The 92500-nt window shown below is 50.3% G+C and carries 98 protein-coding genes, 4 tRNA genes, 1 other RNA gene and 1 pseudogene; 55 read left to right on the top strand and 49 right to left on the bottom strand.

Translation table 11 applies throughout. The features are described 5' to 3' along the window. The 3 genes from C7452_RS00005 to hacA form a co-directional block, all read right to left on the bottom strand. The coding region (locus C7452_RS00005; RefSeq protein ID WP_245942721.1) for an isocitrate/isopropylmalate family dehydrogenase at positions 1-476 on the bottom strand (476 nt) is incomplete at its 3' end. Positions 477-481: 5 nt separating this feature from the next. Next, entirely contained in the window at positions 482-970 is a 489-nt protein-coding gene (locus C7452_RS00010; protein WP_010876999.1) for a 3-isopropylmalate dehydratase small subunit, read from the bottom strand. A gap of 11 nt (positions 971-981) precedes the next feature. Further along, positions 982-2241, bottom strand: coding sequence for a homoaconitase large subunit (gene hacA, locus C7452_RS00015; protein WP_115891888.1), 1260 nt, complete (start codon positions 2239-2241; stop codon positions 982-984). Between the two features lie 315 nt (positions 2242-2556). Here hacA and C7452_RS00020 point away from each other — a divergent pair, with 315 nt between their 5' ends. The 7 genes from C7452_RS00020 to C7452_RS00050 all read left to right on the top strand — a co-directional run bounded on the left by C7452_RS00020 (position 2557) and on the right by C7452_RS00050 (position 11688). Continuing rightward, positions 2557-4923 carry an OB-fold nucleic acid binding domain-containing protein gene (locus C7452_RS00020; RefSeq protein WP_245942723.1) on the top strand — a complete coding sequence of 789 codons (2367 nt, stop codon included), beginning with the start codon at positions 2557-2559 and terminating at the stop codon, positions 4921-4923. A 52-nt stretch (positions 4924-4975) separates the two neighbouring features. Next, on the top strand, positions 4976-5911 hold the full coding sequence (gene radA, locus C7452_RS00025; protein ID WP_010876995.1) for a DNA repair and recombination protein RadA: 936 nt from the start codon (positions 4976-4978) through the stop codon (positions 5909-5911). A gap of 24 nt (positions 5912-5935) precedes the next feature. Further along, on the top strand, positions 5936-6835 hold the full coding sequence (locus C7452_RS00030; RefSeq protein WP_245942724.1) for an AEC family transporter: 900 nt from the start codon (positions 5936-5938) through the stop codon (positions 6833-6835). Positions 6836-7016: 181 nt separating this feature from the next. After that, a complete protein-coding gene (hdrA, locus tag C7452_RS00035) occupies positions 7017-8996 on the top strand; it encodes a H(2):CoB-CoM heterodisulfide ferredoxin reductase subunit HdrA (protein ID WP_048061038.1) in 1980 nt (659 codons plus the stop codon). Between the two features lie 184 nt (positions 8997-9180). Then, complete coding sequence (gene glyA, locus C7452_RS00040) at positions 9181-10452, top strand: serine hydroxymethyltransferase (protein WP_048061037.1); 1272 nt, start codon at positions 9181-9183, stop codon at positions 10450-10452. After that, positions 10453-11163: a dihydromethanopterin reductase (acceptor) gene (locus C7452_RS00045; protein WP_115891891.1), complete on the top strand. Its 711-nt coding sequence runs from the start codon at positions 10453-10455 to the stop codon at positions 11161-11163. It abuts the gene before it with no gap. Between the two features lie 135 nt (positions 11164-11298). Further along, on the top strand, positions 11299-11688 hold the full coding sequence (locus C7452_RS00050; protein WP_048061036.1) for a HEAT repeat domain-containing protein: 390 nt from the start codon (positions 11299-11301) through the stop codon (positions 11686-11688). Between the two features lie 67 nt (positions 11689-11755). On the opposite strand, the gene C7452_RS00055 is transcribed toward C7452_RS00050, so the two are convergent. Beyond that, the gene (locus tag C7452_RS00055) at positions 11756-12127 is read right to left on the bottom strand and encodes a DUF192 domain-containing protein (RefSeq protein ID WP_115891892.1); all 372 of its coding nucleotides are present in this window, start codon (positions 12125-12127) and stop codon (positions 11756-11758) included. A gap of 92 nt (positions 12128-12219) precedes the next feature. Here C7452_RS00055 and C7452_RS00060 point away from each other — a divergent pair, with 92 nt between their 5' ends. From C7452_RS00060 to C7452_RS00075, 4 genes are read left to right on the top strand one after another with little or no spacing between them, the layout of a single operon-like run. Beyond that, positions 12220-13425, top strand: a complete 1206-nt coding sequence (locus C7452_RS00060; protein ID WP_115891893.1) for a methionine adenosyltransferase — start codon at positions 12220-12222, stop codon at positions 13423-13425. A 22-nt stretch (positions 13426-13447) separates the two neighbouring features. Next, a complete protein-coding gene (gene ileS, locus C7452_RS00065) occupies positions 13448-16582 on the top strand; it encodes an isoleucine--tRNA ligase (RefSeq protein WP_115891894.1) in 3135 nt (1044 codons plus the stop codon). 2 nt (positions 16583-16584) lie between these two features. Beyond that, the gene (purL, locus tag C7452_RS00070) at positions 16585-18729 is read left to right on the top strand and encodes a phosphoribosylformylglycinamidine synthase subunit PurL (protein WP_115891895.1); all 2145 of its coding nucleotides are present in this window, start codon (positions 16585-16587) and stop codon (positions 18727-18729) included. An 8-nt stretch (positions 18730-18737) separates the two neighbouring features. After that, on the top strand, positions 18738-19289 hold the full coding sequence (locus C7452_RS00075) for a diacylglycerol/polyprenol kinase family protein (protein WP_115891896.1): 552 nt from the start codon (positions 18738-18740) through the stop codon (positions 19287-19289). 84 nt (positions 19290-19373) lie between these two features. Here the strand turns inward: C7452_RS00075 and C7452_RS00080 are convergent, their stop codons facing one another. From C7452_RS00080 to C7452_RS00090, 3 genes are read right to left on the bottom strand one after another with little or no spacing between them, the layout of a single operon-like run. Beyond that, positions 19374-20498, bottom strand: coding sequence for an ABC transporter permease (locus C7452_RS00080; RefSeq protein WP_115891897.1), 1125 nt, complete (start codon positions 20496-20498; stop codon positions 19374-19376). Further along, positions 20495-21583: an ABC transporter permease gene (locus C7452_RS00085; RefSeq protein WP_115891898.1), complete on the bottom strand. Its 1089-nt coding sequence runs from the start codon at positions 21581-21583 to the stop codon at positions 20495-20497. The genes C7452_RS00080 and C7452_RS00085 overlap by 4 nt, the downstream gene beginning before the upstream one ends. After that, positions 21580-22488, bottom strand: coding sequence for an ABC transporter ATP-binding protein (locus C7452_RS00090; RefSeq protein WP_115891899.1), 909 nt, complete (start codon positions 22486-22488; stop codon positions 21580-21582). The genes C7452_RS00085 and C7452_RS00090 overlap by 4 nt, the downstream gene beginning before the upstream one ends. Positions 22489-22676: 188 nt before the next feature. Between C7452_RS00090 and C7452_RS00095 the strand changes: the two genes are divergently transcribed. Next, positions 22677-23891: a molybdopterin molybdotransferase MoeA gene (locus tag C7452_RS00095; protein ID WP_115891900.1), complete on the top strand. Its 1215-nt coding sequence runs from the start codon at positions 22677-22679 to the stop codon at positions 23889-23891. 211 nt (positions 23892-24102) lie between these two features. Then, positions 24103-25158, top strand: coding sequence for a site-2 protease family protein (locus tag C7452_RS00100; RefSeq protein ID WP_342769709.1), 1056 nt, complete (start codon positions 24103-24105; stop codon positions 25156-25158). A gap of 64 nt (positions 25159-25222) precedes the next feature. Here the strand turns inward: C7452_RS00100 and C7452_RS09055 are convergent, their stop codons facing one another. Then, entirely contained in the window at positions 25223-25384 is a 162-nt protein-coding gene (locus C7452_RS09055) for a hypothetical protein (RefSeq protein WP_158296334.1), read from the bottom strand. Positions 25385-25837: 453 nt separating this feature from the next. Here C7452_RS09055 and C7452_RS00105 point away from each other — a divergent pair, with 453 nt between their 5' ends. The 3 genes from C7452_RS00105 to feoB all read left to right on the top strand — a co-directional run bounded on the left by C7452_RS00105 (position 25838) and on the right by feoB (position 32106). Next, positions 25838-29827 (top strand): cobaltochelatase subunit CobN, encoded by a 3990-nt coding sequence (locus C7452_RS00105; protein WP_115891902.1) that lies wholly within the window; start codon positions 25838-25840, stop codon positions 29825-29827. 99 nt (positions 29828-29926) lie between these two features. Then, positions 29927-30154: a FeoA family protein gene (locus C7452_RS00110; RefSeq protein ID WP_010876974.1), complete on the top strand. Its 228-nt coding sequence runs from the start codon at positions 29927-29929 to the stop codon at positions 30152-30154. 2 nt (positions 30155-30156) lie between these two features. After that, a complete protein-coding gene (feoB, locus tag C7452_RS00115; protein ID WP_115891903.1) occupies positions 30157-32106 on the top strand; it encodes a ferrous iron transport protein B in 1950 nt (649 codons plus the stop codon). Positions 32107-32205: 99 nt separating this feature from the next. On the opposite strand, the gene tusB is transcribed toward feoB, so the two are convergent. From tusB to C7452_RS00145, 6 genes are all read right to left on the bottom strand, one after another. After that, positions 32206-32529 (bottom strand): sulfurtransferase complex subunit TusB, encoded by a 324-nt coding sequence (gene tusB, locus C7452_RS00120; protein WP_010876972.1) that lies wholly within the window; start codon positions 32527-32529, stop codon positions 32206-32208. Next, the gene (locus C7452_RS00125; RefSeq protein ID WP_170130264.1) at positions 32529-33128 is read right to left on the bottom strand and encodes a (Fe-S)-binding protein; all 600 of its coding nucleotides are present in this window, start codon (positions 33126-33128) and stop codon (positions 32529-32531) included. The genes tusB and C7452_RS00125 overlap by 1 nt, the downstream gene beginning before the upstream one ends. A gap of 9 nt (positions 33129-33137) precedes the next feature. Beyond that, entirely contained in the window at positions 33138-33494 is a 357-nt protein-coding gene (locus C7452_RS00130) for a DsrH/TusB family sulfur metabolism protein (RefSeq protein WP_010876970.1), read from the bottom strand. A 1-nt stretch (position 33495) separates the two neighbouring features. Beyond that, positions 33496-33861: a DsrE/DsrF/TusD sulfur relay family protein gene (locus C7452_RS00135; RefSeq protein WP_115891905.1), complete on the bottom strand. Its 366-nt coding sequence runs from the start codon at positions 33859-33861 to the stop codon at positions 33496-33498. 106 nt (positions 33862-33967) lie between these two features. After that, a complete protein-coding gene (locus C7452_RS00140; protein WP_115891906.1) occupies positions 33968-34615 on the bottom strand; it encodes a DUF166 domain-containing protein in 648 nt (215 codons plus the stop codon). A gap of 22 nt (positions 34616-34637) precedes the next feature. Next, positions 34638-35030 (bottom strand): arsenate reductase ArsC, encoded by a 393-nt coding sequence (locus C7452_RS00145; RefSeq protein ID WP_048175894.1) that lies wholly within the window; start codon positions 35028-35030, stop codon positions 34638-34640. A 124-nt stretch (positions 35031-35154) separates the two neighbouring features. On the opposite strand from C7452_RS00145, the gene C7452_RS00150 reads away from it, so the two are divergent. Then, positions 35155-36507, top strand: coding sequence for an FAD-dependent oxidoreductase (locus C7452_RS00150; RefSeq protein ID WP_010876966.1), 1353 nt, complete (start codon positions 35155-35157; stop codon positions 36505-36507). A 5-nt stretch (positions 36508-36512) separates the two neighbouring features. Beyond that, complete coding sequence (locus C7452_RS00155; RefSeq protein ID WP_245942859.1) at positions 36513-37265, top strand: hypothetical protein; 753 nt, start codon at positions 36513-36515, stop codon at positions 37263-37265. 50 nt (positions 37266-37315) lie between these two features. On the opposite strand, the gene C7452_RS00160 is transcribed toward C7452_RS00155, so the two are convergent. From C7452_RS00160 to C7452_RS00170, 3 genes and pseudogenes are all read right to left on the bottom strand, one after another. Next, positions 37316-37849: a rubredoxin gene (locus tag C7452_RS00160; RefSeq protein ID WP_115891908.1), complete on the bottom strand. Its 534-nt coding sequence runs from the start codon at positions 37847-37849 to the stop codon at positions 37316-37318. Between the two features lie 2 nt (positions 37850-37851). Next, a complete protein-coding gene (locus C7452_RS00165) occupies positions 37852-38265 on the bottom strand; it encodes a ferritin-like domain-containing protein (protein WP_211305644.1) in 414 nt (137 codons plus the stop codon). Further along, positions 38258-39471 (bottom strand): annotated as a pseudogene (locus C7452_RS00170) (FprA family A-type flavoprotein). The gene C7452_RS00165 and the pseudogene C7452_RS00170 overlap by 8 nt, the downstream one beginning before the upstream one ends. A gap of 123 nt (positions 39472-39594) precedes the next feature. Here C7452_RS00170 and C7452_RS00175 point away from each other — a divergent pair. Then, positions 39595-40350: a V4R domain-containing protein gene (locus tag C7452_RS00175; protein ID WP_115891910.1), complete on the top strand. Its 756-nt coding sequence runs from the start codon at positions 39595-39597 to the stop codon at positions 40348-40350. Positions 40351-40380: 30 nt separating this feature from the next. Here C7452_RS00175 and cobI read toward each other — a convergent pair whose 3' ends face one another. Then, the gene (gene cobI, locus C7452_RS00180; protein WP_115891911.1) at positions 40381-41079 is read right to left on the bottom strand and encodes a precorrin-2 C(20)-methyltransferase; all 699 of its coding nucleotides are present in this window, start codon (positions 41077-41079) and stop codon (positions 40381-40383) included. Positions 41080-41219: 140 nt separating this feature from the next. Between cobI and C7452_RS00185 the strand changes: the two genes are divergently transcribed. Beyond that, positions 41220-42974, top strand: coding sequence for a helicase C-terminal domain-containing protein (locus tag C7452_RS00185; protein ID WP_115891912.1), 1755 nt, complete (start codon positions 41220-41222; stop codon positions 42972-42974). Positions 42975-43157: 183 nt separating this feature from the next. Here C7452_RS00185 and C7452_RS00190 read toward each other — a convergent pair whose 3' ends face one another. Further along, positions 43158-45935 (bottom strand): FmdE family protein, encoded by a 2778-nt coding sequence (locus tag C7452_RS00190; RefSeq protein ID WP_245942726.1) that lies wholly within the window; start codon positions 45933-45935, stop codon positions 43158-43160. A 184-nt stretch (positions 45936-46119) separates the two neighbouring features. Between C7452_RS00190 and C7452_RS00195 the strand changes: the two genes are divergently transcribed. After that, positions 46120-46635 carry an FmdE family protein gene (locus C7452_RS00195; RefSeq protein WP_170130265.1) on the top strand — a complete coding sequence of 172 codons (516 nt, stop codon included), beginning with the start codon at positions 46120-46122 and terminating at the stop codon, positions 46633-46635. Positions 46636-46657: 22 nt separating this feature from the next. On the opposite strand, the gene C7452_RS00200 is transcribed toward C7452_RS00195, so the two are convergent. Continuing rightward, positions 46658-46733 (bottom strand) — tRNA-Arg (locus C7452_RS00200). Between the two features lie 202 nt (positions 46734-46935). Between C7452_RS00200 and hisF the strand changes: the two genes are divergently transcribed. From hisF to C7452_RS00220, 4 genes are read left to right on the top strand one after another with little or no spacing between them, the layout of a single operon-like run. Beyond that, positions 46936-47760 (top strand): imidazole glycerol phosphate synthase subunit HisF, encoded by an 825-nt coding sequence (gene hisF, locus C7452_RS00205; protein WP_115892493.1) that lies wholly within the window; start codon positions 46936-46938, stop codon positions 47758-47760. 19 nt (positions 47761-47779) lie between these two features. After that, positions 47780-48718: a DNA glycosylase gene (locus C7452_RS00210; RefSeq protein ID WP_115891915.1), complete on the top strand. Its 939-nt coding sequence runs from the start codon at positions 47780-47782 to the stop codon at positions 48716-48718. Positions 48719-48764: 46 nt separating this feature from the next. After that, the gene (locus C7452_RS00215; RefSeq protein ID WP_048175874.1) at positions 48765-49274 is read left to right on the top strand and encodes a hypothetical protein; all 510 of its coding nucleotides are present in this window, start codon (positions 48765-48767) and stop codon (positions 49272-49274) included. Then, positions 49264-49803 (top strand): GAF domain-containing protein, encoded by a 540-nt coding sequence (locus tag C7452_RS00220; protein WP_048175872.1) that lies wholly within the window; start codon positions 49264-49266, stop codon positions 49801-49803. The genes C7452_RS00215 and C7452_RS00220 overlap by 11 nt, the downstream gene beginning before the upstream one ends. Here C7452_RS00220 and C7452_RS00225 read toward each other — a convergent pair. Next, positions 49784-50209: a peptidylprolyl isomerase gene (locus C7452_RS00225; protein WP_048175870.1), complete on the bottom strand. Its 426-nt coding sequence runs from the start codon at positions 50207-50209 to the stop codon at positions 49784-49786. The two genes, C7452_RS00220 and C7452_RS00225, sit on opposite strands and share 20 nt — an antisense overlap. 81 nt (positions 50210-50290) lie before the next feature. Between C7452_RS00225 and C7452_RS00230 the strand changes: the two genes are divergently transcribed. Continuing rightward, positions 50291-51463 carry an acetylornithine transaminase gene (locus C7452_RS00230; RefSeq protein WP_048175869.1) on the top strand — a complete coding sequence of 391 codons (1173 nt, stop codon included), beginning with the start codon at positions 50291-50293 and terminating at the stop codon, positions 51461-51463. Positions 51464-51478: 15 nt separating this feature from the next. On the opposite strand, the gene C7452_RS00235 is transcribed toward C7452_RS00230, so the two are convergent. Continuing rightward, positions 51479-51871: an NUDIX domain-containing protein gene (locus C7452_RS00235; protein ID WP_048175867.1), complete on the bottom strand. Its 393-nt coding sequence runs from the start codon at positions 51869-51871 to the stop codon at positions 51479-51481. A gap of 73 nt (positions 51872-51944) precedes the next feature. Between C7452_RS00235 and lysA the strand changes: the two genes are divergently transcribed. Both lysA and dapF read left to right on the top strand, forming a co-directional pair. Then, positions 51945-53231 carry a diaminopimelate decarboxylase gene (gene lysA, locus C7452_RS00240; RefSeq protein WP_048175866.1) on the top strand — a complete coding sequence of 429 codons (1287 nt, stop codon included), beginning with the start codon at positions 51945-51947 and terminating at the stop codon, positions 53229-53231. A gap of 5 nt (positions 53232-53236) precedes the next feature. Next, a complete protein-coding gene (dapF, locus tag C7452_RS00245; RefSeq protein ID WP_010876947.1) occupies positions 53237-54106 on the top strand; it encodes a diaminopimelate epimerase in 870 nt (289 codons plus the stop codon). Between the two features lie 677 nt (positions 54107-54783). Here dapF and C7452_RS00250 read toward each other — a convergent pair. The 13 genes from C7452_RS00250 to C7452_RS00310 all read right to left on the bottom strand — a co-directional run bounded on the left by C7452_RS00250 (position 54784) and on the right by C7452_RS00310 (position 63472). Continuing rightward, complete coding sequence (locus C7452_RS00250) at positions 54784-55128, bottom strand: hypothetical protein (RefSeq protein WP_048175865.1); 345 nt, start codon at positions 55126-55128, stop codon at positions 54784-54786. 37 nt (positions 55129-55165) lie between these two features. Beyond that, entirely contained in the window at positions 55166-55726 is a 561-nt protein-coding gene (locus C7452_RS09125; RefSeq protein WP_048175863.1) for a cysteine peptidase family C39 domain-containing protein, read from the bottom strand. After that, positions 55723-56088, bottom strand: a complete 366-nt coding sequence (locus C7452_RS00260; RefSeq protein ID WP_048175862.1) for a hypothetical protein — start codon at positions 56086-56088, stop codon at positions 55723-55725. The genes C7452_RS09125 and C7452_RS00260 overlap by 4 nt, the downstream gene beginning before the upstream one ends. Before the next feature lie 46 nt (positions 56089-56134). Further along, positions 56135-57115: a C39 family peptidase gene (locus tag C7452_RS00265; protein WP_245942729.1), complete on the bottom strand. Its 981-nt coding sequence runs from the start codon at positions 57113-57115 to the stop codon at positions 56135-56137. 198 nt (positions 57116-57313) lie between these two features. Further along, on the bottom strand, positions 57314-57898 hold the full coding sequence (locus C7452_RS00270) for a HemK2/MTQ2 family protein methyltransferase (RefSeq protein ID WP_170130266.1): 585 nt from the start codon (positions 57896-57898) through the stop codon (positions 57314-57316). A 2-nt stretch (positions 57899-57900) separates the two neighbouring features. Further along, entirely contained in the window at positions 57901-58110 is a 210-nt protein-coding gene (locus C7452_RS00275) for a helix-turn-helix transcriptional regulator (protein WP_115891918.1), read from the bottom strand. Next, positions 58107-58544 carry a hypothetical protein gene (locus C7452_RS00280; protein ID WP_115891919.1) on the bottom strand — a complete coding sequence of 146 codons (438 nt, stop codon included), beginning with the start codon at positions 58542-58544 and terminating at the stop codon, positions 58107-58109. Before C7452_RS00280 ends, C7452_RS00275 begins: the two co-directional genes overlap by 4 nt. Before the next feature lie 65 nt (positions 58545-58609). Further along, complete coding sequence (gene rsmA, locus C7452_RS00285; protein ID WP_115891920.1) at positions 58610-59431, bottom strand: 16S rRNA (adenine(1518)-N(6)/adenine(1519)-N(6))-dimethyltransferase RsmA; 822 nt, start codon at positions 59429-59431, stop codon at positions 58610-58612. 29 nt (positions 59432-59460) lie between these two features. After that, entirely contained in the window at positions 59461-60042 is a 582-nt protein-coding gene (locus C7452_RS00290) for a DUF655 domain-containing protein (protein WP_010876938.1), read from the bottom strand. 40 nt (positions 60043-60082) lie between these two features. Beyond that, a complete protein-coding gene (locus C7452_RS00295) occupies positions 60083-60424 on the bottom strand; it encodes an RNA polymerase Rpb4 family protein (protein ID WP_048061025.1) in 342 nt (113 codons plus the stop codon). Positions 60425-60429: 5 nt separating this feature from the next. Beyond that, the gene (locus tag C7452_RS00300; protein WP_115891921.1) at positions 60430-60720 is read right to left on the bottom strand and encodes a 50S ribosomal protein L21e; all 291 of its coding nucleotides are present in this window, start codon (positions 60718-60720) and stop codon (positions 60430-60432) included. Between the two features lie 171 nt (positions 60721-60891). Next, positions 60892-62112: a tRNA pseudouridine(54/55) synthase Pus10 gene (locus C7452_RS00305; RefSeq protein WP_115891922.1), complete on the bottom strand. Its 1221-nt coding sequence runs from the start codon at positions 62110-62112 to the stop codon at positions 60892-60894. A 31-nt stretch (positions 62113-62143) separates the two neighbouring features. Beyond that, complete coding sequence (locus C7452_RS00310) at positions 62144-63472, bottom strand: signal recognition particle protein Srp54 (protein ID WP_115891923.1); 1329 nt, start codon at positions 63470-63472, stop codon at positions 62144-62146. A gap of 200 nt (positions 63473-63672) precedes the next feature. Between C7452_RS00310 and hpt the strand changes: the two genes are divergently transcribed. The 16 genes from hpt (at position 63673) to C7452_RS00390 (ending at position 73381) form a co-directional block, all read left to right on the top strand. Next, a complete protein-coding gene (hpt, locus tag C7452_RS00315; RefSeq protein ID WP_048061024.1) occupies positions 63673-64254 on the top strand; it encodes a hypoxanthine/guanine phosphoribosyltransferase in 582 nt (193 codons plus the stop codon). Next, positions 64255-65247 (top strand): diphthamide biosynthesis enzyme Dph2, encoded by a 993-nt coding sequence (dph2, locus tag C7452_RS00320; protein ID WP_010876932.1) that lies wholly within the window; start codon positions 64255-64257, stop codon positions 65245-65247. A 232-nt stretch (positions 65248-65479) separates the two neighbouring features. Next, positions 65480-66049: an exosome complex RNA-binding protein Csl4 gene (locus C7452_RS00325; RefSeq protein WP_115891924.1), complete on the top strand. Its 570-nt coding sequence runs from the start codon at positions 65480-65482 to the stop codon at positions 66047-66049. Between the two features lie 20 nt (positions 66050-66069). Further along, positions 66070-66327 carry a DNA-directed RNA polymerase subunit L gene (locus C7452_RS00330; RefSeq protein ID WP_048175849.1) on the top strand — a complete coding sequence of 86 codons (258 nt, stop codon included), beginning with the start codon at positions 66070-66072 and terminating at the stop codon, positions 66325-66327. Positions 66328-66338: 11 nt separating this feature from the next. Next, positions 66339-66938, top strand: coding sequence for an endonuclease dU (locus tag C7452_RS00335; RefSeq protein ID WP_048175848.1), 600 nt, complete (start codon positions 66339-66341; stop codon positions 66936-66938). Positions 66939-66966: 28 nt separating this feature from the next. Beyond that, positions 66967-67380 (top strand): NUDIX domain-containing protein, encoded by a 414-nt coding sequence (locus C7452_RS00340; RefSeq protein WP_115891925.1) that lies wholly within the window; start codon positions 66967-66969, stop codon positions 67378-67380. 142 nt (positions 67381-67522) lie between these two features. Further along, the gene (locus C7452_RS00345; protein ID WP_048175844.1) at positions 67523-67837 is read left to right on the top strand and encodes a transcription factor S; all 315 of its coding nucleotides are present in this window, start codon (positions 67523-67525) and stop codon (positions 67835-67837) included. A 14-nt stretch (positions 67838-67851) separates the two neighbouring features. Beyond that, positions 67852-68259: a hypothetical protein gene (locus C7452_RS00350; protein WP_115891926.1), complete on the top strand. Its 408-nt coding sequence runs from the start codon at positions 67852-67854 to the stop codon at positions 68257-68259. Between the two features lie 51 nt (positions 68260-68310). Further along, entirely contained in the window at positions 68311-69045 is a 735-nt protein-coding gene (gene pcn, locus C7452_RS00355; protein ID WP_048175840.1) for a proliferating cell nuclear antigen (pcna), read from the top strand. A 20-nt stretch (positions 69046-69065) separates the two neighbouring features. Then, positions 69066-69755, top strand: a complete 690-nt coding sequence (locus C7452_RS00360; protein WP_115891927.1) for a DNA replication complex GINS family protein — start codon at positions 69066-69068, stop codon at positions 69753-69755. Between the two features lie 222 nt (positions 69756-69977). Next, positions 69978-70256 (top strand): 50S ribosomal protein L44e, encoded by a 279-nt coding sequence (locus C7452_RS00365; protein ID WP_010876923.1) that lies wholly within the window; start codon positions 69978-69980, stop codon positions 70254-70256. A gap of 2 nt (positions 70257-70258) precedes the next feature. Beyond that, on the top strand, positions 70259-70450 hold the full coding sequence (locus tag C7452_RS00370; protein WP_010876922.1) for a 30S ribosomal protein S27e: 192 nt from the start codon (positions 70259-70261) through the stop codon (positions 70448-70450). A gap of 14 nt (positions 70451-70464) precedes the next feature. Beyond that, entirely contained in the window at positions 70465-71244 is a 780-nt protein-coding gene (locus C7452_RS00375) for a translation initiation factor IF-2 subunit alpha (RefSeq protein WP_048061020.1), read from the top strand. Continuing rightward, the gene (locus C7452_RS00380) at positions 71241-71414 is read left to right on the top strand and encodes an RNA-protein complex protein Nop10 (protein ID WP_115891928.1); all 174 of its coding nucleotides are present in this window, start codon (positions 71241-71243) and stop codon (positions 71412-71414) included. The genes C7452_RS00375 and C7452_RS00380 overlap by 4 nt, the downstream gene beginning before the upstream one ends. A gap of 2 nt (positions 71415-71416) precedes the next feature. Next, positions 71417-72190, top strand: coding sequence for a proteasome assembly chaperone family protein (locus C7452_RS00385; protein WP_115891929.1), 774 nt, complete (start codon positions 71417-71419; stop codon positions 72188-72190). 30 nt (positions 72191-72220) lie between these two features. After that, entirely contained in the window at positions 72221-73381 is a 1161-nt protein-coding gene (locus C7452_RS00390; RefSeq protein ID WP_048175834.1) for a TIGR00375 family protein, read from the top strand. A gap of 135 nt (positions 73382-73516) precedes the next feature. On the opposite strand, the gene C7452_RS00395 is transcribed toward C7452_RS00390, so the two are convergent. The 4 genes from C7452_RS00395 to C7452_RS00410 form a co-directional block, all read right to left on the bottom strand. After that, positions 73517-73591 (bottom strand) — tRNA-Arg (locus C7452_RS00395). Between the two features lie 24 nt (positions 73592-73615). After that, positions 73616-73690, bottom strand: a tRNA-Arg gene (locus tag C7452_RS00400). A 45-nt stretch (positions 73691-73735) separates the two neighbouring features. Then, positions 73736-74449, bottom strand: a complete 714-nt coding sequence (locus tag C7452_RS00405) for a proteasome assembly chaperone family protein (protein ID WP_048175832.1) — start codon at positions 74447-74449, stop codon at positions 73736-73738. After that, positions 74446-74886 carry a PepSY domain-containing protein gene (locus tag C7452_RS00410; RefSeq protein WP_048061019.1) on the bottom strand — a complete coding sequence of 147 codons (441 nt, stop codon included), beginning with the start codon at positions 74884-74886 and terminating at the stop codon, positions 74446-74448. Before C7452_RS00410 ends, C7452_RS00405 begins: the two co-directional genes overlap by 4 nt. Positions 74887-75124: 238 nt before the next feature. Here C7452_RS00410 and frhA point away from each other — a divergent pair, with 238 nt between their 5' ends. Genes frhA through frhB form a run of 4 tightly spaced genes read left to right on the top strand, consistent with a single transcriptional unit; the run spans position 75125 to position 78509 of the window. Then, positions 75125-76342, top strand: a complete 1218-nt coding sequence (frhA, locus tag C7452_RS00415; RefSeq protein WP_115891930.1) for a coenzyme F420 hydrogenase subunit alpha — start codon at positions 75125-75127, stop codon at positions 76340-76342. A gap of 8 nt (positions 76343-76350) precedes the next feature. Beyond that, positions 76351-76827, top strand: coding sequence for a coenzyme F420-reducing hydrogenase, FrhD protein (gene frhD, locus C7452_RS00420; protein ID WP_010876914.1), 477 nt, complete (start codon positions 76351-76353; stop codon positions 76825-76827). Continuing rightward, positions 76824-77651, top strand: a complete 828-nt coding sequence (frhG, locus tag C7452_RS00425; protein WP_048175829.1) for a coenzyme F420 hydrogenase subunit gamma — start codon at positions 76824-76826, stop codon at positions 77649-77651. The genes frhD and frhG overlap by 4 nt, the downstream gene beginning before the upstream one ends. Before the next feature lie 12 nt (positions 77652-77663). Beyond that, complete coding sequence (gene frhB, locus C7452_RS00430; protein WP_115891931.1) at positions 77664-78509, top strand: coenzyme F420 hydrogenase subunit beta; 846 nt, start codon at positions 77664-77666, stop codon at positions 78507-78509. 63 nt (positions 78510-78572) lie between these two features. On the opposite strand, the gene map is transcribed toward frhB, so the two are convergent. Continuing rightward, entirely contained in the window at positions 78573-79463 is an 891-nt protein-coding gene (gene map, locus C7452_RS00435; RefSeq protein WP_048061017.1) for a type II methionyl aminopeptidase, read from the bottom strand. 82 nt (positions 79464-79545) lie between these two features. Here map and C7452_RS00440 point away from each other — a divergent pair, with 82 nt between their 5' ends. The 4 genes from C7452_RS00440 to rnpB all read left to right on the top strand — a co-directional run bounded on the left by C7452_RS00440 (position 79546) and on the right by rnpB (position 80885). Continuing rightward, complete coding sequence (locus C7452_RS00440) at positions 79546-79959, top strand: hypothetical protein (protein WP_048175826.1); 414 nt, start codon at positions 79546-79548, stop codon at positions 79957-79959. A gap of 15 nt (positions 79960-79974) precedes the next feature. After that, a complete protein-coding gene (locus C7452_RS00445; RefSeq protein WP_010876909.1) occupies positions 79975-80442 on the top strand; it encodes a hypothetical protein in 468 nt (155 codons plus the stop codon). A 39-nt stretch (positions 80443-80481) separates the two neighbouring features. Continuing rightward, a tRNA-Met gene (locus tag C7452_RS00450) sits at positions 80482-80556 on the top strand. Between the two features lie 30 nt (positions 80557-80586). After that, positions 80587-80885, top strand: an RNA gene (gene rnpB, locus C7452_RS00455) — RNase P RNA component. A gap of 185 nt (positions 80886-81070) precedes the next feature. Here the strand turns inward: rnpB and dnaJ are convergent. The 3 genes from dnaJ to C7452_RS00470 form a co-directional block, all read right to left on the bottom strand. Then, entirely contained in the window at positions 81071-82201 is a 1131-nt protein-coding gene (dnaJ, locus tag C7452_RS00460) for a molecular chaperone DnaJ (RefSeq protein ID WP_115891932.1), read from the bottom strand. Positions 82202-82280: 79 nt separating this feature from the next. Further along, a complete protein-coding gene (dnaK, locus tag C7452_RS00465; RefSeq protein WP_115891933.1) occupies positions 82281-84140 on the bottom strand; it encodes a molecular chaperone DnaK in 1860 nt (619 codons plus the stop codon). A 14-nt stretch (positions 84141-84154) separates the two neighbouring features. Then, positions 84155-84679: a nucleotide exchange factor GrpE gene (locus C7452_RS00470; protein ID WP_115891934.1), complete on the bottom strand. Its 525-nt coding sequence runs from the start codon at positions 84677-84679 to the stop codon at positions 84155-84157. 107 nt (positions 84680-84786) lie between these two features. Between C7452_RS00470 and C7452_RS00475 the strand changes: the two genes are divergently transcribed. Beyond that, positions 84787-85290: an ArsR/SmtB family transcription factor gene (locus tag C7452_RS00475; RefSeq protein WP_048175821.1), complete on the top strand. Its 504-nt coding sequence runs from the start codon at positions 84787-84789 to the stop codon at positions 85288-85290. A 35-nt stretch (positions 85291-85325) separates the two neighbouring features. Here the strand turns inward: C7452_RS00475 and hypF are convergent, their stop codons facing one another. After that, a complete protein-coding gene (gene hypF / locus C7452_RS00480) occupies positions 85326-87623 on the bottom strand; it encodes a carbamoyltransferase HypF (protein WP_115891935.1) in 2298 nt (765 codons plus the stop codon). Between the two features lie 73 nt (positions 87624-87696). Between hypF and larB the strand changes: the two genes are divergently transcribed. Continuing rightward, entirely contained in the window at positions 87697-88446 is a 750-nt protein-coding gene (gene larB / locus C7452_RS00485; RefSeq protein WP_048175819.1) for a nickel pincer cofactor biosynthesis protein LarB, read from the top strand. 15 nt (positions 88447-88461) lie between these two features. Here larB and C7452_RS00490 read toward each other — a convergent pair whose 3' ends face one another. Further along, positions 88462-88803: a winged helix-turn-helix transcriptional regulator gene (locus C7452_RS00490; RefSeq protein WP_048175818.1), complete on the bottom strand. Its 342-nt coding sequence runs from the start codon at positions 88801-88803 to the stop codon at positions 88462-88464. 334 nt (positions 88804-89137) lie between these two features. Here C7452_RS00490 and C7452_RS00495 point away from each other — a divergent pair, with 334 nt between their 5' ends. Next, the gene (locus C7452_RS00495; RefSeq protein WP_048175817.1) at positions 89138-89713 is read left to right on the top strand and encodes a GNAT family N-acetyltransferase; all 576 of its coding nucleotides are present in this window, start codon (positions 89138-89140) and stop codon (positions 89711-89713) included. A gap of 57 nt (positions 89714-89770) precedes the next feature. Here the strand turns inward: C7452_RS00495 and hisE are convergent, their stop codons facing one another. From hisE to gatB, 4 genes are read right to left on the bottom strand one after another with little or no spacing between them, the layout of a single operon-like run. Next, entirely contained in the window at positions 89771-90061 is a 291-nt protein-coding gene (gene hisE, locus C7452_RS00500) for a phosphoribosyl-ATP diphosphatase (protein ID WP_048175816.1), read from the bottom strand. Continuing rightward, positions 90051-90860 (bottom strand): CBS domain-containing ParB/RepB/Spo0J family partition protein, encoded by an 810-nt coding sequence (locus C7452_RS00505; protein WP_010876899.1) that lies wholly within the window; start codon positions 90858-90860, stop codon positions 90051-90053. Before C7452_RS00505 ends, hisE begins: the two co-directional genes overlap by 11 nt. Continuing rightward, complete coding sequence (locus tag C7452_RS00510) at positions 90857-91102, bottom strand: DUF504 domain-containing protein (protein WP_010876898.1); 246 nt, start codon at positions 91100-91102, stop codon at positions 90857-90859. Before C7452_RS00510 ends, C7452_RS00505 begins: the two co-directional genes overlap by 4 nt. 5 nt (positions 91103-91107) lie before the next feature. Then, positions 91108-92457 (bottom strand): Asp-tRNA(Asn)/Glu-tRNA(Gln) amidotransferase subunit GatB, encoded by a 1350-nt coding sequence (gene gatB / locus C7452_RS00515; RefSeq protein ID WP_010876897.1) that lies wholly within the window; start codon positions 92455-92457, stop codon positions 91108-91110. Positions 92458-92500: the final 43 nt, after the last annotated feature.

Here is a 92500-nt window from a genome sequence, read left to right on the forward strand (position 1 = left end):
ACCTTTTGCATGCCCTCTTTCTGGGCGTACTGGAAGGCGAATTGGCTGATTCTCCTGGAGGCGGTTCTTGTTATGATTCTTTTTGCAACGGCGCCGTCGGGGGTGTACTCCTCGTCACCGACATAGAGGTCCTCGGTGTTCTCCCTCACAATCACAAAGTCAAGGTCCGGGTAGAGGCAGGGGACACCCGGCAGGGACTTAACCGGTCTCAAATTCGCAAAAAGATCAAATTCACGCCTCAGACGGACTATAACGTCAGCTGCGCTTTCACCCGCCGCCCCGAAGAGGGTTGCCCTGGCTTCACCCACGGCTTCAAGGGTCTCCTCTGGCAGTGCCGCCCCTGTCCTTTTAAGGCAGGCATCACCGGCATCTGCATGTATGAATTCAAGGTCAAGGTCAAGGGTGTTCAGGATGTGGAGGGCTGCCTCCATCACCTCCACTCCGATTCCATCACCGGGTATGACTGCTATCTTCATTGATTTCACCCTTTAAAGTCTCCCTTTTTCTTGAGGTAGGGTATAAGGCCGCCCTTCTCGAGTATCTCAACCATGAAGTCCGGGAGTTTCTTGAAGGGGAATTCATCATCTCCCCTTATTATAACACCCCTATCGAGGTCCACCTCTATCTCATCACCCTCATTGAGTTTCTCTGTTATCCCCGGGGCCTCAAGGAGGGGTATTCCAACGTTTATGGCGTTCCTGTAGAATATCCTTGCAAAGGACTCTGCGATTACCGCGGCTATCCCGGCACCCTTCAGGGCCAGGGGGGCGTGCTCCCTGGATGAACCGCACCCGAAGTTTTTTCCGGCGACGATGAAGTCACCGGGTTTCACCTTTGACGGGAATTCAGGGTCCAGACCCTCCATCACGTGTTCCCTCAGCTTCTCAGGGTCCCTCATTACAAGGTACCTTCCGGGTATGATTATGTCAGTGTCCACGTCGTCCGGGAACTTCCAAACCTTTCCTTTCATTACCATCACCTCTACTTCAGACTCCCAGGGTGGGTTATGCTGCCATTCACTGCAGATGCGGCTGCCACGGCTGCTGAGGAGAGGTAGACCTCTGCTTCGGGGCTTCCCTGCCTCCCCCTGAAGTTCCTGTTTGAGGTTGAGAGGCTCACCTCCCCTGGTCCGACCAGTCCAACGTGTCCTCCGAGGCAGGGGCCGCAGCAGGGGTTGCATACCAGGGCTCCTGCATCCACGAATATCTCAATCAGGCCCTCGTCAAGGGCCCTGCGGTAGACCTCCCTGGAGGCAGGTATGACGAGCATCCTGACACTGTCTGAGACCTTCCGGTTCTTCAGTATGGCGGCAGCGTCCCTGAGGTCACTGAGCCTTCCATTTGTGCATGAACCAAGGAAGACCTGGTCTATCTCTGTCCCCTCCACCTCGGTGACGGGTTTCACATTGTCCACATTGTGTGGACAGGCGACCTGGGGTTCAAGGTCACTCACGTCGACCTCCATGACACTGAGGGATGGAGCGTCAGGGTCGGTTTTGAAGACCCTCCAGGGTTTACCTGACCTCCTCCTGACATAGTTCAGGGTTTTTTCGTCAGGTTCCACGATTCCTGTCTTACCACCCATCTCTATTGCCATATTTGAGAGGACCATACGGTCGGATACACTCATTTCTGCAACGGTTTCACCTGCAAATTCACAGGCCATGTAGGTTGCGCCATCGGCACCAACCCTCCCTATTATGTTCAGTATGACGTCCTTTGCATAGACGTGCTCCCTGAGTTTTCCCCTCACATCAAATCTCAGGGTTTCAGGGACCCTGAACCAAAGTTTTCCCGTTGCAAATACCATGGCCATATCTGTTGAACCTATACCTGTTGCGAAGGCTCCGAGGGCCCCATGGGTGCAGGTGTGGGAGTCTGTACCCACCACGACCTCACCGGGCACAACATGGCCCTTCTCAGGGAGCACCTGGTGGCAGACGCCTTCACGGACATCATAGAAGTTCCGTATTCCCTGCTCCTCTACGAAGTCCCTCATTATCATGTGGTTCTGGGCGGCTTCAATGGAGTCTGCAGGGACCTGGTGATCGAATATCACAACGATTTTTTCAGGGTCCCAGACCCTATCCTCACCTATGGCCCTGAAGGACTCAACCGACAGGGGACCTGTGAGGTCATGGGTCATCGCAACATCTATATCCGCCATAACTATTTCACCGGCTTCCACCCTATCCTTACCTGAAGCCCTGGCAAGTATCTTCTCAGAAACAGTCATAGACATCTTCTATCCTCCTTTAGCAGAATAATTGAAGGGTTCATAAAGGTTCCAGCAAGTGGTCCATGGGGCAGTCTGTGAAAATTAGAGCCTCTTTAACCTTCTGATGTCCCCATATGTTCACTGGATAACTGTCTTTCGCCTTCATACTGAAAAACTCGTCTGAATTTTACATCTATATTTTCACCCGGCCCTATAAATACTTTGATAATAAGATTTAAATATATAGTAATAACTTATTAGTTTTCAGGAGCTCACCAAGTCTTTTATAGACGGGGCGTGATATTATTAATCAAGTGAGGGACCCAAATGAAGGAAGAATTGAAGAGGGAATATGAAAGAATTAAGGACAGGATCTCCCCTGAGGAATTTGAGGAACTCATAGAAAAAAAGAAAGAGGAATTAGGGGACATAGGATTCATGGATGACCTTACCATTGCATCGACAGTCGTTGATGATATCCTGAAGGAAAAAAACACCATGCTATCCGAGAAACCCGAACACAGGATGGACACAATATCCAAGCTTGAGGAGGGAGCCGAAACCCCTGTGACAGGGAGGGTCATGAAGATATCAAGCCCCAGGACCTTCACCACCAGGAAGGGAAGGGAGGGGAAACTCGCCAACGTGATAATCGCAGATGATACAGGGGAACTCAGGGCAGTGTTCTGGACAGAGAACATTAAGCTCCTCAAGAAATTCAGGGAGGGCGATGTGATAAGGATAAAGGATGTTAACATAAGGGGAGGATTCGGTGGCAGGAAGGAGGCCCATCTCATGCCAAGATCCACCGTGGAGGTCCTTGACCCCGAGGACTACCCTGACTTCCCTGAGTACCGTGAGGAGATAACCCCGATAGGAGATCTGGTGGAGGATGATGAGGTCAGTGTCATAGCAAGGATCACAGGAGTATCCCGTGTAAGGACCTTTGAGAGGGACGGAAGGGAGGGCAGGTTCATCTCCCTGGACATCATGGATGCAACGGGTTCAACGACCTACACCCTCTGGAACAATGACGTAAACCTCGTTGAGGAACTGGGACTGAAGGAGGGTGATGCAGTGAAGATACTCTGGGCCCAGACAAGGAGAAGGGACGATAAGGTTACCCTCACCCACACCAGCCTCACAAGGGTGGTGCCGGGTGAATACGATGTACCTGAATTCAGGGAGGAGCTCGTGAAGATAGGGGACCTCCATGAGATGAGAAACGTCACTGTGATGGGCCTTGTGACAAAGGTCAATGACCCGGTAGAATTTGAGAGAAACGACGGCACAACAGGTTCTGTGAAGTCCATTGAGATAGCCGATGACACGGGATCTGCAAGGGTAACCCTCTGGGATGAGGATACACGCATCAAAATCAACAAGGGGGATATCATCAGGATATCGGGGGCCAATGTCGAGTTCGATGACTTCAACCAGTCCTACAGGATAAACACGAACTTCAACACCCGCATCACCCTCAACCCTGAATCCGACGGTGCACTGCTGAAGGTCCTTGAGGAGTACAGGGAACAGATGAGGCCAATGAAGATATCTGAGATACTTGAAATGGAGGATGAGGGAGAGGATGTCGATGTCGTTGGAAGGATCTTCAGCCTCAGTGACCCCCGCGAATTTGAGAGGGAAGACGGGACCGGAATCGTGAGGTCAATGGAACTTGCCGATGAGACAGGCAAGATAAGGATCAGTCTCTGGGATGAAAAGGCCGAGCGACCCATGAATATCGGCGACGCAGTCAGAATAGAAAACGCACGCATAAGACTTGGACTCTACAGCGTGGAACTCAGCGCCGGACGAACAACAAGGATAGTGAACCCCCTGCCAGAGGACATGGAGGACCTTCCATCCTTTGAGGAACTTGAAGAGATGCTCTACCAGACAAAGAAAATAGCCGACCTCGAGGAGGACGACAGGAACATAAGGATAATTGCAAGGGTCGTTGACCTCTTTGAACCCAGGGAGTTCCAGAGGGGTGACGGCACCCCCGGACTTGTGAGGACAGCTGAATTCGCTGATGACACGGGATCAATAAGGGCCAGCCTCTGGGACGATGCTGCTGAGAAACCCCTGAGCATAGGGGACCCCGTCAAGATAGAAAATCCCAGGGTGGTTTTCAGGGATGATATGGGTGGTGGAAGACTTGAACTCAGCATAGGAAACAGTTCAAGGATTGAACCGGCCAGCGAGAGGGACCTTGAGGCTCTCCCATCCTTCGATGAACTCCAGGAGATGCTCTATCCCCACCGTGATATTGCGGATCTGGATGAGGATTCAAGGAACGTCCTCATAGAGGGTGAGCTGACCGAGATGTCAGGAAGACGGATTCTCTCCATAAAGTGCCCATCCTGCAAGGAGAGGCTTGATCTCAGTGACGAGAACATATGCAACTTCTGCGGGGAACTGGTGGATGAACCACGCTACCTCCTCATGATCCCCGGGAGGATCATGGACGACACAGGTGAGGTCATGATAACCTTCTTTGGAAGGGAGGCAGAGAGTATCCTTGAAATGACAACAGATGAGGTTGTGAACATTATCAACCAGTCTGCAGATGAATCTGCACTTGAAGAACGTGTGGAGGATCTGAATGGAGTAACCGTGAGGGTTATTGGCAATGCAGATATGGATGTTTACAGCGAGGAGCTAAGGTTCATACCCAGAAAGGTCGTGAATGTGAAACTTTAATTTACCGACGATCCATGCTTAATGAATATTTAAAGATTTAAGGGAGATTAAAATGGTTGAACTGGAAGATCTACCAAATGTAGGGGCTAAAACAGCACAGAAATTAAGGGACGCAGGTTTCGGTGACATGATGCGTCTTGCAACAGCCACAGCCAAGGAACTCTCTGTGAAGGCAGAGATTGGTGAGGGCGTGGCCGAAAAGGTGATAGAGGCCGCCAGAAGGGCTGAGAAGATAGACTTTGAAACAGCCTTCGATGTCATGGAGAGACGGAAGGATGTTGGGAGGATCACAACGGGGAGCAAGGCCCTCGATGAACTGATAGGCGGCGGAATCGAGACACAGGCAATAACCGAGGTTTTCGGAGAATTCGGGTCAGGTAAGAGTCAGCTGTCCCATGAACTTGCAGTCACGGTTCAGCTGCCAGAGGAGAGGGGAGGACTGGATGCTGAGGCTGTTTTCATAGACACAGAGAACACATTCCGTCCGGAGAGGATTGAGCAGATAGCAAATGCCTTTGAACTTGACCTTGAGGAGGTTCTGAATAAGATACACATTGCAAGGGCCTTCAATTCCAGCCACCAGATCCTCATGGCAGAGAAGGTCAATGAGCTCATCCAGGAGGGTAAGAACATACGCCTTGTGATTGTGGACTCCCTCACCGCCCACTTCAGGGCAGAGTATGTGGGTAGGGAGGCCCTCGCAACAAGGCAGCAGAAACTCAACCAGCACCTTCACACCCTTCAGAACATAGCAAACACCTACAACGCCGCGGTATTTGTCACAAACCAGGTCCAGGCCAGACCGGACGCGTTCTTCGGAAGCCCCACCAAGGCCATAGGTGGACACGTGCTTGGTCACGCCGCAACTTACCGTATCTGGCTCAAGAAGGGGCTTGCAGGTAAGAGGATAGCCAGGCTGGTTGACAGTCCCCACCTGCCCGAGGGTGAGTGTGTCTTCAAGATAACAACCGCTGGTATCGTTGATTAAACCAGATTTATTTTTTTGATTTTTATGGGTTCCACTGAGACTGTACTGTCGGTGCTGGTTCTTGTCCTCCTTGGTTACATCCTCAAGCTCCTCGGGGTTCTCAGGGAGGAGGATGCATCCACCCTCAACCGGCTTGTCATCAATGTGGCCATACCATCCCTCATATTCACGTCCCTCTACCGGGCAGACCTATCAGGGATCTCAGACCTTGTACTCATACCGGTTATCTGCATGATTACGGGCACACTCTCTGGAACGATTGCATATCTCTGGGCAAGGAGAAGAGGACTGGATTCAGGTAAAACATGGGGTTTAACTGTAGCTGCAGCGATGATGAACTCCGGTTTTCTGGGTTACCCGGTCACAGCAGGGATATTCGGCTCAGAGGGACTTGTGAGGGCTATATTCTATGACACCGGCACCACACTGATGTTCACGTCCCTCGGACTTCTTCTATCACACCTCTCTGGAGGTGAGGGTTCCAGAATCATGAAGAGGGCCGTCTTCTTCCCTCCTCTCTGGGCCTTCCTGCTGGGGGTCACCTTCAACCTCTGGGGACTTCCCACGGGCATTGCCGGTACCATCCTTGGATACCTCTCAGGGGCGGCGGTTCCACTCATAATGATATCCCTGGGCCTTACACTCAACTTCAGATTTTTAAGGCATTCGGTGGCCGATGCGACCCTTGTCAGCGGTCTGAGGCTCCTCATATCTCCAGTCATGGCCGCCGGGATCTCCTATGTCCTTGCATTCAGGGGACTTAACTTCTCTGTCACGGTACTCGAGGCTTCAATGCCCTCTGCAATGCTTGCAGCGGTACTTGCAATTGAGAACGACCTGGACGTGGACCTGGTATCATCATGCATATTCATGAGTACAATCCTCAGTCTCGTGTCGTTACCCCTCTGGTCAGTTGTGCTCTAAAAAGTCACAGCAAAGTACACACAAAATAAACATTTATTTAATATGCCCGGAAAAAACTGAGGAACGTGTAATAGTATATAAACCTTACTTAAAGTTTTTGATAGAAATATTTATTTAGCACTGTGGTATACCTTACATCAACTGACTATCATTGCTAGATACCCCTATGCAAGGTGATCTAATGGCAGAAGAAAAAAAAGAAGAAACAATGGAAGAACCAAGAATTGGTGTTTACGTCTGCCACTGCGGTGTAAACATCGGCGGTGTGGTTGACATAGAAGCTGTCAGGGACTACGCTGCAAAATTACCCAACGTTGTAGTTTCAAAGGACTACAAGTACTACTGTTCAGACCCAGGTCAGCTCGAGATACAGAAGGACATCAAGGAGCTCGGACTGAACAGGGTTGTTGTGGCTGCATGTTCCCCAAGGCTCCACGAACCAACCTTCAGGAGATGTGTTGAGGAAGCAGGACTCAACCAGTTCCTCTTCGAATTCGCAAACCTCAGGGAGCAGGACTCATGGGTGCACATGGACGACCCTGAGGGTGCAACAGAAAAGGCCAAGGACCTTGTGAGGATGGCCGTTGCCAAGGCAAGGCTCCTGGAACCTCTGGAGGCATCAAAGGTCAGTGTGGATGACAAGGCCCTCGTCATCGGTGGTGGGGTTGCAGGTATACAGACAGCCCTTGACCTGGCTGACATGGGATTCAAGACCTACATGGTTGAGAAGAGGCCAAGTATCTCAGGAAGGATGGGTCAGCTCGACAAGACATTCCCGACCCTCGACTGTTCAATGTGTATCCTCGCACCTAAGATGGTGGACGTCGGTAAACATGACAACATTGAACTCATAACCTACGCTGAGGTTAAGGAAGTTGACGGTTACATAGGTAACTTCAAGGTCAAAATCGAGAAGAAACCCAGATACATAGATGAAGATCTGTGTACCGGATGCGGTTCCTGTGTCGAAGTATGTCCGATTGAAATGCCAAACTACTTCGACGAGGGAATCGGTATGACCAAGGCGGTCTACATACCATTCCCACAGGCAGTTCCACTCTGCGCAACCATCGACAAGGACTACTGTATAGAGTGCATGCTCTGTGATGAGATCTGTGAGAGGGGAGCCGTTAAGCACGACCAGGAACCAGAGGAAATCGAAATCGAAGTGGGTACCATAATCGTGGCCACAGGATACGATGCCTACGACCCAACCGAGAAGCTTGAATACGGTTACGGCAGACACACAAACGTAATAACCGGTCTTGAACTTGAAAGGATGATCAACGCCTCAGGTCCAACCGATGGTAAGGTCATCAAACCATCAGACGGTGAAAAACCCAAGAGGGTTGCCTTCATACACTGTGTCGGTTCAAGGGACGAACAGATCGGAAAACCATACTGTTCCCGTGTCTGCTGCATGTACATAATGAAGAACGCACAGCTCATAAAGGACAAGATGCCTGATACCGAGGTCACACTCTACTACATGGACATAAGGGCATTCGGTAAAGGATTCGAGGAATTCTACAAACGTTCACAGGAGAAATACGGAATCAAGTTCATCAGGGGACGACCTGCTGAGATCCTCGAAAACCCTGACCTGACACTCACAGTGAGATCAGAGGACACACTCCTCGGTAAGGTCACAGAGTACGACTACGACATGGTTGTACTCGGTGTGGGACTTGTCCCACCAGAGGGCTCTGAGAAACTCAGACAGACCATCGGTCTATCCAAATCTGCAGACGGATTCCTGATGGAAGCTCACCCAAAACTCAGGCCTGTTGACACACTGACAGACGGTGTGTACCTTGCAGGTGTTGCTCAGGGTCCAAAGGACATTCCTGACGCTGTTGCACAGGCATCAGGTGCAGCTGCACGTGCAGCAATACCAATGGTTAAGGGTGAAGTGGAAATCGAGCCAATAGTCGCCGTGACAGACTCCGATGTCTGCGGTGGATGTGAGGTCTGCATAGAACTGTGTCCATTCGGCGCCATAAGCATAGAGGAAGGCCATGCAAACGTTAACGTGGCCCTCTGTAAGGGATGCGGAACCTGTGTGGCAGCATGCCCATCAGGTGCCATGGACCAGCAGCACTTCAGGACCGAGCAGATAATGGCCCAGATCGAAGCTGCACTCAACGAACAGGCAAAATAGATGGGTTAACCCCATCAAATCCTTTATTCTTTTTCTAACTTACATGATACTCCGAGCAATCGGATTTTCAATCCCACCAGCTAACTCAACACGCGTTTTTTATGTTGACATCGCAACTGGTAATGGAAGTTAACACCAATTTTATATTGTCATTGCAACTATTTTCCTATTGGAGATGATTTTCATGGTCAGCAATCAGGATTATACCGAGAAGATCAGACAGCTTATGAAGGACCATAACAGCTGGATGGAGTCAAGCATTAACCTCATAGCAAGTGAAAACATAACGAGTTCACGGGTGAAGGAGGCACTCCTCTCGGATCTATCCCACCGATATGCAGAGGGCCTCCCCGGTGAAAGACTCTACGAGGGATGCAGGTACATCGACGAGATTGAAGAGTTAACAATTGAACTTTCAAAGAGGCTCTTCAGGGCGGAACATGCGAACGTCCAGCCAACATCAGGTGTCGTGGCAAACCTCGCCTGTTTCTTCGCCACAGCAGAGGTGGGCGACCCCATAATGGCCATGGAGGTCCCCTACGGAGGACACATATCCCATGCCAGGGTCAGCGCAGCCGGTGTAAGGGGTTTCCAGATATACACACACCCCTTTGACTTTGAGAACATGAACATAGACGCCGATGCAATGAAGAAGAAGATACTGGAGGTTAAACCAAGGATAATACTCTTCGGCGGAAGCCTCTTCCTCTTCCCTCACCCTGTGGAGGAGGCTCTTGAGGCCGCCGAGGAGGTGGGGGCAAGGATAATGTACGATGGTGCCCACGTCCTGGGCCTCATTGCAGGGGGCTACTTCCAGGACCCACTACGTGAGGGTGCCGACATGCTTGTTGGAAGCACCCACAAGACCTTCCCGGGCCCACAGGGCGGTATAATCCTCTGCAGGGAGGAACTTGCAGCTGACATAGATGAGGCGGTGTTCCCCGGACTTGTGAGCAACCACCACCTCCACCATGTGGCCGGCCTTGGGATAGCAACGGCAGAGATGCTGGAATTTGGAGCTGAATATGCAGCCCAGACAATCAATAATGCCAGGAAACTCGCTGAAAACCTCCATGAACTCGGATTCAACGTGTTATGTGAGCACCTTGACTTCACAGAGTCCCACCAGGTTGTGATGGACGTCTCTGATATTGGAAGGGCAGCAGAGATCTCAAAGAGGCTCGAGGCCAACAACATAATACTCAACAAGAACCTCCTCCCATGGGATGATGTGAACAGGTCAGATGACCCATCAGGGATACGCATAGGTACACAGGAGATAACAAGGAGGGGAATGAAGGAGTCAGAGATGTCAGAGGTTGCAGAGTACATCAAGAGAGTTGTTATGGACGGAAAGGATGTCAGGGACGAGGTTGCAGAGTTCATGTCATCATATACCCGGGTCCACTACGCCTTTGAGGACTCGGAGGCCTACAAGTACATGGAGATCCAGTAGATGAGGATTGCCTGGGCATTCACAGGTGCAGGCCACCTCCTCCTTGAAAGCGTCAAGGCCCTTGAGGCCATGGTTGAAGGGGGACACGAGGTGACCATTCTGCTCTCAGGCGCAGCGGAGGAGGTCCTGAGGATGTACGGCCTCCTTGAAAGGGTTAAAAGACTTTCAGGGGGCTACTACCGGGAACTCATAAGCGAGGGCGAGGAGGGCTACAGTTTCCCCATAACAGGGAGGCTTTCCATGGGAAGATACGATCTCCTGGTGGTCTCACCTGTAACCTCCAACACCGTGGCCAAGGTCGTCCACGGCATAGCAGACACCCTTGTCACCAATGCGGTTGCCCAGGCAGGCAAGGGTGGGGTGCCGGTTTACTGTGTACCCGTTGACCTTGAGGAGGGCGACGTTGAGACGGTTCTGCCATCAAAACTTGAACTTGAACTCTGCAGAGGATGTGAACCATGTCTTGCAGCTGCAGCATGCCCTGAGGACGCCATAGTTCCGGGTGTTGAGATAAGACTACTCAGCTGCAGGGGCTGCGGCGCCTGCAGAACAGCCTGTCCCCACGGCGCGGTCTCAGGGGGCCGGATCATAACCATACACATGAGGGAAGTGGATATAAGGAACACAGCAAGACTCGCTGCAATGGATGGAATAAGGGTTTTCGCAAAACCCGGCGAAATTCTGGAGAACATGGCGCACAGTCATATCTAAGCAGGATAATACAAAAACCACCCGGCAGCTATTCAAACACTGAAAGGCACCCCGGATCAGTCTTAATAATAGACAATAAAAAAACCAAAAAACTTAATTTTTTTCAGGACCATATAAACCTCAGGGGTGTTTTTTATGGAGGGTAAACGAATAGATTTTCTTCTGGAGGAACTCCGGAACCCGGACTGGGTCGTGCGTGAGGATGCCGTGGAACTACTTGCAGAGGTGGCTGACCCACGTGCAGTGGGTCCACTCATTGAAGCCCTTGATGATGAGGACTACCATGTGAGGGAGGCTGCAGCGCTTGCCCTTGCAACCTTTGATGATAGGATGGCGGTTGAACCACTCAGGGAGCACCTCTCGGATGATAAACCTGGAGTCAGATATGCGTGTGCACTGGCCCTCGGGATACTGGGTGATGAGGATTCAATCCCGGACCTTGAGGAGCTCCTTGATGATGAGAGCCCGATGGTGAGGAGGGTGGCTGAGGTCGCCATTTCTGAGATAAGGAAGCGTGCAGCTTAGTTCTGATTTCTGTTCTGGCTGTTGCTATCCGGTATGAGCATCTGGCAGATCACCTACTGAAACCATATCAGGACTCCAGGGCCCTGAATTCGATTGTATCCCCAACCCTGGTCCCAGAATCCCTGATCTTTCCCTCCCTGAGTTCTATAACATACCTTGCAGGTTTCCTGGGGTTGTAGATCTGCCATGGCCTGAGGGTTACACTGTCAACGACCCGCATATCTCCATCAACAAATAAAACATCCAGCGGGACAAGCATGAAGAACATGTGTATCCCTGAGCCATACCTCCCCCTCCCCACTGGTATCTCCAGCACAAGTCCGGTTTCAACGTCCCTGCGTAGCATCAGGCCCCTGAAGCGTGACATGAATGTCCTGGCAAATCTGACGGCACCCAGACTGGTGCCCCGCGTCTTATTAATGACCTCTCTCTTCATCATAATTTCTCCTGAACTGGATGTGTATACTTATTTATATCATCACCCCAAAACCATAAACCATTATTGTGGATATTCATCAGGAGGTTATCACTGTGAGAAATATTATCATTGAACCCCTTAACCAGACACCAATCGAGGATCAGAAGGTGGAGATAGTTGAAAGGAAGGGCATAGGGCATCCGGACAGTATAAGTGACGGGATCGCGGAATCAGTGAGCAGGGCCCTATGCAACGCCTACCTTGACAGGTTCGGTGCAATAATGCACCACAACACCGACGAGGTTCAGATAACAGCTGGCGAATCAGCCCCCCAGTTCGGAGGCGGCGAGGTCATAAAACCCATGGAGATACTCCTCACAGGAAGGGGTATAGCAGAGGTTGATGGTGAGAAGATAGGTCTCGACAGGATAGCCATCTCAGCGGCCAAGGAATACCTGAGGGAGAACATAATGAACCTTGATGTTGAAACCTGCACCGTGGTTGAGTGCAAGATCGGCCACGGCTCAGGTGACCTCAGGGATGTATTTGCCAGGAAGGGCAGGGCACCCCTCTCAAACGACACATCCTTCGGTGTTGGATTTGCTCCCTTCTCAGAGACAGAGAGGATAGTAATGGAGGCAGAGAACCTCCTTAACTCACCCGAATTCAAGAAGAAGCACCCTGCCGTTGGTGAGGACATAAAGGTCATGGGGCTCAGGGAAAATGATAACATCACACTCACGGTCGCCTGTGCAATGGTTGACAGGTACGTCTCAGACCTCGAGGAGTACCTGGAGGTCAAGAACGTTGTGAGGGATGAGGTCTTCAAAATCGCCTCAAAACTCACAGACAGGAACCTTGAGGTCTTTGTCAACACCGCCGACCGCTGCGAGGATGATGAACCCTCAGTCTACATCACTGTAACAGGGACCTCCGCAGAGATGGGTGACGATGGATCAGTTGGAAGGGGTAACAGGGCCAATGGACTCATAACACCCAACAGGCCAATGTCAATGGAGGCAACATCAGGTAAGAATCCCATAAACCATGTGGGTAAGATCTACAACCTCCTCTCAAACCAGATGGCCGGTGATATAGTTGAAAGTGTTGAGGGTGTTAAACAGGTCCACATCATGATACTGAGCCAGATAGGAAAACCGATTGACCATCCAAAGGCTGCAACAGCCCAGCTGATCCTTGAGGACGGGTATACAATGGATGAAGTCACAGGGAAGGTTTCAGGTGTCATGGACGCCTGGCTGGAGGACATACCCAGCATAACCGAGATGCTAGTGAAGGGACAGCTCAGGACCTTCTAATATCCAGCTGAGGGAGAAACACATGCCAATCCAGGAAGCCGAAAAATCCTACAGACCCCACAGGATCGAGGAGAAGGTCCAGAGTTTCTGGGAAGAAAGGGACATCTATGAACGGGTGAAGGAACTGAGGGAGGATAGGCCACGCTATTCATTCCTTGACGGCCCACCCTACTGCAGTGGAAGGATTCACCTCGGTACAGCATGGAACAAGATAATGAAGGATACATACCTCCGTTTCAAGTCAATGAAGGGGTTCAATGTCAGGAGGCAGCCTGGATGGGACACTCACGGTCTCCCCATCGAACACAAGGTCGAGGGACTCCTTGGTGTCAGGAGCAAGAAGGACATTGAGGACAAGATCGGAATCGAGGAATTCGTCAACAAATGCAGGGAATTTGCAGTGGAGAATAAGGCAGTCATGACAGGCCAGTTCCAGCGTCTGGGTGTATGGATGGACTGGGATGACCCCTATGTAACCTTTGACCCGGCTTACATGGAATCATGCTGGTGGACCCTCAAAAGGGCCCATGAAAAGGACCTCCTTGTGAGGGATCTGAGGGTCATAACCTGGTGTCCACGCTGTGAAACAGCCCTGGCACTGGCAGAGATCGACTACCATGATAAGGAGGACCCATCAATCTATGTGAAGTTCCCTGTTTCAGGGGACACCCACATACTTGTATGGACAACCACGCCCTGGACTCTCCCTGCGAACATGGCGGTTGCGGTCCACCCGGACTTCGAATACGCCTACGCACGCCTTGATGGAGAAACCTACATAATGGCAGAGGCTCTGGTCGAGAAGGTTCTTGGTGAAGAAGCCGAGATCCTGAAAACGGTCAAAGGGACCGAACTTGAGGGTTTAACCTACAGGCACCCCCTCGATGATGAGGTACCCCTCCACAGGGAGATTGAACACAGGGTGATCCTGGGGGACCACGTAACCCTGACAGAGGGGACAGGCTGCGTCCACACAGCACCGGGGCATGGTCCTGAGGACTTCGAGATAGGTAAGAAGTATGGTCTTGAGGTCATCTGTCCGGTGGACGAGGCAGGCATCTTCACAGATGAAGCAGGAAAGTACTCTGGCCGCTTTGTCAAGGATGCCGATGCAGACATAATAGCTGACCTCAGATCAAAGGGTCTGCTCCTGAGGGCCGGGACCATAAGCCACAGGTACGGGTTCTGCTGGAGGTGCAAGACACCAATAATATACCTTGCAACAGAGCAGTGGTTCCTCAAGATAACCGAGATAAAGGATAAAATGCTGAGGGAACTTGACAGGGTCCAGTGGGTCCCCTCATGGGCAGGGGAGAGCAGATTCAGGAACTGGATAGAGAATGCACGCGACTGGACCATCTCAAGGCAGAGGTACTGGGGAATACCCATACCAATATGGATATGTGAGGAATGTGACAGCATACACGTGGTCGGATCCATAGATGAACTCAGGGAGCTGGCGGTGGAGGGAGAACTCGAGGGAGACTTCATCCACAGGCCCCACGTGGACAGGATAGTCCTTGAATGCGGTGAATGCGGCGGAAGGATGAAGAGGACACCTGACGTCCTGGATGTCTGGATAGACTCGGGGGTGGCTGGCTGGGCAGCCCTCCACTACCCCTCAGAGACAGAACTCTTCAGGGAATGGTTCCCCTACGACTTTATAACCGAGGGCCATGACCAGACCCGTGGCTGGTTCTACTCACAGCTGGGATGCGGTGTCATAGCCCTGGATGAGGTCCCCTACAGGAGGGTCCTCATGCACGGCTTCACACTGGATGAAGAGGGCCGTAAGATGAGCAAATCCCTGGGAAACGTTGTTGAACCCGAGGATGTCATAGAGAAGTATGGTGCAGACGTCCTGAGATTCTATCTCCTCTGGGCAAACAAGCCATGGGAGGACCTCAAATTTGTATGGGATGAGCTCAGGAACGTCAACAAGATGTTCAACATACTCTGGAATGTCTATGTATTCGCAACAACCTACATGTCCCTTGACAGGTTCCAGCCAGGAGACCACAGTGCTGAGGATCTGAGCTTCAGGGATGAGGACCGGTGGATCCTCTCAAGGATCAACTCCGTGGCCCTTAAGGTCACAGAGGCCATTGAAAACCTCCACTTCCACAGGGCCACCCGTGAAATCCATGACTTCATAGTGGAGGACCTCAGCCGCTGGTACATAAGGCTGATAAGGAGCCGCACCTGGATAGAGAGGGACGACCCCGATAAACTCGCAGCCTACCACACCCTCTACACAGTCCTCAAGACCCTCATAGTCACCCTATCACCGGTGGCACCCCACGTATGTGAGGACATCTACCAGAACCTTGTAAGGGGAGCTGAACCGGATTCACCAGAGAGCATACACATGCTTGACTGGATCCTGGATGAGGGGGCAGTTGACAGCCAGCTTGAGGCCGATATGGATATCGTCAGGGAGATAATAGAGGCCTGCGCAAGGGCCAGGGATACAGCAAGGTACAAGCTCAGATGGCCGGTCAGGGAGATGGTGGTGGTGTCTGAGGATGAAGGTGTTCTGAAGGCCGCAGAGTCCCTCAGGAACGTCATAGCAGAGCAGGCCAATGCAAAGTCCATCAAAACCTCAACGGAGTTCCCTGACATGAAGGTGATAGCCAGGCCAAATCCAGCAACCCTGGGGCCCAGGCTGAGGCAGGACATGCCCCTGGTGATGAGGGAACTGGAAGGCGCAGACGGATCAGCAGTGAAGGCTGCACTGGACTCCGATGGTGAGTTCACGGTTGAAGCCGATGGCAAGAAATTTAAACTCACATCTGAGGATATTGTATTTGAAACAGAGCTTCCAGAGAATATAGTGAGCGCTCAGTTCGATGGGGGAAGCGTTTTCATCGACACAGAACTCACACCTGAGATCATGAGCGAGGCAATGGCCCGGGAACTTGTAAGGAGAATCCAGGATATGAGGAAGGACCTTGACCTGGACGTTGAGGCCAGCATAGAGGTGTCAGTTAAATGCAGCGAAGAATTCAGGGAACTCACAGAACCCCAGAGGGAGTTCATAGAGAACGAGGTGAGGGCCAGCACACTATCCTTTGATTACTCTGAACTCGAATACACCAAGGAATGGAAGATATCAGACGAAAACCTGATAATATCAATAAAACCTGCAAAGGTGTGAAAATGGTTTTAACCGATTCTGAAATGGAATTTATAAGGAAGGAGCTTGGGAGGGACCCCAACCCCCTCGAGTACGGGATGCTGGATGTCATGTTCTCGGAGCACTGCTCCTACAAGAGCAGCCGACCGGTCCTGGGCCTCTTCCCTACAGAGGGCGAGGATGTCATAATCGGCCCGGGTGATGATGCAGGTGTTGTGGAGATAACCGATGAACTGGCACTGGTCATCGGAATTGAAAGTCACAACCACCCCTCAGCCATAGAACCCTATGGTGGCGCAGGTACAGGTATAGGGGGCATACTAAGGGATATAATCTCAATGGGGGCCATGCCGGTGGCTCTCCTGGACTCACTCCGTTTTGGATACCTTGAGGACCAGAAGTCAAGGTACCTCTTTGAGCACGTTGTCAGGGGGATATCAGACTACGGGAACCGTGTGGGCGTACCAACAGTTGCTGGCGAGGTCGAATTCGATGAAAACTTCCAGCTGAACCCCCTCGTAAATGTTATGTGCGCGGGACTTGTACCTAGGAATGATATAAAGCGGGGAATCGCCCCCCGCCCCGGCGACGTCTTCCTCCTCATGGGGGGAAGGACAGGAAGGGACGGGATACATGGGGTCACCTTCGCATCCGAGGAGCTCACAAGTTCCTCTGAACTCGAGGACCGCCCAGCGGTCCAGGTGGGGGATCCCTTCACAAAGAAGATGGTCATGGAGGCAAGCTTCGAGATAATGGATGAGATAGAGGTCTCAGGAGTCAAGGACCTTGGAGGGGGAGGTCTGACCTGCTGCATCTCCGAACTGGTCGCCAAGTGTGACAACGGTGCAAGGGTCAGCCTCGAGGCCATACCACTGCGGGAGGAGGGGATGACCCCCTATGAGATCATGCTATCAGAGTCACAGGAGCGCATGATCTTCGTGATGGCACCAGATGATGTTGAGGCTGCAATGGAAATCTGCAGGAAATATGAGTTACCAGCAGCGGTTATAGGTGAGGTTACAGACACGGGCAGGATGATCGTTGAGAGTGAGGGCGAGGTTATAGCCGATCTACCAGCAAAGCTCCTGGCGGACCCTCCAGTGGTTGAGAGGGAAGCCAGAAAGCCCCAGCTACCAGAGGGACAGGTGGAGGTTAAGCATCCACCCCTTAAGGAAACACTCCTGAAGCTGATATCATCACCCAACATTGCAAGCAAGCGCTGGGTTTACAGGCAGTACGACCATGAGGTCCAGATAAGGACCGTTGTAAAACCAGGGGATGATGCAGCCGTCCTGAGGGTTGATGGCACAACCGGGGTTGCACTCACCGTCGACTGCAACAGCATCCACACGAAGCTCGACCCCTACGGTGGAGGCGCGGCCTCGGTCGGGGAGGCCATAAGGAATGTTGTATCAATGGGGGCCTGGCCTGTGTGCATAGTTGACTGCCTCAACTTCGGCAACCCCGAGAAGCCTGAGGTATTCTGGCAGTTCAGGGAATGTGTGAGGGGCATGGCTGATATGGCAGAAACCTTCAGCACCCCCGTTATAAGTGGTAACGTGAGCTTCTACAATGAGACAGAGGGTGTCACCGTGAACCCATCCCCTGTGGTGGGTGTGGCAGGCAAACTATCCCTTGATAGCATAAAGACCCTGGACTTCAAGGATGAGGGGGAGGAGATAGTGGTCATCGGGGAAACAGGGCCGGAACTGGGCGCATCAGAGTACCTGAGGACAGTTCATGGTATCGTGGATGGAAAACCCCCTGAAACAGATCTTAAGGCAGAGTTTGAAGCTGCAAAGGCAGTTAAGGAGATAATCGACGGGTCTGGAGATAGGGTGACAGCGGTCCATGACTGCTCAGCAGGGGGCATAGCTGTGGCACTGGCTGAGATGGCCATAAAGTCAGGCATCGGGGCCAGGATAGACCCCATGAAGATCCCCGGCAGATTCAGGAACATCCACGAGGCCCTCTTCTCAGAGTCCAATGGAAGGTACATAATGACCGTGAGGGGATCAGCCAGGGACATACTTGGCGGCCTGGATGTCCCATGGGCTGTTATTGGAACCACCGGCGGCAGGACCCTTGAATTCGGCGATGTAGCCCTGGACGTCTCAGAACTTGATGATGCCTATCACGGTGTGATTGAGGCATACATGTCCACATAGGTGTTCCTTTGAAATACCGGAGGGAATTCTTCAGGCAGCTGATACATGCAACCGGAATAGTCTTCGTGATCCTTGCAGGCTACCTGGACACCACCTCCATGATAATCCTCTCCCTTGCAGCAGCCATATGCGGGGAGATCATATTCCAGCTTGACAGGAGATTCTACCTCCCCTTCTTCTCAGTAATCTTGAGGGGCTGCAGAAGGGATGATACTGAGAGGGGCTTCATTTACTATTTCATTGGCATGACACTCACCTATTCCCTCTTTGGATTCAACATGCATGTGGCCAATGCAGCCATCATCATACTGACACTCGGAGATTCACTATCAACCATAATCGGGAGGAGGTTCGGGAAACACCCCCTCCCACTTAAACATGATAAGAGCATCGAGGGGTCAGCAGCATTCCTTGCAGCAGGATTCCTGGGGTCCCTTTTCTTCATTGAACCCATCCATGCCATAACAGGCGCCATCACAGGCATGCTGGTGGAGGCATACACACCGGTGGAGGATAATATAGTCATCCCCCTGGTGGTGGGGGCTATTCTACTGATTTAAATGTCCTTATGCCGGGACACAATTAGTTATTTTCAGTTTATGAAGTTCATAAGCCGATATTCATTTTTGAGAGGGTTTGACTGTTCAGAGCCTTATAACGCCCTCCCTTCTGAAGGAGACAACGGCTGCCAGGAAGATGAGCACCGAGAAAACTGTAGATGGTACCATGTCATAGATAATCACGGGGTCGAGGTGGGGTCCTGATGACATTTTAACAATTATCAGGCTGGGTATGAACCTTATTAAGGGGGTGAGGGCACCCATATCCATGAAGAGCGGCACAAAGAGGATAAAGGTTGCAAAGAACAGTACAACGGTGATTGCTGAATTGGCCTCCTTTGTGCTGTCTGCAAGGATTGATATGAATAGACCCACACCAGTGAATGCAAGACCTGTAATGAGGAGGAGAAGGGCCAGTAATGGCATGTTATACACAGGTACCCTCAGAAGGACCAGGAGTCCAAGCCAGAGCATGCTCTGGATAAATGAGAATACCAGTGATGGAATTATCTTACCGAGGATTATCATGGTCTCGGAGAGGGGTACCATGAGCAGCACCTCAAAGGTCTTCCGCTCCTTCTCTCCCACGACACTGTCCGTTACCATGTTGCTCCCCAGGAAGAAGGGGAGGAAGACAACGAAGGGGAGGATGAAGCCGTACATTATCTCCACAAAGTAGGAACTCTCAAGGGCAAGGGGCCTGTAGTCCTCTCTCCTGATGGGGACAACCTTAAGCTTCACAGGTTCCTCAAGGGCCTGGATTGTCACGGATGGGAGTCCAGACTCCCTGAACCTTTTCTGACTTATATACCATGAAGCTGCGCCCTGAAGCCTTTCACTCATGATGGTGTAGAACACGCTGGAGGTGTCGGCCTCTATCCTCACGTCTCCTCCACTCAGGTAGAGGATGGCCACAACCTCTGATCCAAGGCTCTTCCTGGCGCTCTCAATGTCACTGAATTCCCTTACACTGAGACCCTCCCTTTCAAGGCCCTCAGTGAGGAGCCCGTCACCATCAACCACACCGACCTTCAGGAAACCTGAACCACCCCACCTCTCTATCAGCTGGGGGTCGGCAGCAACCGAGCTCACAATGGCGAGTCCATAGGCCCCCAGTATTATTATGACCTGAACAAGGATGAGAAGCATGTAGATCCTGTTGGAGAATATATCACGGGCCTCCTTAAGTGCCAGTGCTTTCAGTTTCATGGTTTCACCATTAACCTCAGTATACCTGGTCTGGGACCGAATACCACATCATCCCTCCCGAATAGCCTGACTGCAAGGCCGTAGAATATGATGCTGAGTACCAGGATTGAGATGGCTGGAGGAATGATGTCGGCAGCCCCCAGGGCCTGGCCCGATATCATCTTTATTGTGAGTGTCATGGGTGAAACTGAACCTGATGAACCTGCCATGTAGGCCAGGGCCGGGGCAATGAGGTACGCTGCAGATATGATGTAAGCCAGGGTTATCCCTATACCAGCCTCACGGTAGTTCCTTGCATAGACAGATATGAGGGCGGTGAGCCCCACAACCGGAGCCGATGAGGCAACAACTGTGAAATAGGCGCCCAGGGGGTTGACCATATGGAACCCCGAGGCAATGATTAGGATCATCCATACACCGATCTGGAGGGCAAGTACAGTGATCACCGAGAGGCACTTACCGAGGATGATCTCTGAGCGCCTGACAGGCATGGCAAGGAGGGCCTCCCCGGTCTTCCGCTCCTTCTCACCCACGATACTGTCCACAACAAGGTTACCGAACAGGAAAACCGGGAGGAAGAGGAGGATTGAAACCATCACCCTTGTCACAAGCTGAACCGGGAGCGGCTCCCCACGGGTCTCCTCCCTGACCTCCGGGGCGGGACCAGGCGATTTCACAAACTCCTCTGATATCAGGCTGGAGGCCCGTTCAACAGCGGCTTCAACTTCATCCCGCACGACGCTCCTCCTGGGGTCCGAGTAGTCAAGGTAGAGGGTTGCATTGAGGGGTATGCCCGTGAAGTTGTCAACCACCAGCACGGATCCAGCATCCCCTCCCTCACGAATATCAAGGACGTCGGGGTTAAGCTGTCCCTGGATCAGGCCGGAGGGATCAATGACACCGAGCTCTGCAAATCCGGTGAGGGATGGTGTGAGGGCTTCACCACTCTCCAGAACATCTGTGAATCCACTGAACATGAACAGTGTTAAAATCAGGACCGCTATCTGGAACAGGAATATGAAGAGGAACTTCCGGCTTCTCAGGGTGCTCCTCAGTTCCCATTTTGCCACCTTGAGGAGATTCATCCTGACCCCCTGAGGCTCTCTATAAAAACATCGTTTAGTGTGGCCTCCCGGGTGTTAACCCCTGATACGTTGGCCCCGAGTTCCGTTATAACACCCGATATGGCCCCCCGGTTTTCAAGGGACACCCTGAGTGTGCTGCCATCAACTTCAACGGATTTTACACCAGGGATCATCATGAGATCGCTCTCACCTACAGAGGAAATGTCCCTGACCTTCACCTCAAGGACGATGTCCCCCCGGACCTTTGATTTCAGTTCATCAGGCGTTCCAATATCCAGTATCCGGCCCTGGTTTATTATTGCAACCCGGTCACAGAGGTACTCAGCCTCCTCCATGTAGTGGGTGCATAGTATCATGGTCTTTGATCCCTTCAGGTCCCTTATGAACTCCCTTATTGAGAATGCGGTTGCAGGATCAAGGCCCATGGTTGGTTCATCGAATATTATGATGGGAGGGTCATGTATCAGGGCCCTAGCTATACCTATCCTCTGCCTGAGGCCCTTGGAGAAGGTGTTGATGGGGTCCATGGCCCTGTCGGTCATACCAACCAGTTCAAGGAGCTCAGCTATCCTGTCATCAAGCACATCCCTGGGGACACCGTAGAGTTCACCAAAGTATCGGAGGAGGTCCCCTGCCCTGAAGCGCTCGTAGAGGTTGGGTTCCTCTGGAAGGTAGCCTATCATGGACTTAACACTGAGGGGGTCCTCTGCGACGTCATGGCCTCCCACCCTGACGGTCCCGGAGTCAGGATGGAGTATGCCAGCTATTATACGTATGGCCGTGGTCTTACCGGCCCCGTTGTGGCCGATGATACCCATGAGCTCACCCTCAGCCACACTGAAGCTCAGGTTATCAAGGGCCCTGATCCTCCCAAAACTTTTACTCACAGATTCAACCTCTATCATGGAGCCTCCCGGACCACAGGGGTCCCTCGTAGAATATCATATTTATCCATTGAGTCCCCCAGTCAACCACTGGAGGTCCCTGCTGTAGCGATAACATTTTTATCGAGTGCATCAATTCCTGAATTAATTATATGGGGGTCCTTTATATATAGGTCCATATAAGAGAGTAGTTAAGCGGTGATGATCACATGTTCCTATCAGAACTCTTACCGGTCAGGGATGCATTCAGGATTCTTGATGAGAACCAGAGGTTCACGGAACCAGAGACCGTTGATCTTCTTGAGGCCTATCACAGGGTCCTTGCAGATGACATAGTATCAAGGTTTGACTCGCCACCCTTTGACAGGTCTGCCATGGATGGCTATGCCGTGAGGGCAGAGGACACCTTCGGTTCATCCCCTGGGAACCCCTCAACATTGAGGGTCACAGACTCGATAGGTGCCGGTGAGGTTTCAGGGGTAGATGTTGGGCATGGAGAGGCTGTGAGGATCGCCACAGGCGCCCCAATCCCTGCTGGAGCCGATGCTGTTGTGATGGAGGAGTACACACTCCGGGATGGGTCAGAGATCAGGGTGTTAAGGCCAGTAGCCCCCTCCGAGAATGTGGCTCCGGCCGGCGAGGATGTGAGAAGAGGGGCCACGGTACTGCGGGAGAGGACCCTTCTGAGGCCACAGGAAATCGCCATGGCAGCATCAGCAGGTTACAGTGAGCTTAAGGTATTTAAAAGGCCATCAGTGAGGGTTATAGTAACAGGGAATGAACTGGTGGACCCTTCTGATGACCTTGAGCCAGGTAAGATACCCAATTCAAATTTATACACATTAAATGCCCTGGTTGAAAGTGCTGGGGGGTCTGCAGATCCCGTGCATCTTCCTGATGATATGGACACTGTTGGGGAGGAGATAGAATCCTCTGCCAGTGAATACGATGTGATAATAACAACAGGGGGAACCGCCATAAGCCGTGGCGATGTGGTTGTTGACGCCGTGGATGGTCTGGGTGAGGTATTATTCCATGGAGTGGCTCTGAGACCCGGTAAACCCGTTGCATTTGGCATGGTCTCTGAAACACCGGTTTTCATGCTTTCAGGTTACCCTGTTGCAGCCATGGTGCAGTTCGATGTATTTGCAAGGTACTACCTGCTGAGGATGCAGCACCTTGATTACAGGCACAGGGCAGTGAAACGGAGGTGCAGGGCCAAGGTCGCCTCCGGGCCTGGAAGGACAGACTACCTGCGGGCCTGGGCTGATGATGAGGAGGTTGAACCTGTGCAGAGCAGGGGATCAGGTATTATAAGGTCAATGGTGGGATCAAACGCCTACATAGTCATAGATGAGAACCTTGAGGGGATATCAGCTGGAGAGGAGTGTGACGTGCTTCTCTTTGATTCCATGGTAATATGATGGATGTCTAGGGATCTTAAACTGGATCTGGATGATGAGGGAAACATTAAGACTGATGGATATATATGGATGCTGAAACAACCATTAAAACAAGAGGGTGTTATCTGATATGAACGCTTTATGGTTTTATCTAATCGCATTTATTCTCATATGGACAATGGCCATCCTGTTCAGGGACAGGTTGAAGATTGAGATACATGGGCCCCTGCTAATGAGAAGAACTAAGAGGCTCAGGGGATTCATAGATGGTCTTGCATCAGGCCATCCCAGGCTATGGCGATGGATCATGAATGCAGGCATACCCGTGGCATTCTTCTTCATGTTCTACATGCTCTACATGCTTGTGATGTCCCTCCAGAACATATTTGTAACTCCCCAGGCGTCACTCATCGTGCCGGGTGTTGACATACCCGGGTCACCGGTCTACGTGCCCCTGGGGTATGGTATAATTGGACTTGCAACGGTCATCGTGGTCCATGAGTTTGCCCATGGTATTCTTGCAAGGCTGGAGGGTGTCCGCATAAAATCAATAGGCCTCCTTCTCCTCGCAATACTTCCGGGTGCATTCGTTGAACCTGACGAGGAGGACATCAAAAAAATCAGACCCATCTCAAAGATGAGGATATATGCTGCCGGGTCCGTGGCAAACCTTATACTTGCAGGTATATGCTTCGCCCTCTTCTTCGGGATTTCGGCCTTTGCCATGCCCGCGGCATTCCAGCCAGATGGTGTTCAGATAGACAGTGTTGTGCCAGGAAGCCCTGCGAGCAAGGTCCTCACCCCTGGACTTGTAATTGAGAGCATCAACGGGATGCCAACAAGTAACCTGACAACCTACAGTGCTGCACTCAAAACGATAGGTGTGGGGGAGGTTATCAATATAACCACAGATCAGGGGACCTTTCACCTGAAGACAGGGAGGAATCCTAACAACTCAAGCAGGGCCTACATGGGCATCCGGACCAGCAACCACCTCCGGGTGAGGGACTCCGTTGCATCAGTATTGGGGGATACCTTCCCCTTCGCCCTGACATATCTTGAGGAACTCTTCTTCTGGATATTCTTCCTCAACTTTGCGGTTGGTACGGTGAACCTCCTTCCTGCGAAGCCCCTGGACGGTGGCCTGATGTTCGAGGAGCTCCTGAGGTACAGGTTACCTGAGAGGATTGTGAAGCCTGCTGTTAGCTACGTATCCATATTTGTTATACTCATCATAGCGGTGAGTATAATCTGGGGAACCGGGCGGGGACTTCTCATGATGTTCTGATCTGGTCTTTCCTTTCTATCAGGACCTGATTTTTTTGATGTTCTGATTCTATTGGCCATCCACATCAGGACCTGCCCTTCCTGCAGTTGAAGCAGACCTGGTCCTCCCTGTCTGTCCTGTATATCCTGCCACAGATGGGGCACATCACGGTCCTCATACCGCTACCCCTTCTCTTCACCGCGGGGTCACTGCACTGGCAGCGAATCCCGACCATCTTTTTTGTCATAATCAGTAATATGCTGGTTCCCACTGATATTTCTGTGCACCAGTTAATGGGAGGGTTTATAGGTTATGATTGTGGCAGGCAGACAGACCGCCTTCGAACTCTGTATTCTCTACCCCACCATCAGATTGAGGCATGGTAAGGGCTATCCACACGGGTTTCTCTGGCCGGGAAGCACAACCACTTCACCTGAAGTGCCCCCATTAGGGCAGCATCCGTGTTCCCTGAGTATAACCGCATTCTCAGGTACCTCATCTGTGAATTTCACACCCACAGGGAGTAATTGGGTTCCTGGATGGAAATCGTTTTTCAGGTAGCTCCACTGGTCATGAATTATTGATAGATCAGTAGATTTAGTTTTATTTATATTAAAGTAAATGTTATTTTAATTAAAGAAAATTTTATATCTTATTAAAGCAAAGATGATTTGAGATAAAGTATGATGGAGGTGAAATTTTGAGAATATCAGTTATTCCGGTGATTCTACTCATGACAATCATGCTTGCGGGAGGTGTTTCAGCGGCTGATAACAGTAGCAACGTCACAGAGGATGCGATTCAGCAGAATTCCTCCCATTACAGTATTCTCATAATCACAGGGTCAACTTCGAGTACAAAGGCAATAGTGGAAGGCTATAAACTTGCAGGACGGGACGGCTACAGATTCAATCTTTCAATGTTCACAAACGATGAACTTCTAAGGAACGATCCGCAGATAGACATGGCGGCACTGGAGGCGGGTAGAAAGGCTGACGTGATTCTGATTCAGATGATAAGTTCTCCAAACACCCTGGCAAAGGTCAATCCAATCCTTAATGTTACGGGGGCCAGGAAAATAATTGCCATAGGAACCGGTAACACATTCAAGGATGATCCCCGTGTGGGTGCGGACAACGCAACGGTGAAGTACATCTGGGATCAGGGAGGCCCCGAGAACTTCAGGAGAATGATGCTCCTCCTTCTGAGGGATGCTGGAATGCAGCTAAGAAATGAGGAGAATGTAACAGCCATTCCCGCGGTGAAATCATTTGTATATCACCCCGACGCCGGCGAACAGTTCACAGCATGGGACCGTTACTACTCCTGGTATGTTCAGAGCGGCCACTACAGGGCAGGAAAACCATGGGTGGGCATAATCACATTCGATACATACTACCGTGGAAGCGACATGAGAATGCACACCGCCATACTTGAGAGCCTTGAGAGAAAGGGTTACAATGTGATCCTTGGCTTTGCAGCTGACACAGCTACAAAGAGGAACCTTATTGAAAACTTCTTCCTGGATGGTAACAGGGCTCCCAGGATCAGCGGTCTCATAACATGCATGGGATTCAATTTATACAGCGGTGATCCCCTGAACTCCACTGCAATCCTCACGGAACTTGATTTACCCGCAATTGCCGCGGTCTATGCATCAAATCTCAGGGCATGGAACGAGAGCATAGCAGGGCTTTCATCTGAGGTGTACTGGCAGATAGCACTTCCAGAGATCGACGGAAGGATAGAGCCAGTCATGATCGGTGGCGGAGTTGAGGAGACAGACCCTCAGACAGGGCTGCGTTATACATACTATGTTCCGATTCCTGACAGGATAGAGAGGCTCACAGAGAGATTGATCAACTGGATAAAGTTAAGGGAACTTCCAAATGCGGAGAAGAAGATAGCCCTTATATACTACAACATTGGTGGGGGTAAGGATGGTATCAGTGCGAGTTACCTCAACGTACCGGAGAGCATCAGCAACATACTGAGGGCGCTAAGGAGTGCTGGCTACAATGTTGAGGAAAAATCCACTGCGGAGGTGATAAACATACTCCTCGGGCCGGGCCTGAATGTGGGTTCATGGGCTCCGGGTGAACTTGAGAAGGTTGTCAGGGCCGGCGCAGTAACAGTTCCAGTATCTGAATACCTTAACTGGTTCAGTCTACTGCCAGAAACCCTGAGAAATAACATAACAGCGACATGGGGGCCTGCCCCTGGAAACGTCATGGTCTACAATGGCAGCATAGTGATCCCTGGTGTTATGCTTGGCAACGTATTCCTCGGCCCCCAGCCAATGCGCGGATTCGGCGAGGATGCAGCTGACCTCATACATTCAACAACACTCCCACCGCACCACCAGTACCTTGCATTCTATCTCTGGCTTCAGAAAAACTTCAACGCAGTTATACATCTTGGTACACACGGAACCCTCGAATGGTTACCCGGGAAATCAGTTGGTCTATCATCCCTTGACTGGCCCGACGTGATGATAGGTGACCTGCCACATATCTACCCCTACATCGTAAACAACCCTGGTGAGGGGACTCAGGCAAAGAGGCGTGGGTACGCGGTTCTCATAAACCATAACATCCCCCCTATGGTGGTAAGTGAACTTTACGGGGATCTATCGGAACTTGAACACAAAATTAACCTTTACCATACGTCTGAGGATCCCCAGAGAAAGTTGATAATCGCTGAGGAAATCAGAAATCTCACAGTTAAACTGGACCTTCACAGGGAACTTAACATTGACCTCAATACTTCCTTTGAAGAGGCCCTTGATCGAATTGAGCACAGGCTTGATGAGCTATCAGCAACACTGATACCTTACGGCTTACATGTCTTCGGGGAACCCCTTAGCGGGGAGCTCCTTGATGCAATGGTGGAGGCAATTGTGAGCTTTGACCCCGCATCGAGGAATAACACAGAGTTCCGGAACGCCGTAAGAGAGAAACTTGCCACTGACCAGGAGATCACAAACCTTCTGAGGGCCCTTGAGGGACGTTTTGTTGAACCGGGTCGGGGGGCTGATCCCATAAGGATACCCGACCTCCTGCCCACGGGAAGGAATTCCTACTCCTTTGACCCCAGACTTGCACCTGATAGGGCTGCATGGGAGATCGGTAAGAAGATGGCAGATGACCTCATTACAGATTACCTTTCAAGGAATGGCAGATACCCTGAATCTGTTGGGGTGGTTCTCTGGGCAATTGAGACCATGAGGACCAGTGGTCAGACAATAGCAATGGTCCTGAGACTCATCGGAGCTGAACCGGTATGGGATAAATCAGGAAGATTCACAGGAATAAGTGTAACACCCCTGGAAGTGCTTGGAAGGCCCAGAATCGATGTTCTGGTCACTATCAGTGGACTGTTCAGAGACACATTTGCCTACAGTATCGACAGGATGGATGAGGCGATAAGGCTTGTCATGAAACTGGATGAACCGGTGGAAGGCAACTACCTCAGGAAACATTACCTTGCAGACCTGGCGAATTATACTGCCAGGGGTTTACAGGCAGCGGAGACACTTGCCGGTGCAAGGATATTTGGCAGTGCCCCTGGAAGTTACGGTACAGGGCTACCTGAAGTGGTTGAATCAACTGCAAAGTGGGATAATCAGTCACAGCTCCTTGAAACCTACCTGAATCATATGGGATTCATCTATGGAAAGGACATATACGCCATTGATGCAAAGGAGGTCTTCATGAAGCAGCTATCAAATGTGGATGCAACAGTACAGGTCAGGGACAGTGTTTACGGTGTTCTTGACAACGACGACGTTTACCAGTACCTTGGGGGTCTCACGATGGCTGCAAGGACCATTTCAGGAAGGAATGTTGCCTCATACATCGCCAATACAAGGTTCACACCACGAATGGAGACACTGGCAGATTTCATTGCAGCAGAACTCAGAACAAGAACCTACAACCCGAAATGGATTGAGGGAATGCTGAATCAGGGATTCTCAGGTGCTCATCAGATATCCAAGGAGATAGGACATCTCTTCGGCTGGAGTGCAGTCACCCCTGATCTGGTCCAGGACTGGATGTGGCAGAAGGTTGCAGAGACCTATGTCTTTGATCCTCAGGTAAGCAGCAGATTTAAGAGTCTTCAGCCCTACTCCTACGCCTCAACGGTATCCTGGCTCCTTGAGGCCAGCCGCAGGGGCCTCTGGAGCACAGATTCAGCTACACTGCAGAGGCTTGCCGATGAGTACATCGCGGCGGTGAATGAGTATGGTGTCGTCTGCTGTCACCACACATGTGCCAACATGGTCTTCAACAGCTGGGTGGTGAAGCTATCATCCCTCAACCAGGCGGCCCTCAGAAAATTTGCGGCTGCAATGGCTGCAGCCACAGGGAAGTCCATTGATGTGCCTGGCTCTGGGGATTCACAGCCGGGCTCAGTGAATGGGGATGGAATCGGTGAGACAGATGAACCTTCTTCAGGTTCCGCAGGGAATGCAGGCGGAGCATCAGGTTCATCGTCAGATGGGGCTGGAAAGTCATCAGAGGTTTCAGAAAACTCTGGAGCTTCTGAAGGTTCTGGAAAGGCCTATGAGGTTGCAGCATCAACCAGCAGCACCTCTTCAAGCACTCAGACTCCCATATACGCCATAATTGGTGTTATAAGCCTTGTGTGTCTCCTTGGAGCGGGTTACTTCTTCCAGGGAAGATACTGAGGCTATTCTTTTTTTAACTTCAACAGGGTTTAGGTAAACCTAAAAGTTTATATATGATTTAGGTGTAACTAAATTTTAGGATTTCCTAAAGGTGGTATCATGGAAACAACACTCGACAGAATAAAGGAAGGCACGACTGTGACTGTGACATCCGTTAACCTTCCAGGGGATATAAGGCAAAGATTAACTGTTATGGGGCTATTAAGGGGATCCAGGGTCACTGTTGAGAACTCTGCACCCCTGGGAGACCCCCTGAAGGTTAGAGTGAAGGGCCATCCCTTTTCCATCCGTAAGGGAGAAGCATCGAGGATAGGGGTAAGGGATTAAAAATGCTCAGAATAGCACTTGCAGGAAACCCGAATGTTGGAAAGAGCACCCTCTTCAATAACCTTACGGGGCTCAATCAGCACGTTGGAAACTGGCCAGGGAAGACTGTTGAAAAGAAAACAGGATACCTGAACTTCAGGGAAAATGATATTGAAATTACAGATCTCCCAGGAACCTACAGTCTAACAGCGGGATCTCCCGAGGAGGAGGTGGTCATTGATTATCTCCTTGATGAGAGACCGGACCTCATAATCAGTGTTGTTGATGCATCCAACCTTGAGAGGAACCTCTACCTCACACTTCAGATCCTCGAGTTCGGCCTCAACACCATCATAGCAGTGAACCTCAACCGTGAATCAGAGAGGAAGGGATACAGGCTTGATGAGAAGAGACTCGAGGAACTGCTGGGGGTGCCGGTCATAAAGGTGGAGGCCATTGAAGGAAATCAGGATGAATTGCTTGAAGCAGCCATAAGACAGGTGAATGGTAACCCTCCACAGATCAGATATGAGTTTTTGAGGTCAGATGCTATTGAGGAATTCAGGGAACTTCTTGAAGACGTTGAGGCGGATTTTCCAGCTGAATGGATCATAATAAAACTTCTTGAAGGGGATAAAAGGGTTGCCTCAATGGTTGGTGAGGACCTCCTCAAGGAATTTGAGAGGATCAGAAGGATCCTTGAGGAGGAGCACTCTGCTGATGCGGACATCCTGGTGTCAGATGCAAGGTATGGCCTCATAGAGGGGCTCCTGGAGAGGTCCCTCACGAGACCCTCCCTTGACAGGGTAACGGTCTCTGAACTTATAGACCGTGCTGTACTTAACAGGTACCTGGGACTCCCGATTCTCCTGGGGGTGATGTGGCTGATATTCCAGCTCACCTTCACTGCAGGGGCTCCACTTACAGAGCTGATTGATGCTGGTGTTTCCCACCTTGCAGGAGCAGTTCAGGGCGCCCTTGGGGACTCAGCTGCAGGGTCCCTCCTGGCAGATGGTGTGATAGGGGGTGTTGGATCGGTCCTCGTGTTCACACCGAACATCTTCATACTCTTCCTCCTCCTCACCTTCCTTGAGGATTCAGGGTACCTGGCAAGGGCAGCCTTTGTCATGGATCGTGTAATGAATTCACTGGCGGGTCTAAGCGGCAGGTCATTCATCCCCATGATGCTCGGTTTCGGGTGCTGTGTCCCGGGGGTAATGGCAACAAGGACCATAGGATCTGAGAGGGAGAGGATTCTCACAAGCCTCATGATACCCTTCATGTCATGCAGTGCCAGGCTCCCTGTCTACGTGCTCTTCACATCAGCCCTCTTCCCCCTCATCTATCAGGGATGGGTCATATTTTTCCTCTACATCCTGGGAATTGCAGTGGCGATCATAACCGCCCGTCTGCTGGGTGAAGTGGTCATGGGTGAAGGTTCCCTTTTCCTGATGGAGCTTCCACCATACAGGCTTCCGAGGCCCAGGACTCTCCTGATTCACACATACCACAGAGGTATCCAGTTCATAAAGAAGGCCGGGACCATAATATTTGCAGGTTCGGTGATCATATGGTTCCTTTCAGGGTTCCCGGCCGGAAATGTTTCCTCGTCCATACTCGGGACCCTGGGCTCCATCATGGCACCCCTATTTCATCCCCTGGGATTCGGTGACTGGCAGTCGGCGGTCGCAATTCTATCTGGTTTCGCGGCAAAGGAGCTTGTTATAAGCACCTTCGGAACGGTCCACGGGGCAGCTAATATCGCAGCAAGCATACAGGGCGCCTTCACGCCACTGGAGGCTCTGTCATTCATGGTATTCGTGCTGCTCTATACACCCTGCCTGGCGACACTGGCTGTTATAAAGGAGGAGGCAGGCAAGAGGTGGGCCCTCTTCTCACCATTATACTCAGTGTTCGTGGCCTGGATGGCCTCCTTCATAATATACACTGCCGGCACGCTACTTGGCTATTGAGTCCAGGCATTCATCAATTAACGATATGGAGGTGAGAGTATGGTATCCCGTGGAAGTATAAGGGGTGGAAGGAATCCAGAAAATTAGAAGGTAGATTGATTAAAATGTGAAGACCATATCTAGGTTTTCCATTATATCAACAACCACCCTGTCAAGGCCTTCAAGTACTTCCACACCATCTATGAGCATTTCCCGGGTTATACCCCTTGCCATTAGATCTTCCTTCCTTGCAAAAACATTCCCGGTCCTTGAAATCTCCCTGATGGTGTGGGAGTACCTGTTTCCTTCCATTGCAGCATATATTCCATTTGATATCAGATACACCTTCAGGTACTCTTCGCACCAGATATCCACGAGGTCCAGAAATGTTTTGAAGCTGAGCTCTGAAGGGCTCTTTGTCACGAGAAAACCCACAGATCCCATCAGTAACCGCTCCAGCCAAGGGTCTCCATCATTTCTTCACCGAGGAGTTTCTCAAGGCACTGGACCTTTTCCTGCATCCATGGCTCCTTCAGTGGCAGGCAGCTGTCAAGCTTCTGTTCACCGTTGAGCAGCTTCATTGCAAATGCCATGCATGTGGATTCGCCGCAGTCACCGCAGTTGCTACCAGGCAGGCATCTGTTCACATCCATGGGGCCGATGCGACTCATATCCCGCGAATCAGATCCGTAGCCCCCTGAATCATGGGCCCTGTTTATCCTGTCCATCAGTTCACCGGCGATTTCAAATGCTTCCTCAACATCATGGGTCTTGTTCATGCTGATTTTGCCGGAGGGGTAGAGGCTTATTATACGGTCATAGATTGTTAGTGTGAGTATGTTCTTTTTTCTGACATAGTTCACAACACCGGGGGGGTACATGTTCGCAATCAAAGGTATTACGTCCCCTATTTCTGAGTCAAGCTCCATGAGAACCCTTATTTTACCCTCAGCTGCAAGGCATGGTTTCACCTGCTTGAGGGTGGCCTCCTTTACAAGGGAGCCCTGGGGCCGGACCTCCCTTTTAACTTCATCCATCTCCATAATGACACCTCATATCTTCATAATTGCAGTATCCCTCTTCAGCCGGAATATTTCATACAGTTCGGTATCGTCTATGACTTCGGCTGCCTCCACAAGGTCATCCTCCTCAAGACCCCTTTCCTTCAGGGATCTTTCATGCACAAAGACACTGCCCTCCGGGAAGATGAGGTAGGTGAGTTCCTCAACATTGGGGTAGTCGATGGCCTCTGAGACCTGATCAGCCACTGCGGCATAGACACCATCCTCGATTAGGAGGACATCAGTATCCAGTGAACTGTTCAGACATGCTATGACAACATAGAGGCCACTGAAGGCGTTTTCATATCCGTAGGGGGCCCTGTCTATTATTATGAGCGCGGATTTCATGTTAACATCCCAGGGTTATCACTCTGTGACTATCCTTTATCCATTCTCCAAGATCGTAAACGCTCTTTATTTCAACACCCATTATGTAGGGCCTTTCTGAGCAGGTGTATCCCCTCGCCGTGGAACATCTTATGCAGGATGTTACCTTCACACCCTTCTTCACCAGTGACCTGAGCCTTTCTGCACTGTTGGGGAAGGACTGGGGTGCCTGGTTCCTTTTTGGTATATGCGTCCCGTCCATGTAGAGGAATATTCTGACGTCGTAACCATTTTTGATGGCACTTTCAGCTATTTCAAATGCTATATCTGCATACTGGTAACGGTATGGTCCCTCTGTGACGACTATTGTGAGGATCTTTTTTTCCATGGTTCTATCTTGATGTCCCTGAAATAAATAATTTATTATGAATAATAATGATAGTTTATCGGTTGGCTTTATTTCCCCTTAGACTGTTCAGCTGATCAAGGGAGGTCTATTTCACTCCAAGGGCCCTCTCGAAGGCCTCACTGTGCATCCTGGCTGCCATCTCCTTCTTGCACTCGTCATCTGAAAATAGTCTCATTTTCGGGGCACGGCAGGGGTAGTGCTGTATCTTAAGCCCGGCCTTTAATGGGAGATCCTGTGCATCCTCACCGGTAAGCTCCTCTGCGACGAAGAGCGTGGCTCCACAGGGCGAGGATCTCAGAACCCTTATCTCCTTAACCTTTTCACCTTCAAGGTCCACCTCCACCAGGGGCCTTCCAAACCTTGACACGAATTCATCAAATGAGGGGTTACCGTTCTCCTCCAGGTCGCACATGTTCTCAGGGGCCGTCACATTGCCGTAACTCAGGAGCTGGTTCCTGAAGCCATCACCCCTCCAGGCCCCTATGATGATCCAGTCAACATCCCCATGAATCTCATCAACGAGTTCCAGGGTGAGGTCCGGGTGGAGTATGTAGGTTATCACAATGTCCGCTGACCTTATGGCCTTGAGTTTATCGGCGGGTATGTCAACCTCATCTGCAAATATTCCAGAGGGAGCCTCAAGTTCAATGAACATGGCCTCGAATTCACGGGCTATGTTCTCATAGGCCCTTTCACCGTAGGGCCCGTCTGTTACGATGGCAACCTTAATCATTACATCACTCTCCTTCAGTAAATCACAGTTTTTCAGGGTTGAACTCCTTCTTTATCCACTCAGAGATTTCATCACGGATCCTTCTGATGGTGTCAATATCTGCACCCCTCGGGTCAGGGAATTCAGCATGAAGGTACCTCTCACCACCCAGGAATACAGGGCATGCCTCATCGCAGAGGCTTGCAACGATGTCAAATTTTTCGCCCTCAAATTCCCTGAGACTCTTTGGTCTGTGGCCAGTCATGTCCACACCAATCTCCTCCATGACCTGTATGGTGAGGGGGCTGATATCCTTCGGGTCACTGCCAGCACTGTGGACCTCATAGTGGGCACCGTACATGGCCCTGAGTATCCCCTCAGCCATCTGGGACCTCCCGGAGTTGTTCCTGCATATGAATAGAACCTTACTCTTCATGTTTGATGCTCCCTTATAACTACCACACTGATCTATTGATGTATCCAAATTTATAAATATATCTGAATTATTTATAAAATGAAGAAGAGACCTATAACCGATAACTCCTAGGAGAAGGGGATAGATGAGAGTTGTTATAGTTGGCGGCGGGGCCGGAGGACTTTCAACGGCCTCCAATATAAGGAAACATGATAAGGACGCAGATATAAAGGTCATAACCCGTGATAAACATGTGGCATATTCCCCCTGCGCAATACCCTACGTTATGTGCGGTGAGGTTGAATGCTTTGATGATATAGTTATGCACAGGCCAGAGGACTACAGGGAGAGGAACATAGATATCCTCACGGAAACAGAGGTCGAGGCCATAGATCCTCAAAAAAAGACTGTAACCTACAGGGGAAAGGACGGCCTCAGAGAGATACCCTACGACGTCCTTGTCCTTGCAACCGGCGGCTCACCCTTCATACCACCGGTGGAGGGCACGGACCTTGAAGGAGTCTTCACCATAAGGACCCTCACAGACGGTGAAAGGATAACCGAATGGGCATCAAAAAGTAAGAGGGCAGTGGTGGTGGGCGCTGGACTTATAGGCCTTGAGATAGCCTACGGCCTCCTGAGGATGGGCCTTGAGGTCACCGTCACCGAGATGCTCCCCCAGATCGTCCCGAGATCCCTGGACCCGGACATGGCAGCCATAGTCCAGGGCTACCTTGAGGAGAAGGGCATCAGGGTCATCCTCGGCAAGGCCCTTGACAGGATAGTGGGTGATGAGAGGGTTGAGGGTGTTGTGGTTGGAGATGAGTGCCTTGAGGCGGATCTCGTGGTCCTGGCGACGGGCGTGAGGCCTGAGACAAAGCTTGCCAGGATGGCAGGATGTGAAATTGGACAGTGGGCAGTCAAGGTAAATGACAGGATGCAGACAAGTGTGCCTGACATATACGCGGTAGGTGACTGTGTTGAGGTATACGATGCAGTCACGGGCTTCAGGACCCAGTCACCCCTGGGTTCAACTGCCGTCAGACAGGCCAGGGTGGCTGCAAAGAACATAGTTGGGATGGATGCAAGGTTCAGACCGGTCCTCAATGCAATGGTATCAAAGATAGGGGAACTTGAATTTGGTGCAGTGGGCCTCACAGAGGTCATGGCCCTCCAGAACGGTATAAAGGTGGTATCAGGTAAGAAGAGGGCCCTCACAAAGGCCAGGTATTACCCGGGTGCCGAGAGGATAGATGTTAAGATGATATGTGACCTCAGGGGAAGGATAATCGGATGCCAGATGGTTGCAAAGGAGAGGGTCGCTGAGAGGGTTGATACCATGTCCCTGGCCATATCCCAGGGACTCACGTGTTCTGAGCTCTCAGAGACTGAGTTCTCCTACGCGCCTCCGGTCTCAATGGTCATAGACCCCATAATCCTTGCAGCAGAGGATGCCTGTGAAAAACTGAAAAGGGTGAATGGCAGACCACAGGATTGATTGAGATGAAACAGTTCCTGGTGACTCCCGCGGCGGGTAAACGTCTAATTGCATGGGGAATGCTTGAACATCCATCCATCAGGAGGGTGCTTGAGGGGGGCACCTTGGTCATAATCGCCGGGACAACCAATGGATACATAGCAGAGGAGATCCTTGGACAGCTGGGAGAGGACGGTTTTGACCGTCGCGGATTTCACAGGGGAATCATAAGGCCCCCCTATTTCAGGACGGATGGTACCGGCCATGAATTCCCGGGTGATGTGGTAATCCGCAGGGGTAGATGGGATCGTGGAATTACAATCTTTGATGTGGCAGATGAACTTGGAAGGGGGGACCTGATACTCAAGGGAGCCAATGCCCTTGAATACAGCTCAGGGAGGGCAGCGGTCTACATAGGTCACCCCATGGGCGGCACAGTGTTTCCAGCACTCCAGGCAGCTGCTGGCAGGAAAACAGAACTCATAGTCCCTGTTGGACTTGAAAAGATGATACCCGGCGACCTTTACAGTACAGCGCTCCGAATGAATTCAGCCGGCACTGAGGGTCCCGGGATGTTACCTGTACCCGGCGAGGTCTTCACAGAGGTGGACGCCCTCAGGCTTCTGGCGGGTGTGGATGCAGAACCTGTTGCAGCTGGAGGCGTCCACGGGGCTGAGGGAGCCGTCCACCTCCTGGTTGATGGCAGCGACGGGTCCCTCAAACATGCGGAGGATATACTGAAGCGCGCGGGTATGGAGAGACCCTATGCTGATTTCTGAATCAGAGGGGCTTCGGTGGCACCGTTGTGAAGTTAATCTCGGAATCCTACCTATTTTTTTGATATCCGTGAAAATTCAATGATGTGTCCATGGTCCCCCTTATTTCGTTTTATACGGTACCTGTATCCCGTGGTCCTTTCAAGGACTGCAGCGGCCGTGTTTGCATAGGGGCAGGTTGATAAAAGCACCCCATCGTCCTCCAGTGAACAACAGAATCCATAGAAACTGCAGTTTTTAACATTTAGGGCAAAGTTTTCAGTGTCTGCGCTGATGGACGCTGCAAATCCATGTTCGATGAAGTAGTCTGCGGCTGATTTCAGGGGATCATCCCCGTGCCTGATGTTGTCTGCAATCACAGACCCCATCTCCCTTGTAACTCCCTGGGATCCATTACCCAGAACCCTCCAGAGCCCCACAGTCATGGCCCTGAAAATAAGCATGAGGGGGTCCCGACCCCTCAGGGGCTCGGCGGAATCCTCGAGTTCCTCCTTCCCAACACCACACCGGGGACACACCCAGCCATCCTCCAGCAGGTTGAATTCATCTTCTGGGATCTGATAGCCGCATATTCTGCAGATCTTCATGGTTATCCCTGGAAGTACCTCTCGAGGAGTCCCCTCAGCATGGCAGCATGCCTTCCCTCGTCCCTTGAGCTCTCATCAAAGAAGTCATGGGCCTCATCAACACCGCATTCCCTTGCCCTGAGGGCTGCCTCACGTTTCTCCCTGTTAGCTGCCTCCTCCCCCTCAAGCATCATCTCAAGGTTTTCCCTGAGGGTTTCCCTGATCACACCGTTTAGCTCTGCAAAGCGGGCTGCATGGGCAGCTTCCTCAAGGGCTATTCTTCTTAAGACCTCTGCAACCTCGGGGAGACCCTCACGCTGGGCCTGTCTTGCCATTGCAAGGTAGATACCGACCTCACTGCACTCTCCCCTGAAGTTTGCATCCACAACATTCTCAAGTTCGGTGCCCCTGCAGACACCGGTGATGTTTTCATTCATTGAGATCACCTGCAAGCCTTCTTCCAGCCTCGAAGCATGCATCTAGTTCCTCATTGTTCGGGACGTAGTAGATTTCATCCGCCTCCATGACCTCGAATCCAGCATCCTTAAGGAGTTTCTGCATGGTCCCGGTGGCACCTCCCCTGCCACCCATTGACCCGAATACCATGGCCCTCCTCTGCCCGGTCCTGTTGAACTTCAGGCCACGGAGGTACATCAGGAGGTCTCCAACGCTCGGGTAGGTTCATCGTAGATTGTGGGTGCTCCGAGGGCAATGGCGTGACTGTCAAGTATGTCCTTCACGATCTCGCTGCGGTCGTCCTCATGGAGGTAGTAGACCCTCACATCAGCCCCCTCGCTCATGGCACCCTCTGCTATCGCATGGGCCATCATGGCTGTGGAGTGGTGCATCGTATCATAGATCACGGTGACCTTCTTCTCCACCTTACCTGTGGCCCAGGCGGTGTATGCTTCTATTATCTTCATGGGTTCGGTCCATATCTGGCCATGTGAGGGTGCTATCATCCTTATCTTATCAAGGAGGCCGAGCTCCTTCACCTCATCGAACTTCCTGAGCACAAGCTTTGATAGGGGTGTTATGAGGTTCGCATAGAATTTTTTGGCAGCATCCATGAGTATGTATTCGGGTATTTCGGTGTCGAGGCGCTGTGGATAGCAGAGGTGCTGTCCAAAGGCGTCGTTTGAGAACAGTATGCCGGTATCAAGGAAGGTGAACATGCTGTCTGGCCAGTGGAGCAGGGGTGCCTCAAGGAAGGTGAGGGTCCTTCCTCCGAGGTCGATGGAATCCCCGGTCTTCACTGTGCGGAACTCTGTGCCCTCAAGGGCCGGGTAATGCTTGAGCAGTCCCTCCACCGCAACTTCTGTGCAGTGGATCTCTGCCTCAGGGAACCTCCTGTGAAGTTCCACCAGCACTCCGCTGTGGTCCTTTTCAACGTGGTTCTGGACTATGAAGTCCACTCTCATCTCTCTTCCCTCACGGTTGAATGCATCCTCCATCCTTGCCATGAGCTCCTGGAAGGTCCCTGGATATGAGTTGTCAATCAGCGCCACACCTTCATCTCCGAATACAAGGTAGGCGTTGTAGGTTGTCCCCTGAAGGGTGTATCCGTGGTAGTTTCTGATGTCCCAGTCAAGGACACCAGCCCAGTATACTCCATCTGCTATCTTCTCTGCTCTGGCCTTCATTATATCACCACACATTTAGTTCGTATATCATCGAATGTACTATACTATACGAACTTCTATATAATTTTTTCTGTTCCATGGTATTGAAACAGTAATATAGTCCTTCAGACATAATATGGGCCGATGAAGAGGAGACATAATTTCACGATATTCTCAACCGAAACTGGAATCGAGGTAATAGAAAGCCCTGTCAAGTCGCTCATACTCTCCGAACTTAAAAAGGGAGCACTCAGCTTCCAGGAAATAGTCAGAATCACAGATAAATCCAAGTCCACAGTATCAAAACACCTCTCAGACCTCAGGAAAGCAGGCCTCATAGTTGAAATGCCGGATCCTGAGGACAGGAGAAGAAAAGTCTTCGAGATAAACTCAAGGTACCTTGGTAAACTCACAAGGAAGAGGATCGATGAACTGGATGAGGAAAAAACAGAATTCCTTGCAGAGCACCTCACAGAGAGGGGTGACCCCCTTGAATTCTTCAGACTGATGTTCCATGTCCTGAGGGTTGAACTCATAAAGGAGGGCATAAACATCGACCCTGTCCTCCATGAGGCAGGAAAAAGAATAGGGGAGGTAATATACCCACGGATAGCATCGGAGGACCCTGGGGATCTCCTTGAAAATCTCAAGAGATTCTGGATGATAAACCGCCTGGGAGTCCTTGAGGTGGAGAGCACAGATCCACTGGTGATCAGGGCCTATGAATGCTTTGAATGCGGACTACTCCCCCAGATAGGTGAATCTGCCTGTGCACTGGACTCAGGGATACTTGAGGCGGTATTCAGCCGTCACTTCAAGGGTGATGTCCTTGTGGAGGAGACGGAATGTTATGCCCGTGGTGATGGGCGGTGCTCCTTCAGGATTGTTCCTGAAAGCTGATTTTTTTGGTTTCTATACAGAGGTGTTGCTTCAGGATTGCTCCCTGAACCTCACAAGGGTTGTTGCAAGATACCCTCCACCGGAGGCAAATCCCCTTTCAACGACCTCGCCATCCATGCTGCAGTTTGCCACCGATACAACATCCTTTCCGCGGGGATCAGACTCCACAACCTCCATGGCCCTCCTGCCATGGCGTGACGTCTTCATGATCACACAGGCATCCACATCCCTGAGCACCCTCTCAAACCGATCATCAACCCGGGGCACCACAAGGAGGATCTCATCACCCTCAACGAGGGTTCTGCCAGCGGTGGCTGCACATGCCGTGAAGGAGGTGACTCCTGGCACCATCCCGGTCTCAAAGCCCATATCCTCAATGCGCCGCTGGAGGTAACTGAAGGTACTGTAGATGGAGGGATCACCCAGTGTTATGAAGGCAACATCCCGTCCATCCTCAAGTTCAGCTGCAACCATTCTGGCCGCAGAATCCCAGTGACTTTCAAGTTCATCCCGGTCATCAGTCATTGGAAACACGGGTTCAAGTATTCTGCAGCCATCCCTGCGTTCATTGAGGATATCTTCAACGATTGAGAGGGCTATGCTCTCCCTCTCAGATGATGAACGGGGTGCGCATATAACTGGAACAGATCTGAGCACATTCACAGCCCTGAGGGTCAGAAGTTCACTGTCCCCGGGACCCACACCCACACCAATGAGTTTTCCATGCATTAGAACACCTTTAATAACTCTGTAGACATGATGATGGTCTGGTCATCCTTCTCTGGAAATATCCAGACCCGCCTTTATTATCATTATTTATTCTGTGGCACTCTCTAAACTTATATAGTTCCACCCCCTTAAATAGGTCCATGGAAAACCCACTCTTCTGTCCAGACTGTGGAATGATGAGGGATAACTGCACATGCAAGGGCAAGGGGCGCCTTTCGTTCTTCAGAAACATTATAAGGCCTCCTGAGAAATCAGATACCCTCAACGAAGACCTCCAGAAGAGGTATCCCCACATACCACCGGAGATCATAGAGAACTTCCCCTTTCCACAGCCAAGACCGGGACAGCTTGACATAATAAACGACATCTACCAGGCAATCGAGGAAGGTTACAGGTACGTTATACTTGAGGCCGGCACAGGCACAGGCAAATCAGCAATAGCCTGCACCCTTGCAGGGATCTACCAGCCAGCCTACATCCTCACCATGACCAAACAGCTCCAGGACCAGTATGCCAGGGAATTCGGGTTTCCCGTCGTCAAGGGGAGGAGTAACTTCTTCTGCCTCAACGACAACCTGGAGTCAACCTGTGACATGGGGACATGCCAGACACTGCCCTCATCAGAGAAGTTCCAGTGCCCCTACGGTGTTGTGAGGGGGGAGACGCTCCTCGGAGAGGAGGCCTTCCAGGACTCCTATGGTAACAGGGTATTCTTCAAGACAGCTGAGCACTGCCAGTACTGGGAACAGAAGTCAGAGGCCATAAACAGCCCCATAACCCTCATGAACTATGACTATGCATTCCTTGAACTCAACTACGTCGGTCACTTCGACCGGAGAAACCTCATGATACTGGATGAGGCTCACAACATCGAGGACAAGCTCATGAGGAGGCTCGAAGTAACCATATCAAACAAAAGCCTCAGCAAGGATATCAGAAGAACAATACCCTCATCGATGCTCCGGGAGGATGACCCGGCTGAATGGGTGCTCCAGATTGAGGCAATAGCAGACCACTACAGTGACCTTGAACTGGATTCAATGTCAAGAAGGAGAAGGGATAGGATAAAGAGGACCATAAAGAGGCTCTCGGAGCTCAGGATGAGTCTGGAGGATGAACCAAAGAACTGGGTCATCGACGCCGATGATGACTCTGTCTCCTTCAAGCCCCTGAGGGTACATCACTATGCACATGACAGGCTCTTCTCCTACTCTGAGGTCTGCCTGTTCATGAGCGCCACCATACTCAGTGAGAGGCTCTTCTGCCAGTGGCTTGGCATAAATCCAGGGGATGCATACTTTGTAAGGGTTGACAGTCCGTTCCCTGCATCCAGAAGGCCCATAGAACTGAAGATCGCAGGGAAGATGTCCCGCAACAGGATAAGGCACACGGCCCCCGAGACCATACCCATCCTTAACAGGATCCTTGAGAGGCATAAAAACGATAAGGGACTCATACACACCCACAACTATCGCTGCCAGCGGTTCATAATGGATAATATACCCAGCAGGAGGCTCATCGACCATAAGGCATCCAACAGGGAGGCGGTGCTGAGGTACTTTGAGGAGTCCGACGAGCCCCTGGTGCTTGTAAGCCCATCCATGAGTGAGGGTGTTGATCTACCCTATGACAAGTGCCGCTTCCAGGTGATCTACAAGATACCATTCCCCTACCTGGGTGATAAGCAGGTTAACCGGAGGCAGAGGATGGATCAGAGGTGGTACGCCTACAAAACCATAATGACCCTCATGCAGGCCTATGGGCGTGGAATGAGGGCCCATGATGACTCCTGCTACACCTACATCCTTGACGGTAACATAGAGATGATATTCAGAAGCCCCCTCTACAGGTCACTTCTGCCAGAGTTCTTCAAGGAGGCCATAGTAAATGAGTGAGAGTCCTGAATGCTGATAATCTGACAGATCTCCTTGTATCGGCGGCACACTGAGGAGAGATCCAGTATATCCATAGAACTTATTGATATACTCCAGATAAGCTTCGAAGACTCTTATTTCTACCCTCAGTTATTTCACATTCTCTGCTCCTGTACAGCATCAAAAAGAAAAAAATTTGAGAGGTTATTTTCCTGCTCCGCCCCTGAGGAATCCGAAGGCCACAAGACCAGCGGCAACAAGGACACCCACGATACCGTAGACGTACCATGAGGAGTCACCGCCACTGGCACCTGAGGTCACATTCTTAACCTCATAGGCCTTTGCAGGGGCTGATGCAGGCTCCTCTGACACTGATGATGCAGCGCCCACCTCTACAGATGAAGCCGCAGTATCCAAACCCGGTGAATAACCTGCATGTCCTGTGAAAGCTGAACCTGAAGGAACACCTCCAGTTGAACCACCCTGGGAACCCCCCTGGTTTCCTCCTGTGTTAACTGACGTTCCACCGTTGTTCACAGGTATAAGGTCCTCAAGGTTTCGTGCAGGTATTGAACGCAGGTATGCCAGGGGGTTACCGTTTGCACCGCTCTGTATCACTTTGAGTTCGTCCTCGGTTATCCACTTCTCAACCTCCTTTGTGAGGACCATTGGGGACGTCATGTAGGATGGTGTCTGGCCACTGTAGAGCATTATAAAGGCGGCAGCCCACTTCTCGAACATGGCGTTCCTTGTGGTGCAGTCACTGAGGTCGAACTCTGGCCACTTAAAGCTTATCATCACAGCCTTACCAACCTTCTTAACCGGATCCCAGACTATGAGTATTCCCTCTTCACTTCCACCGGGCACCATCGGGGATTCGAGTTCCTCCTGGAGGACCCTCTTGGCGAAGTAGGTCCCGGTACCGGGACTAACACCCATGAGGTAGAGGAGGGCGTCATCCTTGCAGTATATGCTTGTCCCGAACCACTGATACTGCTGGCCGGCTGCAAGTGGATAGTTCTCAAGGGCGTACTCGGTGATGAAGAATCCTGGCTGGACACCCGGACAGACATGGTTGTGGAACAGGAAGGTTACCAGCTGGTCATAGGGGATGCCGTACTTCCAGGCATTGGCTATGCTCTCAATGCTGAAGTAGGAGCTACCGAATATCGCGGAATTGGCGTTATCCCTTGTCGCGTTATTGAGGGCTGCGGGACCTATATCGTTAACCCGTGCACCATCAGGCGCTGCTCCGGCACTCAGTTCACCTGTCAGTGGATTGTAGGTTATATGCACTGAGTCCAGTGTTTTCCCATCAGCACCCTTCAAGACGAAGGTGAACCATAGTGGTTTGTAGAATGGGCTGTGGACTGGCAGAAGGTTTTTCCTGCTTAGCCTTGAACCAAGAACGCTGAATATTCCGTCGTAGTAGCCATCGGTCGGGGTGCCGTTCAGGTAGACGTAACCGGCTGATGTGAGGACAGCTACATTGAGATCGTCCCTTTCAAGGTTTATTCCTCTCTCAGCCAGGAATATCTCCTTAGCCATTTCAGCGGCCCTTCTACCGATTTCACGGAGCTCAGCATAGCTCACAGGATTCCATGTTGCATTCACATTTGCCCTGGTGGCGTTTGGCAGATTGAGGCTGTTTATGTAGTTCATGTCCAGTCCATGGGTCTCATTTACCTGGTTGTAGTTGACCTCCCTTCCTGCCAGGTAGTAGTACTGGTCGGCTGTCAGGTTGTCGAGTTCCTTAACGATAGTTACAATGGAGGCAGGGTTCTCTGTGACCTTTTTAACGAGCCAGGCATTGAATTTGAGTTCCTGAACCACTGATACTCCGGTCTCCCTTTTGTAGGTATCTATGAGTGCCTGCTGATCGAACTTCATGACCACAAGGGTACCGGTGTTTGTCCTTGAGTTCCACCTTATGAAGCCCACCATACTGTCCTCTGCACCGGCACCGGTTGTATCGAAGCCGAGGTATGACCTCTTCCCGGGGGTGTTATCGAGTGCAAGTATGAGGGCATCATCGTCTGAGCCGCCGGGAACACCTATGGTGACGTAGCTGGTTATCTCTATGGGTGAACCGGTAGACCAGTCCTGCATAGGTGGATAGTACATGTAGATGGTTTTACTCATGGCATATCCGCTTATGGTACCCAGGCACATGTGTCCATGGAATGCGGCCTGTTTGAGCAGATCTGCTGGTGCTCCAGCTGCCCATGCATTTGCAAGGCTTGCGAAGGGGAAGGCATCATCCCCCAGCTTTGATGTAAGGTTGTTCCACTGGGCGGAGCTCATGTTCTGGGACACCGTTCCAAGGTACACCAGTGTGGTGTTCCTGTAGAATGCCATGAGAAGATCGTTACCCTTCCTCACTATGAAAGCCGTACACAGAGGGTCTGTGGCTGTTCTTCGGAGTGTAAGGAGGTTAGCTCTGCCGTAGCTTATCAGACCACCTCCCCTGTTAAGTATTCCCTCCAGGACATCCTCTGTAGTCATATTACGGTACTTCACAAGGCCGGCTGTTGTTATAACAAGAACCTCTCCCTTCCCTGTGAAGTTCAGGAGCTTATCTGCTTTTTCTGTCAACTCTCTACCGATCCGGTATGGTTCGGTTGCATTTAGAACAAGGTTTATGCTTGCATAGTACCCGGTGTCCCGGGGGTCCATGGGGTTCGGTGTGAGGTTTAACCTTCTCTCGACGGTAACGTAGCCCGGTGCCCTCACAGTCAGTGTAAGGTTTGCCGCGCTTATGTTTGAATGCTGGAAGATCAGCTTTGTATAACCACTGGATGGGTCGTAGGTCCGGTTGTATTCTATGCCTGTACCTGAATCCGTGATTTTGAGGGTCGGATTGATCCTACCGTTATCATCGCTGTACTGGTAGCTGACAAGGACACCAACCTCGCAGGTTGCGTTGTCTGCAGCTGCCACTGAACCCGTAAGCATGGCCAGAAGGAAAAGAACTGAAACCATGAATAATCTCCTCATCCATTTCACCTCCCTCTAATTTGTTTCGTATTAACTAATTCCTTCTTACAATATAAAGATATATTATTACATTTTTTCGTTGATTTAAATGAAAGGTAATAATGAAAACATGGTTTACCACCATCACCTATATCTGAATCGTGATCCAGAGATAGGGAGGGTGATAGTTATGGATTATGAGGATATAGTTGGATTTCACGGTCACTCCTGTGCCGGGACTGCCCTCGGATACAAGGTCGGTGAGATCGTAGCTGAGAGATTTGGAAGGTCAGAGGATGAGGAGATAGTGGCGGTTGTTGAGAATGACAGCTGCAGCATAGACGCCATCCAGTTCATGACTGGGTGCACCTTTGGAAAGGGCAACCTGATATTCAGGGATTACGGAAAACATGTTTACACATTCTTCAACAGGAAAACAGGCAATGGAATCAGGATATCACTTAAAAAACCAATGGATCAGCTCATGAAGGAACTCGGGGTTACAGACAGGGCTGAACTGACAGAGAAGATACTTGAAATGGATCCAAATGACCTCTTTGAGGTCAGGGATGTTTCAGAGAAACCTCCAGAGGAGGCAAGGATATATGGGTCCATCATATGCGCAGAGTGTGGTGAACCCATCTCAGAGCACCGTGCACGAGTAAAGAATGGTAGGATGGTTTGTATTCCGTGCTTTGAAGGTTAATAAAAAGCAGTTAATAAAAAAGCGGACCCGGGGGGATTTGAACCCCCGACCTTGGGATCCGAAGTCCCACGTCATATTCCAGGCTAGACTACGGGCCCCCTACACACATCTCTATTTAAAGTTAACCATTTAAATATTTTCTCATCAACGTGTCAGCCGAAGACCAGACTCAGCGGAGAGCAGACAGCTTTATACTAAATGCCCCTTAATTAATAAATATGTCTTCCGGGTTATTTCAAATGAGAAGGAATATGTTTTACTGTAGATTCAGACACCTCAGAGTTGTTGATGGCGATTGAAATGCTTGCAAAGAGGATAATACCATGTCTTGACTGTGACCTCCAGGTTCCAAATGGCCGGGTCGTGAAGGGAGTTGAATTCAAACAGATAAGATACGCAGGGGACCCTGTTGAACTTGCAACAAGGTACTATGAGGATGGTGCCGATGAGATAGTCTTCCTCGACATAACAGCATCACATGAGAGACGGGAGACCATGACCCATGTGATAGAGGCCACCACAGAAAACGTCTTCGTACCCATATGTGTCGGTGGGGGTATAAGGAAGCCAGAGGACTATGTTAAGATGCTTAAGGCGGGGGCAGACAAGTGCTCCACCAATACAGCCGCAATAAAGAACCCTGAACTCATCAATGAGGCATCAGACCTCGTCGGGTCCCAGGCATGCGTAGTGGCAATAGATGCCAAGAGGAGATACATCGACAACCCCCGTGAATCAGATGAGAGGTTCATAATAGAGGTTGATGATGGATACTGCTGGTACGAGTGCAGCATCTATGGTGGAAGAGAATTCACAGGTATTGACGCGGTGAAATGGGCAATGGAATGCCAGGATAGAGGTGCAGGTGAAATTCTCCTCACATCAATGGACCGTGACGGTACAAAGATGGGCTACGACATTCCCCTCACAAGGACCATGAGCGAGAACCTTGACATACCTGTGATCGCATCAGGGGGTGTAGGGGAACCTGAACACATCTATGAGGCATTTACAGATGGGAAGGCAGACGCTGCACTTGCTGCAAGCATATTCCACTTCAATGAATACCCTGTCCCTGTAGTGAAGGAGTACCTCAGATCAAGGGGAGTTCCCATAAGATTGTAGTCAGCAGAGGGGGAGGGAAATGAGGATACCCGTGGGGGACTTTGACCTTGAGATGACCCAGAGGAGTGGACAGACCTCTCAGCCACCCTGGAGGGAGGTTGAGGGCGCCTTCAGGGAACTTCTCATCATCGAGGGGGTACCCTGTCCGGTTGAGGTCAGGGATGAGGCAGGGGTGCTCAGGGTCAGACCCTACGTGGATGTACCTCAGAAAACTCTCAGGGAGAAGATTGAATACATATTCGACCTGAAATTTGATATTGAAGATTTCTACACATTCCTGGAGGATAAAAACTTATCATACACACTGGATTCATCGAGGGGGCTGCGGCTGTTCCTTGCGAAGGACCCATTTGAGTGCGTGATATCCTCAATAGCATCAGCCAACTGCTCGGTTGTGAGATGGACAAGGTCCATAGAGGACATAAGGAGGCTCTGGGGCCAGGCCCACACCTTCAATGGCGAGACCTTCCACACATTCCCATCCCCACACGTCCTGGCAGGCGTGGCTGAGGACTCCCTTGAGGACCTGCAGAGGGCCGAGGATAACCTCCCCTCGGACTTCAGGTTCAATGACCTCAGATCCTGTGGCGTCGGCTACAGGGCGCCCTACATCCGGGAGACATCGAGGATACTCGCAGAGGAGATGGATATCAGGAGGATCGATGGGATGGACTATGACGATGCAAGGGAGCTCCTCCTTGAACTCCCGGGTGTGGGTCCCAAGGTTGCTGACTGCATACTCCTCTATGGTTTCAGGAAGACAGAGGCCTTTCCTGTTGATGTATGGATCAGGAGGATCATGAACCACATCCACCCCGGCAGGAATTTCAATGACAGGTCGATGGTGGAATTCGCACGGAGGGAGTACGGGGAGATGGCCGGCTATGTGCAGCTCTACCTCTTCAACCATGCCAGAAGATCGGGGCTACTTGATAGGCTCAGGCAGGGCACCGGATAACACATTGATTCTGATCTGGTGGGTCATTACATACCGGTGAGTCCAGATGAAGAATATAATTGCCAGATTCAAGGTATACACAAGGAAATCCTTTGAGGATCTTCGGAGGGTCCTTGATGAAAAGTACTGCTGGAAGTGCCCCCAGAGGTCCACAAGGGAGAATATAGGGTGCCGTGAGGCAGATGTCTGGATGAGGCTCCGCTCAGCCCTTGAGGATGAACTCAGGGCGCACCTGATGGAGACCCTGGGGAGGGATCAGTTCGACCGTGTACTTCTAAGGATGAGGGAAAGGGAGTGCACCGGGGACCTGAGGATAATCAGGAGGCACGGGGAGTACCTGGTTGTTCTGGACAGTGTATCCGGGATTAAAATAGGCCATGAGGTCCTGGTGGGGTCCCGTGTCCTCAGGGTTAAAAAACTTGCGGGGGTAAGGCTCATAACAGACCATGGAGAACACCCCCTCCATGAAATTGAGGGGAGGGTCCTTGGGAGGATAGGGCCCCGGCACCAACTCTACAGGGAGCTGATGAACTGGAGGAATAGGGATGGATCTTAAGGAAAGGATTGAGTCTGCAGCATCAGTAAGGGAAGCATCAGATATTGTTTTTGATGAAATAAAGAGGATGACCGGGAGCAGGTACTGCTACGTTGCCTATGTTGACCCCGAAAACGGGGATAGTGTCGGCATAAAATTCTCCCATCTCACAGAGTACTGCAGACACTACGAGGAGATGGGTGAGGCACGCTTTAAGCTGCCATCCAGCGGTAAATACGGGGGGCTCCTCGGCTACTCCCTGGACACCGGGGAGTCATTCTTCACCAACAACCCTGCCGGGCATCCTGCAGCCCATGGAATACCCGATGGCCACAGGAAGGTTTCAAAGTTCCTCTCAGTCGCTGTTAAGGATTCGGAGGGGATACTCGGCCAGATAGTCGCAGGTGATCCACCAGAGAACTACGATGAGACACACCTGAGAATAGCTGAGGAAATTGCGGGGCACTATGCCGGGGTCCTCAGAAGGTTCTGGAGGGGTGAGATACCCCTGGGTGATATCAGGGAACGATTCATTCGTCGTAGACCCTGACCCTGAGCATCCGGTCTCCCCTCTCTATGGATTCAACAACATCCATACCCCTCACAACCTTTCCGAAGACGGTGTGGACGCCATCGAGGTGGGGCTGGGGGGATAGTGTTATGAAGAACTGGCTGCCCCCGGTATCTCTCCCTGCATGTGCCATGGACAGGGCCCCCTTACCGTGCCTGTTCGGGTTTATCTCGCACTTTATTGTGTAACCCGGGCCGCCTGTCCCATCACCCACCGGACACCCTCCCTGAATCACGAAGTCAGGTATGACCCTGTGGAAGGTGAGTCCATCATAGAATCCACTGTTTGAAAGTTTTTCAAAATTCGCAACCGTGTTCGGGGCGTCCTCCTCAAAGAGGATCAGTTCTATATCGCCCTTAACGGTTTCAATGACAGCACTTTTCATTTAACCACCTCAACATAAATATTTATTATCAGTTTAGGTTCAACATTAATACAGGTCCCCATATAAATTTTTGGTGATATCATGGATTCAGAGGAAATAATTGAACTTGAAAGGAAATTCATCATGCAGACCTATACCCGGCAGCCCATTGTACTGTCCCATGGGAAGGGGGCAACTGTATGGGACATCGAGGGCAACTCCTACATAGACTGCTTTGCCGGGGTCGCTGTTAACAGCATCGGCCACGCCCACCCAAAGGTCGCCCTGGCAATCTGCCACCAGGCACAGAGGCTCATACATTCATCCAACATCTACTATACCCGGGAGCAGGTTGAACTCGCAAAGCTTCTAACGGCCATATCCCCACACGACAGGGTTTTCTTCGCAAACAGCGGTGCAGAGGCCAATGAGGGAGCCATAAAACTTGCAAGGAAATTCACGGGCAAATCTGAGATAATAGCTGCTGAAAACTCCTTCCACGGGAGGACACTTGCAACGGTAACTGCGACTGGCCAGAAGAAGTACAGTGAACCCTTCAGGCCACTACCAGAGGGTTTTAAACATGTCCCCTACGGCGACATCGGGGCAATGGCGGATGCAGTAGGTGATGAAACTGCAGCCATAATTCTGGAACCGGTACAGGGGGAGGGTGGAGTCATAATTCCACCAGAGGGTTATCTGAGGGATGTCCAGGAACTTGCAAGGCAGAATGACGTGCTCCTGATCCTCGATGAGGTCCAGACAGGATTTGGAAGAACCGGAGCAATGTTCGCATCCCAGCTATTCGGTGTAGAGCCAGATATAACAACCGTGGCAAAGGCCATGGGCGGCGGGTATCCAATAGGAGCTGTGCTTGCAAATGAGAGGGTTGCCATGGCATTTGAACCGGGTGACCATGGATCCACCTTCGGGGGAAACCCCCTGGGATGCGCTGCAGCCATAGCCACCATCGAAGTTCTGATGGACGAGAAACTACCTGAGAGGGCAGCTAAGATGGGTTCCTACTTCCTTGGAAGGCTGAGGCAGGTCCTCCATGGATGTGATGCCGTCAGGGACATACGCGGTGTCGGCCTCATGATCGGAATTGAGATCGATGGTGAATGTGCAGGGGTGGTTGACGCTGCAAGGGAGATGGGGGTGCTGATAAACTGCACAGCCGGCAAGGTCATAAGGATTGTCCCGCCCCTAGTAATAAAGAAGGAGGAGATTGATGCGGCCGTGGATGTACTGGGTCATGTGATCTCAGATCTCTGATAGCTCCAGCTTCTCTCACCTGAAGAGGTCTGGCCTATCACCTTTGAATTCACTCAGCCAGGGAGAAAATTCAAGGACCCCTGACCTGAACCAGCAGAAGTCCTCATGCTCCATGCTCAGCTCGAGGGCACCCCCACTGACCTCCACAGAGAATATTATGTTCACCGAGACCTTATGGGGGAACACCTGCTCATATGCACCCAGCAGGTGCAGAGGTGTTATCCTGAGGCCTGTCTCCTCACGGACCTCCCTTGAAAGGGCCTCATCAAGTGTTTCCCCTGCCCTCACCTTACCACCCGGGAGCTCCCAGAGTGATGGGTTTGTGGACGATTCGCGGGACCTCCTCAGCATTAGAACACCATCTTCGCCCCTTATAAGGGCCCTTACAACCGGAATAAACGGCTTCATATCTTCACACCCTAAGGACTTATATTGTCATTTGGATAAAGATTTGATTAAACTTTAGGGAGGATCAACACTAATGTTTCCTGATATTGAGGTTAACGATAAAGGACATCTTCTGATTGGCGGTGCAGATGCAGTGGAACTGGCAGATGAATACGGCACCCCCCTCTATGTCATCGATGAGATGAGGATAAGGGAGAACTACCGGAGGCTCCACAGGGCATTCTCAGGTGAATACTCGCGGTTCCAGGTATTCTATGCATGCAAGGCCAACACCAACCTTGCGGTCATGAGGATACTGGAGGAGGAGGGGAGCGGAATTGACGCTGTATCTCCTGGAGAGATCTACACAGCTCTCATGGCAGGCTTTGACCCTGACAGGATACTTTACACCGGTAACAACGTCAGGGACGATGAACTGCAGTTTGCCCTAGATTCAGGTGTCAGGATCAATGTGGATTCAAGGTCACAGCTCCGGCGGCTTTCAGAGATCGCCCCTGAGGGTCTCAGGATATCCTTCAGGGTCAACCCCCTGGTGGGGGCAGGGCACCACGAGCACTGCATCACCGGCGGAGAGATGAGCAAGTTCGGTGTAATGGAGAGAGAGGCACCTGAGGTCTACAAGATGGCCATGGACCTTGGATTTGAGCCAGTGGGGATACACGCCCACATAGGCTCAGGTATACTGGACCCTGAGCCATTCATGCTGGCCGTTGAAACCCTGATGGACATAGCCGGCAGGGTTCATGAGGCCACAGGGGTTGAATTTGAGTTCATAGACTTTGGAGGCGGACTCGGAATACCATACACGCCTGAAGAGGAACCACTGGACATTGATGAATTCGCATCAAAGATAACAGGACTCTTCAAGGATAAACTCTCAGAGTACGGTCTTGGAAGACCCATGATGTGCCTGGAGCCTGGAAGGTACATAGTTGGGGATGCATCCTACCTCCTCACAAGGGTCAACACCATAAAGGAGAGCTACAGAAAATTTGCAGGTGTTGACGCAGGCTTCAACACCCTCCTGAGACCTGCCATGTATGGATCCTACCACCACATACTCGTGGCTGAAAGACCCCTGGATGAACCATCTGAGAAGATGGATGTGGCTGGAAACGTGTGTGAATCAGGGGATCTCTTTGCAAGGGACAGGCAGCTCCCTGAAATTAATGAGGGTGATGTCCTTGCCATAATGAACGCAGGGGCCTACTCCTTCTCAATGTCCTCCCAGTACAACTCCAGGCCAAGACCCGCTGAGGTCCTTGTGAGGGAAGGCCAGGTTGATGTTGTCAGGGAGAGGGAGACCTTCTCTGACCTCCTGAGGGGACAGAATGTACCTGCAAGACTTCTGAAGAGGTAGATCTGATGACGAGGATGATACTCTTTTCCAAGATGCATGGGCTTGGAAACGACTACGTGGTTATAGATGAGAGCGCCCAGGAGTGCATACCTGAGGATAAGAAGCCAGAGTTTGTAAGGGAGGTATGCACCAGGGGATTCTCTGTGGGTGCGGATGGTGTTATATTTGTCCAGCCTGCATCCGGCGAAGGGGATATCCGCTTCAGGATATTCAATGCTGATGGAAGCGAGGCAGAGATGTGCGGAAACGGTATAAGGTGCTTCTCAAAGTTTGTATATGACAATGCCATAGTGAGGAAGAGGAGACTGGAGGTGGAAACCCTCGCAGGTATCAAGACCGTGGAACTGGAGGTCGAGGATGGTGCAGTGGTCTCATCAAGGGTTGATATGGGTACCGCAACATTCAAAACAGACCAGATACCCATGGATGTTGAGGAATACGAGTTCATAGACAGGTTCCTGCCTGTGGAGGGTGAGGACATTAAGCTCACAGCACTAAGCGTTGGGAATCCACATGCCATAATATTCGTTGATGATGCGGAGGGTGTGGACCTTGACAGGCTTGGACCGGCAATAGAGAACCATCCCCTCTTTCCTGAGAGGATAAATGTGCACTTTGTTGAGGTCGTGAGCCCCTCTGAGATAATCATGGTGACCTGGGAGAGGGGTGCTGGACCCACAATGGCCTGCGGCACAGGGGCCACAGCCAGTGTAATTGCGGGTGTTAAACTTGAAAAACTGGATGACAGTGTCCTGGTGCACCTTCCAGGAGGGGAACTTAAAATAGACGTCTACCAGGACGGCACAGAACTCGGGGCCTACATGGAGGGCGATGCTGTCATGGTATTTGATGGTATACTGCTCCGTGATCCATAGGATGGTTTAAAAGGTCCTATAGTTCATTTTTCAAATCCTTGAAAAATGGTAGGGGCCTGGTTTTATCAGGGGATCCACATGGGGATCTCCCATATTGTTTGAGTTCTGGGTCGGAGTAACATGTGTCTCGCACTGTTCCATGTGAGAGCATCCGTGATGTCTGGTTCCTTTCCTAAAGTTGGGTTATAATATTGTGCATCTTAATAACACTTCAATTTTTCAGAGGTTTTTGTCTCGAAAGCTTTTAAGAGGTGCATGCAGAGCAGAAATAGATGTGTTTGCGGAATACTTAAAAGGAGCATGAGCATGTGCTATGAACAAGCCGGTGTCTCCTGGTTTCAGAACTCTCTTCTTAATGTCACGTATAAGATGAATGTAAGGCCAAGGAAACACCCAGGACAAAGAGTGAAAAAACTTCGATCTTGAAGGAATAACCTTCACCTTTACCCTTGATGTTCTGCATTTCTCTTTGGTTAGGGTTTTTTTAAGTGCTGGTTTGAGCTGCGCTGTCCACGGCCGGAATGTTATCTGTTTTCTTGGTTGATTACAGTATTGTAGCTTGTAAATCTCTTGGAAATTGTGGGGGTGTTAATTGTCTATCTTTTTCCCTGGATCTGCAACTTCAACACTTTCATTTAGTTAGGGTTAGTCTCATCTGTCGATAACTATTATGTTGGCTATTTCACCTTCTCTTTTTTATCAAATGCAAGTAGAATTAACGCCGCTATAGTCACTATAGTCATGGTATTTCTTAGTAATGCTGGCTGCCGGGTTAGTATTACTATATAAAATAATAAAGCCAGAACTATTGTGTAAAACAAAAGTTTTAATCTTCTTGCGGGGGTATCATAGATACTTTGAAGTCTGGCATATCCATAAAGAATTAGTACAATTAACATGAACATTAACAATCTTAACTCTGAGTATTGGAAAAAATTAAATTCTATGTATAAAAAAATCCCAAAAAAGACTACAGACAGGAGTAACATTATTATTTTTTCATGTTTTTCACTTATATCCATAGATACTCCTCCGATTTCATAAAAATAAAATTAAATATCAGGTATATGTCCACCACCCCTCGTTAAGATGCGCTGTTCCCACGGTGCCTAGATAAGCTGTCCCTAAGAAACCAAAAAGCTTACCCACGGGATGATTTGTGTAACCTGGTGCTACACAGACCCAGGCACCTCCATAGTATACTCTCCACCAGTTAAAGCTTCGGTTGTACCATGCATTTCTTTTCCATCTTCCCTGTCTCTTTAACCTTTGATTTAACCTGTACTTCCAGTTTTTACCTTTAATGTTTTTCATTTCCTTATCAGTCAGAGTTCTGTTGTCTGCCTGCACATCAGAGGTGGTATTTGTCAGGTTATTTATGGGTTCTGATGAGTTTGTATTCTTGTTGCTTTGATCTGTAGTTTCGTTGACCTGTGGATTATTAGGGTCATTTATAACCAGTGTATATCCGCTGTAGATCTCAGTGAACTCTTCTATATTCATTTCGATGTTCCCGAGGCTTGGATCTGCGAGTTTGATGGTGTCATTGGTGATTTCGTTTATTACGGTGTAGTGTCCGGTGCCGTCATTGATGTTGTGGTGGGGTCTGCGGAAACTCAAAGGGATTTTGATCTAGCTTTCGATATAACCTTGTCTATCATGGATCCTACTGTCATCAGTATTAGGACCATGAAAAAGTATCCAATTAAGGCTATGAAAAAGAGTCCCCCATGAGCAGATAGTAGTGTCCAGGTTGATGAAATATTGTTGTGAATCATCGATCCAAGTAATCCTCCCAGTAATCCTATGAATAAAGATACTATGGCTGTTATAATCATGTTAACCTCTTTTTCTTCCATCTTACTGAAATGTGCGATAAATAATCCTGCCAGGATAACAAAGGACAATGCTAGAGGGAATGGTACTATCAAGGAGATGAGAAGCATTGACAAACCAATTAGCAGGACATATGCCCGTTTCATTTTTCACATACCTCCGAATGATACTCATATTCCACACTTAATTTCTTCATGCCGCATACCTATATCCCACGCGCCGATACCAATCCATATAGCGATCACCATAAGTCTTACAGCGAGCATAATAATAGTCAAAGCCATCAGCATCCAGCGTACAAGCACAGCGCACCATTTGGGCTGTATAAGAGACTATATGGAATCCATAATAGGCACGGACACGCACAGGATACCAACCATGCCAATGATAAGAACACCGCCACTTCCATGGATGCCAATGTTTATGCCTCCATTTTTTACCTTTAATGTTCTGCATTTCCTCATCAGTCAGAGTTCTGTTGTCTGCCTGCACATCAGAGGTGGTATCTGTCAGGTTATTTATGGTTTCTGATGAGGTGTTCTCGTTGCTTTGATCTGTTTGATTATTTGTTTGTTCTGTGGTTCCGTTGACCTGTCTTGGATTATTAGGATCATTTATAACCAGTGCATATCCGCTGTAGATCTCAGTGAACTCTTCTATATTCATTTCGATGTTCCCGAGGCTTGGATCTGCGAGTTTGACCGTGTCATTGGTGATTCCGTTTATTACGGTGTAGTGTCCGGTGCCGTCATTGATGGTATAGGCGATCATGTTTTCTTTGAGTTCAGATATGTTTAGTTTCATGCCGGTTGCGTTCATTCCCTTGGCCCTGCTGGCTTCCAGGAGGCCCTGCATGGTGGTCCCGTCTTCGGTTGTTCCGGCAAGGCCTGCGAGTTCATCCTCTGTGGTGTTCACTCCGAGTCTCTGGAGGACGGTGGCGAGTGCTGCGGGTCCGCAGGTGTAGTTCCTTGTCTGGAGGACCACACCCTCAGAATCCACTGTAACATTATGGGTCAGTGCACCCGTTACATCATCCCCCTGTGCTTCAAGGACTGTACAGTTGTCTGCGCAGGCCGTGTCGTCCAGTGTGGAGTTGTCTGCAGCGGCTGAAGAGTTAACAGACACCGCGAGGAGGAGCACGACCAGGAACAGGACATAAAAACCTCTCACCATGGACACCCCCATTAACTTATAATAATTCTATACAAAAAACTCATATATATATTACGGATCAGCTACAGCATATTACTTGAGGCGACAGTAAAATTTCATAGTAGGTATATAAACGGGGGACTCGCCATAAATCGATGGGAGATTAAAAAAACTGGAAAAACATGACACACCAGCTCATGGTGCTTATAAAATTTTTTATTAAATCCTGGCTGTTATCAGGACTATCTCCTCAAAGAAGTACCTCTCACTTGCAGTAACCGACGCATCAAAGCCCATATCTGCCAGTTTCTGGAGGGTCTTCTCTGTATCGGAGAGGGAGGACTGCACCAGCTGGACCCTCCCCCCAGGTTTCAGGTGTGCCTGGACCTCATCAAGGAACCTGTCTATAACCATCCTGCCGTCGGGGCCCCCATTCCAGGCGAGGTCCAGGACGTCCCCTGTGGCATCATCCCCGGTGGCTGGAAGGTAGGGTGTGTTGAAGAGGATGACGTCAAATTTTTCGCCCTCAACCGGGTCAAAGAGGTCCCCCTGCAGGACCCTGAGTTCAACTCCATTGATAATGGCATTCTCCTGCGCGCACTTAACTGCGGCGGGATTCACATCGGTTGCAGTCACATCTCCCTTTTCTGATGCCCTTATGGCAACAAGTCCTGTCCCTGTACCTATTTCAAGGACACGATCACCCTCCCTGACATCCAGGTTATCTGCAAGGAGGAAGGTGTCCTCTGCTGGTTCATAGACGTTTTTGCAGGTCTTTATTTTAATTTCACAGTATCTTATCATTTTCATTTTTCACCGTCCTCATCAAGGATGAAGACATCCTCGATATGCTCCCTTCCCAGGGCCCTTGTGATCCTGTGGGCAAGGATGAGGGAGGGGCTGTAACGTCCCTTCTCAAGGGCTATTATGGTCTGCCTTGTTACCCCAACCCTCTCTGCGAGTTCCTCCTGGGTTAATCCGAGTTCCTTCCTGTGTTCCCTTATTAGTGTCCTCAATTCTCCCTCTCCAGCCGGTAGTTTGTCACGGATTTTGCAAGGACACCTGCAAGGAGTGCAAGTAAAATGAAGGGGTCGACGTGGGGCTTTCCCTGCAGGGAACTTGAGATGAGTTCTATGAACACTCCAATTACAAGCACTGGCATCATGGCCCATGCGGCGTTTCTTTCTGCTATGGCCTCATGGAGGTACTCCCTCTCATCCCTTTTCACCTTCCACATAACATCAAACATGTCCAGGAACAGGAATGCAAGCCAGGCACCTGTCACATACATCCTTGTGGTGGTGTTGAGGGGAAGTAGCTGGATCCCGATAAGCAGCAAGAATAGGCATGCAAGGTATACTGCGCCCTGCCAGGTTTTTATTGAGACTCCCCAGCCACCGTACTTTCTTCTACCGAACCATTGGGGTCTTGCTATTATCAAAACAATCACCTATGTAAAAAATAGTTTACATAACATTTATAGTTTTCTCAGGGATGTGCTGATCAAGGCCCAGCTCAGGAAGAACCTGAGAGATCCTCTATATGCTCTGCTATTTCAAGTATATCCTCTGGTCTCAGCTGAAAGACCCTCTTCTCCAGTATTTCGGGTGGAAGACCCCTCAGAACTTCATTAAAGCTCAGATCAGTCCTGATTTCATGGAATGATTCTCTGAGGGATTTTGAGGTTTTCTTCTTCCTGTGCTGGAAGAGTGCACGGCATACATCCTCGAGGAATGCCGGGGCCCTGAAACCCGTAGGTTTAAGGATTACAACCGCAGATTCAACCCTGGGACGGGGGAAGAAACAGCCCGGTTTGAGGTAGTCAACTATTTCAACCTCTGCAAGGAAGTGCACCATGACCGACAGTCTTGAGTACTCCCGTGTACCCGGCTCTGCAACCATTCTCCTTGCAAATTCCTTCTGGTACATGAGAACAGCGAGTTCAAAGTCATGCTCCAGAAGCCTGAAGGTTATGGGGGAGGATATCTGGTAGGGCAGGTTGGATACGACCTTGTTGAATTCTGGAAAATCAACCCTGAGGGCATCACCGACTATCACATCAACGTTATCCACCTGAAGCCTGTCCATCAGGATAGCTGCAATGAGGGGATCACTCTCAATTGCGGTGACATGACCAGCAAGTTCTGCCATTGGAAGTGTGAGGGTCCCTATACCTGGTCCTATCTCAAGGACCCTGTCATCTTCCCTGAGGTCAGCGTATTCAAGTATGCGCTGCCTTTTGACCTCATCTATGAGGTAGTTCTGGCCGAGGCTCCTTCTAAGCCTCACACCATACTTCCTCAGCACCTCCCTTGTCTCGGTGTAGAGCCCTGACATAAAAATAGATTCTAAATTAAATTGAAGGATCAGCCCCTCCTCTTCTGGGGCGGTCTTGTGAATATGTTGTACTTACGTTTTCCCCGTTTGGCGCCCTCAACATCCAGTTCCATGAGGACCCTCCTGACGATGAGTTTAACAGGGTCTGATAACATGGGGACCCTGTTCTTTATGTCCTCGAAACTTTCAAAGGGCTTCTCCTCACGGGCCTTGAGGATATCCCACATGTGCTTTTTACCGATTCCTGGAAGAAGTTCAAGCTGGTGAAGCCTGGTACTTATGGGTCCAGCCTCGTTGAAGAACTTTACAAACCGGTCCTCATTTGATTTTATTATCTCCTCAACGACGTAGGGCAGCTCAACCCTGGCGGTGGCTGTGAGTTCATTGTGACGGAGCCTCCTGTTTATACGGGCGATCTTGTCCCTTTTACCCTTACCGATGTAGACCTCCTCGTGGATTTCAAGGTCCACGTCCGGTCTTGGTGTTAACTCCAGGAGGGTGAACTCATCCTTACCCAGTGCCTGGGCAACAGGCCTCTTCTTGAATGTACCGAACCCTTCGCTCATGTAACCAAGTGGAAGGTAATCCAGTATGATAGCGTATTCTTCCATGAAATCACATACTCTACTTTTTTCAGGTCAGATATTATTTTTATTCGACCCGGTATTTATCTATTACCTCGAGTATGCCTGGAAGGTCATCAGCCTTTATGGGAACCCTCTCCTTGGCAAAGATTAAACGGAGGTCGGATATGTCCACCGGCATTATATCTGCAATTTTAACAGCATGCCTCCTTTTGATGTTGGGGATGTCCATCAGTTCCTCCACCAGCTCCCTGCTCTTTTCAGGGTCAAGCCTTGAAAAACGGGTTACATGGTCAAGGACAAGGTTCTGCTCGTATGTGAGTTCATGGTCTTCCCCAAATTTTTCAAGGATTTCCTTAACCTCTGCCATAGAAACAGGTTCACTTTCCAGAACCTTTTTCCCGATCATGGGAATCACTCTTGCATCTGAAGGTGCTCTGGCCTCACAACAAGCTGTTTATCCTTGTTACCATCCTTCAGGGCAACAACATAGGATTTACCCATCATCGCCACAACTCGACCGGTTTTACCATGGAAACGCGGGTGTGGCTGGCCCCTGTGAATGCTCGGGTCGATGATGATGTGTACAAGGTCACCCTCATTGAAGCTCTGGATCTTCCTTGTTATGGGGTTGGACCTGCCTGGCCTTTTAACCTTCTGAAGCTTGTGTCTTGTTTTACTTCTGAAACCTCTTGATCTTCTCATTCTTTAACCTCCATAAAAAGCCTTCAATGGCTTGTAACAGTCACTAAAACTTTACAAGAATCAGATATCTAAACTTATAAGTTCTCTATTTAATATTTCCATTAATATATATTTTTCCTTATCATGGCTATTCTGCATGGGACGTCGTGTTTTATTTTTTCGATCATCTGCTTAATCCTTTTCTGATGGTTCATCACCGACCTCAAGGACATCAAGGGCCACGCACCTTGCAGGAACCCCCAGAACACTGCTTACACTTGGTTCTGTACGTCCTGAATCCCCTGAAATAAGCTCCTTTATGTAGAGGCCACCCTCACCCTTTATTATCAACTCAAGGCAACCATCCAGCCAGTTCCATGATATTTCCAGGACTCTCCTCTCTCTGACCCTGTCAGCCCTGCGGTGGGAAACCCTCACAGGGGTCCGCTGTCTTATGATGTCAAGTGACCCGAGTCTCTCAAGGGCCTCCTCAGTAACATCTCCATCCAGTTCAACCAGGGCCCGGTAAACCTTGTACCTGCTCTGGGATGAATCCTTCAGTTCAACCTTCCTCTTCCTTGTGGAGAATCTGAGACCCTCAACCTCAACCATGCCCTGGGCCCTGCGGTTCACCTCCTCCTCAAGGGATTCAGGGTCCAGGTTCCTCACCCGGGGTTCCCTTATCTCCAGGACAAATGGTCTCCCTGTCCCGAGCATCCGGACGTCCACATCCTCCCTGCCTGAGCCATGGAACCTTGCATCACGTCCCTGGCTGGCCTCCAGGATGGGCCCGGCTATGAGCTCCTCCACAGACGTGGGATACATCTTACCGGTGTAATTGCACCTCTCACAGCCCCTCCCCCTGCACTTCCTGCAGGGCCAGCGGGTCTGGGGTATTCCCCTCACCAGCTTGCGGTACCTCCCCTCAAGGAAGAGGGGGTTTATCTGGATCCAGACCCTGATGTCCCCCCTGAAGTCCACCATCACCACGAGGTCGGGGTCCTCAAATTCTGCGCTGCAGCCCAGCAGTTTGACAACCCTCTTACCAAGTTCACGGTTGAGATCCCTTTTAAGCCCCTCAGTCTGGATTCCGAGGCGCTTTCTGATCTCATCATCAAGTTCCACCATTTCGGGGGGCAACCTTGTACCCACAAGTACCGAAGAGTATTCAAGGCCAAGTTCATCCACCCTCTCCTTAACCATCCCTGCGGCCTCATCAATCCTGTCAAAGACGTCACCGCATATCATGCATGGCCCGGATAGTTTCAGCGAGAATTCCTTCTGGAGCTTCTCACCCCTCAGACGGTTCCCTGGCCCTTCAACCAAATCAATAAAGTGCCTGCCAAGGCATTGCAGACATATTCTGGACTCTGTGATTTCAAGCAGTCCTCCCAGTCTCTGCTGAACATCCATGGTTATCCCCTGATCTCTGCCCTTCAGGATGCTATCTCATGAACTGCCTCATGAGCTGGCCCATGGGTCCGCCCATCTTTCTCCTTCCAAGTCCCTTCATGGCCTTTTTGGTGACCCTGTAGTACTTCAGGAGCTCCTTAACGTCCTCATTGCGTGTCCCTGAACCCCGGGCTATCCTGCGTATTCTTGAGTGTTTTATGATGTCTGGTTTTTCCAGTTCCTCCTCTGTCATGGAGTCCATTATTATGAGGTACTTCCTTATGGTCTCCTCGGTCATCTTGCTGGCGTCCTTTGGGAGTTTCCCGGCACCGGGCAGCATACTCATAACCTGCTGGAGGGGCCCCATCTTACCCATCATCTCAAACTGCACCCTCATATCCCTGAGGGTGAACTTACCTGAGAGTATTGCGTCGAGGGATTCCTCTGCAATCTCCTCCTCTGAAACCTCTTCAACCTTCTCGAGGAGACTTCTGAGGTCCCCCATACCGAGGAGACGTGATATGAACCTTTCGGGATCGAAGACCTCCAGGTCATCTATCCTCTCACCGGTACCTATGAACTTTATGGGAGCACCTATCTCTGCAACGGCCGAGAGGGCCCCACCACCCTTGGCTGAACCATCGAGCTTGGTCACAATTATTGAACCTATATCTGTGGCTTTTCTGAATGCGAGGGCCTGTTCCCTTGCCTGCTGGCCTATGGTTCCGTCGATTACAAGTATGGCCTCATGGGGCTCCACAATGGCTGAAAGTTCCTCCATCTCCCTGAGGAGGTCCTTCTCCTCCTTGTGTCTTCCGGCCGTATCGAATATGATAACGTCCTTCTTCTGGAACCGGGCAAGTCCCTTCTCTGCAAGGTCCAGGGCGTCCCTGTTCTGGGGGTCGCCGTATATGCTCACGTCCTGTCCCTCGGTATACTGTTTCAGCTGCTCAAGGGCCGCAGGGCGCCAGGTGTCTGTACAGACCACCCCAACAGTGAAACCCTTCTTGCGGAGGTACCTTGCAAGTTTACCTATGGTTGTTGTTTTACCGCTACCCTGGAGTCCAAGGAAGAGTATGCGGTACGGTTTATCATCTATGACAAGTTCATGGCTCTTCTCACCCAGGAGTTTGACCATCTCATCGTACACTATGCTTATGATGTGCTCCTTTGGCGTTATCCCCTTAGGGGGTTCCTCGTTGAGTGCCCGTTCCTCAATTGACTTTGACAGGTTGAATACAAGTTTTATGTTGACATCGGACTGGATCAGGGCCCTCTGTATATCCTTTATGACCTCCCTGACGACCTCCTCATCAACAATTGTCATCCCTGCCAGCTTTTTCATAGTTTTACTGAGACTTCTGCCCAGATTCCCAAGCATGGTTTCACCTGCAGTGATGGATAATCATTAACTATTGTTGGGATCACCTTATATATTAAGAGTGGTGGATGGGCTGCGCCATATAAAGGTCACAGGTGGTGGGCGGCAGATCCTTTGAGGACCTATATTACCTATATTAAGATCCTCAATCATATCTAGATAATGAATTCAATTTTCAACAATCCCGATGCGTGATCGAAATGCTTGATAAACTCAAGGAAAGCCTCAGAAATTCACCTGTGATTAAGAAGGGAGAGTATGACTACTTTGTAAACCCTGTAACCGATGGCATACCCCTCACCGAACCCGAACTCCTGGAGGAGGTTGCAGAGGAGATAGTGAGGAGGTTCAGACCTGAAGCGGATAAGATAATCTGCATAGAGGCCATGGGCATACACCATGCAACGGTTCTATCACTGAAGACCGGAATACCCTTCGTCGTGGTGAGGAAGAGAAGGTACGGCCTTCCCGGCGAGGTTGCCGTCCATCAGATGACAGGATACAGTGAAGGGGAACTCTACATAAATGGTGTTGATAGTGGAGACAGGGTCGTTGTCATTGACGACGTTGTGAGCACTGGAGGGACCCTCCTGGCGGTCCTGGAGGCCCTCAGGGAGATGGATGTTGATGTCAGGGATGTTATAACAGTCATAGATAAGGGTGAGGGATCCAGGGTCGTGAGGGAAAGAACAGGTTTCACTGTAAAGAGCCTCGTGAAGGTTGATGTTATCGATGGCAGAGTTAAGGTTGAGGATATCCCTGCCGGGGGGCCGCATGATTAAATGTCACTCTACAGGCTTGAAACTGAAAGGGTCATCGGGGAGATAAGGAAACGTAATGCAGGGGTCGTGGGCCTTCAGTTCCCTGAGGGACTTAAAATGAGGGCAGTTGAACTTGCAGAGCAGATAGAATCAGAAACAGGCGCAACTGCCGTGATATCCGCAGACCCATGCTTCGGGGCATGTGATGTTTCAGATAGAAAAATGAGGGACATGGTTGACCTCATAGTCCACTATGGACACACACCACTCCCCCTTGACTATGAGGTCCCTGTGATATTCATAGAGGCCGCATCCTCAGTTGAGGTAGGTGAAGTCATCAGGGAGGCTGCTGACAGACTGTCCGGTCACAGGAGGATTGGAATTGCAACAACAGCACAGCACCTCCACCTGCTTGACCAGGCAAGGTCTCTCCTTGAGGAGAGGGGCTTTGAGGTCGTCACAGGGGAGGGTGTTAACACAGCCAGGGGCCAGGTCCTGGGATGCAATTTCTCAGCCATCAGGGGCACCGATGCAGATGCCTACCTTTTCCTTGGAAGCGGGAACTTCCACCCCCTCGGGATAAAACTCTTCACCGGACGCGAGGTTGTGGTGGCTGACCCATATCATGGTGAGGTGAGGGACATTGAGGAATTCGCAGACAGGGTCCTGAGGGTGAGATTTGCGAGGATAAGCAGGGCATCGGATGCCAGCAGGTGGGGGGTGGTGGTCTCATCAAAGGCTGGACAGATGAGGTTTGAGCTTGCCCTCATGGTTAAGAAAAAACTTGAGGAGGCTGGAAGGGAGGCCCTCATACTTCTCGCTGAGAACATATCACCGGCTGCACTCCTCCCCTTCAGGGAACTTGAGGCCTTCGTGGTAACTGCGTGTCCTAGGATAGCCATAGATGACTCACAGCTCTACGATAGACCACTCCTGAACCCATCTGAACTGGAGATAGTTCTGGGAGAGAGAAGCTGGGACGACTACACACTGGATGAGATAATACACGGATAACCCTTTATCTGGTGTGGTATCTACAGATAGGCCAGTGTGCGGCTGGCTCTCATGCATGGTATTCAGAGGCATGGTAATCAGTGGACAGATGTGCAGTATGGTTTTTGTAGTGAGATTTGGAGGAATGGAGTAATCGATCTTTGAAGGTCGCATGCAAAAGCATATATATAATCAGATCTAACCATAGATCACTGTAAGGTAAGCATTGTTTTTACCTTGAAGAGGTGAATGGATGAAAGTTAAATCTGGGGATATGGTTTTTCCCGGAGATTTTTTGGCTGTAAGCGAAGAGGTCCTCCCCTCTGAGGGGACCTACGATGAGGATGGTAAGATAAAATCCCTTGTCGTTGGAGAGGTTTCAAGGGATGACCGGAATAAGAGCATAAAGGTAATATCAAAGCTGAACACACCACCAACACTTAAAAGGGGTTCAAGGGTCATTGGAGAGGTCATTGATGTAAGGGGTCAGCGGGCCCTTGTGAGGATACACAGCATCAAGGGCAACAGGAGAGCCCTTGCAACATACTTCGTTGGAGGAGTCCACGTTTCACAGGCAAGGAAGGGCTACCTTTCAAAGCTAACAGACGCCTTCAGGATAGGGGACATCGTGGAGGCAAGGGTCACAAAGATCATGGACCTCGATGGCATAGATCTACAGACATCAGGCCGTGACCTTGGGGTTATCAAGGCAATGTGCACCCGCTGCAGGCACTTCATGGAAGTGAACGGCAGGGACGAGGTCAGGTGCCCGAACTGTGAAAACCGGGAAAAAAGGAAGCTATCAGTGAATTATGAAGGTTAATCACTTAAGGGGTAATTCTAATGGAAGTCATTCTGGATAAGAGATATGAGATGGAGATAGTATTTGAGGGAGAAACACACACCCTCTGCAATGTATTAAGAAGCATCCTCATGGAGGATGAAAAGGTTAAGGCAGCAGCATACTCGATAGACCACCCAATAGTGGGGGAACCACAGCTATATATCAGGGCAGGAAGCCCGAAAAAATCACTCAAGGCAGCAGCCGAAACCCTGAGGGATAGATGTGATGAATTCAGGGGCCTCATAGAGTCCCTGTGAACTATTTTTCCATGGAGAACCATAATTTCAGGCAGATAAAATCTGAGATAAGGATTCTCGGCATAGATGATGCTCCATTCACCCCCAGAAGTGAGGAGGACGTGCTTCTGGTTGGCACCGTATTCAGGGGCGGGCAGTGGCTCGACGGCGTCCTCACAACCACGGTGAGGGTGGACGGTGACGATGCCACAGAGCGGATCATCGAGATGGTGAATGGATCAAGGCACCTCAACCAGCTGAGGGTCATAATGCTTGATGGGCTGACCTTCGGGGGCTTCAATGTTGTGGATATAGTGGAATTATCAGAGAGGACCGGCCTTCCCGTTATAGTGGTTGTGAGGAAACATCCAGATATGGAAAGAATAAAGAGGGCGCTCAAGCACAGATTTTCTGACTGGAAGGCAAGGTGGCGCAGCATAGAGAGGGCCGGTAGAATCTACAGGGTGGAATCCAGGGAACCCCTCTACATCCAGACCGCAGGCATTGAACCTGATGACGCCGCAGAGATTGTCAGGATATCAACGACCCGCAGCTCAATTCCAGAACCACTGAGGGCGGCCCACATAATTGCCTCAGGAGTCACGTTAGGAGAGTCCAGGGGCAGCGCCTAGAAAGAGATGCCTGCAGGAGGAGTCTGGTTTGAAGGCACCCATGCTCACGGCGGACGTTATCATAAGGTTATCAGGGGATAGAATAATCCTCATAAGGAGGGGCAGATCACCCTACAGGGGGTCCTGGGCCATACCCGGAGGATTTGTGGAATACGGTGAAACTGTTGAGGATGCAGCAAGGAGGGAGGCCCTCGAGGAGACAGGCCTTGATGTTGAAATCGAGGACCTCCTCGGGGTCTACTCCGACCCCCGGAGGGACCCCCGCGGGCACACCGTGAGCGTATGCTTCACCGCGAGGGCAGTGTCCGGTGAACCGGAGGCCGGTTCAGACGCTGCAGACATTGGAATATTCCACATCGAGGATATAGATGATCTTGAACTCGCATTTGACCACCGGAAGATTCTGGAGGATTTCAGGAGGCAGATACCGGGAATAGATTGATGAGGAATGCATCCCGTGTTCCACTAAAAAAATTCTGCAGCATATCATGACCTCCAGTCACAATCAAAATTATTATAAATGTCCTTGTAGAAAAACTTTAGAAATCAAAAAGGTTTCAGTTTCTCTGACCAGGAGGAAGAAGATGGAGTTTTGTCCTAAGTGCGGAGCTGTAATGTTTCCATCCGAGGGAAAATTTAAGTGTCAGTGTGGCTATGAGAAGGATATCACAGATAAGCTCAAAGACAAGTACAGCGTCTCAGAGGAAGTTGAGGCAAAGGAGACCATAATATTCACAGGTGATGATGTAAATACCCTCCCAACCACGAGGGTTGAATGCCCGAAATGTGGTAACATGGAGGCCTTCTGGTGGCTGCAGCAGACAAGGAGGGCTGATGAATCAGAGACACGGTTCTTCAGATGTACCCGCTGCAAGCACACCTGGAGGGAATATGACTGAAAAATGGTGAGCAGATGTCTGATGAAGGCCCCGATAATGGTAAGAAAGGCAGGTATTCAGGAAGGCTCAGGGGTTTCCTTGCCAGGGTCTGGGAGGAGTTACAGGAGGATGAATCAGAGCACGGCTTTCCGGTGACCCTCATAATGGAACACCGTGACGATATACTGAGGTACGGTGCAATGGTACTTGGTGTCATGCTTTTGCTGACCGGTATCGTCACCATAATGGGGTCATCTGACCGTGTTGTTGACAATGTGGTCTCAGGCGAGAACACGGTCATCGCAGCATTCCTCATCCTCACGGGTCTCCTGCTGGTGGGGGCCTTCATGGTCCATAGCATCATAGGGGGCACACCCCTTGAGGGGTTCTATAAACAGGTGAAGAAGGCTGAAAGAGGGGAAGAGAAAGAAGAAGAGGAATAGTATATAAATCATGACCCCAATATCTAGCTATATAGGATAAGGAGGACGAAAATGTTCAAGGCAGAATTGAATGACCCTAACATTTTAAGGACGAGCTTCGATGCCATATCATCCATCGTTGACGAGGTTCAGATACAGCTTAGCGCCGAAGGCCTGCGCCTGGACGCCCTTGACAGGTCCCACATCACATACGTGCACCTCGAACTGAAGGCCGAGCTTTTCGATGAGTACGTCTGTGATGAACCAGAGAGGATCAACGTGGACACAGAGGAACTCATGAAGGTCCTCAAGAGGGCAAAGGCAAATGACAGGGTCATACTCTCAACCGACGAGGGAAACCTGATAATCCAGTTTGAAGGGGAAGCAGTAAGGACATTCAAGATAAGGCTGATCGACATCGAATACGAAACCCCAAGTCCTCCTGAAATTGAGTATGAGAATGAGTTCGAGGTGCCATTCCAGCTCCTCAAGGACTCAATAGCTGACATAGACATATTCTCAGATAAGATAACCTTCCGTGTGGATGAGGACCGTTTCATAGCCTCAGCTGAGGGAGAATTTGGAGACGCCCAGATTGAATACCTCCACGGCGAAAGGATAGGTAAACCTGCAAGGAGCATATACTCCCTTGATAAGATCAAGGAGATGCTCAAGGCAGACAAGTTCAGTGAGACCGCAATAATCAACCTGGGAGATGACATGCCCCTCAAGCTGACCCTGAAAATGGCAAGCAAAGAGGGTGAACTCAGCTTCCTCCTTGCTCCAAGAATAGAGGCAGAGGAATAACTTAAAGGTGAGGAATGGGGTTGGACGAATTCTTTCAGAAACTGAGGAGGATTCAGAAAAAGGAGAGATCTGAAAGCGGCCTTGCAAGGGTGGGGGATGACTTCTATGAGAGGGTTCATAGTTACATAGAGGACCTCCTTGACGCCGTTGGCAATGACCCCTTCGCCAAGGAACACTACCTCATAAGGGACACCCAGAGGATAGCCACGGAGATCTGCGAGAGAAGGGAGCACAAGATAACTGATAGTGCCGTCATGAACGTCCAGAGGTCATATCACCTCTTCAATGGCAGGCCACAGTTCGACCTCCAGGATACAACCCCCCTCAACATGACACCAGAGGAGGAGGAGCTCTACTTTTCACTGGTAGAAACCCTGAGGGAATTCAGGGCGAGGATAATCCCCTCAATAGATGTTGAATCCAGCACCAGGGATTCAGGGGCGAAACATGATGCCCCCCGGAAGGACGTTCTGGATGGTCCTGAAGCTCTTACTGGTCCTTCAACATCCGTAAAAACCGATAAAGGGGTTAAAGGGCGGGAGGAGGATATTGAAACCGTACTGATATTTGAGGAGGTACCTGCCAGAATAATGGGTGTGGATGAAAAGGTATACGGTCCATTCCGGCCGCAGGACATAGTCACGCTCCCATCACTGAATGCAAACGTCTTCATAAATGCAAAGAAGGGTCGGAGGATAAGGTATTCATAGGCAGCAGGCTTTAAAATGGTTAGACTGCTCTCCTGTTCTCTGAGGATCAGGTACCCTGCAATGAAACTGATGGATCAACACGGATTAGCAGTTTAAGGTTCAGTGAACCACCAGGTGGTGTCACATACAAAGGTATAAATAGAGATTTGAGATATACTAACCCAGTATAAAAAAGTTCAGTTATTTTAAAGGCTTACTTTTTCACTTACGAGGTGATTAGATATGAAGATTCCTAAGGAAAGAAGAACTTACTGTCCAAACTGTAGAAAACACACCGTTCACGAGGTACTGGAATCAAAGAGGAGAAAGGCCAGTGAACTTAAGTGGGGTCAGAGGCAGTTCAGACGTGTCACTGCCGGTTACAGGGGTTACCCACGTCCACTCCCATCAGGTAACAAACCCGTTAAGAAACTTGACCTCAGGCTCAAATGCAAGGAATGTGGAAAGTCACACATAAAGAAGAAATCCTTCAGGGCTGGAAGGGTTGAATACGTGGCCTAGAGGTGATTGGCGTGATATTCTACAATACCAAGGGTAACTTTCTCCGTGTTAAATGTCTGGACTGCGGAAACCAGCAGGTTGTCTTTGACAGGGCAGCATCATATGTTCAGTGCATAATCTGTGGTAAAACACTTGTTGAGCCAACAGGAGGAAAGTCAAAGATCAAAGCCCAGATTCTAGAGGTCCTGGATTAATCTAGGTGTTTTTCATGGTAAGAAGAAAAAATGAATGGCCTGAAGAGGGTGAACTGGTGGTTGGGACCGTTCACAAGGTCCTCAACTACGGCGCCTTCGCCACCCTGGAGGAGTATCCAGGGAAGGAGGCTTTCATTCACATCTCCGAGGTATCCTCTGGATGGGTTAAAAACATAAGGGACTTTGTAAGGGAGAACCAGAAGATCGTTGCAAGGGTCCTCCGTGTGAATCCTCGTAAGGGACACGTGGATGTTTCAATGAAAAGGATAAGGGAGGACCAGCGCACAAAGAAGATCCAGGCATGGAAGATCGAACAGAAGGCTGAGAAATTCCTTGAACTCGCAGCAAGGGACCTTGGAAAGGACCTTGACACCGCCTATGAAGAGGTTGGATACGAACTGATGGACATATTCGGAGACCTCTACGGCGCCTTTGAAACCGCTGCAGAGGAGGGGGAAAAGTCCCTCATCGAGGAGGGAGTCCCTGAGGACTGGGCAGCCGTCATCACAGAGGTTGCCAAGCGCAACATAACACCCCCCGAGGTCCAGATAACTGGATACGTTGACATCAAGTCCTACGCACCCAACGGCGTCGAAATAATTAGGAAGGCACTTAAATCAGCCCAGGATGAGGGTATAACAGTCCAGGCGGTAGGAGCCCCCAGGTACCGGCTCATCGTGAAGTCAACGGACTACCTGAAGGCAGAGAAGCAGCTCAAGGAAGCAGCGCAGAAGTGCATAGAGATCGTTGAGAAAGAGGGTGGAGAGGGAGAATTCCTCCGTGAACTTACATGAAGATGAAAAGATGCCGTTCATGCGGAGAGTACACCCTGAAAGAGGTCTGCCCACACTGCGGAGGTAGAACAGGGGTCATTTATCCTCCAAAGTTTTCCCCGGAGGACAAATATGGCGCATACCGGAGAAAACTCAAAAGAGAGCTTTACTCTAGAGGTAGTGGTGAATAAAAATGAGGGAAACAATCATAAACGTTCTGGAAGACATTGAACTTTCCAGCCCCATATTCATCGAGGCACTTCCAGGAATAGGACATGTGGGTAAACTGGCAGCCGATCACATAATAGATGAACTGAAGGCTGTCAAATTTGCTGAACTCTACTCCCCATCATTCCCACCACAGGTACTGGTTGATGAGGATGGTATAGTTGAACCCATGAGGAATGAGTTCTATTACCTCAGGGATGCAGGCGAGGATGAGAGGGATTACATAATACTCGTGGGCAACACCCAGGGACTCTCACTTGAGGGACAGTATGAGATCTGTGGCATGATACTCGACTTTGTTGAGGGATACGGCGCCAGGAGGATATTCACCCTTGGAGGCCTCGCAACGGGGCAGCCCGTTGAGAAGGCGAGGGTCTATGGGGCAGCAACCAGCATGGAACTCGTCGAGGATCTCAAGGAACACGGCGTCATCATGAGATCCGCTGATGGAGGCATAATAGGCGCATCAGGACTTCTCCTTGGAATGGGGAGGCTGAGGGGCATGGAGGGTGTATACCTCATGGGTGAAACACCAGGCTACTTCATAGACGCCGAGGCCGCCCGCGCACTCCTTGAGGTGCTACTTGAGATGACAAAACTTGAAGTGGACCTTGAAAAACTTGAGGAGCGGGCAGAGGAGACAAAGAAGATGATCTCCAAGGCCCAGCAGATGGAGCAGGAAATGATTGAGAGGATGAACCTCAAACCCGGGGAAGAGGATCTGCGTTACATAGGCTGACCCCACCACCTATTTTTTCTGGATGATCAGATGATCATAAACGCTGACCTGCATATCCATAGCTGCTTTTCAAGGGCAACGTCCCGTAACATGGTTATTGACAACATAGCACCCCAGGCACGCCTCAAGGGCCTTCACCTTGTAGGGACAGGCGACGCACTTCACCCTGGATGGCGGAAGATCATAGCTGAATCAACTGAATATGAGGGGGACGGGATTTACGGGCGCGAGGAGTGCAGCTTCGTAATAACGGCGGAGGTTGAGGACTCAAGGAGGGTCCACCACCTCCTGATACTCCCCTCACTTGAGGCTGCAGAGGAGATAGCTGGGAGGATGCCCTCAGCCAGCACCACAGATGGAAGGCCCAGGGTGAGGATGAACGGGGCCCAGATACTTGAACTTGTACATGAATACGATGGCATGGCAGGACCATCCCATGCCTTCACACCATGGACCAGCATGTACAAGTCATATGACAGCTACATGGACTGCTACGGGGCAAGACCAGACTTTCTTGAACTGGGCCTCTCTGCAGATACTGACATGGCTGATAAGATAGCCGAACTTGCAGACATACCCTTCCTGACCAACTCCGATGCCCATTCGCCATGGCCCCACAGGCTGGGGAGGGAGTTCAATCAGTTTGAGATGGATGATGTGTCCTTCACCTCCCTCAGGAGGGCCATAGGTAAGTGCAGGATAAGGGCGAACTATGGACTTGACCCGCGCCTCGGAAAGTACCACATGACTGCATGTACTAGGTGCTACCGCATTTACAGTCCTGAGGAGGCGCTTGGAATGGACATGAGGTGTCCCTGTGGTGGTAAAATCAAGAAGGGTGTGGATTACAGGATATACGAGCTCTCAACCTGGGATGAACCTCACCACCCACCACACAGGCCCCCCTACGTCCACCTGATGCCCCTTGCAGAGATCATAGGGATGAAATATGATAAGGGAGTAACCACAAAATTTGTACAGGGAATCTGGGAGAAACTTGTGGGGGAATTTGGAACAGAGATCCGGGTGCTGCTTGATGCTCCCCTTGAGGATATTGCAGCTCTGGATACGGGTGTTGCTGTTGCAGTGGAGGCCTTTCGCAATGGCTCACTGACTGTGATACCTGGTGGTGGTGGGAAGTATGGTGAGATAAGGTTCCCTGCAGAGACCCTTGATGCTTACTTCAGATAATCTAATCCAATAATCTAGGATACCATTATCATCCATCATTATTTCTTCAATGGACCTGGAAAATGGGCTGTTTTATTCCATGGGTCTCAAAAAAAGGAATTCCTATCATTGTTTCTTAGAATTAGAATAATTGAGCGGACCCGCCGGGATTTGAACCCGGGACCTTCAGATTAGGAGTCTGATGCCCTATCCTGGCTAGGCTACGGGCCCCGTTTCCTTTACACCTTTTTTTAGCGGACCCGCCGGGATTTGAACCCGGGACCTTCGGATTAGAAGTCCGACGCCCTATCCTGGCTAGGCTACGGGCCCTGACAAAAGAGTAAAGAAATATTTGATTTTCTAATATATAAACTTTTACATGTAGATGGGTGTCTCGGCCTCTCCCTGCACCGTCTCTGCGAGCTTCTTGAGACGTGACTCTATGGCCTGGGCCTCCTGCAGGAGGGGCTCAGGGTCAACGGATGTACCGAGCATTTCATTCAGGACCTCAACGACACTTGCAGCTGCCCTCGGGTCAGGGTAGGGGTTGAGGATCTCTGCAAAGAGGCATGATGCTGGTACATCATTAACAGCGCACCTTGTAAGGAGGGTCCCTGAAATACCATTGAGGTTACCGAAGGGGACTATCGGTATTCCAAGGTCTGCAAGTCTCTGGATGACCTCCTGGCTGTTACCCGCACCCGCCACTGGCTGTGACTTTTCACGGACAACCATGCTGTTAAAGGTTATCAGCTCCCTGCTCTTATTGCGGACCATCCATTCCACGATCGCATTTGTCATATCATAGACAACTGCAGGGGGGAGTATGAAGTCCGAGAGGAAGAGGACTATCCCATCACCCTCATATATCCTGAAGGGGTGTATTGCAACGCCCTTATAGAGGACAGCCAGGGGAGGGAAGTACTTTGAGTCAATGTAGCCTATCTCCCTCATCTTGAGGTCCTCAACCAGAAGCCACCCCAGTATGTTACCTATGAGGCCAACTCCAGGGGAACCCTCAAGGACGACAGCGTCCTCAACATCCTCTGAATATATTGTGCAGCACTCTGTTTCTGTCTTAATCATCATGGCGCACCACCAGCCCCTCCAAGGTTTTTACCGGTCATGGGGTCAATGTAGATCTCTCCAACGGTTTTCCCACCCATTTCGATGGGGACAACATAGACCAGTTTACCGTCCATTTTAAGGAGCCTTGGTGTCCCTGCAGCGGCACCCTCCTGCTTTATATATGTCTGGGCAATACTCTTTGCCTCTGAATAGGATATCTTCACATTCACTCCTGAACCCCCACCTGAGGTTGAACCACTGCCACCCTGTGATGATGTGGTTGAGGGCGATTCACTGTGGACGCTTGACTCCCCCTGCTGCTGGCCCTGATCATGACTGCTCTGGGGACTTGTGAATTTCCACAGTGTCTCGGAATTCTGACTCACCTGATAACCTGCAGCAACAGCTCCAATTATCAGGACTATCGCCACCGATGCTAGAACCTTTGAGTTTATCATCAACTCACCTTCCTGGTGTTAACAACATATTTAGTATGTGGGTCAAGATATATAACACTCAGTATTATTGAATGAAAAATTAATATTATAAACTCTGTTTTCTACCAATAATAAATAATCTATAAAATGATATAAATAGTTTTCATTTTTTTCATAATTAAAACACTTATAAATTTAAAAACATTTATAAATAAAGTGTTGAAGGTTTTTTGAACTTTAAAAACAAGAGGTGATACATTTGAGCGAAAGGATTGTTATATCGCCGACATCACGACAAGAAGGACATGCAGAACTTGTCATGGAAGTCGATGATGAGGGAATCGTGACAAAGGGGCGATACTTCAGTATTACTCCTGTCAGGGGCCTTGAGAAAATGGTTACAGGTAAAGCACCTGAAACAGCACCTGTCTTTGTCCAGAGGATATGTGGAGTATGCCCTATACCACACACCCTGGCTTCCGTTGAGGCAATAGACGACTCCCTTGACATTGAGGTTCCAAAGGCCGGAAGACTTCTCCGTGAACTTACACTCGCAGCACACCACGTGAACAGCCATGCAATACATCAGTTCCTCATAGCACCGGACTTCGTGCCTGAAAACCTCATGGCAGACGCCATAAACTCAGTCTCCGAGATAAGGAAAAACGCACAGTACGTAGTTGACATGGTTGCAGGTGAGGGTATACACCCATCCGATGTCAGGATAGGTGGAATGGCCGACAATATAACGGAACTCGCAAGGAAAAGGCTGTATGCAAGGTTAAAACAGCTCAAACCAAAACTCAACGAACACGTTGAGCTCATGATAGGATTAATTGAGGATAAGGGCCTTCCAAAGGGTCTTGGAGCTCACAACCAGCCAACACTTGCAAGCCACCAGATCTACGGCGACAGGACAAAGTTCGATCTGGACAGGTTCACCGAGGTAATGCCTGAGAGCTGGTACGATGACCCTGAAATAGCCAAGAGGGCCTGCTCAACAATACCACTCTACGATGGAAGAAACGTGGAGGTCGGTCCAAGGGCAAGGATGGTTGAATTCCAGGGATTCAAGGAGAGGGGTGTTGTTGCACAGCACGTTGCAAGGGCACTTGAGATGAAAACGGCACTCGCAAGGGCAATTGAAATCCTTGATGAACTAGACACATCCGCACCGGTAAGGGCAGACTTCGATGAGAGAGGCACAGGTAAACTAGGTATAGGTGCAATTGAAGCTCCCCGGGGACTGGACGTCCACATGGCCAAGGTTGAAAATGGTAGGATACAGTTCTATAATGCACTCGTCCCAACAACCTGGAACATCCCAACAATGGGTCCTGCAACTGAAGGATTCCACCATGAATACGGACCACACGTCATACGCGCTTACGACCCATGTCTCTCATGCGCAACACACGTGATGGTTGTTGATGACGAGGACAGATCAGTAATCAGGGATGAAATGATCACACTCTAGGGAATAACATGCCATACGACGCTGAGATTCTAGTGGTGGGCTGTGGAAACATCCTTTTCAAGGACGATGGATTCGGCCCAGAGGTTATCAAGGCCCTTGAAGAGTACTTCAAGGATAGGGAAAAACCAGATAATGTTATGTTCATTGATGCTGGGACTGGCGGTCCACACTTTGTCTTCTCCCTCCCCCATGAGGAGTGGAAGAAGATGATAGTTGTGGATGTTGTTGAATTCAACGCAGAACCCGGAACACTCAGGAAATTCGATGTCACTGAGATTCCAAAGGGATCCTATGAAAATATGCATACATGGCCAGTGAGCCAGCCCCTCCATGAACTCAGTGAAAAGATTGATGTTGTGGTAATAGGGTGTAAACCCAAGGAGATATCAGCTCCCAATGTGGAAATGGGCCTCACACCCCCAGTAAAAAAGGCTATTCCCAGAGCCATTCAGATGATCTTAGATGAGATTGGGGTTTCTAAATGAGCTTAATTGCCCGCATCAAAAGATTTTTAGGATTGGAGGCTGAAGCTAAGAGGGAAGAACCCGAAAAAGAAAAATCGGAACCTGTTGGAGCTTCAAAAGAGGAGGTTGAAAAAGTGGCTGAAGAAAATGCAAAACCAAGAATAGGTTACATTCACCTCAGTGGATGTACTGGAGATGCCATGTCGTTAACTGAAAATTACGACATTCTAGCAGAATTACTCACCAACATGGTGGACATAGTATACGGACAGACCCTGGTGGATCTCTGGGAGATGCCAGAGATGGATCTGGCCCTTGTTGAGGGATCTGTCTGTCTGCAGGACGAACACAGCCTGCACGAACTCAAGGAACTGAGGGAGAAGGCAAAACTCGTCTGTGCCTTCGGTTCATGCGCAGCAACAGGCTGCTTCACAAGGTACTCAAGGGGTGGACAGCAGGCACAGCCATCACACGAGTCCTTTGTACCAATAGCAGACCTCATAGATGTGGACCTCGCCATTCCAGGGTGCCCACCATCACCTGAGATAATAGCAAAGGCAGTCGTTGCACTCATCAACAATGACATGGAGTACCTCCAGCCAATGCTGGACCTTGCAGGCTACACAGAGGCATGCGGATGCGACCTCCAGACAAAGGTTGTAAACCAGGGTCTCTGCACTGGATGTGGAACATGTGCAATGGCCTGCCAGACAAGGGCCCTTGACATGACCAATGGAAGACCCGAACTCAACAGCGACCGCTGTATAAAATGTGGAATCTGCTATGTGCAGTGCCCAAGAAGCTGGTGGCCAGAAGAACAGATCAAAAAGGAGTTAGGGCTATAGGAGGCTGGAAAAATGGTTTTAGGTACTTACAAGGAAATAGTTTCCGCCAGATCAACTGACAGAGAGATTCAGAAGTTAGCCCAGGATGGAGGAATAGTTACAGGTCTTCTAGCATATGCCCTTGACGAGGGCATAATCGAAGGCGCAGTTGTTGCGGGACCCGGAAAGGAGTTCTGGAAGCCAGAACCAATGGTCGCCATGACCTCAGATGAACTCAAGGCGGCTGCAGGTACCAAGTACACATTCTCACCAAACGTCCTGATGCTCAAGAAGGCAGTGAGGCAGTACGGTATAGAGAAACTGGGTACAGTTGCAATACCCTGCCAGACCATGGGTATAAGGAAGGCCCAGACCTACCCATTCGGTGTCAGGTTTGTTGCAGATAAGATAAAGCTCCTGGTCGGTATCTACTGCATGGAGAACTTCCCATACACATCACTGCAGACCTTCATCTGTGAGAAACTCGGATTAAACATGGAGCTCGTTGAGAAGATGGACATAGGTAAAGGAAAATTCTGGGTCTACACCCAGGATGATGTCTACACACTCCCCCTCAAGGAGACCCATGGATACGAACAGGCAGGATGCAAGATCTGCAAGGACTATGTGGCTGAGCTGGCAGACGTATCAACAGGTTCAGTGGGATCACCGGATGGCTGGTCAACAGTCATAACAAGGACCGATTCAGGGGACTCAATATTCAAGCAGGCTGTTGAGGTAGGTATATTCGAGACCAAACCAATAGAGGAAGTCAAACCTGGCCTGGGACTTCTTGAAAAACTCTCTGCACAGAAGAAGGAAAAGGCAGAGAAGAACATCGCTGCAAGGAAAGAGATGGGATTACCAACACCATACTGATCCCATCCCTAAATTTTCTATTTTTCAGAACATTCAGTCCATTCAACTGCATCCTCAAGTTAACTATTCTGTTATAACCGTGCAGCCGTCCTCCTCAACAATGACTGTATGTTCCCACTGGGCGACCATTGCACCGCTCTTTTCCCTCAGCACATGGTAGGGGTATATGGCCCTTGACTGTATCAGCATTCTCATGGAGGCATTCAGTCTCTTTGCATCGAAGTACTCCTCAAGCCACCGCTGTGCAAAGGGGAGGGCGTGATACTCCTCCCGTATCTTACCCAGGACCCTCCGGGCATGTACAAGCCGGAGGGGCCTCTCCCTGAGGAACCGGAATATGTAGGTCTGCGGCATATCCGTCACAAGACCCACACCATCCGTGGCAAAGGGTTCAATCGCCAGGACGTCCCCCTCCTCCAGCTGATGAGTGTTCCTTTCATTTATATTGGGTATTGATAGTCCTGAGTGCAGTATCCAGCGCTCCATGCTGTGCCCGGTCAGATTGGAAACAGGGTTCATGCCATGGGAGTGAATGGTTTCCTCGATTACGCGTCCAATTTCTCCAACCTCAACACCGGCCCTTATGGTTGAAATGGCATTCTCAAGGGCCTCCCTTGCAGCGTCCATCATCTGGTGGCATTTATCATCAACATCCCCCACAGGCACCGTGATGGCGGTGTCGGCTATGAATCCATCCACATGGGCGCCAAGGTCCAGCTTAACAAGGTCACCATCACCTATTACACTATCATCGCCTGGTGGAGAGGTGTAGTGGGCCGTTACCTCATTCACCGATACGTTACATGGAAAGGCTGGCCTACCACCCTCCTCAATTATACGATCCTCCACGTAATTTACGAGTTCTATTATGGGCAAGCCATCCCTTATTATCCCCGCGGCTTCCCTTCTGACCTTTGATACAATTTTACCTGCCTTCAAGTATGATTCGATCATCTTTATCACTGATCCTGTTCTGCTATTTATTTAAATAAGGAGTTATATATACAGTAGATAATACTATGCAAGGGGGCAGTATATGGCGACCACGGCAACGGTACCTCAGAATGTTTTGTGGCTTATAATATCTATCCTAGGTTTTATAACTGTGATTATCGTGGCTGTACAGTGGAGGAGGGTGAGGGAATCCCAGAACGACATCATGCTTCTTGAAAAACAGATTGAACTCAAGAAGATAACCCTTGTTGAAAATGACCTTCATGCAAAGCGTCTGATGGAGACAACGATACCCCTTCCCAAGGATAAGCAGGATAAACTGGCATCCATAAGGAAGAAAACATCCGAGATAATGCATGAGGTGGGTTATCTCCAGAGTGAAATAAGTGAGAGACTGGCCCTTCTTGAGGCCAAGACAGAGTTCAAGAAACTCGAAAAGATGCTTAAGGAACTTGAGAAGAAGGAAGCGGAGATGAATTCCAGGCTGAAAAAGTAATGGGGAGGTTTTAAAGTGGGACCGGTGGAGCTTCTTGCAATTCTGATACTTGCAGGGGCGATAGTAGTCCTCATATACTACTACCTGATGGAATCAGGAAACATAGCGCCCGTAACAAGGATATATGGAGCTGGTGAAGGCACAGCCGAAGGGAGGGAAGGTTACATGGCAGGTGTTGGAGAAAAGATGTCAGATGTGAGTGACAGGATAATGGGCAAGGTGAGGGAGGTACCCATAAGCACGGATGTCATCTCAAACAAGATAGACGCCTTCCTCAATGAGAAGAGCGATGAACTCATAGAGGACTGGTCACTTGCAACCATGGATGACATATCTAAACTTGAGAAAAGGCTTGAACTTGTATCAAGGAACATAGATGAACTGGAGCAGAGATTCAACGAGTACAGGGGTCACACCAATAAGAAACTCGAGTCCCTTGACAGGAGGCTCAGAAGGCTTGAGGAAAAGGAGGAAAAGGACTGACCACAACATTTATATACTGAAATAACAAATCTAATGTTTAGCGGGGTGGGGTAGTCTGGTGATCCCGCGGGGCTCATAACCCCGAGATCCCTAGTTCAAATCTAGGCCCCGCTATCAGTTCTAATTTTCATGATTATTTACCGGGCAAGCCGAAGGGCAGCTGACGGTCCCTCAAGGGGCTGAGGAAACTCCACCCATCATACAGAACCGTGGTGCCGTGAGGCATCAGCTGAGAGGCTGGACCCTGGAGCAGAAACGACACGTCTCCTGATGGATGATAATGAAGCTTCACCCTCAAGGAGCAGACTGACATCAGGAGGACCGGTGAAACGGCCATTCCACGGGATGCAAGGACAAATGCTGCCGGTGATTACTGTAGGAGGCAGAGGTAGTCCGCCCAGATGAATGCTGCCGAAACAGAAGGTGGGTTACTCTCGGCATGCCCGGTTTCAATCATTATATTCAATTACTGTGATCCAATAAGAGCCCCTGAGGGGGTACGGAAATCAGTATCCCTGCATAGCTCTCCAGAACTAACTGATTTTTTCGCAGGCGCGATGGAGCTGTTGTTCTCTCTTCAGAACTAACTGATTCTGTCAGAGGTCATGAATTCGAAAAAATAGGAGATTCAGTGGATTATGGCATCCTTCACCTTATCGAAGAAGCCCTTATCCTCGTGGATCTCATCCCCACTGATACTTGCAAATTCCCTGAGGAGTTCCTTCTGCCTGGGGCTCAGCTTTCTTGGTGTCACAACCTTGACCTTTACGTAGAGGTTCCCGTAGCCGTTCCACTTGAGATGGGGCATCCCGTGGCCCTTAACACGGAAGGTTGTACCGCTCTGGGTCCCTGCGGGTATCCTCAGTTTCACTGGCCTGTCAAGGGTCGGGACCTCGATGGTGTCACCCAGGGCTGCCTGGACGAAGCTTATGGGCTTCTCGGTGTACAGGTTGGCGCCCTCCCTCCTGAAAATGCTGTGGGGCTTGACCTTGATAACCACGTAGAGATCCCCTGGTTCTCCACCACGAAGACCCATCTCCCCCTCACCTGGGACCCGGAGCCGGGATCCTGTCTCAACACCTGCAGGGACCTTCACATGGATGGTGCTGGTCTTCCTGACAACGCCTTTACCGTTACAGTTACTGCAGGGTTTCTCGACTACTGTACCCTCGCCCTGACAGTCGGGGCACGTTGTTATGTTCATCATCTGCCCCAGGATGGTGTTCCTCACCTGCCGCACCTGTCCGCTGCCACCGCAGGTCTGGCAGGTCCTTGTACCGGTGCCTGGCTCAGCCCTGCTGCCATGGCACACCGGACACTTCTTTGTATGTGGAACCCTTATATCGGTTTCAAGACCATTGTAGGCATCTTCAAGGCTTATCTCCAGGGTGTAGCTTATATCAGCGCCCCTCTGTGGCCCGTGCCTTCTTCCCCCACCAAATCCGAACATGTCAAATATGTTTCCAATGTCAAATCCCAGGCCGCTGAAGATGTCCTCAAAGTTTATGTTGTTGAATATATCCTCCTGACTGAAGCCATCCATACCAGCATGGCCGAAGCGGTCGTACCTCGCCCTCTTCTCATCATCAGAGAGGACTGCGTAGGCTTCGCTTATTTCCTTGAACTTTTCGGCTGCATCAGGGTCATCACTGACGTCAGGGTGATACTTTCTGGCGAGCCTCCTGTAGGCCTTCTTTATCTCCTTCTTATCCGCACCCCTATCCACACCGAGGATCTCATAGTAGTCACGTTTAGCCATCGATTTTCACCTGGTATACTCTAGAAACAGTCTACTAGGAATTAATTGTTTTCAAGAATAAAAAAATGTGGGTTGGGGGCTAGTTCTTGACCTCAAAGTCTGCATCTATGGTATCATCGCCGCCCCTGTCTTCACCCTCGGAGGCTGTGCTGCCTGCCTGCTGCTGTGCTGCTTGTTGCTGTGCTGCCTGCTGGTATATAACTGCTCCGATCTCCTGGACCGTCTTTGTGAGCTCCTCTGTCTTTGATTTTATTGCCTGGATGTCGTCTCCTGCTATGAGTTCCCTGAGTTCCCTGACCTGTTTCTCAACCTCTTCCTTCTTCTCGGCTGGCACTTTGTCTCCGAGTTCATCCAGGGTCTTTTCTGCAGTGTAGATCATTGAATCTGCGTTGTTCCTTATTTCGATTTCCTCCTGTTTTCGTCTGTCCTCCTCTGCGTGTTTCTTGGCCTCCTCTATCTTCTGTTTTATCTCCTCCTCGGAGAGCTTGTTTGGAGCTGTTATTGTTATGGCCTGTTCCTTACCCGTTCCAAGGTCCTTTGCTGATACATTCAGTATACCGTTTGCGTCAATGTCGAAGGTCACCTCAATCTGGGGCACTCCACGGGGCGCTGGTGGTATGCCCACGAGCTGGAATCTTCCAAGGCTTGTGTTGTCTGCGGCCATTGGCCTCTCACCCTGGAGGACGTGGATATCCACTGATGTCTGGTTGTCCGCTGCAGTTGAGAATATCTGGCTCTTCCTGGTGGGTATGGTGGTGTTCCTTTCTATTAGCTTGGTGAAGACCCCTCCGAGGGTCTCTATACCCAGGGACAGTGGTGTTACATCGAGAAGTACCAGGTCCTTTATCTCACCGGCAAGGACACCTCCCTGTATGGCTGCACCCATGGCAACGCACTCCATGGGGTCTATTCCCCTCTCGACGGGTTTTCCTATGAAGTCCTCAACGAATTTCTGGACGATGGGCATCCTTGTGGGTCCGCCGACAACTATTATCTTGTCAACGTCCTCCCTGGTCATCCCGGCGTCCTTAAGTGCCTGTTCCATGGGTCCTGCACATTTCTGGACTATCGGGTCAACGAGTTCCTCCAGTTTGGCCCTTGTTATTGTCTTTATGAGGTGTTTTGGTCCATCCTGGGCCACGGTGATGTATGGGAGGTTCACCTCGGTTGTCAGGGTTGTTGATAGTTCTATCTTGGCCTTCTCAGAGGCCTCCCTCAACCTCTGGACCGCCTGGTCGTCCTCCATGAGGTCTATGCCGGTCTCCATTTTGAATTCTTCGGCAAGGTAGTTCATTATCGCATTGTCCATGTCGGTTCCGCCGAGCTGGGTGTCACCACTGGTTGATCTGACCTCGAAGACCCCTCCACCGAACTCCATTATTGTAACGTCCAGTGTACCTCCACCGAGGTCGAAGACCATTATGACCATGTCCTCGTCTTCCTTGTCAAGCCCGTAGGCAAGGCTTGCGGCTGTTGGCTCGTTGACGAGCCTCACAACGTCAAGACCGGCGATGGTCCCGGCGTCCTTTGTGGCTGTCCTCTGGTTGTCGTCAAAGTAGGCAGGTACAGTGATCACTGCCTTCTTTATCTCCTCTCCCAGGAATGCCTCGGCATCCTTTTTGATCTTCTGGAGGATGAATGCTGAGATCTCCTGTGGTGTGTACTCCTTGCCACGGACCTTAACCTTCCTGTCTGTACCCATACTCCTTTTTATGGCTGTTATGGTGTTCTCCGGGTTTGTGACTGCCTGGCGCCTTGCAGGTTCACCCACCAGCATCTGTCCGTCCTCTGTGAATGCCACGCAGCTCGGGAATGATTTACCGTACTGTGATGCACCCTCTGCACTGGGTATGATGGTTGGTTTACCGCCTATTAGAACTGCGGCTGCAGAGTTACTTGTTCCAAGGTCAATACCGAGAATTTTTTCTTTCTTTGCCATGTGATCACCTCAAATCAGCTTTTCTTACATACCTTAACAATTGAGTGCTTTATTATGCGGTCGTTCAGTCTGTAACCACGTGATAACTCCTCGATGATGACACCATCCTCATATCCGTCATGGTCCTCAACCATAACGGCCTCGTGGAGGAAGGGGTCGAATTTCTCCCCCTCTGCAGGTATCTCACTGAGGCCCTCCTTTGTGAGGGTGTCTCTGAACTTCCGGTAGATGACCTCAAGACCATCCATGCTGCTGTCCTGATTTTCAATGGCCCTTTCGAGGTCCTCGTAGACATCCAGGAGCTTGAGTATGAGCCTTTCGTTGGCGTTTTTTATGATTTCGAGTTCCTGTTTTTCCATCTGTTTCTTGTAGTTATCGAAATCTGCCTGGAGTCTCTGGAGGTGGGAGGTGTACTCCCTGACTTCCTCTTCCTTCTTTTCGATTTCGTTCTCTAAATCTTTAAGACGCTCCCTGAGTTCCTCAAGTTCCTTCTGGCATTCCTGTGGGGACCCAGAATCAGTTTTTTTATCTTCGCACATCAGTTCACCTTTGATTTTTTACAGAAATTAAAGTTACCGGAGGTTACCTATAACCTTATAGCTATTATACTTACAAAAGGTTATATAAACCTTTCGACATAGTCTACATGATGAGCGGAAAATCCACTGAAAACCAGAACATGGAAGTTATACTTGACGTCATGGGTTGCAAGACCCGGAGGGATATCATAAACCTCCTGCGTGAGGAGCCAAGATTTGTCAGTGAGATATCCCGGGAGCTGGATATAGGGCAGAAGGCCATAATAGAGCACCTGAGGGCCATGGAGGAGGCAGGGATCCTGAGCTCCTTCTTCAGGAAAATAGAGCGGGGAAGGCCCCGTAAGTATTATGACATCTCAAGGGACATCCACGTCAGCATAACAATAAACAGGAACACCTTCAGGGTTGACGTCATGGATGACCTCCTGAACAGGAAGCAGCTACCTCCCGGGGATGAATGGTCCAGACTCCTCAACATTGAAAATAAGATAAAGAGGGGTCAATGGGAGGCAGTTGAGGAGTTAAAGAACCTCATAAGGCTCTATGATCACCTTAAGAGGAGGGCCGAGGACCTGCTGATGGAAGCAGAGATTCGAAGGAAAATGGAGTGACATGACCCCCACCTTATTTATATGGACTGATGGTGCTAACGGTATCTGAGGGCCACTGCAACAGCCTGTCCCAGGGAAACTGAGCCATCACCTGCACAGGAATTCCTGTGCTGGATGAACCTGTAACCCCTCTCTGTGACGTAATCCCTCACAGCGAGGCTTATGGCCTCATTATAGAACACGCCACCGGTCCCACCGATACACTTCACTCCAGCATCATCTGCTGCAAGTACCGCCATCTCTGCAAGGCCCTCTGCAACGGCTTTCTGGGCGGCATGGGCTATCTCTGCTCTATTCTCACCCCTATCAATAAGTTCCATGACATCCAGCAGGATGGCTGATGTGTCCAGGATGTACCTCCCACCTTTTTCTTTAACCTCAAAGGACATACTCAGCTTTTCAGAGGCCCTGAAGGCCTCGGATTCCAGTTTCATTGCACACTCACCCTCATAGGTCCTTACACCACAGATCCTGAGGGCTGCTGAGATGGCATCAAGCACACGCCCGGTGCCTGTACTTATACCTGTATTCAGCCCGGACTCCAGCTGCCTCATCACCACACCGATCTCCCTCTCGCCGTGGGGGAAATAGTCAGAGTACCTCTCACGGAATAGCTCCTGGAGGTCCCCCTCATAGCGTCCCCTCAACATGGAGAGGAGCATCCGTGCAGGGTACCTTGTCGCAAGGTCACCTCCCGGCATCCTCTGGGGCATCAGACTCCCCAGTCTCTCATAATCTGAACCATGGCAGTGGAGTATCTCACCACCCCATGATGTGCCGTCATCACCGTAACCAACACCATCTGCAGCTATGCATATGCACTCATCGACACCCGCATCAAGCATCAGGGCAAGGGCATGGGCGTGGTGGTGCTGGACCCTCAGGACCTCTGCAGAGAACCTGCTGGCGAGTTCCTCAGCATAGGATGTTGTGAGGAACTGGGGGTGCAGGTCACAGGCTATAACATCAACATCCTCTGTCCCGGTTATGCCCATGAGGTAATCCACAGCGTCCTTAAGAAAGAGGAGGGTGTCATACCTTGAGGTGTTGCCTATGTGCTGGGAGACATAACACTGACCACCCTTCAGCACCGAGAATGTAACATCAAGTTCCGGTCCCAGGCAGATTGCCGAGACGTCACCGGCAACATGGGGGATCTCGTAGGGTTCAGGGGCATATCCGCGGGACCTCCTTATGAATGCCATTTCACCACCCCTGAAACGGACAACAGAGTCATCGCAGCGGTTCACAATCCTTCGGTCATGGAGCAGGAAGTAATCTGCTATCCCCTGAAGGCCCCCTATGATCTCAGTGTTCTCTATGAACATGGGGTCCCCTGGCCTGTTTGCAGATGTCATCACATAGGCCGGCGCCTCTGTGTACCTCAGGAGGACATGGTGAAGACCAGAGTAGGGTAACATGACCCCTATGTTATGGAGGCCCGGTGCAACCGAGGGGGCCAGGCAGTAGTCCCGGCTTTTTTTCAGGACAACGATGGGCCTCCTTCTTGAGGTGAGGGCTTCCTCCTCCACGTCTGATATGGACGCATAGGACTCTATGGATTCAAGGTCAGGGGACATGCATGCGAAGGGCTGATTTGGTCTTCCGAGCCCTGAACGGAGCCTTTTAACTACCTCATCATCATCGGCACGGCAGACGAGGTGCGTACCACCGATACCCTTAACTGCAAGTATGCTGCCATCATCAAGGAGTTCTGCCGCCATTTTAATGGGGTCAGGGGTCTTCAGGATCCCGTCCCTGTACAGGAAGGGCTTTGGACCGCAGATGGGGCAGCATGTGGCCTCTGCATGGTACCTCCTGTCGAGGGGGTTGAGGTATTCCTCCATGCAGGAGCTGCAGAGAGGGAAATCACGCATGCTGGTCCTTTCACGGTCATAGGGAATGGATTCTATAACGGTGAACCTGGGCCCGCAGTCTGTGCAGGCGGTGAAGGGATAGAGGTATCTCCTGTTATTCTCATCCATCATCTCTTCCAGACAGCTGCTGCAGGTGGCGACATCCGCGGGTATTACAGATGTCCCCGAGGAACTGGATGAACTCTCCTTTATACTGAATTCAGCGAATGATGCCTCATTGACCTCAAAAATTTCCTTTTTTATACTGTTTATCCTTGAAATGGGGGGCTTATCTTTCTTAAGCCTCTCAATGAATTCTTCAATGCCTTCGTGGCTACCCTCGAGGGCTATTTCCACCATGTTCCCCATGTTCCTCACGTATCCCGTGAGGCCGAGTTCATTTGCAAGTCTGTAGACCGCTGGCCTGAAGCCAACGCCCTGGACTATTCCCTCCACTGTGAGATGGGCACGGTACATTTCTATCTACCTTGAGTTTGCATGAGTTCTCCTATGCTAAGATTATATTGATGTACTTATAAATTAGGTAGTGATGCCGGTAAGATCAATTCTTGAGGAACTACTCAGGGGAAGGATATCACTGGAGGAAGCTGAGAGGGCCATTGAATCAGCCCAGCTGAGCCTGGGGGATAGGGTGAGGTTTGACATATTCCGCGAGAAGAGAACAGGATTTCCAGAGGCAGTATTCGCTCCAGGCAAGAGTGATGAGGATATAGTTAATATTGTGAAGGCTGTGGGGGATGTGCTTGTAACCAGACTCCCACCTGATAGGGCTGAAGGGATACTGAAGGAACTCGGGGATATTGATAGAAGAATTGAGTACCATGAGACCGCAGGGGTGCTCGCTGCAAGGTCAGGAGACCCTGAGTTTATTGGAAGGATAGGGTTGCTCTCTGCCGGGACATCGGACATACCCGTTGCAGAGGAGGCAAGGGTGGTTGCAGAGGAATCAGGCTGTGAGGTCATCACTGCCTATGATGTTGGTGTTGCAGGCCTCCACAGGCTCCTGGACCCACTCAGGAGGATGCATGAATCAGGGGTTAAGGCCCTCATAGTGGTTGCAGGTATGGAGGGTGCTCTTCCCTCAGTGGTTGCAGGACTTGTTGATGTACCAGTCATAGGGGTTCCAACCTCTGTTGGCTACGGTGTGGGTGAGGGCGGGTCAGTGGCGCTTAAATCAATGCTCCAGTCATGCTCGCCCGGCATAGGGGTTGTTAACATAGACAATGGATTCGGGGCGGCTGTTCTGGCGGTTAAGATATTGAGGGCATGCAGTCTCTAGCTCCCCGCAGCCCTTTCAGGGGGCTTTCTCACCTGAATTCTCCTGCTGGGACCCGTACATTTTACCCCATTCGCAGAGGGCGTCCAGTATGGGTATGACGGATTTTCCCTTCTCTGTGAGGCAGTACTCCACCCGGGGGGGCACCTCAGGGTAGACCTTTCTGTTTATCAGTCCACTGGATTCAAGTTCACGGAGTGTCCTTGTGAGCATCCGCTGTGTTATTTTTGGGATCCTCCGGTTTATTTCACTGAAGCGGAGTTTACCATCCTTCAGGGTGCAGAGGACCAGTGATTTCCATTTACCACCTATCTCGTTGACGGCGACCTCAACTGAACAGAGGTATTCATCATCTCCCATGTCATCACCACTATACTCCTTGTAACATGGTATACTTATTGTAAGTATATACATTTTGTGTAACTACATGATTTAAATACATTAAGTTACTTTACTATAGTAAAGAAGGTTGAGAGGTGAAAACCATGCTTGTAAGCTTTGATCTACAGCACTTCTGCTGCGGTCCAAAGGGCTGTCAGATAGAGATAGAATACGGCGAAATGCTCGACGCAGAGCAGTAAATTCTCCTTTTCTAACACCCCTCATTTTTCATAACCCCCTTCATTTTGACAAAATTTTTATGCACCTGGACTTAAAATCATAAAAATCCACTGATTCTCATAAAGAGGATACCATGAGAGTGCACCCATTCAAGCCCACACCATCATCCAGAAGGAGTGTCAGCCACCTCATATATGAGTCGGACAGGCAGCTATTTGACTGGTTCTTCACTGAGCCAGATCTGATAATAGAAAAGCTTATAGACTACGGACTGTACCTGGATCCTGACAGGATAGTACTGGCATCCAGGGGGCCGGAGGTTATTGGGGCACTGGTCTATGAACTTAAGGGCGCAGAGATCAGTAGGCTGGATCTGATAAGATGTCTGGGCCCCCTGGATTTCCTGAGGTTCTCTGCAATGGATTTAATTGACTCCCTCAGCACACTGGACCTGGGGGAGGGTGATCTCTATATCTCATCCCTTGCAGTTTCAGCGGGAGCAAGGGGGATGGGGGTGGGGTTCAGACTCCTCGAGGAGGCACGAAAAATAGCAGAGGAGGAAGGTCTTGAGAGACTCACCCTTGATGTTGCACAGAGCAACAGACCGGCCCTCAAACTTTACAGGAAATTCGGTTTCAGAATCAAAGACGAAAGCGGAATAAAAATCTTAAACAGAATGTTCTACCGCATGGAATTATCTCTTATCTGAGTTTCCACCAGCCTATTCCATTTCCTGTTCTGCTTCTATCGTTGGAGCTGTCTTTCCCTATTTTCTTCTTGCAGCAAACTCCTCCAGGAGGCTGTCAAGGGGCACGCCCTTGTATACCAGCAGGAGCAGAGTGTGGAATATGAGGTCGGCTGCCTCCTCCACGAGGTTCTCATCATTCTTTGATGCTATTATGACCTCTGCGGCCTCCTCCCCTATTTTCTCAAGGATCTTATCCTCTGCCCTTTTATCATCATCCCTCATGAGGCGTGAAGTGTATGAATCAATGGGTCTGTCCCTCCGATCCTCAAGCACACGGTATACTTCCCTTAAAATTCCCTCATCTACCATTCTTCTTACCTGCCATGGCCTTTCTCATGCTCGTCGTTATCGCAATCAGTGGGTGCTGGGCGTCATCTATGACCTCTATGTCCTCCAGGGTGTGAACACCATTGAGGTCAGCTGTCTTCTCCATACCCAGCTTCATATCCTTCTTTATATCTATGACATAGGAGTCTATCTCCTTGCACCCGAGCCTGTAGGATGCGAGGGTCCTGTGGTGACCATCAATGAGGACGTACCTTTCACCTGTCTTAACAACTATTGTGGGCTCTGCAAGACCCCTTTTAATTTCATAGGTCCTGCCCTGGAGTTCATCGGCATAGACCTTGTTCTGGGTTGGCCTCAATTTCTCGATTGGGACCTTCATCCTTTTAACCTCTGGTTTAACACCATAGAGCTGTTCCAGGGTCTTCTTGAAGTAGTTGACCTTCATGGGTGTTGAACGCTCGATGTGGGACCTCACGATATCGGTGTTTGTTATGATTCCAACAAGCTTACCCTCCTTGTTTATAACAGGTAGCCTGGAGATGCCCATCCTGAACATCACCCTTGCGGCGTCATTGAGTGACATGTCCTGGTCAGCCACAACAACATCCCTTGACATGATCTCTGAGACGGTTTTAACCCACGGTTTTATCAGAAGGTCAAAGGCCGTCACCATCCCGATCACAGAACCGTTATCCTTAACAGGGAACCCATCGTGCCCTGTTTCCTTCATAAGTTTGATTATCTCAGCAGTTGAAGTATCTGAGGATACCGTTATAACGTCCCGGGTCATGTAGTCCCTTACAAGTGCCTTGTTGCTCATCCTATTCCCTTCTTCTGTTTTTTCCAGATGAAACTGTTATCACAGACTATCTTCACCACACGGTGGTATGGGATGGAGCTCCCATCCCTCAGTATCATGAAGCCCCTCTCAAGCCTTTCTATGTCGGAGCCCCTGATTGTTTTAAGGTTCCTGCAGGCACCCCTGTGGAGGTAGCTTATCCTGCATCTTTCAATATCCCACTTCGGATGCCACATCAGAAGATCCAGGACGTTCTTGGCCATACACCTCAGATCCGTTCCTTTATCAGTTCAACGGTGCGTTCGGGTTCAGCCTTACCACGGGTCATCCTCATGACCTGACCAACCAGGAAATTTATGGCTGCCTCCTTACCGGCATGGTAATCCTCAACAGCCCCTGGATTCTCTCTTATGGCCTGTTCAACGGCCCTTATGACTTCCGATTCATCTATGATGCCTATGAGTCCCATTTCGGTCGCTATCTCCCGGGGACCCTTTTTATTCAGTGGCATCTCCTCTATGATCTTCTTGGCTGCCTTGCTTGTTATCTCCTTCTTCCTGATCATGGCGAGAAGCTCGATGATATCCCCTGGTGTTATCATGCTTTCTGCAAAGCTTATCTTGTTGTAGTAAAGGACCCTTTTCAGTTCATCCCTCATCCACAGGGCAGCAAATTCAGGGTCTATTGAGCCAGCAACCTCCTCGAACGCGTCTGCAAGCTCCAGCTCTGATGTGAGGACCCTTGCATCCTCCTCCCTCAGGCCGTACTCCTCCATGAAACGCTTCACCTTCAGGTGGGGTGCTTCCGGTATCCTCTCCCGCAGACCCTCCACCACTTCATCCGTGAACTTCATTGGCGGAAGGTCCGGGTCAGGTATGTATCTGTAGTCCTCTGCCTCCTCCTTGAGCCTCATTGAAACAGTTATCATCTGCGACTCAAGAAAGGCCCTTGTTTCCTGCTTGACCTCAACACCCCTCTTCAGGAGGTTCTTCTGTCTGATCATCTCAAATTTCAGGGCCTTGTAGGCGCCCTTAATTGAGTTTATGTTCTTTATTTCAACCCTTTTACCACCCTCAAGGGATATGTTGACGTCGGCCCTCATTGTACCCTCCCCACGTGCACAGCCACTGTACTCGAGGACCCTTATGAGTTCCCTGAGGAAGTTCCTGGCCTCCTCAGGGGAGGTCATGTCGGGTTCTGTGACTATTTCAATGAGGGGGATTCCTGACCTGTTGAAGTCCACGGTTCCCTGGTCGGGCTTGTACTGGCCCGGGTCCTCCTCGATGTGGACCTCCCTGATCCTCACACCGTTCAATTCACCCTCAAGTCCCACGGGTATGGATGTCCTCTGATACCCGGATGGGAGGTCCGGGTAGTTGTAGTGCTTACGCATGAAGTAGGTGATCTCAGGGTTTATCCTGCAATCGAGCATGAGTGCAATTTTAAGTGCCCCCTCAAGGGCGCTCCTGTTTGGGGGGTATGGCTTGGCCCCGGGCTGGTTGAGGCAGACCGGGCATATGTTGGTGTTTGGTGGGGCTTCCTGGTAATCTGTGGGGCACCTGCAGAAGAGTTTTGATCTGGTGTCAAGCTGAACATGAATTTCAAGACCACATTTCATCTTAATGGTTATTCCTCCCTTTTTATGATCCGGTGAACTTCAG

Source organism: Methanothermobacter defluvii (assembly GCF_003385755.1).
In the GTDB taxonomy this organism is placed as follows: Archaea; Methanobacteriota; Methanobacteria; order Methanobacteriales; family Methanothermobacteraceae; genus Methanothermobacter; species Methanothermobacter thermautotrophicus.

Coding starts and splice junctions, on each gene's coding strand:
- C7452_RS00490 (WP_048175818.1), bottom strand. CDS start 88,803: ATGGGAGATGATGAATACCTCTGTTCAGTTGAGGTCGCCGTCAACGAG.
- C7452_RS00230 (WP_048175869.1), top strand. CDS start 50,291: ATGGATTCAGAGGAAATAATTGAACTTGAAAGGAAATTCATCATGCAG.
- C7452_RS00225 (WP_048175870.1), bottom strand. CDS start 50,209: ATGAAAAGTGCTGTCATTGAAACCGTTAAGGGCGATATAGAACTGATC.
- C7452_RS00110 (WP_010876974.1), top strand. CDS start 29,927: ATGGAAACAACACTCGACAGAATAAAGGAAGGCACGACTGTGACTGTG.
- C7452_RS00380 (WP_115891928.1), top strand. CDS start 71,241: ATGAAGATGAAAAGATGCCGTTCATGCGGAGAGTACACCCTGAAAGAG.
- C7452_RS00375 (WP_048061020.1), top strand. CDS start 70,465: ATGGTAAGAAGAAAAAATGAATGGCCTGAAGAGGGTGAACTGGTGGTT.
- C7452_RS00135 (WP_115891905.1), bottom strand. CDS start 33,861: ATGGAAAAAAAGATCCTCACAATAGTCGTCACAGAGGGACCATACCGT.
- C7452_RS00475 (WP_048175821.1), top strand. CDS start 84,787: ATGATGAGCGGAAAATCCACTGAAAACCAGAACATGGAAGTTATACTT.
- C7452_RS00085 (WP_115891898.1), bottom strand. CDS start 21,583: ATGAATCTCCTCAAGGTGGCAAAATGGGAACTGAGGAGCACCCTGAGA.
- dapF (WP_010876947.1), top strand. CDS start 53,237: ATGACGAGGATGATACTCTTTTCCAAGATGCATGGGCTTGGAAACGAC.
- C7452_RS09055 (WP_158296334.1), bottom strand. CDS start 25,384: ATGACAAAAAAGATGGTCGGGATTCGCTGCCAGTGCAGTGACCCCGCG.
- C7452_RS00045 (WP_115891891.1), top strand. CDS start 10,453: ATGAGGATTGCCTGGGCATTCACAGGTGCAGGCCACCTCCTCCTTGAA.
- C7452_RS00185 (WP_115891912.1), top strand. CDS start 41,220: ATGGAAAACCCACTCTTCTGTCCAGACTGTGGAATGATGAGGGATAAC.
- C7452_RS00270 (WP_170130266.1), bottom strand. CDS start 57,898: ATGATAAGATACTGTGAAATTAAAATAAAGACCTGCAAAAACGTCTAT.
- C7452_RS00050 (WP_048061036.1), top strand. CDS start 11,299: ATGGAGGGTAAACGAATAGATTTTCTTCTGGAGGAACTCCGGAACCCG.
- frhG (WP_048175829.1), top strand. CDS start 76,824: ATGAGCTTAATTGCCCGCATCAAAAGATTTTTAGGATTGGAGGCTGAA.
- C7452_RS00130 (WP_010876970.1), bottom strand. CDS start 33,494: ATGAAATCCGCGCTCATAATAATAGACAGGGCCCCCTACGGATATGAA.
- C7452_RS00260 (WP_048175862.1), bottom strand. CDS start 56,088: ATGAAACGGGCATATGTCCTGCTAATTGGTTTGTCAATGCTTCTCATC.
- lysA (WP_048175866.1), top strand. CDS start 51,945: ATGTTTCCTGATATTGAGGTTAACGATAAAGGACATCTTCTGATTGGC.
- C7452_RS00345 (WP_048175844.1), top strand. CDS start 67,523: ATGGAGTTTTGTCCTAAGTGCGGAGCTGTAATGTTTCCATCCGAGGGA.
- feoB (WP_115891903.1), top strand. CDS start 30,157: ATGCTCAGAATAGCACTTGCAGGAAACCCGAATGTTGGAAAGAGCACC.
- C7452_RS00175 (WP_115891910.1), top strand. CDS start 39,595: ATGAAGAGGAGACATAATTTCACGATATTCTCAACCGAAACTGGAATC.
- C7452_RS00090 (WP_115891899.1), bottom strand. CDS start 22,488: ATGATAGAGGTTGAATCTGTGAGTAAAAGTTTTGGGAGGATCAGGGCC.
- gatB (WP_010876897.1), bottom strand. CDS start 92,457: ATGAAATGTGGTCTTGAAATTCATGTTCAGCTTGACACCAGATCAAAA.
- C7452_RS00325 (WP_115891924.1), top strand. CDS start 65,480: ATGAAAGTTAAATCTGGGGATATGGTTTTTCCCGGAGATTTTTTGGCT.
- dph2 (WP_010876932.1), top strand. CDS start 64,255: ATGTCACTCTACAGGCTTGAAACTGAAAGGGTCATCGGGGAGATAAGG.
- C7452_RS00310 (WP_115891923.1), bottom strand. CDS start 63,472: ATGCTTGGGAATCTGGGCAGAAGTCTCAGTAAAACTATGAAAAAGCTG.
- C7452_RS00145 (WP_048175894.1), bottom strand. CDS start 35,030: ATGAAGAGTAAGGTTCTATTCATATGCAGGAACAACTCCGGGAGGTCC.
- C7452_RS00265 (WP_245942729.1), bottom strand. CDS start 57,115: ATGGTGAGAGGTTTTTATGTCCTGTTCCTGGTCGTGCTCCTCCTCGCG.
- C7452_RS00190 (WP_245942726.1), bottom strand. CDS start 45,935: ATGGTTTCAGTTCTTTTCCTTCTGGCCATGCTTACGGGTTCAGTGGCA.
- C7452_RS00330 (WP_048175849.1), top strand. CDS start 66,070: ATGGAAGTCATTCTGGATAAGAGATATGAGATGGAGATAGTATTTGAG.
- purL (WP_115891895.1), top strand. CDS start 16,585: ATGGTTTTAACCGATTCTGAAATGGAATTTATAAGGAAGGAGCTTGGG.
- C7452_RS00335 (WP_048175848.1), top strand. CDS start 66,339: ATGGAGAACCATAATTTCAGGCAGATAAAATCTGAGATAAGGATTCTC.
- C7452_RS00510 (WP_010876898.1), bottom strand. CDS start 91,102: ATGGCCAAGAACGTCCTGGATCTTCTGATGTGGCATCCGAAGTGGGAT.
- dnaK (WP_115891933.1), bottom strand. CDS start 84,140: ATGGCAAAGAAAGAAAAAATTCTCGGTATTGACCTTGGAACAAGTAAC.
- C7452_RS00385 (WP_115891929.1), top strand. CDS start 71,417: ATGAGGGAAACAATCATAAACGTTCTGGAAGACATTGAACTTTCCAGC.
- C7452_RS00390 (WP_048175834.1), top strand. CDS start 72,221: ATGATCATAAACGCTGACCTGCATATCCATAGCTGCTTTTCAAGGGCA.
- C7452_RS00235 (WP_048175867.1), bottom strand. CDS start 51,871: ATGAAGCCGTTTATTCCGGTTGTAAGGGCCCTTATAAGGGGCGAAGAT.
- hisE (WP_048175816.1), bottom strand. CDS start 90,061: ATGGTAGATGAGGGAATTTTAAGGGAAGTATACCGTGTGCTTGAGGAT.
- pcn (WP_048175840.1), top strand. CDS start 68,311: ATGTTCAAGGCAGAATTGAATGACCCTAACATTTTAAGGACGAGCTTC.
- frhD (WP_010876914.1), top strand. CDS start 76,351: ATGCCATACGACGCTGAGATTCTAGTGGTGGGCTGTGGAAACATCCTT.
- C7452_RS00150 (WP_010876966.1), top strand. CDS start 35,155: ATGAGAGTTGTTATAGTTGGCGGCGGGGCCGGAGGACTTTCAACGGCC.
- C7452_RS00410 (WP_048061019.1), bottom strand. CDS start 74,886: ATGATAAACTCAAAGGTTCTAGCATCGGTGGCGATAGTCCTGATAATT.
- C7452_RS00055 (WP_115891892.1), bottom strand. CDS start 12,127: ATGATGAAGAGAGAGGTCATTAATAAGACGCGGGGCACCAGTCTGGGT.
- C7452_RS00505 (WP_010876899.1), bottom strand. CDS start 90,860: ATGAGCAACAAGGCACTTGTAAGGGACTACATGACCCGGGACGTTATA.
- radA (WP_010876995.1), top strand. CDS start 4,976: ATGGTTGAACTGGAAGATCTACCAAATGTAGGGGCTAAAACAGCACAG.
- C7452_RS00220 (WP_048175872.1), top strand. CDS start 49,264: ATGGATCTTAAGGAAAGGATTGAGTCTGCAGCATCAGTAAGGGAAGCA.
- tusB (WP_010876972.1), bottom strand. CDS start 32,529: ATGGGATCTGTGGGTTTTCTCGTGACAAAGAGCCCTTCAGAGCTCAGC.
- dnaJ (WP_115891932.1), bottom strand. CDS start 82,201: ATGGCTAAACGTGACTACTATGAGATCCTCGGTGTGGATAGGGGTGCG.
- C7452_RS00295 (WP_048061025.1), bottom strand. CDS start 60,424: ATGATCGGGAAAAAGGTTCTGGAAAGTGAACCTGTTTCTATGGCAGAG.
- C7452_RS00155 (WP_245942859.1), top strand. CDS start 36,513: ATGAAACAGTTCCTGGTGACTCCCGCGGCGGGTAAACGTCTAATTGCA.
- C7452_RS00210 (WP_115891915.1), top strand. CDS start 47,780: ATGAGGATACCCGTGGGGGACTTTGACCTTGAGATGACCCAGAGGAGT.
- C7452_RS00100 (WP_342769709.1), top strand. CDS start 24,103: ATGAGAAGAACTAAGAGGCTCAGGGGATTCATAGATGGTCTTGCATCA.
- glyA (WP_048061037.1), top strand. CDS start 9,181: ATGGTCAGCAATCAGGATTATACCGAGAAGATCAGACAGCTTATGAAG.
- C7452_RS00405 (WP_048175832.1), bottom strand. CDS start 74,449: ATGATGATTAAGACAGAAACAGAGTGCTGCACAATATATTCAGAGGAT.
- C7452_RS00470 (WP_115891934.1), bottom strand. CDS start 84,679: ATGTGCGAAGATAAAAAAACTGATTCTGGGTCCCCACAGGAATGCCAG.
- hacA (WP_115891888.1), bottom strand. CDS start 2,241: ATGTCTATGACTGTTTCTGAGAAGATACTTGCCAGGGCTTCAGGTAAG.
- C7452_RS00165 (WP_211305644.1), bottom strand. CDS start 38,265: ATGAATGAAAACATCACCGGTGTCTGCAGGGGCACCGAACTTGAGAAT.
- hisF (WP_115892493.1), top strand. CDS start 46,936: ATGCTTGCAAAGAGGATAATACCATGTCTTGACTGTGACCTCCAGGTT.
- rsmA (WP_115891920.1), bottom strand. CDS start 59,431: ATGTCAGGGCTCTACACCGAGACAAGGGAGGTGCTGAGGAAGTATGGT.
- C7452_RS00010 (WP_010876999.1), bottom strand. CDS start 970: ATGAAAGGAAAGGTTTGGAAGTTCCCGGACGACGTGGACACTGACATA.
- C7452_RS00440 (WP_048175826.1), top strand. CDS start 79,546: ATGGCGACCACGGCAACGGTACCTCAGAATGTTTTGTGGCTTATAATA.
- hpt (WP_048061024.1), top strand. CDS start 63,673: ATGCTTGATAAACTCAAGGAAAGCCTCAGAAATTCACCTGTGATTAAG.
- C7452_RS00160 (WP_115891908.1), bottom strand. CDS start 37,849: ATGAAGATCTGCAGAATATGCGGCTATCAGATCCCAGAAGATGAATTC.
- frhB (WP_115891931.1), top strand. CDS start 77,664: ATGGTTTTAGGTACTTACAAGGAAATAGTTTCCGCCAGATCAACTGAC.
- C7452_RS00215 (WP_048175874.1), top strand. CDS start 48,765: ATGAAGAATATAATTGCCAGATTCAAGGTATACACAAGGAAATCCTTT.
- ileS (WP_115891894.1), top strand. CDS start 13,448: ATGCCAATCCAGGAAGCCGAAAAATCCTACAGACCCCACAGGATCGAG.
- C7452_RS00195 (WP_170130265.1), top strand. CDS start 46,120: ATGGATTATGAGGATATAGTTGGATTTCACGGTCACTCCTGTGCCGGG.
- C7452_RS00250 (WP_048175865.1), bottom strand. CDS start 55,128: ATGGATATAAGTGAAAAACATGAAAAAATAATAATGTTACTCCTGTCT.
- C7452_RS00305 (WP_115891922.1), bottom strand. CDS start 62,112: ATGGATGTTCAGCAGAGACTGGGAGGACTGCTTGAAATCACAGAGTCC.
- C7452_RS00290 (WP_010876938.1), bottom strand. CDS start 60,042: ATGGAAGAATACGCTATCATACTGGATTACCTTCCACTTGGTTACATG.
- C7452_RS00365 (WP_010876923.1), top strand. CDS start 69,978: ATGAAGATTCCTAAGGAAAGAAGAACTTACTGTCCAAACTGTAGAAAA.
- C7452_RS00495 (WP_048175817.1), top strand. CDS start 89,138: ATGAGAGTGCACCCATTCAAGCCCACACCATCATCCAGAAGGAGTGTC.
- C7452_RS00080 (WP_115891897.1), bottom strand. CDS start 20,498: ATGAAACTGAAAGCACTGGCACTTAAGGAGGCCCGTGATATATTCTCC.
- hypF (WP_115891935.1), bottom strand. CDS start 87,623: ATGTACCGTGCCCATCTCACAGTGGAGGGAATAGTCCAGGGCGTTGGC.
- C7452_RS00350 (WP_115891926.1), top strand. CDS start 67,852: ATGTCTGATGAAGGCCCCGATAATGGTAAGAAAGGCAGGTATTCAGGA.
- larB (WP_048175819.1), top strand. CDS start 87,697: ATGCCGGTAAGATCAATTCTTGAGGAACTACTCAGGGGAAGGATATCA.
- C7452_RS00095 (WP_115891900.1), top strand. CDS start 22,677: ATGTTCCTATCAGAACTCTTACCGGTCAGGGATGCATTCAGGATTCTT.
- C7452_RS00300 (WP_115891921.1), bottom strand. CDS start 60,720: ATGAGAAGATCAAGAGGTTTCAGAAGTAAAACAAGACACAAGCTTCAG.
- C7452_RS00125 (WP_170130264.1), bottom strand. CDS start 33,128: ATGGAGATGGATGAAGTTAAAAGGGAGGTCCGGCCCCAGGGCTCCCTT.
- C7452_RS00030 (WP_245942724.1), top strand. CDS start 5,936: ATGGGTTCCACTGAGACTGTACTGTCGGTGCTGGTTCTTGTCCTCCTT.
- hdrA (WP_048061038.1), top strand. CDS start 7,017: ATGGCAGAAGAAAAAAAAGAAGAAACAATGGAAGAACCAAGAATTGGT.
- C7452_RS00140 (WP_115891906.1), bottom strand. CDS start 34,615: ATGATTAAGGTTGCCATCGTAACAGACGGGCCCTACGGTGAAAGGGCC.
- cobI (WP_115891911.1), bottom strand. CDS start 41,079: ATGCATGGAAAACTCATTGGTGTGGGTGTGGGTCCCGGGGACAGTGAA.
- map (WP_048061017.1), bottom strand. CDS start 79,463: ATGATCGAATCATACTTGAAGGCAGGTAAAATTGTATCAAAGGTCAGA.